Source organism: Desulfovibrio sp. TomC, from assembly GCF_000801335.2.
Taxonomy (GTDB): Bacteria; Desulfobacterota; Desulfovibrionia; order Desulfovibrionales; family Desulfovibrionaceae; genus Solidesulfovibrio.
Genome location: NZ_JSEH01000015.1, coordinates 1 through 115,343, shown reverse-complemented (window position 1 = coordinate 115,343; position 115,343 = coordinate 1). Strand labels below are relative to the sequence as shown.

The window sequence follows — 115,343 nt, the reverse complement described above, 5'->3', positions numbered from 1 at the left end:
CGGAACAGCCAGAGTCAGGGCCAGAAGACACATCCAGACAATACGACGCATAGCCAACTCCTTGGAGGTTTGCGGCGAAGCCCCGCTCCGCCCCTGTCATGGTTCCGTTTCCGAAGCCGACCAGGCCCGCCATATGGCCGGGCCGTCCTTGCGGACTATGCCACCCGGACGTGGGTGCAGGTTGGCTCCTGCCCAGGCTGCGGCCCATTGCCGCATCCCGGGCCTGCTCCGGACACCCTCACGCCCGGGGGCGGACATCCGACGCCCCGTCGGGCCAAGAGCTCGCGCTGCTCTTCCAAGTGGAGATCGAGCTGCCGATCAAACCATCCGGCATCCATGCGCCCCCGGTTGACGGACACAATGGCGTCGCCGAGCTGGGCGGCCTCGGCCAGATCGTGGGTGACATGGACAATGGGGATGGCGAACCGCTGCCGGACCACGAGGAGTTCCGCGCGAAGGGCCATACGGGTAGCCGCGTCCAGGGCGGAAAACGGTTCATCGAGCAAAAGCGCCCCCGGCCGCCGGGCCAGGGCCTGACAGAGGGCTCCGCGCTGCCGTTCGCCGCCGGACATGCCGGCCGGATAGGCGGCGGCCAGATGCCCGATGCCAAACAGTGACAGCAGGTCGGAGATTTCCCCCTGATCGGCAGCGGCGTAGGCCACGTTCTGGGCCAGGGTCATGTGGGGAAACAGCGAATAGTCTTGGAACACCAACCCGATGTTGCGTTGCCGGGGATGCAGGCGAATACCGCGCGCCGTGTCGCGCCAGACCGCCTCACCCAGTTGCACCGAGCCCTGGTCCGGGTCGTCGAGCCCGGCAATAAGGCGCAGCAACGTGGTCTTGCCCGATCCGGAAGGCCCGGTCAGGACCAGGATTGAGCCGGCCGGGCAAACAATGTCGACCTCCAGGGTGAAATGGGGCAGGCGCTTGACGCAACTGGCCCGCAGCATCATCCCGCTGTGCCCATGTCGGCGGCAATGGTGGCCAGCATCCGGGCCAGTTCGACCGGAGCGGTAATTTGCGGACAATGCCCCGTATCGATGGCGTGCATGACAAAGCCCAGTCCCGCAGCCCGGGCGGCGTTGGCGGCCAGCATGGGATTGGGGTTGGCGGCACAGCGCAGGTAGTGATGTTGCTTCGGGAACGCCGGGGCACCGGTCCCGGTGGCGTCAGTGAAAGCGGCCAGGGGGAACGGGAACAGGCGCGAGAGAAACCACTCGGCCCGCTCGTCGCCGGCCACGCCGAACATCGACGCTTCCCAGGGCGCAACCAGCCAGCCGTCGCGAAGGCGGGCCGAAAGCATGTTGCGAAACGGCTCCCCGGCCATGTCGGCAAAACTCTGCCCAGGCTGCGGCAGCAAGGCGTCCACATAGATCGCGCCGGCCAGTCTGGGCGAAATCTCGGCCATGGCCCCGGTGCAGATCAGCCCGGAATAGCTGTGCCCCACCAAAACAACATCCTGAAGGTCTTCAAGCGCAACAAACTGGACCACATCACGCACATACAGGCCAAGTCCCAGCCCCGGCCCCATGTGGTGGGCAAGATGGCCGCAGCCCGACAATGTCGGGGACAGGACCTCGTGGCCCAGAGCAAAAAGGGCACGGGCTGTATCTCTCCAAACCCAGCCGCCCTGAAACGCGCCGTGGATGCAAACAAACGTGGCCATAGCTTCCTCCTTGACGCCCCTGCTGCTTCAGGCTGCAAGGCCTGGCGGGGACGTCTCGGCAATACTACAGTAACATCTGAAAGAATCCAGCTTCATGACTTTACAAATGTTCGTGACAGTGCCTGACCAAGGAGCACAACTAACACGAAAGCAATAACGATCGTGACACTGACTTGCAGACAACTTAAGTAACCAGCTATCACGCCAAAACTATTATGCGTGTCATGCCTTTCATATGCTTTACAATACATACGTGCCACGCTACAGCGTCAAACATGAGTACCGCAGAAGAAAATATCTTTGATCTTGTAAACCGCCTGGATGCGCCTTCCTTGCGTCGCCTGTGCGACCAGGCTGGGGCTGCCCTGGCCCGCAAGGACCAAGAGGGGCCGCACCGTCGGCTGTCCCAGGGCAGCGCGTGCCAAGCCGCTCTTTTCAGCGTGCCCAAGGATATCCGCCACCTGGATGCCGACGAACTCGACCGGTTGACCAAGGCCTTCGTCGCTTGGCGCGACGCCGCCCGTACCCCGTCGATTCGCCGGGCCAGGGAGCGTATGCGTCTGGTCTACGCCATGCTGCGCGTCAGCGGGGCCAAACTCGGCGAAGTGCTGGCCGTCAACGAGCGGACCGACATCGACAGGGCCAGATCGACAGTCCGGTTTGCCGGATCACGCGAAGACGATTCACCGCGAAAAGTGGTCGTCCCCCGGGACTTTCTTGATGATGTGGAGCGGTTTGCAGCCAGCCCGGTCAACCGGGCCCTACGCGGGGAACTGTTTCGCCTCGATCCCGGATTCGTCCGTCGCAAGCTCTATGAGCAGGCCAGACGGGCCGGACTGCCGCCGGGCCGGGTCAGCCCCACCTCGCTGCGCCATTCCCGAGCCGTGGAGCTCCTGCGAAGCGGCGTCCCCCTGCCTGTCGTCCAAATGATGCTCGGCCACTCCAGTGTCGTCCTCACCTCGATTTATTGTTCTTTTTCCGACACCGATTGCCAGCGCATTGTCAGCCGTTGCGTTGCCAAGGAGACCCGCATGAAGACCAGTGCCCGCAATACCTTTTTCGGCACGGTTTCGAGCGTGCGCAAAAGCCCGCTCTTCACCGAAATTTCCCTGACCACCGCCACCGGCGAGGAAGTGGTGTCGGTAATCACCAACGAGAGTTTCGAACGCCTCGGCCTGTCCGAGGCCGATCCGGTGACCGCCCTGGTCAAAGCGCCCTGGGTGCTGGTCGGCAAGGACGAATTCCGGGCCAAAACCAGCGCCCGAAACTGCTTTTCCGGGAAGGTCACCAGCATCCGGGGCGACGGCGTGGCCGTGGAGATCATGGGCGAGCTGCTCTCCGGCACCCCCATGTGCGCCCTTATCACCGCCGAATCCGTGGAAAGCCTTGATCTCAAGGAAGGCGATCCGGTCTGGTTTTTCTTCAAGGCGTTTAGCGTCATCATCAATGTGCAGTAACGCATGCAAAACGCCCGCCGGACAGTCTGTCCGGCGGCGTTTTGCTTCTCACTACAGCCCCTTGTGTGCTGGCAGTTGAATGCTATTCGACATCGGGACAGGACTTGAGCGCAGCCGCAATGTGCTCTTCAGGATAGGCAAAATCCGTCAGTTTGCCCTGCAGAAAGGCGTCGTAGGAAGCGAGGTCAAGGAGCCCGTGGCCGGAATAAAGAAAGACCACCGACTCGCCGGGCTTGGCTGTTTTGGCCGTCTCGATGGCCCCTTTGATGGCGTGGGATGTTTCCGGCGCAGGCAGGAAGCCTTCGGTGCGCAAAAACAGCTGGGCCGCCTCGAAACACTCGTTTTGATAGTAGGCTGTGGCGTCCACCAGCCCTTCGTTGACCAGATTGCACAGAATGGGCGCGTCGCCGTGATAGCGCAGGCCGCCGGCATGAATGGGGGCAGGCATGAAGGCATGCCCCAGGGTGTGCATCTTGAGCAGCGGCGTGAGCCGGGCCACATCGCCATAGTCGTAGCGGAACTGCCCCCGGGTCAGAGTCGGGCAGGCCTTGGGTTCGACGGCCACAAACCGGATGGCCTCCCCGGAGAGCTTTCGCGGCAAAAAGGGCAGGATCAAGCCGGCAAAGTTGCTGCCGCCGCCAACGCAGCCGACGAGGTAATCGGGTTTCGCGCCGACCATGGCCAGCTGCTTCTCCACCTCAAGGCCGATGACGGTCTGGTGATGCAACACATGGTTGAGCACACTGCCCAGGGCATACTTGGTGTCGTCATGGGTGGCGGCGTCTTCCACGGCCTCGGAGATGGCCAGACCAAGCGACCCGGTGCAGTCGGGGTCTTCGGCCAGCACGACCCGGCCGGTCTGGGTGTTCTCCGAGGGCGAGGCAAAGATCTCCCCGCCGTAGGCATTGATCAGAATACGGCGATAGGGCTTCTGGTTGTAGCTCACCTTGACCATATAGACCGTACATTCCATGCCCATCATGGAGCAGGCAAAGGACAGGGCCGTTCCCCACTGGCCGGCCCCGGTCTCCGTGGCCAGGCGCTTCACGCCCTCGGCCTTGTTGTAAAAGGCCTGGGGAATGGCCGTGTTGGGTTTGTGCGACCCAGCTGGCGAGACGGATTCGTTTTTATAATAAATCTTGCATTTGACCCCAAGCGCCTCTTCCAGGCGTTTGGCCCGCACCAGCGGCGTCGGGCGATAGAGGCGATAGATGTCGAGCACCGGCTGCGGGATGGGCAGCCAACGCGTAGGCGACATTTCCTGCTCAATGACGGCCTTGGGAAAGATGACCTCGAGCTGCTCGGAACTGATGACCTGCTTGGTCTGGGGATCGAGCGGCGGGGCCAGAGGCGTGGGCAGATCGGGCAAGGCGTTGTACCACTGCGTCGGCATCTCGCACTCGGGCAAATTGATCTTCACTTCCATGTATCGCTCCGATTTCCGAATGATTGTAAGCATCCCAAGCCCGGGGGATCGTTTCCCCAAACAAGGCCGTACAGACGGTCAGTGTGAGTTAAGCACGGATTGTCTCGCGTGTCAATTTCACTGACAGCGACAGTTGTAACAATAAAAAATATGCAGATCGAGATTCTTCTCTCTTACAAACCTGTTGCGTTGTTCGTAAAATCTGTCTTAACGTATATTAATTTTCTCCAGCTGCAAAATACTACTTGATTTGTGAAATGCTGCCCAATGAAGATATATTGAATAACCTTCGATCTGGACGCACGAGCTCTGAACAACGTCGCCCTGCGCCGAAGGTCCATGAACGGCTTGATGCGGTGATCCCCGGTCGGCATGTTGCCGCCTCCGGCGGCGCCGATTGTCGTGGTGAAATGGCAAGACTGCAACCACAACGCTCCCAAACAGTTTCACAGCACACAGGAGAATGCATGAAACGAGTCGTATCACTGCTCATGTTCTGCCTGCTTCTGACCTCGGCCGCTGCCCAGGCGACGACTGAAGTCAAAATGGCAGGCGACTTCCGGGCGTATGGCGTCTTTTTCCAAAACCACAACTGGACCAGCTGGAACGCAACAGGCACGCAGACAGAAGAAGCCTTCGAGATTTGGCAACGCTGGCGACTGCGCACCGATTTCGTGGCCAACGAAGCCGTCAAGGTCCGTCTCGGCACCCGGGTCAACGACACTCCCTGGGGCTATGGCACCTACACAGCGGCCAATCCCACCGTCTCCATCGAAGTCTACCAAGCGTACCTGTAGTTCAAGCTGCCCGACTGCAACATCTACTGGTGGGCCGGCACGACCCTTGAGGTGAGCGCCCTCGACCCCCTGAAGTTTTACGGCGACGTCATCTACGGCCAGGGCGCTACGGGCGATTACAAGCGCAACGAGCGACAAGGTTGGTTCATCGACGCCGCCGCCCAGTATACCGGCTTTGACTGGGGCACCCCCGAAGTCGGCGGCTGGTGGAGCACCGGCGAAGACAGTTCCATCAACAACGGCTCGGAACGGCTGCCGTCTATCGCCGGCAACTTCGGCATGGGCAACTCCTTCCTCTACCCCACCGGACAGGAGCTTTCTAAAAACGACATGAGCGTCAACCCCATCGGCAGCTGGGGCCTCACTGCCTCCATCAAAGACATCAGCTGGCTGGAAAAACTCTCCCACCGCCTGACCTTCACATCCACCTGGGGCAACAACTCCCCGGCCGGACTGCGTAAAGCCGTGCTGGCCTCCGGCGGCAACGGCAAATACCTCACCATGGGCAAGGATTTGGCCATGGGCGAGTATGTGCTTGGGGCCAACATCGACTCCAAGTACATGCTCTATGAAAATCTGGCTTTGATCATGGAAACCGGCTGGGCCCACTACGGCAACCCCAACGGCAGCATCTGGAACACCGCCACCCGTCGCTTCACGAAGAACGTCAACGACGCCTGGATGGCCTCCTTCGGCTTCAAGTACACCTTCTAGACGCCCCAAGGCAGCCAGGGCCGGGAGGTCAAACCGTCCTCTCGGCCCTTTTCCTTGGCGTCGCGATAGGCTATACGGAGCAAACGTCGGACAATGGGGAAACGCCATGAAACGTCTGCTGCTCGCCCTGCTTCTTGCCCTGGCCGTTTGTCGGCCCGCCTTTGCCGGTGAAATCACGGTCTTCGCGGCCGCCAGCCTGACCAACGCCTTCACTGCCCTCAAAACCGACTTCGAGGCCGCCCATCCCGGCGACACGGTCCAGCTGGACTTTGCCGCTTCCGGAGCGCTGCTTGGCCGCATGGCTGCCGGCGCAGCCTGCGACGTTTTTGCCAGCGCCGACCGCGACACCATGACCCTGGCCGCAGACAGGGACCGCGTCGTTGCGGCCACGCGCATGGTCTTTGCCGGCAATACCCTGGTGTTGGCCGTGCCGGCCGGCAATGCCGCCCGGGTGTCAAGCCTCGACAGCCTGTCCGTGGGCGGTGTGCAGCGCATTGGCGTGGGCAACCCCGAATCCGTGCCAGCCGGGCGTTACGCCAAACGCGTCTTGCAGCAAAAGGCCCTCTGGTTCGCCCTGACCTCCAAACTGGTCTACTACCCATCTGTTCGCCATGTATTGGCCGCCCTGGAGCGCCACGAAATCGATGCGGGCTTCGTGTACGCCACCGATGCGTCCACCGCAGGCAAAGCCGTTGAGACCGCGGCGTCCCTCGTCCTCAATCCTCCTATCATCTACACTGCCGCCATGGCCAAAACAGCCAAGGACCAGCCGCTGGCCACCGCCTTTCTGGCCTATCTGGCCTCGCCTCAGGCTACTACGACCTTGGGTCGCTTCGGCTTTCTGCCGCCGCCGACGCAACCGCAATAACAGCCGCTCCCTTTCCTTTCATCCCGGCATTGGCTATAGACAAGCGGAGTTTTGACCGTTTCGCCTGGAGTACTGCATGTCCTTTGTCCCGCGTCTTGTTGCGATCCTGTTGCTCATCTTTGTTGCCGCTTGCGCTCCCGCTGCCCGCAACACGTCGAAAACACCAGCCAAACCGGTGCAAAGCGCTGCCAAGGCCCAAGCGGCCCCGGTCAAAGCCGCGCCGCCGGCCAAGGCTCCCCCGGCCGGTGCGCCGGTCCTTTCCCAGGCCAGCCCCCTGGCCGTCGCCGAGGCCGGCCCGCCGCCCGGTTTTGGCGGTATCCCCTGGGGCGCTCCGGCAACCTCCCAGCCGGGACTGGCCCAATTCGACGTCTCGGCCGAAAACGGCACCACGACCTGCCTGTGGCCACAGGGCCCAAAGGACATTTTCGGCGCAACGGTGCGCGAAGCCTACTATGAATTTTACAAGAATCAATTCTACCATATCTGGATTAACTTCGACGGCATGGCCGCCTATGAGACGGCGTTGGCCGGTCTGACCCGGGCCTACGGACCGCCCACCCAGGAAAATCGCGACAAATATTATCACGCCTGGACCGTGGGCGAGGTCAATATCTACTGCGCCTTTCACCCGGATATGAACGAAGGCGACGTCAGCTTTTTCTATCAGCCGCTCTACGAACGCATGGTCGCGGCCCGCAAGACCGGCCACGCCAAAACCCCGACCAGGAGCGCCAAACCGTGAACGCCAATGAGGCCTATGCCAAGCTCATGGCCCATAGCCGGGCTTCGGCCGAGATCGCCGCGACCTTGAGCCTGCTCTCCTGGGACCAGCAGGTCATGCTGCCTCCAGCCGCCCATGCCGGCCGGGCCGGGCAGATCGGGGCGTTGACCGCCATCCTCCACCGCCGGGCCAGCGATCCGGCCATGGGCGAATGGCTGGCCGCCTGCGAAGACACAGGACGCACCCGCGACGAGGCCTCGCCCGAAGCCGCCAATATCCGTGAACTGCGCCGTGATTACGATCAGGCCGTCAAGATTCCCGAATCCCTGGCCGTGGCCCTGGCCCAGGCCGCCAGCACCGGCCAGCGGGCCTGGGAATTGGCCAGGAAAGAAAACAACTTCCGTGCCTTTGCTCCGCATCTCGACACCCTGCTCGACCTGTCGCGGCAAAAGGCCGAGGCCCTTGGCTATGCCGGCGAGGCCTATGACGCCCTGCTCGACCTGTTTGAGCCCGGCGAGACCGTGGCGGCCATCGCTCCCATTCTGTCCGAACTGCGCGATGCGGCCACAGACATCCTTGCCCGCGTGGCCGATGCGCCCAAACCCGCCCCGTTGCCGGCCGGTCCGTATCCGATCGCAGCCCAGGAACGGCTCTTGCGCCAGATTACGGCCGACATCGGCCTGCCCGACACAGCCTCGCGCCTGGACGTCTCCACCCATCCGTTTTCAACGCTCATCGGCCCGGGAGACGCGCGAATCACCACGCGCTTTGACAAGGCCGATTTCACCAAGGCCTTTTTCGGGGCAATCCACGAAACCGGCCACGCCCTCTACAGCCTGGGACACAGCGGACCGGACCACTACGGGACGCCCATGGGGGAACCGGCCTCCTTTGCCGTGCACGAGTCACAGTCGCGGTTGTGGGAAAACCAAGTGGCCCGGTCCCTGCCCTTCTGGGAACACGCCCTGCCCCTGGCCGCCAGGGAATTTCCCCAGCTGGCCGGCCTGTCGCCCCAAGACATTTTCAAGATCGTCGGGGCTACCCAGCCGGGCCTTGTCCGGGTGGACGCCGACGAGACGACCTACAACCCGCATATCGTGCTGCGCTTTGAACTGGAACTGGCGCTAATCCGGGGCGATCTGGCCGTGGCCGATCTGCCCGGAGCCTGGAATGAGAAGTCGCAGGCAATTTTGGGGTTGACGCCGCCAACCGACGCGCTGGGCTGTCTCCAGGACGTGCACTGGTCAACGGGCGCCTTCGGCTATTTCCCCACCTACAGCCTGGGCAATATTTACGCCGCCTGCCTCTTTGAAGCTGCTGCCAAGGCCATCCCGGACCTGCCCTCCCGCATGGCGGCCGGCGACTTTGCCCCGCTGCTCTCCTGGCTTGGCCAGACCATCCATGAAAAAGGCCGTCTGCTGCGGCCCCGGGTGCTTCTGACCGCCGCCACAGGCCAAGCGCCGACGGCCGCACCGCTGGTGCGCCATCTGCGGGCCAAGGCTTCAGCCATCTACGGCGTCGCCTGGGAATAGAGAGCCGGGGGAAGAAATGCCTCCGGCGGCCGGGGCGTGCGAGGGAAGAGGAAGAGTGCCTCCGGCGGCCAAAGGGCAGTGCCCTTTGGAATCCCACCTGGGGGAGTTTGATTTGACTGTGGGCGTGGCCGTTGCAACGCCCTGCGACCGCGCCCCTAGCCGGCCAGCACGGTTGCGGCAGCATTGTAGGTCGCAGGCGTGGTATAGCCCGGCGCAAGCAGATACACCGCAGCATTGGCCGCCGTGATGGTGCTCTGGCTCGTGGCGTCCTGGTTCTTGAAATTGAGGTAGGCAGCCTGGGACACCGGGCTGGTCAGAATGTCGGCGTACACGGCCTGCCACTCCTGCGGCGTGGCCAACGTGGAACCGTAGGTCTCGGCGTAGTCGTATTCCTTGCTCCAGGCCGGGGTGGCCGCTCCAAGATCAAGCGTGTAGGTCGTCTCGTTTTGCAGGGCAAAGGTCTGGGTGTCGTAGCTGTAAATCTGGTAGCCTGGGTTGCTGTCGAAGACAGGCGAAATCCCCGGGGCTATGCGAATAAGCGCGGCAGCGTCCGAACCATCAGTTGCGGTTATGAGCCGGAAATCGTCGTTATGGAGATGGCCGGTAAACGTCGCCGCAATAGTCGACGAGTAGGACAACTCCAAGGCCGTAAACGCATTGTTGAAACCATTGTCCAGATTTCCCGAGTAACTGATCTGCCCGGTTTCAGCGTAGGTGTCGGCCACGGCGGCCGCAGCGGCTCCGGTCGGGATGTGGGCGACCACCCACACTTTCTGGAAATCCTGGGCAGAATCCGCCAGTTCCGAGGCGAACCAGGACAGTTCCACGACTCCCGGCCCTGGGTCGTCATACTCGCTTATCCACAAATTATCATTGAGCACGATATACTTGATCCCGGTCGGACCGTCCGGCTCCAAGGCATAGTAGCCGCCCATGGAGTAGCCGGTGGTGAAAGCCGCCCGGTCCGCGTCGTTGTTGAAAAAAGCCTGGGCCAGGATCGGGGCTGTACTCGACAGATACGCATCGCCGGGACGTGCGCCGATGCTGCCCTGCATGTTGTCGGTGTCGCAATTGCCGTCAGCCACGATGACGGTCGCATCGGGAAAGCGGCTGTCCACTTCCTGGACAAAAAATTGCACGGTTTTTTGGGCAAAGGCATCCAGGCCGGCCTGGCTCGTATCACCGGTCAGGCTGGCATAGGTCTGAGGGAAATTATGGGACAGGATGTCGCCAGGGTAGATCATAAGCGTGATGCCATCGGCCCGGCCGGCCATGTCGTCCAAGGCAGATTCAAACAGCCAATAGTTGCTATCGCTGCCGTAGGCCGAATAGGCGGTCTGGGACGAAGAGGACAGAATGCCCTTCCAGGCGGAGACATCTGCCGCGGCCAGGGTCGGGACCAGGGTCGGATCGGCAAAGGGATCAAAGTGCACATCGGAAAAGAGCAGAAATGTGTCCACATTGCCTGTTGCAGCCATGGTGCTTTCCTTTTGCGCTTGTAGTCCTGGCAGCCCGTAGCCTCGATTTGCTATGCGTCAGCGTATAAACCGAATCGGAGCAAAACGAAACCCTCCGGCATCACGGGCTGACAGTCTTATCATACTGCAACACATGGAAACGCTAGGCTTTTTTCGGCGCAAAGAAAGCGCTCTCGACCCTTTCCCGGCCGACTGTCGTCGACGGACCATGGCCGGGAAACAATTCCACGGCATCGGGCAAGACCAGGATCCGCTCCCGGATGGAATCCAGAAGCAGGGCCGCGTGGCCGTACGAACTGTCGGTACGGCCGACGTTGCCGCGAAAAATCGTATCACCGGTAAAGGCGGCCAGGGAACGGGTGAAGAAATAGACCAGATGGCCGGGAGTGTGGCCGGGGACTGGCAGAACCAGACAAGGTTCGCCCAGAAACATCCGGCGGCCCGGGTGGATGGCTTTGTAGGGAAACGCCGGCACTGGGGCCATGGCCCCGTCCGGGCCGTAGCCCTCCTCGGCGGCCAACAAGGCATCGGCCGTCGAAGCATAAACCGGGGCCTGACTCAGTCCGGCCAGCTCCGCCACCCCGAGGACGTGGTCGTGATGCAGATGGGTGAGCAAAATGGCCGTCAGGCGCAGTCCGCGCTCACCGATCTCGCGCCAGAGCCGCTCCGGTTCGCCGCCGCAGTCAATGACCACGGCCGCGCCGTCGGCGCCCCAGGCCAGGTAGCTGTTGACCGCAAAGGGTTGCATGGTAAACGTCTTGATATACATAGGCTGCCGGCAACAATGTCCTTTCCTGAAACTGCCTTGCAAACCCCTTGCCGGTTGACGCCGCCTACCCGGGGAGGCCGAACATGATCCTTTTTCGCGGCAACTGCCAGATGCAGTTCACTGCCGAAGCGGCGGCCGCCGCCGGGGAGGACGTCTCTTTTGCCTCCCTGGCCTCGCCGCTGACCCTGACCGCCTCGCCGGGCGTTATTCCGCCCCTGGTCACTGCCCTTATCGACGGGGCCAGGGCCAGGGAATACCTCCACACAAGGGAGCTTGGCGACCAATTCCTGCCGCCGGCGGCCACTCCCGGGACCACGGCCCTGGTCCTCAACCTCTTTCACGAAAACAGGCCACTTTTCCTGCACAAAACCGACCGCTACGCCTTCTACCTCGATCCTGCCGCCTTTGCCCGCAAACCTGCCCTGGGCCGGGCCGTCGAAGCCCAGTTCCAGACCATCGTGCCCAATCCGGCCAGTTATCTCGAGCGCTACGCCGCCATGCTGCACCTCCTGCGTGAGCGCCTGCCCGGCCTGCCCATCCTGGTGGTCGGTCGCCTGGGCCATTATCCGGGCCTTGGGCCCACGCCGCACTCCTATCTGAATGGATGGGGTGAGCTGTGCTTCACCGCCGCCAGGGAGTTCGCCGCCTGGGTCGAAACCCTGCCCGACACCCGGTATCTGGATGCCGACCGGATTATGGCCGGCGTATTTCGACGATCCGGTGCGCCGGTGGAGGCGCATTTTCCCTTTCTGCGTCTGGCCCGCTCGCCCGACGACACCCGGCCGGCCATAAGCCGGGACCTGGAACATGCCGGCAGCCTGTGGCCAGCCTTGGCGGCAACAATCGTCGCCACGCTCAAGACCGGCCGGGTGGACTACGCCCCGGAAGAGACCGTGCCCGGGAGCTGGCGGCAACCCTTTGTCCCGGAGCAGTTAAACCATCAAGTATTACTTGAGCATCTCGTTTCCGGTTCCAACTATCGCGCGGCCCGGGCCGTGGGAAACATGCTGTTTCGGCCAAAAGAGGATTTCACCGGACTGCTTCTTGACGCCGCACCGTACATGCCGGTGTGCCACAACCTGCTGCACATGGTGCGGGCCTACGGCCAGGGCCGCCCAGACCCGGCCCTGGCCGGGTGGTGCGACATCCATGCCGGCCTGGCCGAGACCTTTACCGCCAACGGCGAGGCCTACCGCCGGGAGTACCTGGAAAAAATCGAGGCGCTCAGGCGATTGGTTCTTGCCTCAACAAAAGTTTAACATTATCAAACACTCCGTTTGACAATGGCAAACGATTCCGGGACGGGTCCGCCCCCCGCCGGGACCCCCCTGCCGGGACGCTCTTCACACACTTTTGCATCCCCCGCATTTCCGGTCTGTTGGCGGATGGGGACCCAAATCGCCTTCCAGACTGGCATAAATCGTGCTGCCAGGGTGACGCATTGGGGAAGCTTCGGTTTCGGCGGCATCCGTATTATTTTTTCAAACAGGGAGGCGTTATGCGCCGCGTATTGATCTTGCTCGTCCTACTGTGTCTGATCGGGCCGAAAACGGCCTTCCCGGCCAAGCAGTCCGGGAAGCTGGCCGTCAAATCCGCTCTGGTCACGGAGTATAGCTCAGGCAAGACCCTGTACAGCCAGGACGCCGACCGCCGCATCCCCCCGGCGTCGCTGACCAAGGTCATGACCATGTACCTTGTTTTCGACCTCGTGGCCTCGGGCAAGGCCAGCTTTTCCGACCGGATCAAAATCAGCCGCCGGGCCGACGCCACAGGCGGATCGACCATGAACCTTCACGCCGGCGAGGTGGTCACGCTCGACGAACTCATGCGCGGCATGGCCGTTGCCTCGGGCAACGACGCCTGCATCGCCGTGGCCGAGCACTTCGGCGGCATCCCCCATTTCGTGGAGATGATGAACAGCAAGGCCCGCAGCCTGGGCATGACCGGCACCACCTTCAAAAATCCCAACGGCCTGCCCGCACCGGGCCAGCTCACCACCGCCCGGGACCTCACCAAACTGGCCGTCAGCTACCTGCACCACTATCCGCAGGCCCTGCGCTATCACTCCACCACCGAAATCAGTCATAACGGCGCGGTCCACGGCAACACCAACCGGCTGCTTGGCACTTGTGACGGCGTGGACGGCATCAAGACCGGCTACATCGATGCCAGCGGCTACAACATCATTGCCACAGCCAAGCGCGGCGATGCCCGCGTCATCGCCGTGGTGCTCGGCGGACGCACCAAGCAGTTGCGCAATCGTGAAGCCACCCGAATCCTTGACGCCTCCTTCTCCGGCGCAGTGGACAGCATGGTGGCGAGTTGCGATGTTCCTGAACCGACCCCGACCAAGATCGTCTCCAAACGAAGCCGCTCCAAGCATCATGGCAAGGTTGTCCGCATCGCTGACAGCGAACGCCGCAGTTCGGTCAGTTCCCGGCGCGGCGCGTCAGCCCGCTTCGATGCCCACGCCGTCTCGGCCAAATCCAAGCACACCAAATCGGCCAAGGCCAACAAGGCCGGCGCGCCCCATACGACTTCCCACAGCCAAAGCAAGAAACACGCGAAAAACGGAGCTGCAAGCCGGTAAGCTCCCTCATACCGGCGCATCAGCCAGTTCCCGTCGCCGCCCATCGATTGCAGGCCGCTGCCGGTTTTTCCCACGCAGCGGCCGCCCTTCTTCCCGCCCACTCTTTTGTTTACGGCTTCCATTTGCCTCCAGTCACATGGCATTCTGAAATCAAGTGACAGCACAAGCAAATTTCCTGACAGCATTGACCCTCTTTCGCCCGGGTTGCTATTGTGGTTGGCAGTGCCAACACTCAACCAGGAGCCATCCATGAAAATCAGCGCCCGCAACCTTGTGCCCGGCACCATCAAGTCCATCACCAACGGTATGGTCAGCAGCGAAGTCGTTATAGAAATCGCTCCCGGCGTTGAAATCGTGTCCGTGGTCACCACCCACTCTGTCGAAGCCATGGGCCTGGCCGTGGGCCAGTCGGTCAAGGCCATGGTCAAGGCCTCAAGCGTCATGCTCGTCACCGACTAGTCCGCCGCCTCTGCCCTGCTGTCCGGTCCTGGCCGTCGCATCCCGGACGGGACCGGACGTTGCGCGCGGCGCTGTTTCTCGCCCCCCGCTTCCCTCCTCACTTGACGCGAATCACAGTCTATTTCTGTCTTGCCAAGTTCCCGCGCCCATGCCACCTTGCCGCACCAAAACACGGACGGGAGTCCCGGCCCCACCGTCCGTCTGGGAGCAATGGCGTGCGTCGAGTGTTTATACCTGTCCTGGTGCTTTTTTGCTGTGTGGTTGCCGCCTGCCCTGCGGCCCAGGCCGGCAAGACCGAAACCGTACAGTCCGCCCTGTGGACTCCGGCCGAGCTGGCCGGCTCCCCGGCCGAACGCAAATCCGGCCGCCTGGGCGCTCCCGACACAACGTCGCCGGTGTCCGTGACGCCCCCGTCACTGCCTCCCCTACCCGCAAAACTCACCGGCTCCATCCGCCGGGTGGACACCCACGGCGCCAAGCTCGTGGCCCTGACTTTTGATCTGTGCGAATTGGCCGACCAGGCTTCCGGCTACGACGCAGCGGTCATTGACGCCCTGCGGGCGGCAGGAGCCCGGGCCACCCTGTTCGTCGGCGGCAAATGGATGCGCTCCCATCCTCTCCGGGCCATGCAGTTGATCGCCGATCCGCTGTTTGAAATCGGCAACCATGCCTGGACCCATGGCAACTTTGGCCGTCTGCACCCCGACGCCATGATCCGGGAGATTGCCTGGACCCAGGCCCAGTATGCCGAGCTTCGCTCCGAACTCGTGCATCTGGCCCAGGAACGCGGGGTGTCCGACAAGGATCTGGCCACTATCCCGCAAGCCCCCGTGCTCTTTCGGTTCCCCTACGGCCGCTGCCGGCCCGAGGCCCTGGACATGCTAGCCAAGATGGGCCTAGCCGCCGTACAATGGAACCTGACCACCGGAGACCCCGATTCGGCCAGCACCCCGGAGCGCGTCCTCAAAAACGTCCTGGAACGGGTCCGCCCCGGCGACATCATCATCGGCCACGCCAACGGCAACGGCCACGGTACCGGGCAGGCCCTGCCCGGACTGCTGGCGGAACTGACCAATCGTGGTTATACTCTGGTTACGGTCAGTGAGTTGCTGGCGGCCGGGCGGCCGGTTGTGACCTCGGACTGCTATGACAGCCATCCCGGCGACACGGCCCAATATGACGCCGTCTTTGGCGACGGCACCACGCATCCGCGCAAAAAAAGCGGATCGGGGCCACTGCCAAAACCCACCCAAGCGCCCTGATTCCGGGCAAAATACAGCGTTCAGGAAGAGATTGTTATGTACTGTACTTGTAAAATGTGTTTCCAGATGGTTACGACGTGCGGGTTGATTCTCCTTGTTTTTCTCGCTCCAGCCTTTTCCTTTTCCGTAAACCTCCCGATCCAAGGCAAAGTGCATGAAAGCACCGAGACGTTCACTGGAACCGCGACAGCGTCCTTCAGCGGCGACGGGAGCTTGATCCTCGCAACGAACAAAGGCGTGGCCTGCAAGGGTAATTTTGTGCATGTGAGTCAACAGGAAGGCAACGGCACGGTCACCTGCGAAGATGGCCGTCTGGGCTCGTTTGTCTTTGTCACGGCCGGGCTCTCCGGCTCCGGTTCCGGCAAAATAGGCGCCGAGGACTTTGAATTTCGTATCGGGAAGTAGCCCTTTCACTCCCCCCTACACGCCTTGTGCGGATGACCTGTTCGTACCTCACTTGCTCATGGCGGGCTCCAGCAAGCGCAACCGACAGTCCCTTTGCGACGGGAGCGGAGCGAATGGACACGGCTCCAGTTGTGCCTTGGTTCTTCCCCTGGGAAAAGAACCGGGGCTGCGGCATGCTGGTCCCCAGAGGGGGCTTCCCCTCCGGGGACTGGAGTCAATGGTCTTGCCCTGTACGATAACGACCTGTCGAACCGTCACCAAGGCCGCAATCCGGGGCGCGTGTCCTACTGGGCCGGTGCTGCGGCCGGAGTCTCTTCCTTGTCGTTGCTGCCTTCCCGGACATACAGCGTGATGCTGGCCACTTTGGATTCCTTCCCCGGTTCCATATACTTGAGCACCAGACGGTTTTTGCTGGTCAGCTTGCCGACAAAGGCGCCGTCGTCATCAGCCATGTAGAGCGTAGCCCCGTCGATCACGCCAACCACAGTTTCCTTGCCCCGGGCCGAGGCCTTGGTGCCGAAAAATGCCCGGCCTTCCTGCTTGTCGATGGTCAGTGTCCAGTCCAGATGCAGGAACTTGGGCGTAGTGGTCGGATCGGTATGGCCCAGCCGCCCCATGGCCACGGAATCCGACGTGCCCTTCCATACGCCGGTGACGTCGGGAATGCTCTTTTCCTTCTTCTCCTTGGATTCCCTGGCCTGGGCCGAAGAAACGGCCAGAAAACAGCCCATGACAAGAGCCAGAAGCACTGCGACATGACGGGACATGCAAACCTCCGTGCAAAGTGGTAAGAAAGCCCTGGCCAGCCCTGGCGCAACGACCAGCACTGCGCTCTGTTGTGGGCCGGCAATTTATAAAACTCCAGTATATGTAGAGAAAAGGACCGCCCATGACAACAGGCAGCCAACCGATTCTACTCGGCCGGGGAAGTACGGACGCCTTTTTGCTGCCGGCCATGGCCAACCGTCACGGCCTGGTGTCCGGAGCCACGGGCACGGGCAAAACCGTGACCTTGCGTGTGCTGGCCGAGGCCTTCTCCGATCTGGGCGTCCCGGTCTTCCTGGCCGACATCAAGGGCGACCTGTCCGGGCTGGCCGCAGCCGGCGGCGATGCCCCCAAGATCGTTGACCGGGCCAGGGAACTTGGCCTCGATTTCACACCTGCGGCCTACCCCACCGTCTTCTGGGACATCCTTGGCCGTGACGGCATCCCCCTTCGCACTACCGTGTCGGAAATGGGGCCGCTGTTGCTGGCCCGGCTGCTTGGCCTCAACGACACCCAGTCCGGGGTGCTGGATATCATTTTCCGGGCGGCAGACGAAGCTGGGCTGTTGCTGCTCGATCTTAAAGACCTGCAGGCCATGACCACCCATGTCGGGGACAATGCCGCCTCGTATCGCACCCGCTTCGGCAATGTCTCCACCGCCAGCGTCGGGGCCATCCAACGTGCCTTGCTTGGCCTGGAGAGTCAGGGCGGTGCGCTCTTTTTCGGTGAACCTGCCCTGGATCTCGATGACCTGTTCCAGACCGACGTCTCAGGCCGGGGCGTGCTCAATATCCTGTGCGCCAAGGGCCTTATGGGCGCGCCCAAGGTTTACGCCGTCATGCTCCTGTGGCTGTTGGCCGAACTGTTTGAGACCCTGCCCGAAGTGGGCGATACGGACAGACCGCGTCTGGTCTTTTTCTTTGACGAGGCCCATCTGCTCTTTACCGACGCCCCGGCGGCGCTGGTCGAGAAAATCGAACAGACCGTGCGCCTCATCCGATCCAAGGGGGTCGGCATTTATTTCATCACCCAGTCGCCGCTCGATCTGCCGGACACGGTCCTTTCCCAGCTTGGCAACCGCGTCCAGCACGCCTTGCGCGCCTTCACGCCGCGCGATCAACGGGCCGTGGCCGCCGCAGCCGACACCTTCCGCCCCAACCCGAAACTCGACACGGCCAGGACCATTACCGAGCTTGGCGTGGGCGAGGCCTTGGTCTCCTGCCTGGACGCCAAGGGCATGCCGACGGTCGTGGAGCGGTGCCTTATTGTCCCGCCGCGCAGCCGGATGCTGCCCCTTTCCGAAATCGAGAAACAGGAAACAACCCGCGGCTCCGTCCTGGCCGGCCACTATGGGAAGCCCCTGGATCGGGAATCGGCCTTCGAGCGTTTGCAGGCCAGGGCCGAAACCATCCAGGAACGGCAACCGTCCACCCGGGTCGGCAAAAGCCAGGCCGAGCGTCTCATCGGCTCCATGGCCGAAAGTGCCCTGCGATCCATCGGCACCCAGATCGGCCGGCAGATTGCCCGGGGGGTATTGGGAGCGCTTTTCGGGGGGAAACGGTAGCCGGGCAGAAAAAAAAGGGGGCCGAAGCCCCCTTGATTATTAGTAGTAGCGCCACTCGCCGGGTTCCTCGCGAAACGTCATGTCGAGTTCTTCGCTGATGCCGACCCGGAGTTCCTTGTCGTTTTCGGCCACGGTCACGTTCTTGGCCGGATCATATCCGACATCAAGGCAGACCTCTTCCCAGTGCCGACGAATATGGTCGGCCGCCTGGGTAATCGCTGCTTCCTGACCGGGCCGCTTGAGCCAGCGCGCAACCCAGATCCACATACGCGCCTCCTTGGCTGAGCAGTCAAATGACGCAAAACAAACGGCCATGCGTCTTTCTTGTATATAAGCACCGCTGTCCTTTTTTCAAGAGACCGGCAGCGGCGCTCCTTTCCAGCCAGGACTCGCCCGAATGCCTCTACTGGCCGCCCTTTTGACGCTGCTGCTCGATTTCCTTTTTAAGTCCTTCGCCGTACTTGCGGGCCTGGATGATAATGTCGTCCACCTTGTCGCCACGGACTTTCATCAGCGAAATCTTGTAGGCGCCGTCCAGGGGGATCATGGCGTTTTTGGAATCGGCGTACAGGGCGTCCATGGCCGAAATCAGGCTAGAGGGCTCCATGCCGGCATAGGAATTGAAACATTCCCGGAAATTGTTCTCAATAGCCGGACCTTTGGCATCTTTCTGCATGGTGCTGATGTCGGTGCACATGATGCGCACAGCAGTGGCCAGACCAAACAGGAAGGATCGCTTTTCCTTGTCGGAATAGCTGGACCAGGCGTGGGCAAACGATGCAGTGCTGACGCCCGAGGCAACCTGTGTGCCCGAATAGGCCGGGGCGCGAAAGCCCACACAAACAAGCAAGGCGACCAGGATCAGGACCTTTTTGGACATGGTATTCTCCTTAAGATGAACACGGGCAAAAGAAGCCCGAAAATGGGCAAGGTGTTATCTTACGCCATGGAAGAGCGGGCGGCAAGGGGCTGGCCTGACCTTGACAATACTGCGGCTTCCGGTTTTGTGATGAAAAATATATCGACGCATCCCAGGTGAAAGGAGCCTCCCATGCACCGCCTTTTCTGTCTCGCCGTGACCATTTTCTCCCTCGTCCTCCTGGCCGTCCCGGTCCGGGCTGCCGACGCTCCCAACCAGCTTGCCGGCATCACGCTCGGGGCTAATGCCGAGGATCTGCGCGACCGTCTGGATCTGGCCCGGGTTGCGCCCCTGTGGGACAAACCCTGGCTGGTGCGGGCCAATCTCAAACCCACCAAAGGTTTTACCGCCGGCTACGTTCTGCTCGGCGGTTGCTCCACCCAGAACCGGGTCGAACGCATCCGGCTGCAATACAAGGACGGCTCCAAGGCCCTGTTTGACAAGCTGACCCGCAAACTGACCGACCGCTACGGCGTGCCCCTGCCGTTGCCTGTTCCCAAGGGGGTCAAGTACAAGGGCTATCGCTGGGTGTTTGGCTCAAACAAGGCCAAAGGACTGGATATTCTGCTTGAGCATTACGAGCAGGCCGGCGAGGAAAACCCCTCCGGCAACATCATCCGTATAAGCGACAACCGGGCCATGGCCCAGGAACGGGCCTGCTACGACGCCATGATTAAGGGCGCGCCCGAACCGCAGCCGGCCTTTCCCTTGTTCGAAGTGGACGAGAACTGGCTTTTGCCGCAGTAAACACGGAGCCGGCCGGCGGTCCTGGTCACGGGTCGACAAACCGACGATTTGTTGACACAAAACCGCCGCTCGGCCTATCATCTGCCGCGTTTGCGGACCGGCCGTAACGTCGTCCGCCTGACGCCCCGGGCCGGGGTGCGACGGCATCCCGCTTCCGACACGCTCTTACTCCCAGGAGGACACGAATATGGCGATTACCATCGGCATCAACGGGTTTGGTCGTATCGGTCGGTATCTGGTCAGGCTTCTGGCCGACGATCAGGACATCACACTGGCAGCCATCAATGCCCGGGCCGACAATGCCCAGCTGGCCCATCTGCTCAAATACGATTCCGTACACGGCCGTTTTGCCGGCACCGTGGTTCCCTGCGACGAGGGCTTGATCATAAACGACCGACTCGTGAAAATCAGCCGTCACGGCGGCGGCGAATGGCGCTGGGCCGAATTGGGTTGCCGCTATGTGGTCGAGACCACGGGCAAGTTCGTTGACCGGGAGTCCTGCGAGAAGCATGGCCTGTGCGGGGCTGAAAAAGTCATCATCAGCGCCCCCGGCAAGAACGAAGACGTCACCATCGTCATGGGCGTCAATGACCACGAACTCAAGGCCGAGCACCGCATCATTTCCAATGCCTCCTGCACCACCAACTGTCTGGCCCCGGTGGCCAAGGCCCTAAACGATGCCTTCGGCATCAAGCACGGCCTCATGACCACCATCCATTCCTATACCATGAGCCAGCGCATCCTCGACGGGTCCCACAAGGACTGGCGTCGCGGCCGGGCCTGCGCCCTGTCCATGATCCCCACCACCACCGGCGCCGCCCGGGCCGTGACCAAGGTCATCCCGGCCCTGACCGGCCGCCTCGACGGCATGTCCATCCGCGTGCCCACCCCCAACGTCTCGGTGGTGGATTTCACCTGCGAACTGGAAAAACCCACAGACACCGCCGGGATGCTGGCGGTTTTGGCCGCCGCGGCCGGCGACAGCATGGGCTTTACCGACGAACCGCTTGTGTCCATCGACTTCGTGGGCGACACCCACGGCGGCGTGGTGGATTCCAAAGCCTCCCAGGTCCTGGACGGCACAATGGCCAAGGTCCTGTCCTGGTACGACAACGAAGCCGGCTTCACCCACCAGCTGGTGCGCCTGATCAAAAAGGTCGCCAGCCTGTAGACCGCTCCCAAGCCACCCGACAAACCGCCCCCGGCCCTGGCCGGCGGGCGGTTTTCCTTTTTGAAATCACTCTAAAGCAATCCCGTTCCTGGTCGATACAGTGAGCAAAGGCCAACGCCACTGCATCCCGGCCACCCGGAATCGAGGATATGCCCATGACCGCGCCGACCACCCCTGCCGCTGTTTTTTCTTCTGCCCTCGTCGTTTCGGCCAGCGACGGCCATGCCCGGGTCGACCGTGATTTCTTAAAGCGTGCCCGCATCTTCGCCGTACGCCATGCGGCCTCCGGCGCTGACGCCCTGGCGCTTCTTCGCCGCGAAGGCCCGAGCCTGATCATCTGCGACGACAAACTGTCCGACATGGACGGCCGCGACCTGATAACGGCTCTGCGCGCCGATCCCGCCCTGGCCGACATTCCGGTCATCCTCACGGCTGCCGGCGGGACCCGGGCCGATGTGCTGTCCGCCGTCAAGCTCGGCGTGGCCGGTTTTATGCTGCGCCCCTACTCCGAAGACACGTTCCACCGGCATCTGGCCATGGCGGCCCACATGACCCGATTCGCCGCGGCCGAGCGCGCCGCCCTGGGGCGGGCCGTGGCCAAGGAAAACGCCGGCGATGCCCGCGGCGCCGAACGCGCCTTTGCCGCCGTGGCCGATACGCCGGACGATGCCCCGCGCCTGTTTGAAGAAGGCATGGCCGCCTTGGCCGTGCGCGACGTGGAACGGGCCATCATGGCTTTTCACAAGGCCCTGGCCGTCAACAAGCTCTATGTCGAGGCCCATCTGGGCCTGGCCCGGGCCTGGCTGACCAAGGGGAGCCTTCGCCAATACCGCCACTACATGAAACAAGCGGCTTCGGCCTGCGCCCGGGCCCAGCGCTTTGTTGAACTGCGCGACCAATTCGTGACCCTGCTCGCCGCTGACGAGGCCGGATTCAATCCCTTCCTGGCCCTTGGCAACGAACTTGTGCGCGATCGCCACTACACCGCCGCCGTGTCGCTCTACCGGCTGGCGCTGGAGCTGGCCCCCCAAAACGCCGACGCCTACGTGGGGCTATCCAAGGCCTACCATTTCCTGCGCCGTCCCGACTTGGCCGAACGGGCCGTGCGGAAAGGACTGCGCCTCAACGAACGGCACCCCGAAGCCAGAATCATCCATCGCCGCCTGACCGGAAAAACCGACGAAGCCATAGCCCCCCTTGCCGCCGACACAGCCCAGGGACCGTCTCTGCCCCTGCTCCTGCGCGGCGTGCTCTATCTGGCCGGACTGGCGACTGAGACGCTTGTGCGTTCACGCCGCCAAGCCAAGGCCGCCTGATCAAGACAATAGCGCCACTCCCGCTGACCATAGATTGCCTTGCCGCCAAAAGTGGGGCATACGTTGGGAGAGGCGAATGGGCCGCTGCGGGAGGAACACCATGTCAGACGCCGTCACCCCGGCCGGACACACAGAATCCGGACCGCCAGGTCATTTCGAAGCGTCTCCGCCGGGCCATATTGAAGCGACGCCGGCCGGCACGGTGACTCCGTCCCCGCCAGGCGTCGTCCAGACAACGCCGCCAACTGGTCCCTTCGATGTCCAGCCGGCCGGGCATGTCGACACGGCCCCGGCCGGCAGTGTTACGCCGGCTGTCGCCGGTGCGGTGGAAGTCACCCAAGGCGGCATCGTCAACATCCGGCTCTAGGCTCCGATCCTGCCTCACGGAGGCCGCAGGCCGACAACCCCCTGGTTATTGCATGCAACACCTTCGCCCAAGCATCCTCCTGCTTTTCTCCTTGGTTTTGTGTCTGTCCCTGTTGGCCTGCTCCAGCACGCACAATCCCTGGTACCCTCAGGATCAGGAGCAGTATCTGGCTGAAAAGATCAAGTCCAACCGCAACGCCTATCTGCGCTACAGCCAGGCCGAAGAAGACGCTCGCAAGGACGGTATGGCCGAAGCCGTTGAACAGTTTGGGCGGGCCAAGGAAAGTGCCCGCCAGGAACTGGCGCGCTACGAAGCCGAACTGGCTGCCTATCAAAGCTCCAAGGGAACATCTGCGCATAAGCCAACGCCCTGAAGCGTCGCGCCTTTCCAACTTTCATGGTGCCGGCCGTCGCGCCAGTCCATGTCTTGTCGAGCTGAAAAAGCCCGAATTCCCTGAACCCCAAGGTGTACGGCTTGGTCCGATTTCTGCTGGGGGACAGCAGTGTCGTCTGCTTGCTCACCTCATGCGGAGTTCTGTATGCCCCGTTGTCTCATCGTTCTCCTGTCCGTCCTCATCCTGTCTTTCGCCCTGCCCACTCCAGCTCCCGCCCTTGACGGCGTCACCGTGACCTTCGCCGTCATCCAAGATTGGACCTCGGGCTTTGAGGCCAATGTGACCCTGCGCAACACTTCCGGCAGCACGCTGCGCGACTGGAGACTGACCTTCCGGTTGGCCGGGACCATCAACAGTATCTGGAACGGCCAGCGTCTGGCCGACCAGGACGGCGCCGTGGTCGTCGCCCCGGCCTCCTGGAACAGCGACATTGCTCCGGGCGGGTCGGTGACCGTGGGATTTACGGCCAGCCCAGGCGGCACGGCCCCCACGGATGTGGCCGTCAGCGGCGCCTGGTGCGATGCCTGCGCCGTAATACCACCGCCCGTTTTGCCGGGAACCGCCGACTACCGCATCACTGCGGACCGCGATGCCGATACCTTTGTTCTGGGGCAAAGCGACCCCTTGCAGATCCATGTGCGCACCGGCCAAAGCCGTACCTTTGCCTTTGATCGGGCCATTACCGGAGTCGTGTCCAGGAATCCGGCTGCAGCCGCCGTGACCATCGCCGATGGCCGGTTAACGGCCCAAGGGCTGGTCCCGGGCCGAACCGGACTGGCCCTGACCTTTGCCGACGGCACAAGGTGTTTCATGGGTCTTCGGATCGACGCCGCGGGCGGCAGTCTGCCCGGACTGCCGGGTCCGGTTGCCGTCGGCTCGGTATCGGAGGATTCGGATGCCGATCTCGCGTTCTGGCGCAACCACGTCGCCGGTCCCAAAGGCACCCGGGCCGATATCCGCTACATCTACATCAACGGCGGCCCCATTGCCGGCTGGAAATCCTGGGACCCGGACCGGGCCGTCTCTTTTGCCAAAGAGAGTCTGGCGCTTGGGCTTGTCCCGTTCTTCGTCTTCTACAACATCCCCGACGGAGGAGAGAGCTACACCACCGACCTTGAACATGTACAAAACGCCGACTACATGGCTGCCTACTACAGCAACCTGACCACGTTTCTTTCCGAAACAACCGCGGTCATGCAGGGGGAACTCTACGGCGTCATCCTGGAACCGGATTTTCTTGGCTACCTGCAGCAAAACTCCGGCCTGCCGCCATCCGCCATTGCCACGGCCGACGGAACGGTTCCCGACACCGTGCAGCGCATCAATGCCGCCATCCGGGGAAACGGCGGCAATGTCCTGTTCGGCTGGCAACTCAATCTGTGGGCCTCGCCTACGGCTACCGGCGGAAAAGGCGTCATCCGCCGCACCGATGACGACGACCAGGGCTGGACGGCCGGACGGGCCACCATCGTGGCCGCTGCCCGGGAAATCGCCGCCTATGCCATGGCGGCCGGCATCCTTTCCAGCCAGGCTGATTTCGTGTCCATCGACAAGTACGGCCTGGACGCCGGCATCAGTTCCCCGGCCGACCCGGCCAAGTCCACCTGGTTTTGGAACAGCGACCACTGGAACAATTATCTGCTGTTTGCCCAGACCCTTGGCGAGGCCGCCGGCAGGCCCATGGTCCTGTGGCAACTGCCTGTGGGCCACATAAACGGCTCCACCCGGATCAGCGCCCGCACCGGCGCGGCCTTTGCAACGCTCGCCAACACCTCGCAGCACTACGAGGACAGCACCGCGACCTTTTTCTTTGGCGACACCCTGACCGAACCTTCCAGCCTGCGAGCCGCCTATTTTGCCCAGAACCGGGCGGCGGACGCCGGGTTGTCCGCCAATGGCCAGTCGGTGGTCTGGAGTGAACATATCGGCATCCTGCCGAGCCACGGCATCATTGCCGCCCTGTTTGGGGCCGGCGTCGGCGACAGCACCGACGGCCTGGGCCAGCCGCCAACCGACGACTGGTTCTGGATTCAGGCGCTTCAGGACTATTATCTGGCCCACCCGGTCGTTGTACAGACGACGACGGCTTTACCGGCCGTGTCCCTGCTCCTTGGCCAGTAGACGGCGATACCGTTTGGCCCTCGCATCACAAGGCAGGCGTGGCCTGTGGCTGCATCTGCCCGCCAGCTCCGCGACAAGGGCGTCCGGCCTGCGGACGCAAAAAAGGCCGCTCCGGATCGGAGCGGCCTTTGCCTTGCATATCGTCTGCCCGCCGGAGACTAAGCCCTGGCGGCGTTGACCCGGGGTCCGGCCGCCGGTGCGGGAGCCTCGGGTTTGTTGAGTCCCGAACCCAGATCCAGCAGGATCGGGCTGGCCACAAAAATCGAAGAATAGGTGCCGGCCAGGATGCCGATCAGCATGGCCAAGGCGAAATCGTGAATAACCGCACCGCCAAAGAAGTACAGGCAGGCGACGGTCATAAGCGTTGTCCCGGCCGTCAGGATGGTGCGCGAAAGAGTCTCGTTGACGCTTTGGTTGATGACCTGCTCAAAGGGTGCGGACTTGTCGGTATGGCGCAGCTTTTCCCGTATCCGGTCGTAGACGATAATGGTGTCGTTGAGCGAATAGCCAAGGATGGTCAGGAGTGCGGCCACAATGGTCAGATCGAACTCCTTATCCAACAGGGAAAAGATGCTGATGGTGATGAACACGTCATGCAGATCGGCCACCACTGCACCCAGGGCGTATTTGAGGCGCATGACGAAGCACAGGGCCATGGTGATGGCCATGGCCGCGACAATGAGCCACACCGTCGAGGCTCCGGTGAGCTTGAGCAGATAGATGCCGGCGGAAAGACCGGCCGCCATGAGGCCGGCCGCCATCCAGCGTTGCTCAAAGCGCCCGGAAATATAGATGGCGATCAAAAGCACCGAATAGAAGATGGCTTCCAGGGCCTTGCCGCGCAAATCCGCGCCAACCTTGGGACCGACCATCTCCAGGCGTTGGACGGAATAGCCCGAATCGGGAAGATTTTTGGCCAAGGCGGTCTCAATGCCGGTGCGCACCGTCTCCTGGTTGACCTCGTGATCCGAGGCCCGGATCAAAAACTCGTTGGCGTCGTCCTGGCCGAAGCGCTGGACCACGACGTTTTTAAGCCCCACCTCGTCCACGGCCTTGGCAATGCTCTCCACGTCCATGGTCTTGGCAAAGCGCACCTGGATGGACAGACCGCCGGAAAAATCCACGCCGAAACGCGGACCGCCTTTGACGGCCAGGGACACAAAGCCGGCCAGGATGATGGCCGCCGAAAAAAGGTAGGCCAGCTTCCGGTACTTCAGAAAATTGATGTTCGTGCCGGGCCGTATCAGCTCCAGAACCATCGTCTCCCCCTGTTGGATTGGTAGCGGGATTGGCGGGCGGGGCGGCAGCAATGCCGGTTGCCCCGCCCGGCCCGGAAAGGCGTTGCAGCTTCCGTCAAATACACGGGCCTTGTCAAGCCGCCCAGCCGGGACAGGACTCCCGGCCGGGCGCAGACTCAGCGCATGTATTTGAGAAAAGGGCTTTCCGGGGTGAGAAACAGCCGGGTATTGTGGGCAAAGGACTTCTGGTAGGCTTCAAGGCTTCGGGTGAAGCCAAAAAACTCCGGCGACTTGCTGACAGCCTCGGCCCACACGGACGCCGCTTCGGCATCCCCCTGCCCGCGCAGGATTTCAGCCTGCCGTTCAGCCTCGGCCAGCAGGATGGCCCGATCTTTGTTTGCGCCGGATTTGATCTTTTCCATCTCCTCCGAGCCTTCGGAACGGTAGAGTTTGGCTTGCCGTTCGCGTTCAGCTTTCATCCGTCCGTAGATGGCCTGGGCGTTTTCCGCCGGCAGATCCGTGCGTTTGATGCGGACATCAACCACCTCAAGCCCATAGGGCGACAGGATCTGCGAGGATTTTTTCGTCACTTCGCCCATGATGATCTCCCGCTTTTCCGACACCACGTCGAGCAGCGTGTACTGGCCGAGGGCCACACGCAATTCGGCGTAAATGATGTCGTCGAGGCGGGCGTTGGCCCGGTCAACCGTGCGCAAGGTCCGGTAGAAAAGCAGCGGATCGGTAATGCGCCAGCGGGCGTAATTGTCCACGACCAGATTTTTCTTGTCCAGCGTCAGGATCTCGGCCGCCTTGGCGTCGTACTCGAGCAGTCTGGCGTCGAAAAAGACCACGTTTTGAATGAAAGGAATCTTGGCGTGCAGCCCCGGCAGGATGGGACCGGCCACAGGTTTGCCGAGCTGGAGCACAATGGCCGTCTCGGTCTGGTCCACCACGTAGACGCTCTGGGAAGCGGTCACAGCGGCCAGAAAGGCCAGGACAGCGCCGATAACGAGGGAAGTCTTCACTGGGCGCCTCCCTTGGGCTTGGCCGCCGGGGCGTCCTGGGGACGCGGGGCCGGGCGCATGGCCTCCAGCGGCAGATAGGGAACAGCCTGGCGTGCCGCTTCATCGCTCATGATGAGTTTTTCAAGCTCGGGGTTGGTCAGCAGGGTTTCCATGCCTTCGATGAAAAGGCGCTGCCGGGTCACGGCCGGGGCCTTGTCGAATTCGGTCCGCAGGGCCGTGAAGCGGTCCGCTCCGCCCTTGGCCCGGCGAATGACCTGCTCCTTGTAAGCGCCGGCTTCGTTTAAAATGGCGGCAGCCCGGCCTCGGGCCTTGGGAATGATGTCGTTATAGTAAGCGTCGGCCTCGTTGACGAGACGAATCTTGTCTTCCCTGGCGCTGGCCACGTCCTTGAAGGCATCCACGACTTCCTTGGGCGGATGCACGTCCTGAAGCTGCACAGCCACGACATCCACGCCGCAGCCGTAGCGCGCGAGCATTTCCTGGAGCAGTGCCCGGGTGTCGTCTTGCACCTTGACCTTGCCGGCCGTCAGCACCGTGTCAATTTTGGCGTCGCCGATGACTTGGCGCATAGCCGCTTCGGCGGCGCTTTTGACCGTCTCAACCGGGTGGGCCACTCGAAAAAGAAAGTCCACGGGATTGCTGATCTGATACTGGACGATAAACTGCACATCCACGATGTTTTCATCCCCGGTGAGCATGAGCGATTCTTCTGGAACCGCCCGATACGGGGAGGTCAGGCCGTCGCGGGTCGTGGCGCGGAAGCCCACCTCCACCCGGCGCACCTGGGAAACCTTCGGGGTCTTTACGGTCTCCATCGGAAACGGTAAATGGTAATGCGGCCCAGGTCCCGTGGAATAGGCATACGCGCCGAAACGCTGCACAACGCCTGCCTCATCCGGCTCCACGATGTAAATGCCGCTCGCCAGCCATAAAAGGACCAGCACGGCCACAATGATTTTTGGGCCGCCGGGCAGCCGTTTTTTGATATCCGACAGTCTGTCGGCCAAGTCCTCGCCAAGCCGCCCGGGTTCCGGTATCGGAGATCCTTGGCGGCGTTTTTGCTCGGAGAGCTTGTCCCAGTCCCAGTTCATCATTGGGGCATAGGGGAGAAACAGGGCCGAGGTCAAGAAAAGCCGGCCCCAGCAAGACGATGCCATGAAGACGACGACATTTTCAAGGAGACAGCATGAAGCCTATTTTGCCAGGGCCATTCCGGGCTTATGACATCAGAGGTCTGGTTGACATTGATTTCGACGATCAATGGGTGGAACGCCTGGGCCGGGCCCTGGGAACATTTTTTCTGCGACGCGGCCAACAGCAGGCCGTGGTCGGGCACGACTGTCGGCTGACCTCTCCGGGCTATCAGGCTCGGCTGGCCGCCGGACTGGCGGCCTGCGGCGTGGATGTGGTGTGCCTTGGCATGGTGCCAAGCCCGGTCTTTTACTATGCGGTCAAGGCCCTTGGCCGCAAAGCCGGAGCCATTGTCACTGCCAGCCACAACCCATCGGAATTCAACGGGTTTAAAATATGGTCCGGCGAGAGCACCATCCATACTGACGATATCCGCGAAATTTACGACATTATGGCCTCTGGCGAATTCATCTCGGGCGTGGGCATTATTTGCGAGCACGACATCCGGCCATCCTATATCGAACGCGTCTCCGAACAGATGGTGCTGCCCCGGGCAGTCACTGTGGTTGTTGACGGCGGCAACGGGGCCGGCGGGCTGGTGTGCTGCGAGGTGTTGCGCCAGACCGGGGCCAGAGTCATTCCCCTGTATTGCGAGCCGGATGGCCGCTTTCCCAACCACCATCCCGATCCGGTCATCCACGCCAACGTAGCCGATCTGGCTGCCCGGGTGGTGGCCGAAGGCGCGGATTTCGGCGTGGGCCTGGACGGCGACGCCGACCGCATCGGCGTGGTGGACGGGACCGGCCGGCTGCTCTACGGCGACCAGTTGCTGGCCATCTATGCCCGGGCGGTGTTGGCCAACCACCCCGGCGCCACCATCATCGGCGAGGTCAAGTGCAGCCATCTGCTCTACAAGGATATCGCCGCCCACGGCGGGGAGCCGGTCATGGCCCCCACCGGCCACTCGCTCATCAAGTCCAAGATGCGCGAGACCGGCGCAACCCTGGCCGGGGAAATGAGCGGTCACATGTTTTTCGCCGACCGCTACTATGGCTTTGACGACGCCATTTATGCCAGCGCCCGATTGGCTGAAATCGTGGCCGCCTCGGGGACGCGCCTCGAATCCATGCTGGACGACTGGCCGGCCACGGTCAACACGCCGGAAATCCGGGTGGACTGTCCCGACGCCGTCAAATTCGCCGTGGTGGAAAAGGCCAAAGCCTATTTCGCCTCGGGCTATGACGTCATCGACGTGGACGGCGTGCGCCTGACCTTTCCCGACGGCTGGGGCCTGCTGCGGGCCTCCAATACCCAACCGGCCCTGGTGGTGCGGTTCGAGGCGGAAACCGAGGCCCGGCTGGCCGAAATCCGCCGGCTCATCGAGGAGCCGGTGGCGGCCTGGATCGCCGAACTCAGTTAGGTCCCGTTCCGGGATATGCGCCACTCCCCGACGGCCGCTGCCTTGCTTGACCGGCAGCGGCCGCCGGGGCCACAAGGCCCCGACCATGGAGGAGATCATGCCCAAAGCCTTCTCCGCTGCCCTGCCCTGCTCTGTTCTCGTCCTGGCAGCCATCCTGGCCGTCGCTGCCCCGGCCCGGGGCCAGGACTACCACCCCAATCCCGCCCTGGGCGAATTCCTGGCCAAAAAGGAGTACATCCGCAGCAAAACCAATCCCGGCGGCAAGAGCATTCTGGAAAATAGCTGCATCTACAGGGACAGCTTTTCCTTGAGTCCCTCGGAAGACGTGTTGGACCACTGCGACGTGGCCGCTGCCACAGCCCGGTTCACGAGCAAAAACGGCCTGCCGGCCCTTGTCACAGACGCTCCAGGCGGCAAGAAAGTTCTGGAATATCATTTGCTGCACAACGAGAACAGCTATCACGTCAAGCTCTATATCGGTTGCGCCGCAGCGAAAACAGAGCTCTTTGCCATGGTGGAGTGCAAGGTTGAAAAGAATAGGGCCAAACCCGGGCCGCCGCCAGACAATCGCCCCTTATGGCAAAAACTGATGCCCAAATAGCCCGGTCTGACGCCCGTTCCCCCCAGCGCCGTGAAAACCCGCACACCCTGCGTTGCCGCAACCGGAAGCAAAGTCCTGCGCAGGGCACGCTGTCCGTCGTACGACGAGCGTATGCTCTGAACATCCAGGCAGGCAGGCGGCAGCCATTTGCTCCCACCGCCAAATACCGCTATACGACGGGTAACTCAGCTTATCGGATACAATCGAATGCGCATATTCAAATGGCTCTTCCTCCTCGTCGTCCTTGTCGGCGGCGGCCTGTATGCCTACAAACAGTACGTAAAAAAACCCGACCCGCCCAAGGTCATCGCCACAGCCGAAGCCGCCATGGGCAACGTGCGCAAGGTGCTTGAGGCGACGGGCATCATCAAGGCCCAGGTCGGGGCCATCGTCAAAATCGGAGCCCGGGCCACGGGCACCATTAAAGAAATGAACGTCAAGGTTGGCGACGAGGTCAAAAAAGACCAGCTCATCGCGGTCATCGACTCCCGGGAACTGCGCTCCCAGCTCGACGAGGCCGAAGCCAAGCTGGCCAGGGCCAAGGCCGAACTATCCCAGGTTGAAACCGTTTATCCCAAGCGCATCGCCGAGGCCGAAGCCGAACTGCGCCTGTCCCAGGCCAAGTATGACTATGCCGCTTCCAGCCTGAAACGCCAGGACGAGTTGTTTAAAAAGGAGCTCGTGGCCCGGGACGTCCTTGACGCCGCCCGCCGCGATTCCCTGGTCAGCCAAAACGAGGTCCTGGCCCGGGAGGCTTCGCTCGTGCGGGTGCGGACCGAATTTGAAAAGGAAGCCATCAAGGCCCAGAAGGGCAAGGAAGAAGCGCAAGCGGTCATCGACTCGGTCAATACCAAAATTTCCTACACGAGTATTGTCAGCCCCATCGACGGCGTGGTGGCCTTTGTCACCTCCCAGGCCGGGGAAACCGTGGTGGCCGGCTTGCAGGTGGCCAACCTCATCACCGTGCTCGACCCCAGCCGCCTGGAAATGTGGATTTACGTCGATGAGACCGACGTGGGCCAGGTAAAGCCCGGAATGCCTGTGGAATTTCGCGTGGACAGCTACCCTGGCGCAACATTTAAGGGCAGTGTGGACCAGATTTATCCCCAGCCGGAAATTCGCGACAACATCGTCTATTATCAGGCCCTGGTGCGCCTTGACCCCGTGGAATCGGCCAAATTGCGCCCGGAAATGACCACCCAGTGCCAGATCGTGGTCAAAGAGAAAAAGGATGTGCTGATCATCCCCAACGCGGCTCTCAAATGGATCGGCGACCGGCAGGTGGTCTTTGCCGTCCTGGCTGGCGGCGGCGTGCGCGAGGTGCAGCCCAAGCTCGGTCTTGAAGGATTAAACGAGACCGAGATTCTCGAAGGGCTAAGCCCAGGCGAGCCGGTGGCCACCCAGATTGTGCTTCCGGGCTTGGTCGCGCCGACCGCAAACGCCCCCAAACCCAATCGGCCGGGAACCAATCGATGACCATCCAGGCGGCCCCATCGGGCCGGCCCGCCGGTGACGAGCCGCTTATCCGGCTCACCGACGTGACCCGGGCCTACGTCATGGGCGGGGTAAGCCATACCGTGCTCTCCGGGGTCAGCCTGGACATCGCGCCCGGAGAATTCGCCGCCATCATGGGTCCCTCCGGTTCAGGCAAGTCCACCCTGCTCCATATCCTGGGCCTGCTCGACCGGCCGACCTCCGGCAGCTACCGACTCGGCGGTTTGGAAACGGGAACCCTTGGCGACGACGCCCTTTCCGGTCTTCGAAACCAAGCCATCGGCTTCGTTTTCCAGAGCTTTTACCTTATTCCCTATGCCACGGCCCTGGACAACGTCCTGTTGCCGGGCCTCTACAGCAACACGTCGCGCGCAGCCCTGACCCGTCGGGCCATGGAATTGCTTGACAAGGTCGGACTGACCGCCCAGGCCCAGCACAAGCCCTCCCAGCTCTCCGGCGGCCAGCAGCAGCGGGTGGCCCTGGCCCGTTCGCTGATAAACGATCCCGACCTTATTTTGGCCGACGAGCCCACCGGCCAGCTCGACTCGGCCACCAGCGCCGAAATCATGGAGCTGCTCGCCGTCATCAACCGCGACGCCGGCAAGACGGTCATTGTCGTCACCCACGACGACGCAACCGCCGGCTACGCCCGCCGGCAGATTCTTGTCCATGACGGCCGTGTGGCGCAGGATTAGCCGCGGTCCACGCCTGTTGTGGCGCTTGCAGCGCATGGCCTGGCTGGCGCTTTTTGCCCACAAGGCCCGCAGCCTCTTTGTCGTGGCCGCCGTGGCCATGGGCATAGCGGCCCTGACCGTCATTGTCGCTTCCGTGGACGGCGCACGGCGAAAAGCCCTGGAAATTGTAGATTTTTTTGGCCCGGACGCCGTCCTGGTCCTTGGCGGCGATATTGAAAACCGGCCTGTGGGCCAGCGCGTCAATACCCTCACTTGGTCCGACGCCCGGGCCATCGCCCGTTCCCTGCCCGGGGCCTATGCCGTGCTGCCCATGCGGTCGGTGCGGGCTGTGACGCTCAAATACGGCAATAAGAACTACGAGACGCCCACCGTGGTCGGGGCGACCGAAGACTATGCCCAGACCTGGAACTGGCCCCTGTCCGAAGGGCGCGACCTGTCGGCCGACGACGTCAAGTATGGGGCCAAGGTGGCGCTTATCGGCGACGTTCCGGCCCGGGAACTCTTCGGCGAGGCCTCGCCGGTCGGACGCACGGTCATGGTCAAAAACCTGCCTGTACAGATCATCGGACGCCTGTCCTACCGGGGCTTTACCGGCGGCGGGTCGGATACGTCCGTGGACGACCGGATGATCATGCCCATCACCACCCTGACCCAGCGCTTCAACCTGAACCGCAGCTACTTTCGGGGCCTTCGCGTCCGGTTCCACGACCCGGAGCTGATCGATGCGCACAAGGACAATCTACGTGCCCTGCTGCGTCATGAGCACAAGCTCGGCCCCACCCAGCCCGATGATTTCACACTGCTCTCAGCCAGTGAAATCCTTAAATTCCTGACGGCCTTTACCGGCGGTCTGGTGGCTTTTCTCGGCCTTACGGCCGGTGTGGCCATTTTGGTTGGCGGCTTTGTCCTGGCCAATCTCATGTTTCTCGGAGTGAGCGAACGGCGGGTGGAGATCGGCCTTCGAAAGGCTGTTGGGGCCACCTCCACGGCGATCATGGTTCAGTTTCTCTCCGAGGCCGTCTACCTGACCCTGACCGGCGCGGTCTTCGGCATTGGCCTCGGCGTGGCCCTGGGCGAGTCCTTGTCGCGTCTGGGCTTGCTGGAACTGCGCCTGTCGCCCAAGATCTTCGTGTTGTCCCTGGCTGCCGCCCTGGCCATCGCCCTGGTGTTCGGGCTGCGCCCAGCCCGCAAGGCGGCCACGCTCGATCCCATCGACGCCCTGCGTGGCGGCGGCGAGTAACGGTTTCCCCACCCCCGTTTTCCAGACCGCCGCCCCAGACCGGAAGGGACCGTCTTGCGCCCGGCCTGAAGCCTCTCCCGACGCCTAAGCACACAGGGTAAGCCGCCCGTCGCCTGCTCCCCGTACCGCCTGGATGCAACCTCGTCTGCCCGGATGCGGTCCAATCAAGGTCGACCACCGATAGTGGCAACTGCCCTGCATATCCTTTGATCGGATCGCTGTGTTTTCCACATCCAGTGGAAAAGAGCCACTCCGGCAACCCGTCAAATCCACATAAATTGTCTGATAAAAAAGCCTGTTATCCTCTCCACCCGGTCCTTTTTCCACAGCGGCACAGCATCTGCATTTGGCATGGCAGTCTGCCACCCCTAACGCCCAGGAATTGTTTATGGACCGTAGCCGGCCTTGCCAAGCCCTTGCCGTCCTGGCCATCAGCCTTCTCGTTTTGGGTCTGGCCGCAAGCGCGCTGGCTGCAGACACTACTGGCGGCGCAGCCGGGAAGTATGCCGATCCCGTCGCTGCCTGGGACAAGGCTGGGTTACGGCAGGCCCCGCCTACCCCGGTCCAAACCGTCTCGGTGCGCAACTACGGAGCGACTGGCGACGGCAAAACCGACGATACGGCCGCCTTTGAGAGCGCCATGGCCGCCCTGGCCAGACCCGGCGTGCTGTTGATCCCCGCCGGGACCTATCGACTCAGCCGAACCCTGGCCCTGACCAGCGGCCTTGTCCTTCGCGGCGAGGGAGCCAGCCTTTCCAAGCTCGTTTTCAACATGAACGGATCGTCTGATCCGCTCCTTGATTTCACCACGTACAACTCCAGGAGCTGGAGCAAACTGACCCAGGACGCGGCCCTTGGCCAAACGACAATCACCCTGGCTGGCACATCGGGCGTAGCGGTTGGCGACGTGATTGAAATCGAGCAACAAAATGACCCCGCCAAGATGTACACCGACCCGGAATGGAACCAGGACTGGGCGCAAAGCGTGGTGGGCCAGTTCCTGGTTGTCACAGCCGTTTCCGGCAAGGTCTTGACCCTTGATCGTCCTCTGCGCGCCGCCTACGGCACCAGTCTGTCGGCCCGGGCCCGGGTCTACCGCATGGGCACCAACGTCGGCATCGAGGACCTCGGCATCCGCCGGGAAGACCCCGGCAGTGACGGCGGCGATACCATCCACTTCAAATATGCTTTCAACTGCTGGGTGCGCCGGGTCGAGAGCTTTGACACCGTCAGCGCCCATGTCTATGCCGAATCTTCAGCCGCCATCGAAGTCCGGGATTCGACCTTCAAGCGCGCCCACGACTACGGCGACGGCGGTCGGGGCTACGGCGTAAGCCTTGGCCGGCATGTCTCGGACTGCCTGGTGGAAAACAACATCTTCCAAACCCTGCGTCATGCCATGATTGTCAGCCAAGGGGCCAACGGCAACGTCTATGGCTACAATGCCTCCAGCATCACCGTGTGCGAATCCGACGAGTGGACCCCCTGCGACATCTCTGTCCACGGCCATTACCCCTTCCGCAACCTGTTCGAAGGCAATCTCGTCGAAGAAATAGACATCACCGACTATTGGGGTCCGGCCGGTCCAGGCAATGTCCTGCTTCGAAACGTGGTCGCCAAGGAAGGCATCGAGATCCTCGACGCCTCCCACGAACAGGCGATCCTCGGCAACGTCATCCTGTCCGGCGGCCCCCTCACCGTGGCTGCAGGCATCACCGGAACCGTTCTTGCCAGCAACTCGGTCATGGCAGATTCCACCCCCGGCAACGGCTGTACGGTGACCGACGTTCCGGCCAGCCTCTACCGTGCAACACCTCCGGCTTTTTTTACCGCTTGTGCCTGGCCCATGCTGGCTGATGGTCAGCTGATCAATCCAGCCGGTCAACGGGCCACTGGAGTGACCGCCACACCGCCTGTAGCTCCAAAGGTCGAGGCCATGGCGGTCATCATCACCAACCTGCTGCTGCCGCAATAATGCAGCGCCCTCCAACGGCCAGAACCTCCAATACAAACGGGGCCGGACACATTCATGTCCGGCCCCGTTTGTCGTCGTTTGGCAGCTAACCGTCAGACTTAAAACCGCTCGAAATCGTCGTCCTTGTCGTCGAGGTCAATACCGACGCCGCTGCCCGTCTTGGGTTGGGCTGCTGGGCGACGAGCCGGAGCGGGACGACGGGGCGAGGCTGGCAACGCTTTGACCGGCCGATAAACTTGGCGCTTGGTCATCGTCCCATCCACCCGGAAGAAAGCCATGGTGGATTGCAGCTGTTCGGCCTGGCTGGACAGTTCTTCCGAGGTGGAAGCCATCTCCTCAGAAGCCGAGGCGTTTTGCTGCACCACCTGGTCGAGCTGCTGGATGGCCCGGTTGATCTGATCGGCCCCGGAATTCTGCTCCTGGCTGGCGGCAGCGATTTCCTGGACAAGATCGGCCGTGCGCTGGATGTCGGGCACCATTTTGGTCAGCATGGAGCCGGCTTGTTCGGCCACCCGGACGCTGGAGGCCGAGAGATCGGAAATCTCCGAGGCGGCGGAACCGCTGCGCTCGGCCAGCTTGCGCACCTCGGCGGCAACCACGGCAAAGCCTTTGCCGTGTTCCCCGGCCCGGGCAGCCTCAATGGCTGCGTTAAGCGCCAGCAGATTGGTCTGCCTGGCTATTTCCTCGATGATGGAAATCTTCTCGGCAATATTTTTCATGGCGGCCACAGCCGAGATGACGGCCTCACCACCCTCCCGTGCATCCTGGGCGGCCTTGACGGCAATGGACTGCGTCTGCTGGGCGTTTTCGGCGTTCTGCTTGATGTTGGAACTCATCTCCTCCATGGACGAAGAGATTTCCTCGACGCTGGCGGCCTGCTCCGTGGCTCCCTGGGACATGCTCTGGGCCGAGGCGGACAGCTCTTCCGAGCCGGAGGCCACATTTTCCGACGCCGACTGCACTTCGGCCACCACTTCCCGCAACTTGCCCACCATCTCGTTGAGCGAGGCCGCCAGGACGCCCATCTCGTCCTTTTGGTCGATGTCGAGCAGCCGGGTGAAGTCGCCGTCGGCCATGGCCTTGGCAAAACTCACGCCCTTGATGACCGGACCAGTGATGGCCTTGGTCAGCAGGATGGCGATGATGATGCCAAGAAGCAGGGCCACGCCCAGGCCGCCGTACATGATCGAGGCAGACGTGGACAGACTGGTCACCGCGCTGTTGGCGATAGCCTGGGTGGAATCCAAAGCCGCCTTGGCGGTTTCTTCGGCCGCGTCCTGGACGCCGTTGGCCGCGTCCAGACGCTTGGCGGCGAGATCTTGGAGGGCTTTATAATTGTCCAGGAAATCCAAGAGGGCCTGACGGTACTTGGCGGATGCGTCCTTGATGGCCGCCAACTGGCGCAGGTTGGCATCGTCGCGGGTTTTGCCCCGGATGCCCTCAATGGCTTGATCAAACTCAGCGAATGCCTTGATGGCGTCCTCAAGGTGCCGGGGATCGCGGTACAACTGCCCACGATAGTTGTTCACGCGGATGGCCGTGACCGTGGCTATGGCCGCGGTAGCCCCGTCGATCTTATCTGCCCGCTCCTGGAGAGCCGCCGCACCGGCGCTTTGGGCAATCTCCTCATGGATTCTTTTCTGCTGGCTGTCGAGATAGGCTTGGCTGTTCTTGACGATCTCACCCGCAGCGCCATCCAGGGTTTTGCGCACACCGGCGATGGCATCGACACGGGAGGCGGTTTCGGCGATGAGCTTTTCGTATTCTGTGGCCTTGGCCTGAGCTTTGACAACGTCTTCTCGCAGCTTGACCAATTTCGGATATTTTTCCGAATGCGCCTTGGCCTCGGCCAGGGCATGCTTGAGTTCGGTCAGATTGCGCATCCCGGCTTCAAACTGCTTCTTGTCTTCCGTGTACCCGTAGCTGCGCATTTCCAGCATGGTCAGCAAAGCAGCCCGCTCAACGCTGTTGGCAATGGCCACTTCCGGCATGTATTCCCGGACCAATCGCGTCGACTGGTCTTCCACGCCGTTCATATTGATAATGGCCATACCGCCAAGCGCGCAGGCGATGGCGATCAACAGGCCAAAGCCAATGCTGATTTTAACCCCAAGCTTCAAGTTCTTCACTGCCGGCCTCCCCTCGACGTTGTGGTATCCCGCGCGGTGCTCTTTTAGACAAAACACGGGGCAATGGCGCGGTCGTCCTCGGATTGTGTATATCTGGCTTATTTTGGAGTGCCTTGCAATGGGCACAAGCGCCTTTTTCCAGCTAGGCGTGGACCTGCAACAACTTTTCCCGTAGGGACCGGGCCAGGGAAGACATGTACTCATGACGCTTGTTCACGATTTATTTCTGGCCGCCCGCCTGGCTCGACGGGAACTGCGCACCGGCCTTCGGGGATTTGGCGTATTCGTGGCCTGCATGGCCCTGGGCGTGGCCGCCGTGGCCGGGGTCAAAAGCCTGTCCGCCGCCTATTTGGCCGGCGTGGCCGAGGATGCGGCAGCGCTTTTGGGCGGCGACATCGAAGCCACCCTGTCCCTGCGCCCGGCCGCTCCGGACGAACTGGCCGCCCTGACCGCTCTCGGATCAACGTCCCACGTCGTGACCATGCAGGCCATGGCCCGCCGGCAAAATGCCCCGGGGAAACGTGCTCTGACCACCCTGCGGGCCGCCGACGACGCCTTCCCGCTCTATGGGACCATTGCCCTGTCGCCGCCCATGCCCTTGTCCCAGGCCCTGGCCGTCCGCGATGGACTGCCCGGGGCTGTGGCTGCGCCGGAGCTGCTCACCCGTCTGGGAGCCGCTGTCGGCGACGTCATCCTGGTTGCCGACGCCGTTTTTGTGATCCGCGCAACGCTGGTGCGCGAACCAGACGCCTCAGCCGGACTGGCCGCACTGGGGCCGCGCCTGCTCGTGTCCCTGCCCGCCCTGGCCGACTCCGGTCTGCTCACGCCCGGCACCCTGACCCGCCACGCCTACCGGGTGAAACTGCCCCCGGGCGAGGATATTCCGGCCCAGGCCAGGAAACTGCGGGAAGCCTTCCCGACCGCCGGTTGGCGGGTGCGCGACGTGTCCACGGCCCAGCCGGGACTGACCCGCTTCATGGATCGCCTGGCTGCCGTTACCGGGCTGGTGGGACTGGCCTCGCTGCTTCTTGGCGGCATCGGCGTGTCCCAGGCCGTTTCCGGTTATCTGGCCGGCCGCGCAGCCTCCATTGCCACGCTCAAATGCCTTGGCGCGCCGCGCCGGGTGGTCGTGGCCGCCTATCTCCTGGCCGTTAGCGCCCAGGGTTGCCTTGGCATCATCCTCGGTCTGGCCCTGGGCGCGGCCGTGCCGGTCCTGCTCGCCCCCCTGGCCGGCGGCCTTTTGCCGGTGCGCCTGCCGCCCGGCCCCTACCCCGGCGCGTTGGCCCTGGCGGCGGTGTTCGGCGTTTTGACCGTCCTGGCCTTTTCCCTGCCCCATCTGGCCGGGGCCGCCCGCATTTCGCCGTTGCTGCTCTTTCGCGGTTATGCCGAGCCCGAAGCCGGGCAATTGTCCGTTTTGGCCCGGTTGCCCGGTCTGTTGTGCCTGGCGGCTCTGCTGGCCCTGGCTGTGGCTGCCACCCCCAACCACCGGCTGGGCCTCGGTTTCGTGATCGCTGCTGCCGGTGCGACCGTCATTTTCTGGCTGGTGGCCCGGGTGGCGCTGTGGCTCGTGCGTCTGGCTCCGCTGGATCGTCCGGGTCTTTTTTCCCTGGCCCTTCGCGCCGTCGTGCGTCCCGGCAATCAGGTGGGACAGGTGCTGGCCGCCCTGGGGCTTGGCCTCTCCACGCTGTGCGCCATGACCCAGGTGGAAGCCAATTTTCGCCAGGCCTTTGTCAACGACATCCCCCGCACCGCCCCGGACTTTTTTTTCGTGGATATCCAGCCGGACCAGCTCTCGGCCTTTCTAGATACGGCCGGAAGCGTCCCCGGCGTCAGCCGCGTCGAGACTTCGCCCATGGTGCGCGGGCGCATTGTGCGTTTAAACGGGGTGTTGCCAGAAGAAGCGGCAGTGGGAGAAGAAGCGCGCTGGGCCGTAGCCGGCGACCGGGGCCTGACCTATGCCGCGGCCATGCCCGAAGGAACGCAGATCACCGCCGGCCAGTGGTGGCCGCCGGACTATGCCGGGGAACCGCTCGTCTCGGTGGATGAATCCATCGCCAAGGGATTGGGGCTGGGACTTGGGGACACGGTGACCCTCAATGTCCTTGGCCGGGAAGTCACGGCCCGAGTGGCCAGCCTGCGGCGCATCAACTGGCTGACCCTTGGGATCAACTATGTCTTTGTGCTGTCGCCCGGATCGCTTGACGGTGCGCCCGTGACCTATCTGGCCACGGCCTACACCGACAAATCCGCAGGCAACGTTCCCGGCGAAGCGGTTTTTGCCGCTGTCACCGACCGATTCCCCAATGTCACGGCCGTGGGCATCGGCGACGCCTTGACCGATGTCATGGCCGTGGCCGACAAAGTGGCAACGGCTGTGGCCGCCGCTGCCGCCGCCACGTTGGTCACAGGCATGTTGGTGCTCATCCAGACCATGGCCGCCGGGCTGCGCCGACGGGCTTATGAAACCGTTATCTACAAGGTCTGCGGGGCCTCCCGACGGGATATCCTGGCCGTTTTGTCCCTGGAAAACGCCCTGCTCGGCCTATTGGCCGGACTCATGGCCCTGGCCGTGGGCACGGCCATTGCCTGGGGATTTACGACCTTTTTCATGGAATTGCCGTTTGCCGTTTTTCCCGGTCCGGCTGCCGGCATCGTGGGCGTTGCGACCGGGCTGACACTGGTCTTTGGTCTGGCCGGAACCTTCCGGATGCTCTCCCAAAAAACCCTGCCCTATCTGCGAAACGACTAACCCGGCCCGTCAGTTGTCGTTGCCAACGGGGCGGCTGGGCAATTGGGCCCGGCGTTCGCCTTCCAACCGATCATAAACGGCCAACTGCCGGGGACTGAGCGTCGGGCGCACCCGCGCGTCGATGCGCTGCAACACACTGTCGAGTTCCGGACGCATCCGTCCCATGACCTGATCGAACTCCTGATGCGCGTCATTCCAGGCACTGACAAACACCTGGCGCTGCTGGCCGTCGAGATCGAGGCGACGGATATATTCCTCGTCCACCCGTTTGCGCATGGCCTCAAAGCCGGCGGAATCCCTGGCCCGGATCTCCACCAGGGCCCGCTGGCTGGCCCCTATCCAGCCCAGGCCCAGGCCCAGGACAAAAATGATGACCACGGTTCCGGTCCGAAATTGTCCGCTTGCTTCAACCATGATCCTTCTCCAGAAAAGCCTTGAGCTTCCGTCTGGCCCGAAAGGCCCGTACCTTGACATTGACCTGGGACAAGCCCGTTAATTGTGCCACTTCTTCCACGCTTTTGCCTTCAAGCCCAAGCAGCGCCACCAGCAGTCTGTCCTTGGGACCAAGGACCGCCATGGCCGCTTCCAGCCGTCGCTGGGCCTCCCTGGCCTGACCTCGGGCCAACTCTCCCTCGTCTGGCAGCGATTCGTCAAGGCCGCCCACCAGACCGACCTCGGCTTTGCGGCGGCGCAACCAGTCAATACACGTGTTGGCGGCAATGCGGTGGAGCCAGCTGCGAAACATGGCCCAGTCCCGAAGCCCGCCCAAATTCAGATAGGCCTTGACGAAGATTTCCTGAGCCAAATCCTCGACCCCCGCCGGTTCCTGGCAAAATCGGGTGGCCAGGTGGGTCACGCCTGGACGGTGTCGGTCGACCAGGGCGGCAAAGGCCTTTTGATCGCCCTGGGCGGCAGCCCGGGCCAAGGTCGCATCGTCGATGCCGTCAAGACGTATACGGGCACGAACCGGACGCAACGCGCCGTTTCCACCGGGCCTGACACATTCCCCGCTGCGCGTCGTCATGCAAAGCGCCTCCTTAACGCCCCTCCCCAGGCACGTCCTCGTGTCAGGCGCTTTCCCTTCCCAACTGGTTACACCCGATCTCGACAAGATGCGTCCGGAAGGCTATCCCCGACCCGGCGGCCAAGCCTGGCCGTACGCCCCAACCGGAGACCGCCATGCCCCTTTCCGACGACGCCAACATCTATCTGATCGGCCCCCGGGCCTCGGGCAAGACAACGCTCGGCCGCCAATTGGCCCAAAGCCTTGGCCGACCCTTTGTGGACCTCGACGCCCGGTTTGTGGAAACACGCGGGGAAACCATTGCCGAGCTGGTCGCCCGGGAAGGCTGGGATGCCTTTCGGCAGGCCGAAGCAGACATTCTGGCCGATGTGGCCGCGCAACAGGGTCTTGTTGCCGCCACGGGCGGCGGCGTGGTGCTCATGCCGCAAAACCGCGCCCTGCTCTCCAGGGGGGTGGTGCTCTATCTCCAGGCCCACCCGGACCGGCTGGCCGAACGACTCATGGCTGATCTCAACCCCGAGCAACGCCCCAACCTCACGGAACTGGGGCTCAAGGAAGAAATCGTCGCCACCCTGGCCGAGCGCGAACCGCTCTATTTCTCCCTGGCCCATGCCTGCCTGCCCGAACGCCCCATTGAGGAATTGCTCGACTATACCCTGCGCGCCCTCAAGATGTTCTAGACAAACACAACCGGGGGCGTCCGCGCAGTTGGCGCGCACTCCCCCGGACAATGGTTTTGGCCGGCAGCCGCAAGCTACCCCTGTCTCGTCGTTAGAGCCAGTCCAGGCCGATGACGTGCACGGCCAGCGGGCCATGGACGCCGCGCACATAGACGAATTCGATGTCGCCGGTGCTTGAGACGCCGGAGACGCAGTTGACGCCGCTTGGCATGGGCGCTTCCCCGAGCCGTTCGAGCAGGGTCGGCAGATCGGGGAGCAAGCGCGATTTGGCCAAAAGAGCCACATGCAGGCGCGGCACCAGCGGCGTGCCGCGTTCCCGGCCCGGGGCCGCCGCCAGAATCAGGCTGCCGGTGGCGCACAGGGCGTAGGTCACGGCTGTGACGCCCAGATCCACGGCGGCCAGGGACGGGCAAACCCGGTCGGGCAGTTCTTCGGGAGCCAGAACCGCCACGCCGGCCCCGGCCAGGGTCTCGGCCGCGGCCACGGCGTCGAGATCGGGGTGGTCCCAGCGCACGGCCGTCTGGACGCTGTTGGCGGCCACATACGCAGCCAGGGCGGCTTGCGCCTCCTCAGGCGTCCGGGCCAGCTCAAAGGTCGGGCCAAGGGTGGTCAGGACGGCGGCAAAGCTTTCGAAATCGGCGATGCCCCGGCCGGGCCGGCGAGGAATGGTCGGCGCCGAAGGACGGGGCAAACCGGCGGCAGTGGCCGCCCGCAGGCGGCCCAGGATGGCGTTCCGGGCGCGGGTTCTCACGATCGGCCTCCCTGCTTGCGAGACAGGCGGCGGGCGAGGCTCTTAAACCGCCTGGAAAAGGGTCGGGACAATCCGGGAAACGCCCGGCCGCGCAGAAACCGACCAACCGGCGACTCCGGGGCCACGGCCGCGACCTCGGTCAGTTTGGGGTCAAAGGTCCGGCCGAGGGCCGCAGCCCCGCCAAAAAGCAGCGGATGGCGGGCCAGCAGGCTAAAGGCCGTCACGGCCGGATCAGACTCCCCGGCCGAAACCCGTCGCCGCAACTCCTGGAGCAGGGCCGGATGATCGATGCCGGCCGGGCAGGCCTCGGCGCAGGCGGCGCAGTGGGTGCAGGCAAAGGGCTGGCGGGGATCGCCGGGATTGTCTTTTAAAAGCGGCGAAAGCACCGACCCCATTGGACCGGGATAGACCGTGCCGTAGGCGTGGCCGCCAACACTCTGGTAGACCGGGCAGACGTTTAAACAAGCCCCGCAGCGGATGCAGCGTAAAATTGAGCGCAGCACGGGATCGGCCAGAATTTCCGAGCGGCCGTTGTCCACAATGACCAGGTGCATTTCCTTGGGGCCGTCGCGTTCGCCCTCGCGGCGCGCGCCGGTGAAAAAGGACAGGTGTACCGGCAGGGTCTGGCCCGTGGCCGAAGGCGGCAGGATGTCCAGAACGACGGCGGCGTCGGCCAGGGTTTCCACCACTTTTTCCAAGGTCATGACGGCCACGTGGATGGGCGGGCAGGAGGCGGACAGGCGGATGTTGCCCTCGTTTTCCAGCACCGTTACCGTGCCGGTTTCGGCAATGGCGATGTTGCAGCCGGTGATGCCGGCATCGGCGGCCAGGAATTTCTGGCGCAGGCTGTCCCGGGCGATGCGGGTCATCTCCGGGATGTCGGTGCTGGTACGGCCGAACTTTCGGGCGAAAAGCTCGGACACCTGCTCCTTGGACACGTGCAGGGCCGGGGCCAGGATGTGTGATGGACGCTGCCCGGCCAATTGGATGATGTATTCGCCAAGGTCGGTCTCCACGGCCTCGATGCCGGCAGCGGCCAGGGCGTCGTTGAGTCCGATCTCCTCGCTGACCATGGACTTGCCCTTAACCACCAGCCGCACGCCCCGGTCAGCCAGCAATTTGGTGATAAGCGCTGCGGCCGAGTCGGCGGTTTCGGCGAAATGGACATTCCCGCCGGCGGCCGTGACCTTGGCTTCGAGCGCCTCCAGCAGGTCGGGCAGGCGGGCCAGGGTCTTATCACGCACGGCCACGGCCCGAGCTTGCCTCTCGGGGAAATCGGGCATGGCGTTGACCGAACGCTGGCGCAGCACCCGGATGTGGCCGATGGCCTTGTGCAGGATGGCCCGGCTCGGACGATCACCCAGGGCCTTGGCTGAGGCCCGGCCGAAATCATAGGCTGACTTGCTCATGCCATCCCTCCAACCAGCACTTCGGCCAGATGCAGGGGCCGTATGGGCAGTTCGCGCTTGGCCAGGGCCGAGGCGATATTGAGCAGACAGCTCGGTTCGGCGGTGATGACCGCTTCCGCGCCGCTGGCCACGATGTCGTCGATTTTCTCGGTCAAAATGGCCTGACTGACTTCGGGATAGTCCACGCTAAACGCCCCGCCAAAACCGCAGCAGCGCTCGGGACGGGCCAGGGGAACCAGGGTCAGGCCGGCCACCTTGGCCAAAAGCGCCTCGGTCGGCGAACCGGCCCCAAGCACGCGGCTGGTCTGGCAGGAGGCGTGCAAGGCGGCTGTGCCGTCAAAGCGCGCGCCGAGATCGGTGACGCCAAGCTGCTCCACCAGATACTGACCCAATTCAAAAGTCTTGGCCGCAACCTGTCCGGCCCGCGCATGCCAGGGATCGTCCTCAGCAAAAAGGGACGGGTAGCGGCGCACCATGGCCGTGCACGAGCCCGAAGGGCACACGATGGCCGGGGCATCGCCAAAAATTTCCACGAATCGTCTGGCCAACGGCCGCACCAGATCGGCCCGGCCCCGTTTGTAGGCGAACTGGCCGCAGCAGGTCTGGCCCTTGGGCATAACCGGCGTCAGCCCGACCCGGGACAGCACCATGGCCGTGGCCTCGCCCACCTGGGGCAGCACATGCTCGACCAGACAGGGAATGAAGAGAAACGCTTCCACGAAAACCCCTCCTTGTGACGGGGCAGCACCTTACGCTTGTCGCGCATCGGGTCAAGCGCCGGCCGGCTCCCTGCCCCGGCCGCTTTACAGGCGGTGCTGCGGTTTGGTATCAACACGGGTGTACACAAGAAAGGAAACGCCATGAACGAACCCACCACGGCCACCCTGACGTTTGAAGGGAAAACCGTTGAATTGCCCGTCATCCTTGGCGATCACGTCGAAAAAGCCCTGGATGTCCGCAAGCTGCGCAGCCAGACCGGTTGGATCACGCTGGACCCGGGCTATGCCAATACCGCGGCCTGCAAAAGCGCCATCACCCACATTGACGGTGAACGGGGCGTGGTGCTCTATCGCGGCTACGACCTGGAAGAGCTGGCCGAAAAGGCCACCTTCGTGGAAACGGCCATGCTGGTCATGTTCGGCGAGCTGCCGACCCGGGCCGAACGCGAAGAATTCCGCATCATGCTGCGCGACCAGGAACTGCTCCACGAGGATCTGCTGAGCCACCTCGACGGCTTTCCACCCAACGGCCACCCCATGGCCATCCTTTCGGCCATGATCAACGCCATGGGCAGCTATTACCCGGAACTCTACGACATCGGTTCAGCCGAGGACTTCCGGCTGGCTGCGGCCAAGATCATGAGCAAGGTGCGCACCATCGCCGCCTTCTGTTACCGCAAATCCCAGGGATTGCCGCTTAATTACCCCAATCCCAATCTGGATTACTGCCGCAACTTCATGCACATGATGTTTTCGGTCCCGTTTTGGACCTACCAGGCCCCGGACCCGGTGGTCCGGGCGCTGAGTGTCTTTATGCTCTGCCACGCCGATCAGGCCCTTGATACCTCCTGCGCCACCGTGCGCATGGTCGGCTCAAGCCAAGCCAACCTCTTTGCCAGCGTGTCTTCCGGCATAAGCGCCCTGTGGGGCCGCCACCACGGCGGGGCCAGCTCGGCCGCCCTTGGCATGTTCGAGGACGTCGTGGCCGGGCGCACCACGGTCGAGCGCATCATCGAGGCTTCCAAATCCGGGGCCGGCCGGCTGATGGGCTTTGGCCAGCGGGTCTTTCACGTCGAGGACCCCCGGGCCAGGATCATCAAGAACACCTATCAGAATCTGGTCAAAAACGGCTATGCCAAGCGCGACGCCTTCCACGACATCGCCCTGGAAATTGAGGAACGCGCCCTGGCCGACGACTATTTCGCCTCGCGCCAGCTCTATCCAAACACTAATTTCTACGCCAGTTTGCTCTTGCGGGCCATTAATATCCCGCCGCGCATGTACCCGGTCATCACTGCCATGGGCAACATGCCCGGCTGGATTGCCCACTGGCACGAGGAAACCCATTCCCCGGACCAGCGCATCCATCGGCCGCGACAGATCTACATCGGGCGCAAGCGCCATGCCTACACGCCCATGGAGAAGCGCAAGTCCTGATCTCCATGCGGCGGCACCCCACCGACAGACGGCACGCCCCGGTCCGGCAACCCGGCCGGCCGGCACACGGTTGCCGGTTCCCGGTCGCCCCGGCTTCGTCGTCGGCGTGCCCGGGAACCGGTTCCACTCCGGCCGTTCCCAGCCGGACAACGCCCGGCCCGGGGCAACGCCACCCGATCCCATCGTTCCCATCCGGCCACACGAGGTATTCCTTCATGAACCGATACTCCACCCCCCTGTTGGCCCTGTGTTGCACCCTGTTCCTGTCCCTAGCGGCGGTTTCCGCCAGCCGGGCCGCTGACGGCGAACCGCAGGCCGCTTCAGGCCCTGCTCCGGCGGTTGAGTCCAAGACCCCGGACAAAGCCAGCGAGGCTCCGGCCGTTGCGCCGGCAGAAAAAGCAGCGGCAGACGATGCGGCCAAACCAGCGGAGAAGTCCGCTGTCAAGGATCCCGCCAAGCCGGCTGCCAAAGACAGCGACAAGACCCCTGCCAAACCGGCGGACAAGCCGATTGACAAATCGGCTGACAAGCCGGCCGGCAAAGCCGCGCCAGAGAAGGCAGACAAGGCCGAAAAAGTCGAAGCCGAGGCCGAGCAGCCCAAGGACTGGCAGGTGCTCCTGACCATCCACCAGGAGTCGGTGGTGCAGCAGGCGGCCCGGTTCAAGTCCATGGAAGAGCTGCTCCCCAAAAACGTCCGCCGCATTCGCACCGAACTCTCGGCCCTTGAAGGCAAGCTTGACGAACTGGGGCTGATCATCAGCCTCTCCGGCGGCAACCCCTGGGAACTGCGGGCCGTGCTCGGTGATTTTGCCCGCATCCGCCGCGCTGTGGAAACCCTCATCGCGCCTTTCCAGGAAAGCCGCGACGAGCTGGAAAAAATCGCCGTGCGCCTGGATTCCCTCAAGGAGGAATTCGCCAAGCGCCTGGAAGATGAGCCGGAACCGCAGATCGCCGACGCCATCCACTACTACCTGCGCTATCTCAAAGGCGTGCGCACCTCGCTGGCCGGCGTCAAATCCACTCTGGAAAAGGAACTGGCCCCGGCCAAGGATCTGCTCGCCGGGCTGGACAAAGCCGAGGAAGCCCTCCGTCTTAAAATCCCCAAGGCCTGGAAGACCTACTACTTCACCGCCTCAAACGAACTCTTTTCCCTCAAGGCCTGGAACGACCTGGAAACCCGGGTCGGGCACTGGGCCAAGTCCAACACCTCCATGCTGCGTTCGCTCACGCGCGGGGCTGACGCCACCCGGGCTGTAGCCGTCCTGACCAAGGCCGGCGTGGCCCTGGCCATTCTCGTTGGCATCGGCCTGATCGGCACACTGCGCCTGCGCCGCCGCCATCCGCATCTGGCCCAGATCGGGACGCTGCACAGTGTCTGGCTGCTGGCCGGCCTGGGGCTCATTCTCCATTGGGTGGCCGGCGGCGCACCGCTGCTGCTCCAGGAAATCCTCAATATCGTTGGAGAGATATTACTGGCCGCCGGTCTGGCCGTCTTCTCGCGCTACCTAGCCGAGGTATCGGGCGCGGTCGCACCCGGGGCCGGCAATCCCCTGCGCGGCCTGTGGGCCATGTTTTCCCTCGGCCTGCTTCTCCAGATCGCCGACCTCCCGGAACCGGCCCTCTCCGCTGCCTGGATGGCGCTTCTTGTTCTTTTCATCCTCACCGCCGGCCGGTCTCTTCGCCGCTATGTCGGGCCGCTGCGGCTTTTTTGCCGGGCCACTCCGCCGCTTGTTACCGGTCTTGTGCTCATGACGGCCCTTGGCTGGCAGCATCTGTCGGTACTGGTGCTGGCCGGCTGGTTTCTTTTGCTCTCAGCCGTGCAGATCGGGGCCGGACTGTCGCGCATCGTCACCTCCTGGCAGGCCCGGGCCAGCCAGGAAGGAGCCTCGGCGCTCACCCGGGCCATTGTCTCGGGCCTGGGTTTCCCGCTGATCTTCCTGTCGCTGTTTCTGCTGGTCCTGTACTGGTTTTCCACGGAACTGGGCGGCCAGGAACTGTTTATGGAAGCGGTCGGCTTCACCATCACCGTCGGCACCGTGTCGGTCACCCTGGGCCGGCTGGCCCTGATTCTGACCGGCTTCTTCGTCACCCGTTCGGCCCTTTTCGCCGTCCGGTCGTTTATCCGGGACCTGCCCCGGATGCGGCCCGGCATCGATCCCGGGGTGCGCGACGTGTTGGAAACGACTTCATTGTACGTCCTGTGGGGCCTCTACGTCCTCATCTCCCTTTTTCTCCTTGGCTTTTCCTTCACCAGTCTGGCTGTGGTCGCTGGCGGCCTGTCGGTCGGCATTGGCTTTGGCCTGCAAAACATCGTCAACAACTTCGTGGCCGGACTGATCCTGCTTTTTGGCCGTTCCATCCAGGCCGGGGACACCATCCAGATCGACGCTATCTGGGGACAGGTGCGCAAGGTCAACATCCGCAATACCGTCGTGCAGACCTTTGACAATGCGACGCTGTTCGTGCCCAATTCCGATCTGATAAGCGGCAAGCTGGTCAATTGGACCCACCGCGACCCCACGGTGCGCCGGGAAATTGCCGTGGGCGTGGCCTACGGCTCGGATACCGAGCAGGTGCGCCAGATCCTCCTTGATGCAGCCACCAGCCAGCCCCGGGTGCTCAAGACGCCGGAGCCGTCGGTCCAGTTCCAGAATTTCGGGGAAAGCTCCCTGGATTTCAAACTGCTCTTTTGGGTCGACAATGTGGGCGCGGCCGTGTCCGTCACCTCGGACATCCGCTTTGCCATCGACAAGCGTTTTCGCGAACTCGGCATCGACATCCCCTTTCCCCAACGGGAAGTCCGCATCGTGACCGAGCATCCGGGCAGCGGACACGATGCGGCCCAGGCTGCCAGCGCCGGCGGGGCCGATTGAGACGCGGGGGGCCATTTGCGCGGGACAGCCGCTCGTTTATTTGCTAGAAAATATCGAGAGGACGCCATATGCACCGACGAGTCATGCTCCTGATCGCCTTGCTGCTGGTTGCACTCGCTGCCCCTGGCTGCAAGAAGACAGCAACGCCGCCGCCCATGCCGCAGCATGAAAGTCCCATGCCCGCCGCCGGGGCCAGCCCTCTGGAAACGGAACGCTACCAACTGGAAGAAGAAAAACGGACCCTGTCCGAGGACTACAGTGAAAATATTGACCGCATCCAACGCATCAATGCCCGATTGATTCAGATAAATATTGAGCTACAACGCCAGACAAACCCGCACTATTAGCGGAAATCACTTTCAGGTTCGACGCCACGGGAAGTGCGGTCCGGCACATTTGACTCTGGTACGTCGCAGTTGCTCACTGATGGCAGGACACGGCAAAATAGGCCGACCATCATGGATGGGAATCAAGGATCACCGCATGTTCGGACGTTCTGCAAAGAAAAAACCGCGCCTCGACGCCATCACGGCCTTTCTCGGGTCCGGGACCCAATATCACGGCCAATTCAACTTTCAAGGCGTCGTCCGTATCGACGGCGGCGTTTTCGGCGACATTATTTCTGATGGTGTCCTGATCCTTGGTGAAGAAGGCCTTGTTGAGGGTCGTATCCGGGTGGGCGAACTCATCACCAGCGGCCGCGTCATTGGTGACGTCACTGCCAGCCGTCGCGTCATGCTCAACAAAAGCGCCAATCTTCGGGGCAATATCACCTCCCCGTCAATTGTCATCGAGGACGGGGCCGTGTTAAACGGCCAGTTGCGCATGAGCGAACCCGAAGCCGTAGTGCTTGAAGCAGGTCCGGCCCCCTGCGCGCTCACAGCCGAAGCCGCGACAGACGTCACGGAAACGACCTAATTTGGGGATTGCCAAAACCGCCTGGGGCGTTTACTGCCAAAAATCCGCCACGCGCCCCGTTTAAGGAGTCCCACCGCATGGGCCAGTTTTTTCCCGATGCCGACCAGTTTCCTCTGGAAGATCAGATCAAAAATCTCGGCGATGACGAGTTGCTCGATTTCTGGGAGGAAACCCAGTACCTGGAACGCATGCTCGTCGAAGAAGAAAATCCTGAAGTGGAGCATTCCCTGGAATACGAGCGGGTGATCCTCCAGGAACTCATGCTTCGCTCCTGCCGTCGTACCCTGGCCGGCGGCTGAGTCCGTCGCAGCTGCCGCACCCTGCCGGCAGCCCACTTTCACGGCTTCCTGTCCCCGCCACGTATGTGCCCTTCCGAGCTGGCCCAAGGCTCCTGGTGTGCCCCGTCCCTGACGGGGTTGCCGGGCATGGAATTGGGGCTTGCCCGCTCTCTGGCGGTGCGCACCGCTGCGCCCAGACCAGGGCAGGGTGCAACTGACAACACCCCCAGACAAAAAAAAGAGGGCAGTTTCCCGCCCTCTTACATCCGTTATGGATCAATCGTCGGCTAGAACTTGGGAGCCGGGCGACCGATGCAGAAGTAGACCAGACCGAGGTCGGCCAACAGCTGCGGGGAATACAGGTTACGGCCGTCGAAGATGATCGGGGCCTTGAGGGTCTTTTTGATGCGGCCGAAATCCGGGTTGCGGAACTGGTTCCATTCCGTGACCACGGCCAGACAGTCGGCCTTTTCCAGTACCGCGTACTGCTCTTCGACCACGGTCAGCAGGTCGTTGCCCTTGAAATGGGCCCGGGTGTTGGGACCGGCAACCGGGTCATAGGCCAGCACGCGCATCCCCTTGGCCGTCAGATCGGCAATCAGCTCAAAAGCCGAGGCGTCGCGGACGTCGTCGGTGTTGGCCTTGAAAGCCAGGCCCCACAGGGCCAGGGTCTTGCCTTTGACGCCGCCCTGGGGAGCGAAGTACTCCTCAATCTTTTTGCTCAGCACATGCTTCTGACGCTTGTTGACCTCATCCACAGCGGCCAGCAGTTCCGGCTCAAAGCCGATCTTGCGGGCGGTGTCGATCAGCGCCTTGACGTCCTTGGGGAAGCAGGAGCCGCCGTAGCCCAGGCCCGGGTAGATGAACTGGTAGCCGATGCGGTGGTCGGAACCGATGCCCATGCGCACGTCGCGCACATCCGCGCCGACCTGCTCGCAGATGTTGGCCACTTCGTTTATAAACGAAATCTTGGTGGCCAGCATGCAGTTGGCGGCGTACTTGGTCATCTCGGCCGAGCGCACGCCCATGACAATGACCTTTTCGCGGCTGCGGGCATAAGGCGCGTACAAGGCCTTTAACAGCTCGCCCGTGCGCACGTTGTCCGTGCCGACGACAACGCGGTCAGGTTTGAAAAAGTCGTTGATGGCGTCGCCTTCCTTCAAAAACTCCGGATTGGACACCACATCGAATTCAATGAGCTCTTCACGTTTTTTCAGCTCTTCGCCAATGAGCTTGCGCACTTCGTCGGCGGTTCCAACCGGCACGGTGGATTTGTCGACAACGATCTTATAGTCCTTCATGTTGGCGCCAATGTCGCGGGCCACCTGATACACGAACGAAAGGTCGCAGGATCCGTCTTCACGGGGCGGGGTGCCGACAGTGACGAACACGAACAGCGCGTTCTCCATGCCCTCGGCAACCTTGGTGGTGAAACGCAGACGGCCCTCGGCCACGTTGCGCTTGACCAGTTCATCGAGTCCCGGTTCGTAGATGTGGATTTTGCCCTGACGCAGATTTTCGACGATGGTGGGATTGACGTCCACGCAGCAGACATCATTGCCCATCTCGGCGAAGCAGGCGGCGCTCACCAAACCAACGTACCCGGTTCCTACGATACAAAGATTCATAACCTATTCTCGTTGTTAGGGTTTGCCCCCGCGGGCGACATGCGCCGGGCGGGGAACGGGGCTGGAGACTGCCAGAGAAAAGCGACAGCGCCCCGTCATCAAAGAAAGTGAGTCGCACTTACGGATTCGTCGGACGTTTGTCAATAATCCCCGGCCCGCCCTGCCCGGTTGCCTCCAACTTGTAAAACGCATACCATTTCCAGATACTGTATTAAGGAGAGCGCCATGCCCCTGCTTGCGGTCAACGTCGATCATGTGGCCACCATCCGTCAGGCCCGGCTGGCCCAAAGCCCCGATCCTGTGGCTGCCGCCGCCCTGGCCGAACTCGGCGGCGCCCGGGCCATAATCGTCCATCTGCGCGAAGACCGGCGGCACATCGGCGACCGCGACGTCCATGTCTTGCGCGAGACGGTCAAGACCCGCCTGCATCTGGAAATGGCCGCCACCGAAGAAATGCGCGCCATTGCCCTCAAGCGTCGGCCGGATATGGTCTGCCTCGTCCCGGAAAAACGCCAGGAGCTGACCACCGAAGGCGGCCTTGGCGTGGCCGGCCGCGAGACCGAACTGGCCGGCTATGTCGCCTCCCTGGCCGATGCCGGCATCCCGACCAGCCTTTTTATCGACCCTGATCCGCGCCAGATCGAAGCTGCCGTTGCCGTTGGCGCAGCCTTCGTCGAACTCCACACCGGAGCCTTTGCCGACGCCGCCACCCCAGCCGCCCGCAAAATCGAACTCGACCGGCTGCTGGCCGCCATTCCTCTGGCCCGCCAGGCCGGCCTTGGCGTCAACCTCGGGCACGGCCTCGACTACAACAACATATATGCCTTCAAAGAAACCTCCGGCATCAGCGAATATTCCATCGGCCACAGCATCATTGCCCGGGCCGTGCTGACCGGCCTGGTCGAGGCCGTCTCCACCATGTGCGCCGTCATCAGCCGCTTTCCCGACTAGAGCCGCCCATGATCTGCGGCCTTGGCATCGACGTGGTGGAACTCGAACGCATCGAGGCCGCGCTCGCCCAGTTCGGCGACCGGTTCACCGCCCGCATTCTCACCCCGGCCGAGCGGGCCGCGCTGCCGGCCATTGCCCTGGCCCGCACCGCCGGCCTGTTCGCCGCCAAGGAAGCCGCAGCCAAGGCTCTCGGCACCGGCTTTGCCCAAGGCGTCGCCTTCCACACCCTGGAAATCCTCTCCAACGCCGCCGGCCGCCCCAGTCTGACGCTTTCCGGCCCGGCCCTGGCCCGGGCCGCCGCCCTGGGCGCAACCTCCTGGCACCTCAGCATCACCCACAGCCGCGCCACCGCCGCTGCGGTGGTGATATTGGAAGGATAGGAGAGAAGAGAGAGGAAGAATGCTCCGGCGGCCAAAGGGCAGTGCCCTTTGGAATCCCACCTGGGGGAAAGTCTTTTGTCTGGGTGCGTTACCAAGTCGGTGAATGAAAGTGGAACAATGGACGCTATCTCCCTTTTTTTCTCTTTTCGGATATTTCCTGTTTGGGGGCTTTCGTCGGGGCAGTGCTTTGACTGCCCCGACGAAAGCCCCCAGACCGGGAGGGTCCGGGAGGGGGTAACCCCCTCCCGGCCGCCGGAGGCATTCTTCTCTTTTTCTTCCTCTCATAAAGGAGATCGTCATGCTCCTCGACCATCGTTACTTTGACCCCTTGCCGACGCCGACGGAAATTGCCGGGTGGGATGCGGCCTGTGTGGCCGAGTGCGGCATGTCGTTTCTGGCGCTCATGGAGAACGCCAGCCGAGAGGCCATGCACGCCCTGCTTGGCGAGGTGGGCAAGGTGGCCGGCAAGCGGGTGCTGCTCCTGGCTGGTCCGGGCAACAACGGCGGCGATGCCGTGGCCTTGGCCAGACATCTGGACAACCGGGGAGCGCGGGTCACGGTGGCCCTGGCCCGGCCAAGGGGCAACTACCGGGGCGCTGCAGGCTATAATGTCCGGTTGGCGGCAACGCTGGGCTTGGAGATGGTGCCGCTGGCGCGAGTGGACTTGTCCGGGATTGATGCGCCGGACATCCTGGTCGACGGCCTGCTGGGGACGGGACTGAGCGGCCCCGTGCGTCCGGAGCTGGCCGACGTGATTGCGGCGGTCAACGGGCTGGCCAAGCGGTCGTATATTTTTGCCCTGGACATTCCGTCAGGCCTGAACGGCGCCACCGGCCGGCCTTCGCCGGTGGCGGTGACGGCCCAGGCCACGGCGACCTTTGAAGCGGCCAAAACCGGGTTGGTGACGGAGCAGGCCGCTCCATATGTCGGGCGGCTGCTGGTGCGCGAGATCGGCATTCCAAAAGTTGTGCGGGAGCGCCATCCCTGCCGGGCCGGGCGCATCACCCGGCGCATCCTTGGCGCACTGGGACCGGTTTCGCCGACGCTGCACAAGGGCAGCGCCGGGCGGGTGGTGGTGGTCGGCGGCAGCCGCGGCCTGACCGGGGCACCGCTTTTGGCCGGACTGGGGGCGCTTCGGGCCGGATCGGGGCTGGTCAGCATCGCCTGCCCCGGAGCGGTCGAGGTGTCCCTCAAGGCTGGATTTCCCGACGTCATGACCATGCCGATCGGATCGGGCCACCATTTCTGCGCTGCCGATGCCGCAGCCGTGCGCGATTTCGCGGCCGGAGCCGGGGCGGTGGCCCTGGGGCCGGGCCTTGGCCGCCACAGCGACACGGCCGGGTTCCTGGACGCCCTGCTCCCCCTGCCCTGTCCGGTCATTCTCGACGCCGACGCCCTCTATTTCCTGGCCGCCTCGCCGCAGCTGGCCCAAAAGATCGGCCCGAATGCCGTTATGACGCCCCATCCCGGCGAAGCGGCCCGGCTGCTCGGGACGAACATTGCCGGGATCGAAGCCGACCGGCCGGCCTCGGCCCGGGAGTTGGCCGCCCGCTTTGGCTGCGTGGCCGTGCTCAAGGGGCCGGCCACAGTGGTGGCCATGCCGGACGGGCTGATTGCCGTCAGTCCGGTCATCGCCCCCAACCTGGCCGTTGGCGGCTCGGGCGACGTGCTGTCCGGATTGGCCGGGAGCCTCGCGGCCAGGGGTCTTTCCCCCTTGCTCGCCGCCAGCCTTGCAGTGTATTGGCATGGACGCGCTGGCGAATTGCTCGCCGACGCTTATCCCGCGCGGGGCAATCTGGCCTCGGAAATCGCAAATATACTGCCCCATGCCCTCACGGAGTAACGGATGCTCACAGCCAAAGACGTGATGACCGCAAACGTCGTCACCATCGCCGAAGACACTGAAATCAGCGCCGCCGCCCAGCTCCTTTTAGACAAGGGTTATAACGGCGTTCCCGTGGTCAATGCCGCCGGAACCATCACCGGCATCCTGTGCCAGTCCGATCTGGTGGCCCAGCAGAAAAAGCTCTCCCTGCCCTCGGTCTTCTCGCTCCTTGACGGCTTTATTCCGCTTGGTTCCATGAAGGACCTGGATCGGGAAGTGGAAAAGATGTCGGCCCTGACCGCTTTCCACGCCATGACCGCCTCCCCGGTGACGGTGACCTCGGCCACCCCCATCGACGAAGTGGCCACGCTTATGACCGACAAGGGCTACCACACCATTCCGGTGGTGGACGGCGGCGTCATTGTCGGCATCATCGGGATGCAGGACATCCTGGGCACGCTGTTAAAAAAATAGTCCGGCGCATGGCTTCCAGCCCCACTCTTTCCTTGCGGCTGCCGGATGAGGCAGCCACCTTGGCCCTTGGCCGGGCCTTGGCCGCTATCCTGGCCGATGCGGCCAGGCGGGCCTCCCTGCTCTTGCGCGGGGACCTCGGATCGGGCAAAACCACCCTGGTCCGGGGACTGGCCGGCGCGCTGCCCGGCGGGGACGACGCCGAAGTGGCCAGTCCGAGTTTCAACATCGTCAATGTCTACCCGACCCGGCCGGAAGTGTTCCACGTCGATCTCTACCGGATACCCGGCGGCGATCCATCGGTTGAGGAACACCTGGAAGCGGCGGCGGAAAACGACGCCATCGTGGTCGTGGAATGGGCCGAGCATCTGCCCCGGGACATGCATCCGCCCCACCGGCTGGAATGCGACTGGCTGCCGGCCGCGTCCGGCCGGTTATGTCGGATGAGCGCCAGCGGGGAACGGGGCTGTGCCGCCCTGGCCGCCCTGGCTGCGGTCTGCCCGGATCTTGTGGACGACTGAGCTATCCGGGGAAGCCTGTCCCCCGGCATTTTTTGGAGGCTACCATGCGGATTATGGTGCAAAAATACGGCGGCACGTCGGTGAAGGGCCTGGAGCGGATGCGCCTGGTCCTTAACCGGGCGCAAAAAGCCCACGCCGCCGGGTACAAACTGGTGGTGGCCCTTTCGGCCATGTCCGGCGAAACCAACCGGCTGCTCGAACTGGCCCGGGAATTTTCCCCTGATCCCGATCCGGCTGAACTCGACGTGATGGTGACTACCGGCGAACAGGTGTCCGTGGCCCTTTTCGCCATGCTGTGCAAAGATGCGGGGCTTCGCGCCCGGTCCCTGCTCGGCTTTCAGATTCCCATCACCACCAATTCCAATTTCACCCGGGCGCGCATCATGGAAATCGACACCCCGCGCCTCTTGGGGCTGCTTGAGGACTACGACGTCCTGGTGGTGGCCGGCTTCCAGGGGGTTGACTGCCTCGGCCGGCCGACCACCCTGGGTCGGGGCGGCTCCGACACCACCGGCGTGGCCCTGGCCGCGGCCCTTGATGCCGAGGTCTGCGAAATCTATACCGATGTCAACGGCGTCTACACCACCGATCCCAACCTGTGCAGCACGGCCCGAAAGCTCGACCGCATTTCCTATGACGAGATGCTGGAATTCTCCAGCATGGGGGCCAAAGTCCTGCAGATTCGTTCGGTGGAATTAGCCAAGAAATACAACGTACCGGTTCGGGTCCGCTCGACGTTTACCGACGATCCCGGCACCCTGGTCACTTCGGAGGATACGGAAATGGAAGACGTGCTGGTTTCGGGCATCGCCTACGACAAGGACCAGTGCCGCATCACGGTCAGAAACGTCATCGACCGCCCAGGCGTGGCCGCCGCCATCTTCTCCCCCATTGCCGAGGCCGGCATTCTGGTGGACATGATCATCCAGAACACCGGCCGCGAAGGCCGCACCGACATGACCTTTACCATCTCCCGGGGCAACCTGGACAAGACCATGGATATCCTGGGAAGGCTCAAGCCGGAAATCGGCGCGGCGGAAATCCAGCACGACACCAACGTCTGCAAGGTCTCGGTCATTGGCGTGGGGATGCGCAGCCACTCCGGCGTCGCCTCCATGATGTTCACCATCCTCAAGAAGGAAAACATCAATATTCTGATGATCGCCACCTCCGAGATTAAGATTACCTGCCTGATCGAGGAAAAGTACCTCGAACTCGCCGTTCGGACCCTACACGACGCCTTCGGGCTGTCCCAGGCTCCGATCAAGGCCTGCTAGGGCGGGTTTGGCGCGAAACATCGCCTGTTTCGCGCCCTGGGCCGTTCGGGAACACCCATCTGTCCCCGGACGGCCGCCACTGCACACAGCCGGGGCGCGTCAGGCGACCGCGCCCCGACACCCACAAGCGACACACTATGCGACGCGTTTCCATATATGACACCACTCTTCGTGACGGCACCCAGGCCGAGGACATAAGCCTCACCACCGAGGACAAGCTGCGCATCGCGCTCAAACTCGATGAACTGGGCGTGGCCTACATCGAAGGCGGCTGGCCCGGATCCAATCCGACCGACAAGCGATTTTTCCAGGAAATCCAGAATTACAGCCTGAAAAATGCCGCCGTTGCCGCCTTTGGCAGCACCCACAACCACCGGGCAACCGCCGCCACCGACCCCAACCTCAAGGCCCTGGTCGAAGCGGCCGTGCCGGTCATCACCATTTTCGGCAAGTCCTGGGACATCCACGTCACCGACGCCCTGGGCACCACCCTGCCGCGGAACCTCGAGCTGGTTGGCGACTCCCTGGCCTACCTGCGCCCCCACGTCAAAGAGCTGTTTTTTGACGCCGAACACTTTTTCGACGGCTACAAGGCCAACCCCGACTACGCCCTGGCCGTCTTGCGCAAGGCCCACGAAGCCGGAGCCTGCGTGCTGGTCCTGTGCGACACCAACGGCGGCACCCTGCCAAGCGAATTCCGCCAGATCGTTTCCAGCGTGGTCGAAGCCCTGCCCGGGGTTCCTTTCGGCGTCCACACCCACAACGACTCCGGCGTGGCCGTGGCCAATTCCCTTGAGGGCGTGGCCCTTGGGGCCGTCCAGGTCCAGGGGACCATAAACGGCTACGGCGAACGCTGCGGCAACGCCAACCTGTGCTCCATCATCCCTTCGCTGGCCCTCAAACTTGGCATCGCCTGCCTGCCCGAGGGCAAGCTGGCGCTTTTGACCCCGACGGCCCATTTCGTCTCCGAGATGGTCAACCAGGCCCCGCCGTCCAACCGGCCCTATGTCGGCGACAGCGCCTTTGCCCACAAGGGCGGGGTGCATGTCTCGGCCGTGGTCAAAAATCCCCGCACCTATGAACATGTGACGCCGGAGACCGTCGGCAATGTGCGCCGGGTGCTGTTGTCCGACCTGTCGGGCCAGAGCAACATCCTCTACAAGGCCCGGGAATTTGGCTTCGACCTGGATAAAAACGATCCCTTCGTGCTGGAGCTCTTGACCACCATCAAGGAACGCGAGGCCATGGGCTACGAGTACTCGGCGGCCGAAGCGTCCTACGAGCTGCTGTTAAACCGCGTCCTTGGCCGGGCGCGCAGCTACTTCACCGTGGTGCGCTACCGGATACTTGACGACAACGTCTACGACCGGGCCGAACCGCTGACCGAAGCCACGGTGATGCTCAAGGTGGGCGGCCGGGTCAAACACACCGCCGCCACGGGCATGGGTCCGATCAACGCCCTGGACAAGGCCATCCGCAAGGCCCTTCGCGGCTTTTATCCGAAACTGGCCGAGATGCGGCTGTTGGACTTCAAGGTCCGGGTTCTCTCGGGCCTTAAGCGCGACGACTGCGAACCGGGCGGCTGCGGCACCGCTTCCCATGTGCGCGTTCTGGTGGAGTGCGGCGACACGGCCCGGCGTTGGGTGACCGTCGGCGTGTCCCACAACGTTATCGAAGCCAGCTTCCAGGCCTTGGAAGACGCCATCAACTACAAGCTTTTTTGCGACGACAAGGCCAAACTCACCAAAGCGCTGACGCGCTAGGTGGAGTTGAAGAAAGAGAGAAGGCAGAAAGAGTGCCTCCGGCGGCCGGGGGGAGAGTAGCCCCCGGACCCCTCACCGGGAGAACTGCATAAACGAGAGGCAACGATACCGCATGGGTCTGGTGCGATTTCTCCTGGCCGTCGCCGTGGTCATCAACCACACCGGGCCGCTCTATGGCTTGGTGATGACCGACGCCTATATGGCCATCAAAGTTTTTTTTATTATATCTGGGTTTTACATGGCCCTGATCCTGACTGAAAAATACAACGGTCCGGGACAGACGCGGCTTTTTTTCTCAAACCGCTTTCTGCGCCTCTTTCCCTTGTATTGGGCGGTGTTGTTTCTGTCCCTGGGCATCTCCCTGGTCTTCAAATTCGGCCTGCACACCGCCCTGCTCCTCGGGCCGTGGCAGACCTGGCTTGACAAACTCGCGCCCGGCACGGCCGCCCTGCTCGCCGCTGCCAACCTGACGATCTTCGGCCAGGATCTGCTGTTTTTCAGCCATATTACCGACGCCGGCAGTCTGGTTTTCAGTACCGATGCCCTGTACCGGGCAACACCCGCCTGGTTTTTCCTGCTCATCCCCCAAGCCTGGACCGTGTCCCTGGAATTGGTGTTTTATGCCCTGGCCCCCTGGCTGGCGCGCCGCAGCACCGGGCTGCTCCTGGTCCTGGCCGGGGCGAGCTTTGCCTTGCGTGCCCTGGTCTATCTGGTCGATCTGCCCTTTGACCCCTGGAAACAGCGGTTCTTTCCGGTGGAATGCGGCTTTTTCCTGCTCGGCATCCTGGCCTACCGGCTCTACGCGGCCCTCAAACCCGTGGCCATTCCCCAGGCAACCCTCTGGAAAGTCGCCGGCCTCTATCTGGCCGCCATCGTGGGCTACCAGTTCCTGCCCGGGTTTATGGGCAAAGAACTCTATCTTTATGCCGCAACCGTGCTGTCCATTCCCTTCCTGTTCCGGCTGACCAAGAAAATGGCCTTTGACCGGGCCATCGGCGAGCTGTCCTATCCCATTTACATCACCCACTGGACGGTCATCATGGTGGTTGAATACGCCTGCGGCCGCAGCCATCTGCCGGTCATCGCCCTGGTCGCGACTGTTGCCGTCAGTGTGGCGCTCAACCACGTGGTCGCCGATCCCATCGAACGCTTCCGCCAGCGGCGCGTGCTTCGTAGCCGCTAGCATAATGTCGCGAAAAGCATCTTTTGCTTTGTATCCTGCCGTGCTAGAGTTATCCGGCCCGTAACCCGAAACACGCGAGGAGCAAGCCATGGTTGCCATCAAGACCATTTTGTGCGCCCTGGATTTTTCGGAAGTCAGCCCCAAGGTGGCCGAATACGCCAAGACCCTGGCTGCGGCCCTTGGCGCCAAAGTCGTGGCCCTGTATGTGGCCCCGTCCCTGACCCAATATGTCGAGTTCCATGTCCAGGCCAGCTACATCGATGATTTCGTGTCCGGCATCGTCAGCGGCGCGTCGGACACCATGGATTCCTTTGTGAAGGAATACTTCAAGGGCGTCCCGGTCGAAGGCCGGGTCGTGTCCGGCTATGCCGCCGAGGAGATCGTCCGGGCTGCCGAGGAAGTCAGCGCGGATATGATCGTGCTGGGTACCCACGGCCGCAAGGGCATCGACAAGATTCTGTTCGGCTCCGTGGCCGAAAAGGTTATCAAGACCGCCGCGGTACCGGTGCTGTCCATGCGCCCCGAGATCAAGGCCGACTGATCCCGTCTGCCGTAACGCCGGTCCGCCGCCAGGGTGGACCGGCGTTGTCTTTTCCTTGCCCTTCCCGCCCATCCGACATTGCCCTTTTCGTCATAATTTCTTTTCTCCCGAGCGGACGACTCTTCCTGGGCAAGGTTCGGGCCTCCCTCCGCCAAAGCGACTCGCCTCACCCTGCCTTTATAAACGCAACATCCTATTTTATTTATTTAATTTAAAGTCACGCGAAGCAGTTACCCTGCTCCATTTTTGACATTGATTTTTGACCCAGAAGGGGTAAGGGATAGCCGAGCAGAGATTTGTCTAAATTTGTCAAAAGGAGCTACCAATCATGCAGAAGCAAACACTTGAAAAAGTCTTCGAATACGCCTCTTCGCCGGTCCATGGGACCCTTTCCCGCAAACTGCGCAAAGGTGTGAAAATCCAGATCAACGACGGCAAGATCTACGAAAGCGCCACCCTGTTTTTGGGCGACGAATTCGTGCGCATCACCGTCAAGCAAGGCGAAGAAACGCTTAACACCTACTACTCGTGGGATAAAATCTGCTGCGTGACCACCATCGGCAAGGTCGACGAGTAGGCGACAACCGAAACGCCGGGGGGCGCACCGTCCGCCCGGTCGGCCCCGGCTGATATTTGGCCCGCGCCGGCCCCCCCCTCTCCCGTCGCGGACCATACGCCGCTCCGTCTCTCCACGGGGCGGCGTTCTTTTTACATTTTTGGACGAAATCACGTCAAAATCCTACCGTCTTGCCAAGTGTATGAAAATGATTATTAATATCATTGTAGATAAAGAGGAGAGAATCAGGAGGAGTTACCATGAACACCTTCCTGCATGACAATTATAAGGGCTATCAGATCGACCTGACCCCGCGAGGCGATTACTGCGCATCCTTTGCCGCCGACATCCGCGATAGTTGCGGGCGTCTCGTGTCCCACCTGGGCGTGGCCGGCAACACCGAAGACCGCGCCGTAGCCCGGAGCCGCGAACTGGTCGATTTTGAACTGGCCTATGGCGATACGCGTTGCAACTGATCCGGTTTGACCGGTACTTCCGTGCCATCCGGTTCCTTCCCGACTGGCCCTTTGCCCGGTTTGGTGATACCCCCCGGTCCGTAGTTCAACCCCGGGGGGATTTTTATGGCTTCCATTCCCGTCACCGTACTCACCGGCTTTCTCGGGGCCGGCAAGACCACGCTGTTAAACCGCCTGCTCACCGAGAACCACGGCCGTCGTTTTGTCGTCATCGTCAACGAATTCGGCGAGATCGGCATCGACAACGATCTGGTTGTCTCCTCCGACGAGGAGATCTATCTCATGAATAATGGCTGTATCTGCTGCTCCGTGCGCGGCGACCTCATCCGCGTGCTTTCCGGGCTGGCCAAACGCCGGGGAGCCTACGACGCCGTGCTGCTTGAAACCACCGGACTGGCCGATCCCGCCTCCATCGTGCAGACCTTTGCCATGGACGAGGATACCCGTGAGGCCTTCCGTCTCGATTCCGTGACCGCCGTCATCGACGCCATGCATTTCACTCGCCACGCCGCCGAAAACCGGCAGGTCCTGGAACAGGTGGTCTACGCCGATCTGGTCATCCTCAATAAGACCGACCTCGTGGCCCCGGAAGTACTGGAGCAAATCCGCCAGACCGTGGGGCGCGTGAACGACACGGCGCAAATTGTCGAGGCCGTGCGTTGCGACGTGCCCATTGCCACGCTGCTTGACCGCAACGCCTTCGACCTCGGCAAACTCCTCTTCGGCCAGCCTGTCCTGGCCGAGGCCGCCACGAGCAACCACATCCAGGAACACGGCATCGAGTCGGTCAGCCTGACTAGCGACGCCCCCCTGGACGCCGAGGAGCTGGGCGAGTTTTTAAGCACGCTCCTTCAAACAAAAGGCCAGGATATCTATCGGTCCAAGGGCATCATGGCTGTGGCCGGCGCCAAGCAGCGGTTTATTTTCCACGGGGTGCACATGTTTCTGGAAACCGCCTGGGGCACGCCCTGGGCTGCGGGCGAAACGCGCCAGAGTCGGGCTGTGTTCATCGGCCGCGACCTCGACCGCGAAGCGCTCAAACAAGGGCTTGCCGGCTGTGCGGCCCGGGAGGAAAAATAATGACGTTTACCCCTGACGCCGAACTCTCCGGGCTGCTCAAGACGGATTTTGGGTCCTATGTGGCCGGTTGCACCTTTGCCACTGACGGCGAGACCGTCGCCTATGCTCTGGGCGACGGCCGCATTGCCCTGCTCGACCCGGACACCGGCGAGACCGATTTTGTCGCCGCCCATACCGGCGCGGCCCTGTGTCTGGCCGCCTCGCCCCTGGGTTTTTTAAGCGGCGGCGACGACGGCCGGGTGATGCTCACCACCCCGGAAACCGGGGCGCGGGAGCTGGCCGCCTTTCCGGGCCAGTGGGTTGAACATGTGGCGGCCTGCGCCACCGGCCGGGTGCTCGCCGCTGCGGTCGGCAAACACGTTGTCCTTTTTACCGGCGACGACCTGACGCCAAGCCAGCTGCCCGAACTGCCAAGCACCATCGCCGGTCTGGCCGCCAGCTCCGACGGCCGCGCCCTGGCCGCCAGCCACTACGACGGCGTGACCGTCTACGCCCCGGTGCGCCCTGGCGCGACCGGCAACCGCCTGGATGGACCCGGCTCCAACCTGACGGTAGTGTTCTCCCCGGACGGCGACCGGATGGCCCTGGCCACCCAGGACAAGAGCGTGCGGGTCTACGACCTGGCCCAATCGGCCGGCTATCTGCTGGAGGGCTATCCGGCCAAGGTGCGCTGCCTGTCCTTTGCCCACGACGGGAATACGCTGTGGACCGGAGGCGAACAGGCCTTTGTGGGCTGGCCGGTTGGGGCCGATGTCGATCCGGCCGCCCGGGAAGCGGTGGTTTTCGGAGCCTTTGAGCACGGGATGCTCGGGGCCGTGGCCGCCCACCCGGCCATGCCCCTGGTGGCCGGCGGCTTTGACGGCGGCGTGGTGTTTCTGGGTAGCGTGGACCGCCGGGGCGCGGCCCCGTTATTCGCCCTGGAAAGCCACCGGGTCACCTGCCTGAGCTGGTCCCCCGACGGCCGGCGTCTGGCCGGCGGCAGCGACGGCGGTCCGGCGTTTTTCATGCGTCTGGCTTAGTAGAAAAAAAGAGTGCCTCCGGCGGCCGGGGGGGATAATCCCCCCCGGACCCCCTTGGTGGGAGAAGTTTTTCGAGGGACTTTTGGCGCTGGTCGGCAATCCGGCGGGCTGTGGACCGGGACGACCGCGGCAGGCGCTTTGGGGTCTACCGGCCCCAAAGCGCCGTCTGATGCGGGCTACTCAAGCAGATCGCGGATGGCGGCCTGAACCCGGTCGAGTTCATCTGAAACGAGCCGGCAGGCTTCCCGGCAGCCGTCTGCATCGCCGCTCAGGCCGGCTTCCTGAAGCCGTCGCGCCCCTTCGGTCAGCGCCCTGGCCCGAAGCGGCACAGCCATGCCGAGCAACGAGTGGGCAGCGTCGCCGGCGGCTTCCCAATTTTCCTCGCGCACGGCCTGCTCCAGGCTCGCCACCACCTGCGGACTTTCTTCCAGGAACATCCGGCAGATTTCCCGGGCAAAGGCCGTCTTTCCCCGCTCCTCGTAGTAGGCCATGTCCATGGCCGGCGCAGCCGGCAGCATGGGCCGCTCATTCCCACCCGGCCGGTCGAGCACCCGGCGCATGACCATGAAGAGCTCATCCACGTCCACCGGTTTGGACACATAATCATCCAGGCCGACGGACAAGAACCGTTCCCGGTCGCCCTTCATGCTGTAGGCGGTCAGCGCCACCACCGGCATCCCCCGGGCCGCCTCGCCGGCCTCGCCGGCGCGGATGCGCCGGGTGGCTTCGGCCCCGTCCATCTCCGGCATCTGAATGTCCATAAGGACCAGGTCCGCTGGCTCCTGGCACAACTGCTCCAAAGCCTGGGTGCCGGACCCGGCCAGACGGACCTGACAACCGGCCTCGGACAGAAAATGTTTCAGGAAAAGCCGATTGACCTGATTATCCTCGGCCAGAAGCACTTTGAGTCCGGCAAAGCCGCCGGCCTGGGACATTCCCTGTGGGCGCTCGACTTCCTGCGGCGTTTCGCTGGCCGGACGCAGGGACACGGTAAAAGAAAACGTACTGCCCTGGCCCGGCACGCTCTCGACATCAATGCCCCCGCCCATCATTTCCACCAACCGCCGGCTGATGGCCAGCCCAAGGCCTGTGCCGCCGAACCGTTTGGTGCGGGTGGATTCCAGCTGGGAAAAGACCTGGAACAGCTCATGATGTCTGTCCTCGGGGATGCCGATGCCGGTGTCGCGCACGGTGCAGGCCACCAGCATCGGGTCGCCCGGCCGGGCCAGGGCCAGGGACACCTCCACTTCGCCTTGATCGGTAAACTTCAGCGCGTTGCCGACGAGGTTGCGCACCACCTGCATGATGCGGTCGGGGTCGCCGTGAACCATGGCCGGCACCTGGGGATCGATGTGTACGTCAAGGGTCAGCCCCTTTTGCCGGGCCGAAAACTGGAACGGCTTCATGGTCCGGTCCAAGGTGTCGCGGGGATCGAAATCCACCGGCAAAAACTCCATCTTGCCGGCCTCGATCTTGGAAAAATCCAGAATATCGTTGACGATACCGAGCAGAGACCGGGAGGAGTCCAGGATAAGCTCCAGGTTCTCCCGGAGTTCCGGCCTGGGATTTTGAGTCAGGGTCATCTGGGCCAACCCGATGATGCCGGAGAGCGGCGTGCGGATCTCATGGCTCATGTTGGCCAGAAAACCGCTTTTGGCCTGACTGGCGGCCTCGGCCTGCTGTCTGGCCCGGGTCAGATCCAGTTCCCGGCAGCGTTCTTTGACGTGGCCAAGCACCCCTTCGCCAAGCAGCGTCAGGCGACGCGTATCGTCATCGCCATACGGGGTGGCCCGCCCCATAACCGCGAGCAGGAGCACGGTTGCCGGATCATCCCGCATGGGAACGACCAGTTGCCGGATGGCGGCGTCGCCGATCTGAAACGGTCCGTCCTGACCGGCCCGAAACAGGGCCGGGGCCTCGGCTGCGGTAAAGCGTTGGGTCGATTCCGGCAGACCGAAGACTTCCAAAGCCTGCGCAGTGGCGGCCAGGACGACAAAATCACCAGTCTGGGAATTGGACATGGCCGCCATGCCGCCGCTGCTGGCGGTCAGTTCCACGCCCCGGGCCAAGATGAAACGGCCGAGTTCCTCGAGATCAGCCTCGCGCATCCGGCCAAGAAGCAGCAGCGCCTCCAAAGTGTTGGCGTGCAGGGTAAGCTGCTCGGCACTTTGCTGCACCGCAGTCACATCCAGCACATGGGAAATGAAATACAGCGGCTCTCCGTCTTCCCCCCGCACCATTTTGGACGACACCCGGCCCCATATCTCCTTTCCAGAGGCATGCCGGTAGCGTTTTTCGAAGCGAAACTGCTCCCGCACCCCGGCCAAGGCCAGTGAAATATGGCGAGGACTGACTGCCTCGGCGCCGGATGCGGCCACATCGTTGACGGTTTTCCCGAGCAATGTGGCTTCATCGTACCCGAAGAAATGACATAACGCCTCGTTGACCCGGAGAAAACGTCCGTCGATGCCAACAATGGTCATCCCCTCGTTGGCGTTTTCAAAGGCCAGTCGGAACAATTCCTCGCTTTTGGCCAAGGCGCGTTCCGTACGCCGCCGCTCGGTGATGTCCTTGATGGCAGCCAGGGACCGGATGAATGCACCCGATGCATCGTATTCGCCCACGGCCGAAAGCAGCACGTCGAGGATGCGGCCATCGCCGGCCACCATCTGGTAAGCCTTCTCCGTAACCCGGCCCTCGCGGATAAACAGTGGCAAGGTTTCATTGAGCTCGCCCCGGGAGGCTTCCGTCATGAATTCGCCGAGGTGACGACCGATGACGTCGTGTGCTTCGTAGCCAAGCACACGACGCCACAAGGCATTGACCGACAGCAGCCGGCCCTCCTTGTCGATGGAATGGAACATCACCGGAGCCTTCTCGTAGAGGCTTTGCCCCTGATCCAGAGTCAGTGCAACTGGTCTTTGCTGCGACTCGGCCATACCAGCCTCCTTTGAAACGCATGGGTCTTGCCAATCCCGGCTCAAGTGCGCATGGTACTTGAGGTCTGCCGCCGTGACAACGCGGGGCGGACCGCCTGCCGCCCGGGAAACCGGTCGGCTGCTGGCCGTAGCCTGCGCCAACTCTTGTAAGAAGACCTGGTCGGCGCGGCAAGGGAGAAACATATGAAACGTACCCAATGCCTGATCATCGGCTCCGGACCGGCCGGCCTGTCCGCAGCCATTTACACGTCCAGGGCCGGCATGGACACGGTCGTGGCCGGCTGCGAGCCCAAGATCGCCGGCGATTACGACATCGACAACTATTTCGGCTTTCCGGAAACCATTTCCGGACGCGATCTTATCGAGCGGGGTCTGCGCCAGGCCGAGCGTTTCGGGACGGCCATCGTCTGCCAGCGGGTGCTGGCCGTGCACATGGCCGAGGACGGCTCGTTTCACTGCGTCACCGACAAGGGCGAATACGACGCCGAAGCGATCGTCATCGCCGCCGGCGTCAACCGCGTACGCCCGGGCATCGCCAACATCGCTGACTACGACGGCAAGGGCGTGTCTTACTGCGTGAGCTGCGACGGCTTTTTTTTCCGGGGACGCAAGGTCGTGGTGGTCGGCGAAGGCAACTACGCCGCCAATCAGGCCCTGGAGCTGACCAATTTCACCTCCAATGTCACCATTTACACCCAGGGCAAGGAACCGGCCATGGATGCGCGATTTGCCGCCAGCCTGGCCGAAGCCGGCATTCCGGTGTCCACGGCCAAGATCGTCCGGTTGGCTGGCGAACCGGCCATGACCGGGGCAGAACTGGAAGACGGCACGACAATTGAGGCCGAAGGCCTCTTTGTGGCCATGGGACAGGCCTCGGCTTTGGATTTTGCCAAGACCCTCGGGGTGGCCACCTCTGGTGCGTTCATTGAGGCCGACCACGAACAAAAGACCAATGTTCCCGGGGTATTTGCCGCCGGCGACTGTGTCGGGCATTTCATGCAGATCAGCGTGGCCGTGGGCGAAGGAGCCAAGGCCGGCCGGGCGGCCATTGCCCATATCAAGGAACGCGCCGGCAAGGCCGGTTCCTGAGGCCGGCCACATCTTGACAGGACCATGCCGCACGCCATATAAATTGGAGTTCGCAACGCGGCATGGGCCTATAGCTCAGTTGGTAGAGCCACCGGCTCATAACCGGCAGGTCCCAGGTTCGAATCCTGGTAGGCCCACCACGACGAAGGATTCATGATCTATCCCGTCACCCATCCCGAGACAGCCTTATCCGCCAAAGCGGCGACCCGGGAGATACCGCAAAGGCGCTTTTATGCCCACAAGGCCTCGAAAAGCGCCTTTTTTGTTGGACTATGCGCGTAACTGACCTCATTGAGCGCATCGAAGCCGTGGCCGTCCCGGCCCGGGCTGCGTCCTGGGACCGCTCGGGCATCCAGATCGCCGGCACGGGTGTCGTCTGCGATCGGCTGGCCGTGGCCCTCGATCCGCTGCCCGGCGTCATCGCCGACGCCCTGGCCTGGGGAGCGCAAGTCGTCCTGACCCACCACCCCCTGGCCTTGACCCCGCGGCTGCCCGACCGCGTCGATGACTACCACCGCGTCCTGTCCCTGGTCCTTGGGCACGGAGCCACCCTCTACAGCGCCCACACCTCCCTGGATGTGGTTACCGACGGCCCGGCCGGCTGGCTGGCCGATGCCCTGGCCCTGGAGAACCGCTGCATCCTGGAGCCGGCCGGACGCACGCCCTTTGTCTCCCTGCGCTACGGCGCACCGGCAAGCGCCGGGATCGCAAACGAGGCCCTGGCCGCCCTGCCCCGGGTCACGACCGCAAGCCTGAGCCCCGACGGCCTGGATGTCGTCTGCCCGGCCGGGAGCCGCCGCGCCGTGGCCGCCGCCTTTTTGACCGCCATTCCGGACGCAACGCTGCTTGCAGTCACGGAACTGGCCGAACCCTTTGAAACCTACGGCTACGGCCTGGTAGGCGATCTGCCCCAGCCGACGGACGGCAGCGCCTTTCTCGACCGGCTGGCCAGTCTGCTGCCCCGTTCCTTTTTCACCCTGGCCGGCCAACTGCCGGCGACCGTCGCCCGCCTGGCCTACTGTCCCGGCTCCGGGGCGGACATGGCCGCCCGGGCCTTTGCCGCCGGAGCCGACGTCTACGTCACCGGCGACCTCAAATACCATCAGGCCCAGGCCGTGCCGCCGGGCCGATGCCTCATTGACGTCGGACACTTTTCCCTGGAAGAAGTCATGATGCGGCATTTTGCCGCCGATCTTGCGGCTGCGTTTGGCCCAAACGGACCCGAAGTCCGCTTTTTCGCAGGCGCCGACCCCATCGCCGCGCATTTTCCGGACGGGACCGCCACCCCCCGGACCGAATAACCACTCGGAGAGACAGTCATGTATTTGAAACAGATTGAACAGCTCGTGGTCCTGCAGAAAGTCGACGACGAAATCGTCCTGTTGCAGGATGAACTCAAGCGGGCTCCCCAGCAGATCACCGAGCTTGAAAAGCGTCGCCAGGACATTGAGGACAGCGCTGAAATCGTTCGCGACAAACTCAAGTATTTAAACGACCAGCAAAAGCGGTTGGATTCGGAGATCGAAAGCGATTCCGTGCGGCTCAAAAAGAGCAAAAGCAAGATGATGCAGGTGGGCAACCAGAAGGAATATCACGCCATGATGCGCGAGATGGACAATCTGGAAAAGCAGAACCGGGGCCGTGAGGAAGAAAAGATCACGGTGTCTGAGGAACTGTCCCGCCAAAACGGCGAGCTGGCCGAAATCGACGGCCAGGCCAAGGAACTCGACAGTGAACTGAGCATCGCCCGCCAGAGCCTGGACGACCGCCTCAAGCAGGCCGAAGCCCGGCTGGGCGAACTGAAACTGCGCCGCTCCGAAGCCGGCCAGGCCGTGCCCAAGCCCATCCTGCAGCGCTACGAGTTCATCCGGTCACGCCTCAAAAATCCGGTCATCGTGCCGGTCAACGCCGGCATCTGCTCGGGCTGCCACATCGCCATTCCGCCCCAGGCTTTTATCGAGCTGCAAAAGGGCATCCAGATTTTAAGCTGCCCCAACTGCCAGCGCCTGATCTATTGGAGCCAGCACATCGAATCCGAGGCCACGGCCAACGAGGACGGGGCCGAGGCTACGGCCGAATAGCCTGTCCTGCGCTTCCTTGCGCGTTTTGGAAAAGCCGGCGACAAGCCGGCTTTTCGCGTTTCCGGACGACCAGCCAGGCCCTCCCCGCCGTAAAGGCCAGCGCCAAGGCACGGCAACGCACTGGTCTCTTCTTTTTCCAAGCGGCAAGACGATCCCATAGCCGACGGTCCCGCCCGCTCGCCCCAATAGCGCCGGCTCGGGATCGCCCGCCATCCGGGCCAAGGCCGACCCTGGCGGCAGGCCCCTGCCTCCTTGCCGCGCCGACGATTGTTCGGCCCCTCGGCGAACGGCTACGATTTCTCGGTAAACGGTCTTTAATCTTCAGGCCAATACGATTATCACGTTGTTGCAGCCACTGGCCGAATATCGCTGGCCGGGCCGAATACTTTCACGGCATGGTCCGCCAGACGCGACGCATAATCCCAAACACGGGGGGAATTCATGACTGCCGACAATATCCAAAGCCTCCAGCAGGAAGGACGCACGTTTGATCCGCCGCTCGCCGGCCGCGACACCGCCCATATCAAGAGCCTGGACGAATACCGCGCCATCTACAAACGCTCCATCGAAGACCCGGAAGGCTACTGGGGCGAGCGGGCCAGCGAGCTGCTCACCTGGGACGCGCCCTGGGACAAGGTCCTTGAGTACGATTTCAATACGCCCGAGATCAACTGGTTCGCCGGCGGCAAGCTCAATGCCACCTACAACTGCCTGGACCGCCACCTGACCAACGGCCGACGCAACAAGGCGGCGCTCATCTGGCAGGGCGAAAAAGACGAGGACGTGCGCACCTACACCTACCAGATGCTCCACGACGAGGTCTGCCGGTTCGCCAACGTGCTCAAAAAAATGGGCGTCAAAAAGGGCGACCGGGTCAGCCTGTACCTGCCCATGGTGCCGGAGCTGGCCATTGCCATGCTGGCCTGCGCCCGCATCGGCGCGCCGCATAGCATCGTTTTCGCCGGCTTTTCCGCCCACAGCCTGCGCGACCGCATCAACGACTGCGAGTCCAAACTGATCGTGGTCAGCGACGCCGTCATCCGCTCGGGCAAGACCATTCCGCTCAAGCCCAATGCCGACGAAGCCCTCAAGGAATGCCCCACCATCGAAAAATGTGTCGTGCTGCGCCATGCCGGCAACGAGGTCGCCATGATGCCCGGCCGCGATGTCTGGTGGCATGACGTCATGGCCGACCACGATGTGGAAGGCGACTGTCCGCCCGAGAGCATGGACGCCGAGGATGTGCTCTTTATCCTCTACACCTCCGGCTCCACCGGCAAGCCCAAGGGCGTCTACCACACCACCGGCGGCTATCTGACCTACGCCGCCCACACCTCGCAGATCGTCTTCGATCTCAAAGACGACGACATCCACTGGTGCACCGCCGACATCGGCTGGATCACCGGCCATTCCTACATCGTCTACGGACCGCTGGCCCTGGGGGCCACCTCGCTCATGTTCGAGAGCGTGCCCACCTACCCGGCCCCGGACCGGTTCTGGCAGATTTGCTCCAAGTTCAAGGTCAACATTTTCTACACTGCCCCGACCGTCATCCGCTCGCTCATGAAGTCCGGCCCGGCCTGGACCCAAAAACACGACTTGTCCTCGCTGCGCATCCTCGGGTCGGTTGGCGAACCCATCAACCCCGAGGCCTGGATGTGGTACCACGAGCATATCGGCCACTCGAAGCTGCCCATCGTGGACACTTGGTGGCAGACCGAAACCGGCGGGCTCATGATCTCGCCCTTGCCCTACGCCACGCCGCTCAAGCCCGGTTCGGCCTCCCTGCCGCTGCCCGGCATCGACGTCGCCATCGTTGACGTGGAGAACAAGGAAGTCGGTCCCAACCAGGGCGGCTTCCTGGTCATCCGCAAACCCTGGCCGGGCATGTTGCGCGGCATCTGGGGCGCGCAAGACCGCTTCAAGCAGCAGTACTTCTCGGGGTTCAAGGGCTGCTACGAATCCGGCGACGGCGCGCGCCGGGACGAAGACGGCTATTTCTGGATCATGGGCCGGGTGGACGACGTCATAAACGTCTCCGGGCACCGCATGGGCACGGCCGAGATCGAATCCGCCCTGGTCTCGCACCCGACCGTGGCCGAGGCGGCCGTGGTCGGCATGCCCCACGACATCAAGGGCCAGTGCATCTACGCCTATGTGACGCTCAAAGCCGGTTACGACGAGAGCGAGGAACTCTTAAAGGGCCTCAAACTCCATGTGCGCAAGGAAATCGGCCCCATTGCCGCCCCGGAAGTGATCCAATTCGCCCCGGGCCTGCCCAAGACCCGCAGCGGCAAGATCATGCGCCGGATTCTGCGCAAGATCGCCTCCAACGAAGTGGACAGCCTGGGCGACACCTCGACCTTGGCCGACCCGAGTGTGGTGACGGAGCTCATCGAGGGCAAGAAGCGGCTGTTTGGCAATTAGTCGAAGCCGCCAGCAAAAAAATGCCAACCGCCGGCCCGGGGATTTTGTCCCGGAGCCGGCGGTTTTTGCGTGGCCGGCGGGTCTGTTGCTGCGGCAGCGACTACAGCCTCCCGCCCACCAGCCCCAGGACGCCGATGGCAATGAGATAAATGGCCACGACGAGGTTGAGCAGGCGCGGCATGACCAGGATCAGGATGCCGGCAATAAGCGCGATAATGGGTTGGATGTGCATGTTGAGCAGCATAAAAGCCCCCTTGGTTGCGGGTGAAAGCGTCCGCCGCAGCTGACGGGACGATACCTTCCCTTCTACGCTCTTTTGCCGGCCCGGCAATGACGAATTGCGCTGGGGGCAACGAGCCAGGGTCCTAGATTTGCGTGGACGCCGCCGGCCGAGTGCGGGATACTGGTTCCTCGCCCAAGGAACTAATTCGGCTAAACACCGCAATCTCCAGCCTACCCAGCCAACTCCATGCACTTTAAGCCCATCTTCTACACCAGTCTGACCCTGGCCGCCCTGGTCGCCGGGCTTTTTACCAGTTCGCTTGAGCCAGCCCGGCGCGTGGACGCCTGGACGTCCGATCTGTGGCACGTCGTCGCCGGCAAACGCTACGAGCCGAGCCATGTGGCCGTGGCCCTGCTCGACGACGAGGCGCTCACCGCTGAACCCGACCGGCCGCTGGTCTTTTGGGGGCCGCTCTACGCCAAGATTCTGGCCCGGCTGCGTCAGGTCGGGGCCGTGGCCGTGGGCATGGACATCCAGCCGGCGCTCAGTCCCGTCACCTGGATGGACATTATCGGGGCGGACACCAGCCGCGATTTCGATCGGGAATTTATGCTGGAACTGTCCAAGGGGCAGACCATCCTGGCCGCCAGCGTGTCCACCGAGTCCGGCGAGGCGTCATTTAGCCTGCCGGCCACGGACTATCTGCTCGCCTTGCCTCGCCACGAGGCCGACCTGGGCCTGACCAACGTGCCGTTGGACCGCGATGGCGTGGTGCGCCGCTTTGCCCCGGCCCTGTACGGCGAGGGCGAGCCGCGCCTGTCCTTTGCCGCTGCCTTGGCGAAAAAGGCCGTCCCGAACGCTCCGGGACTGGCCGGCTTGGACGACCGCAAGGCCCTTGCCCCCCGGCCCATTCCCTATGCCGGCCCGCCCGGCACCTTTGCCCCTGTGAGCTTTGCCCGGCTGCTGGCCCCGGATGCCTTAAACGACCCGCAGGTCCAGGCCTTGGCCGGCAAGATCGTCATTCTCGGCATCGACATCCACGGGGCGCATGACCGGTTGGCCTCGCCCTATTCGCTGCCGCTTTTCGGCGCGCCCAAGGAATTCATGCCCGGCCCGGAGATCCACGCCAACATCATCGAAGCCATGCTGGCCGGCCGCAGCCTGTCGCCGGTCGGCCTGGGGGCGGCCTCGGCCGTCTGGCTGCCGTTTCTGGCCGCCTGTTCCCTGGCCTGCGCCCGGTTCGGCCCCGGCCGCTCGGCCCTGGCCGGTTTGTGCCTGGGGCTTGGCGCTTTCGGCCTGGGCTACGCCCTCTTTCTCAGGGGCCTGCTCCTGCCCCTGGCCGGACTCGACCTTGGCTTGGTCGCCACCTGGGCCGGAGCCAATGCCGTGCGCTTAACCCGTGGCGAACGCGAAAAAACCCATATCCGCCAAGCTTTTGGCAAATACGTGTCGGAATCGGCCATCAACGCCATCCTGGCCAGCGGCAAGCCGCCGGCCCTTGGCGGCTCCCTGGCCACGGTCACGATCTTGTTCTCGGATATCCGCGATTTCACGACATTAAGTGAAAAACTCTCGGCCGAGGAAGTCGTGGAACTCTTAAATGTCTATTTTTCCAAGGTCTGCGACATCATCCTGGCCAACGGCGGCATGATCGACAAATTCATCGGCGACGCGGTCATGGCTGTATTCGGCGCACCCCTGGCCGATCCCAAACATGCCTATCAGGCCCTTGCCACCGCCCTTGGCATGGTTACTGCTTCAATGGAGTTTGAAACTTGGATGCGAAACCGCTTCCCCCAGCTTGGGCAGTGGCGGTTTCGTATTGGCGTTGGCCTGCACAGCGGCCCGGCGGTTGTCGGCAACATCGGATCGAAGCAGCGCCTGGATTTCACGGTCATCGGCGACACCGTCAACACGGCCTCGCGCCTGGAAGGCTTTACCAAGGAAATGGGTTGCCCGGTGGTGGCCAGCCAGACGGTGGTCGACATGGCTGGCCCGGGCGTGGTGACCGGGCGGAAGGAACAAGCCCGGGTCAAAGGCAAGAGCGAACCCGTGCCGGCCCTGGAAATCCTGGGCCTAGCGCACGAATAATAGAAAAAGAGGAAAGGAGCAGTCATGCGTCGCGCTATCGTATTTTCATTGTCCCTGCTGGTTGCGGCGTCCTTTCTGGCCGCGACAGCCTGGGCCGATGCCCCTCGTCTGGTCTGCCTCGTCTCAACAGTCAACGGCCCGGTAACCTTGTCCGGGACGGAAGGCCTCAAAAAACCCCTGGAACTCTTCACCCGCTTGCGCGAAGGCGAGCGGCTGGAACTGGGTCGCGGGGCCGAAGTGCAACTGGCTTTCCTGCAAAAGGGCCAGCGTGAAGCTTGGACCGGTCCGGCCACCATCCTCATCACTGCCGACGGCGGCCAAAGCCCGGACAGCACCATTCCGCCGGTGGTGGAAAAATTGCCGCTTCGGGCCAGGCCGGCCGGCGGCGAGGCCTCGTCCATCCTGACCCAGGGCGGCGAACAGGCCACAGCCCAGGTCAAGACCCGCGAGGTCACCCTGCCCGAAGACAAGACACTCAGTGATGAGGAACGCGCCCAACTGGCCGAAGTAGAAGGACAGGTGGCTGAACTCCGCAAGACTGCCGCCCCTGGCGACGTCGGCCCGGACATTGTTTTGCTGGAAGAACTGACCCGCCTCGGACAGCGACGCCAGCTGGCCGAGGCCCTGCGCCAGTTGCGCGAAGCCCATCCGGACAATGCCGCCCTGGCCAACTGGGAATAGCAGCCGCCAGCGTCCGAAGACACCACCAGTGGCGGGTGTCCAGCGACCCCGCCAACGACACTGCCGGCCGACGGCTCCCCCTGCCCGAAACACGGACAGGCCCCGAATCGGGGGGAGGAGCCGCCGGCCGGCAGTTGCTTGTTAAGGTCGGGCGGCACGGCCAAGGACACAACCCGGAGTTCGGTCGGCATAACCGTATCCGGCCGAGTGCCGCGCCCGCGAAATTCGTTTCAGTCATCCCCCGAGACAACACCGTAAAAGTGCTTTTTTTCTGTGGATAAACCTTTCGTATTTTGCGTGCGGCGGCACACTAGCGGCTGCCACCGCCTCGGGCTCGCCCCTGGCCGGGCTTGAAGCCGGGTTTGGGTCCGTTTTTGGGGACAGGCCGGCCGCCGGCCGGACGTGACGGCGCACCCGGCTTGTGGCCCAGGCGCTTGTCGCGTTCGCCGCCAAGGGCAGCGTGCTGGCGCAGCCGCTCGGCGTCGGAATCCGCCACATGAAGCGGGTTGCCCTCCAGGTCGATTCCGGCAAAGTACATGGCGGCCGCAGCCGTCCCGGGCAGGGGAATGAAGCACTGGACCTGATTGGGCTTCCAGCCCCGGCCGGTGAACCAGGCGGCCATCTCCTGCATGTCGGCCACGGTGCAGCCCGGAAAAGCGCTCATGAGGTAGGGGACGACATACTGTTCCTTGCCGGCCCGGCCGGATTCCCGGGCAAAAAGCTTGATAAACCGCTCAAACACGGCAAACGGCGGCTTTCGCATGAGCCGCAGCACCCGGTCGCTTTTGTGCTCCGGGGCCACCTTGGCCTGTCCGCCGGTAAAATCGCGGACCATCCGGCCAAGCGCTTTCTCGTCAGCCAGCCCGAGGTCCATGCGCCAGCCGCTGGCCACCCGCACATGGCGCACCCCGGGCACGGCGGCCACGGCTTCCAGCAGATCCACAAATGCTCCCTGGTCCACCGCAAAATGCCGGCAGATTTTGGGTGTGAGGCAGCTTGCCCGGGGGCACACGGCCATATCGCCCGTACACCGCCCGCCCCACATGTTGGCGCTTGGGCCGCCCACGTCGCTCACACTGCCGTCAAAGCCCCGGACCTCGGCCAACCGGGCCGCCTCGGCCAGGACAGAGCCCCGGCTGCGCGACCGGATGGCCCGGCCCTGGTGCAGGGCCAGGGTGCAAAAGGAGCAGCCGCCGGCGCAACCCCTATGGATGTTAAGGCTGCCCCGGATCATGGCCGCCGCCGGGATGGGCTGGCTGTAGGACGGATGGGGTTCTTTGGTAAACGGCAAGGCATACAGGGCGTCGAGTCCCGTGCCGTCCAGCCCCGGGCCGGGCGGCGTGAGCACCACCATGCGATCGCCTACGCGCTGCACTGCCGTCTGGCGGTTTTGATGCACCTGCCGCTCACACTCCAAGGTTGCCGTGAGCAACAGCTTCGGCTCGGCCAGAATGGCCTCGTGGGAGGGCAGTTCGATCACGGCCTCGGCCGGGGCGTCCTCGGGGTAGTCGCCGGCCTTTCGGGCATAGGCCGCACCGGGGATGGCGGCCAGGGTATGGACCAGTTCGCCGCCCTCCTCCTCCAGCCGGTCCAGCCCCTGGGCCAGGGCCAGGATGGCGTGCTCGGCCATGCCGTACAGCACCACGCTGGCCTTGGCGTCCAGAAGAATGGATTTGCGCAGGGACTGAGACCAGAAATCGTACTGGCTCACCCGCCGAAGCGACGCCTCGATGCCGCCCAGGGCTACCGGCAACCCCGGAAAGGCCCGGCGCACAAGGTTGGTGTAGACGATGCAGGCCCGGTTGGGGCGGGCTCCGGCCAGGCCGCCCGGTGTATAGGCGTCGTCGGAGCGCTTTTTGCGAAAGGCAGTGTAGTGGGCCAGCATGGAGTCAAGCGACCCAGCCGAGACCCCGGCAAACAGCCGTGGCCGGCCCATGGCGGCGACGTCGCCCGGTTCCCCGGCCGCAAGCTCCCAGCGGGGTTGGGCGATGATCCCGGTCTTGTAGCCGTGGCTGATCAGCCAGCGACCTAAAAGCGGCACGCCAAAGGACGGATGGTCCACATACGCATCGCCGGAAACAAGCAGGATATCGAGACTGTCCCAGCCGAGACGGTCCATCTCGGCCCGGGTCATGGGCAAAAAATCAGGTTGTTTGATCGGTGTGCGCGCCATGGCCGCACTATGGCCGCACTCGCGCGCGCCGTCCAGTGGAGCCGGCGTCTCGGCTAACCCGGTGTTACTGGGAGGCGCTGGCTCCTTCCATGCCGCGCAAGAGCTTGGGGCAAAACCACAGCTCCCTGTCCGTGGGCGTATGGCCGGACGCAACGAAAACCGTCCCATCCTGGTAGGCCAGCGGCCCGGCATAGAGATCGAGCCGGCCCGAACCCAGTTCGGCCGCAAACTGTTCCAAGGCCTTCTGGACTTCCGGCGAGAGGGCCTGACCGGGCATGAAGCCGACAGGACTGGCGTCGGGATCATTCAAGGCTGCAAAATTCGGGGACAACCATTCAAACGCCGGTTTGTAAGTACCAGCGGCCACGGCACTGGCCACGGCCAGGAGCGGCGGTCCCCAGTTGAAATACGGCACGCCCAGACAGACCTCGGGCGCACCCTGGCAGGCCGACTTGTACATGTACGGCAAGGCCCAGATTTCGGCCCCGGCCTTGTGGCGGGCTGCGGCCACACTCAGGGCTTCCGGGGTATCAAGGCCGGAGATGACGACGTCGTAGCCTTGGTCAACAAGGGAACCGGCCACCTGATTGGGATCGGAGGTCACGCCGGGAATGTTGAACCAAAAACCAATCCAATTGACCTTGAAGGCAAGGTCTTCGGCCTTCCTGCCCCGCACCGCGACCCAGGCATGGCGCGCGCCGAGGTAGGCGGCGTTGGCCACGCGGCGGGTCTCGTCATTTATAAGCGGCCCGAGATAGCCAATCTTGCCGGTTCTGGTGGTCATGGCCGCCGCAAAGCCGGCCATCATCTTGGCGTATTCCATTTTGAGAAACAGATTGCCCAGGTTTTTGGGAGCAACGCCGGTTAACGCCCCGTCGCCGGAAACGTGAAGAAACGTCAGACCAGGATGCTGCGCAGCCGCTTCGTGGATGCCGTCCTTCATGTCGTCGGAACCGGCAATGATCAGGGTCGCGCCCTTGGCCGCCAGATCATCCACAACCTGCGGGATGGTGACGCCGGGCCGATCGGTGGGATTGACCTTGTCGAGATAGAGCATTTTCGCGCCGGGCAGGCGGGCCTCGACGTACTTGCCGCCCTCATACTGGGCCTGGCTGTAGCCTTTGTCATTGGCAGGGCCAACGAGCAGCAGGCCAAACACCAGCGGCTGGCCAGCGGCCAGGACGCCGCAAGCGCACACAAGGCAAAGGACTGGGACCAGCAGGAGCATGTGGGCGCGGTTCATGGCACATCCTTCACGTTTGGAAAATTGGTATCGCATTTCCAAACCATCCTCCAGTCCGATGGAGGACCGTGCTCGGGCGTGTTCCCCCACGAGATCGTTGCACTTTGAAACAGCGCCGTCTTGCGCCCCTGGCGACGAAGCCAGGCTGCGCCAGGAACGCACCGCATTTGACGTTACGATATGCAACACTGCCCTCCGTCCGAGGCGACAAGTGCTGCAATATGCAACGCCTACCCTGGCTCTTTCCAAAAATTTTACAAAAAACACTGTTATTTCATCATATTGAAACTATGTGAATTCTGGCGCGAACCTTGCTTTCTCAGAATGTTCACGTTTGAAACATGCCGGCGGGCTGGTTGCTCAAAGAATCACTGAAAAGGTCCATCGGCCGCCGCCACTGGCAAACGCATTTCGAGACGGTGGGTGCAGCAGACCCGCATGCTGCAGGGCCAATCGAAATTTAAGCTGCGGCAGCAATCAGGGCGCCTGTTCTGGAATGTAAAGAGGGGATCATGCCAACACTTGCGCTGAAAGTCGTTCCGTTCCTCGGTTGGTTCAAGAACTACTCGTCTGAGCACCTGAAAATGGACTTCATGGCCGGCCTGACCGTGGCCCTGGTGCTCATTCCGCAGAGTATGGCCTATGCCCAATTAGCCGGGCTGCCCCCGTACTACGGCCTGTATGCTTCGTTCCTGCCGCCGCTTATCGCCGCCTTGTTCGGTTCCAGCCGACAGCTGGCCACAGGGCCGGTGGCCGTTGTTTCCCTCATGACCGCCGCCAGCCTTGAACCATTGGCGACCGCCGGCAGCGAAAGTTTCATCGCCTACGCCGTGCTCCTGGCCCTGGTGGTCGGCGTTTTCCAACTCTGCCTGGGCCTTTTGCGTCTGGGTCTGGTGGTCAACTTCCTCTCGCACCCGGTGGTGTCCGGGTTCACCAACGCCGCAGCCATCATCATCGCCACCAGCCAGCTTTCCAAAATGTTCGGCGTGTCCGTGGACAATGCCGAACACCACTACCAGACCATTATGCGGGTGTTCTCGGCGGCCATGCACTACACGCACTGGCCAACGCTCGCCCTTGGGGTGTTTGCCTTTGCCGTAATGTTTCTGCTCAAACGCTATGCGCCACGGGTCCCCAATGTGCTTGTCGCCGTGGCCCTGACCACGGTTTTTGCCTGGGTCACCGGGTTTGAGCACAATGTCGTCATTGACGTCCAGAGTATCGCCGATCCCCAGGCCCAGGCCGATACGGCCCAGTACAATGCCGCCATTGAGGCCCAGGCCACCTTGGCCAGGACACGCACAGCCCTGACCGCGACGATAGAAAAGGCCAAGGCCCAGGATGAACGCTTCACCGCCGTGGACGGCGAACATGAACTGAGCCGCATCATCCTGGAAATGGACATCGCCCAGGACACGGCCAGACAAGCCAAGGGACGATTGCGGGCCATGCTCTTTGAGGGCGTGCCGGGACCGGAGGGGAAAACAACCTTTTATCCACTTGGCATGACGCCGCCAGACGCCCAGACCGACGGTCGCACGTGGCGCATCAAGGTTGGCAACAAAGCCCTGGATCAGGCGAGCCTGACCATGGTCGGGGGCGGCAGCGTGGTTGGCGCCGTGCCGGCCGGCCTGCCGAGTCTCGCTATCCCGAAGATGGACCTCGCGGTCATGCTCCAACTGCTGCCCTATGCCGCCATTATCGCCTTGCTTGGTTTTATGGAGGCCATTTCCATTGCCAAGGCCATCGCCGGCAAGACCGGCCAGAGCCTTGATCCGAACCAGGAACTCATCGGCCAGGGGCTGGCTAATATACTCGGCGCGTTTAGCCACAGCTACCCCACGTCCGGTTCCTTCTCCCGCTCGGCCGTCAATCTGCAAGCCGGAGCAAAAACCGGATTTTCCAGCGTGTTCACTACCGGCGTGGTCGTCGTGTCCCTGCTCTTTTTCACGCCGCTTTTGTACCATCTGCCCCAGTGCACCCTGGCGGCCGTCATCATGATGGCGGTCATCGGGCTTATCCACCCCTCGAGCTTCGTGCATGCCTGGAAGGTTGCCTGGTATGACGGAGCCATCTCCATCATCAGCTTCGGGGCCACCCTGGCCTTCGCCCCCCACCTCGACAAGGGCATCATGATCGGCGTGGCCCTGTCCCTTGGGGTCTTTTTGTACCGGAATATGCGCCCCATGGTCAGTTCCCTGGCCCGGACCGAGAAAGGCGAACTGCGCGACGCCACCCTCTACGGCCTGGCCCTGTGCCCGCACGTCGATGTCGTCCGCTTCAATGGACCGCTTTTTTTCGCCAATGCCAGTTTCCTGGATGAATCCATCACCTCCCGTCTGCAATCGAAGAAAAAGCTCAAGCACATCATCATGGTGGCCAAGGGCATCAACGATATGGACGCCTCCGGAGAAGAAGCACTGTCCCTGGTCATTGACCGTTGCCGCAGCCGGGGCGTCGATATCTCCCTGTCCGGCGTCAACGATACGGTCATGGCCATTATGAGCCGCAGCGGCCTGTTAAACAAACTCGGCCTGGACCATATCTATGCAACCGTCGAAAAGGCCATCTGCAGCGTCCATGACAACACCCACCAGGACAGTACCGAGGCCCGCTGCCCATTGACCACGGCCTGTCGCCTGAACACGCCGCCCACGGGTCCGGTCCGGCGGCCCAGACTCCGCGCCTTTTCCGTGGGCTAGGATTGCGTTCGCCAGATTCGTTTCGGTACATACACGGGACGGCACTCGGGAAGAGACATCGTTGGCTCAAAACCAACAGGCATGCCGGCCTCCGTATCAGCCAAAGGCCAAGGCCCGGTGGAGGCCCCCCTCCAGGCCCTGGCCTTTGGACCGACAAGGCGCGATGCCCGGGATGCAGGACGTAGTCGTGCCGGCCCGTATCCCTTCTGTGGCAGCGTATCCGACGCTCTTGGACCAGAGAACTCCCTGGCGCTTTTCCCCCACCTGCATGCAACGTTCCTGGTCCTATTCCACACCAGCGCCCGTGGCGAAGTCGGCGGCGTCTTCGTCCATTCCCCATTCATTGAGACCACAACCGGTCTTTCGGGGGATGAGGTGTCCACTCCGTATTCCCTGACGGCGTCGCAGGGAGTCTCCTCCACGTGGAGGTGCACCCCTTGAAGAAGCCGTGCCAAAAGACCAAGAAAGGACTATCATTCCGGCCACGACCGGCCATTCGCCTTCTCCCGAGCCGACCTTGCCCGACTGCAGCCTGCCCGGCTGATTCGGCCGGCCGGAACGGCAGACAAACTTTCGTTGTCATGCCAGCGCAGACGCCATATTAAACAGTACGTCTGGCCCGCCCGGAGAGGGAACTCCCAGGCCGGCATGTGTTGTCAACAATGGATCGAGGGGAGCAGGCCCAAGGCGTGCGACCCGAAGAAAGGATAGCGACAGGTATGAAGAGCAGAGCAGAAACATGGCGGCGCGTCGTTCCGATGTATTTCATGCACAGTCTGGCAAGGTTTTCTGTCGCACTGGTATTCGCGGCATTCCTCTCTCCCGCCCTGGCCGCCCTGGCCGCGGCAGGACCGTTCACCTTTGAAAATGTTGTGCAGGAAGCCCAGAAACTGGCCACGGTTCCTTTCCAGGCCCCGCCTCCCATACCGGAAGCGCTGCGCAAGCTTGATTACGACACCTGGCGGAAAATACGTTTCAGACCAGACACCCGCTTTTTTGCAAAAAAGAACTCGCCCTATGAGCTGCAATTTTTCCATCCAGGATTTCTCTACGACCGTACAGTCAAACTGCATAGCATTGACGGAGACAAGGTCGAGCCTTTGGTTGTGACCAAGGCCATGTTCGATTACAGTCAGGTCAAAGACCTTGCGGATCAGCTGCCAACGGACATCGGGGCTGCCGGCTTCCGTATCCATAGCGCCATCAATACCAAGTCGTATCTGGATGAGTTCACCGTGTTCCTGGGCGCGTCCTATTTTCGGGCCGTGGCCAAGGGGCAGGCCTACGGCCTGTCGGCCCGGGGCCTGGCCATCAATACGGCTGAACCTGAGGGCGAAGAATTTCCCTGGTTTCGCGAGTTCTGGATTGTCAAACCCACCCCTGCCAACGCCGCCAAGGGGCTGACCATCTATGCCCTCCTGGACAGCGACAGTCTGACCGGGGCCTACGCCTTCACGATCGCCCCTGGCCGTGAAACCGTCATGGACGTCACCTCCCGCATTTTCCCGCGCACCCCGATCAAAAAACTCGGCATCGCGCCGCTGACCAGCATGTTCCTCTACGGTGAAAACTCCCTGCCGGGCAGTCGCATGGACTGGCGTCCCGAGGTGCATGACTCCGACGGCTTGCTCGTGCATTTCGGCAATGGGGAATGGCTCTGGCGACCGGCCCAGAACCCCGCCACCCTCCTGGTCAACGGCTTCGAGGCGGACAGCCTCAAGGGTTTTGGCCTGTTGCAACGCGACACGGAGTTTAACAACTACCAGGACACGGAAGCGCGGTATGAAAAACGCCCAAGCCTTTGGATCGAGCCGCGCGGCGACTGGGGGCCGGGGCGGGTGGAGATGGTGTTGATCCCGTCTGATCAGGAGATCCACGACAATGTGGTGGCCTATTTCAGTCCCAAGGCGACGGTCGCGCCTGGAACGCCGCTGCGCTTCGATTACCGCATGCGCTGGCTTGAAGCGCCGGCCGGCTTGCCGCCCGGGGTCCGAGCCACGGCCACCCGCTCGTCCCAGCCGGACAAGGACAGCCGCTTTTTCGTTGTCGATTTCCAGGGCGACAAGCTGCCCGCGCTTAAACCCGATGCCAAGGCCGAAGCGGTGGTCAGTGTCGGGCCGGGAGCCAAGCTGCTGTCGCAACAGTGCTTTAGAAATCCCGTCACCGGCGGTTTCCGCCTGACCTTTGCCATCGCTTTCGAGGGCGGCTCCACCTTGCAGGGCATCCTGCCGGAAAAGCGCGCCCCCATTGAATTGCGGGCCTTTTTGAAATTCGACGATAAAAGCGTCAGTGAGACCTGGAGCTACGCCGTAACGCCGGGGAAATCATGAGCCAGGACACTGCGACGTCAAGCGACGCCCGTCGCGCCGGGGGCTGGCTCGACGGGGTCGGGGCGCGGGTCATGGCCTATCTGCGCCGCTTGCCCCTGCCGGAACCGGCGCGCCTGGAGACGGCGCTGGAAAGCCTTGACCGGCTCCCTCCCGACGTCGGCGCTCCCGAGGCAACCCGGCTGGCCATGACCGATCTGATGGCGCGTCTTAACACCCCCCGGCCCGATCCTGACCTTCGCCCGACACCGCCGCTTTGCCGCACGCCCATGGCCCCGGAAAGCATGGGGCTGCGGGTTTGGCGCAAGGCAGTGGCCAAGGCCGTGGGCACGCCCCCGCCGGAAGAGGGACACCCGCCCAAAAGCTCGACCGCGCCGGACACGCTGCCCGAGCAGACCTGGAGCACCGTGGCCGGCCGTCGCCGCATGGTGTTGGCCGTGCTCATCTTCGCGCCAACCGCCTTTGCCGTCCTGCGCATGGCCTCGGTCCTGCCCCACGAGGGCGGCACGGCGCTGGAAAAAGTCCTGCTGGTGGTCTTTGCCATGCTCTTTGCCTGGATCTCCGTCGGCTTCTGGACGGCCATGGTCGGTTTTTGCACCTTGATCCGGCGCTTTGACCGCTTTGCCGTCACCCGGCCCCAGGCCTCGGACGCCCCGGCCCGGGCCGACGTGCGCACGGCCATCGTCTTTCCGGTGTACGGCGAGGACATGGACCGGGTCACGGCCGGCATCGAAGCCGTCTACCGCTCCCTGGCCCGCGACGCCGGCATCGACCGGTACGATTTCTTCATTTTAAGCGACACCCGGGACCCGGAAGCCTGGGCCGAAGAAGAGGCGGCCTGGGCCGGCCTGCGGGACCGTCTGGACGGGCGGGACCGCATTTTTTATCGCCGCCGCCGGGTCAACACCAAGATGAAAAGCGGCAATATCGCGGACTTTTGCCGCCGCTTCGGAGCCAACTACGTCTATATGCTGGTCATGGACGCCGACAGCGTCATGAGCGGCGAAACCATCGCCCGCATGGTGGCCGTCATGGAGGCCAGACGGGAGGTGGGCATTCTGCAGTCCGTCCCGGCCATTGTCGGACGCGAGACCTTTCTGGCCAGATTGCAGCAGTTCGCCAGCCACCTCTACGGCCCCATGTTCTCTGCCGGCCTGAGTTATTGGCTGCTCGGCGACGCCCAGTTCTGGGGGCATAACGCGCTCATTCGCATCAAGCCCTTCATGCGCCACTGCGCCCTGCCCCGGTTGTCCGGCAAGCCGCCCCTGGGCGGTGAAATCTCCAGCCACGATTTCGTCGAGACCGCGCTCATGCGCCGGGCCGGCTGGAGCGTCTGGCTGGCCTACGACCTGCCTGGGAGCTACGAGGAAGCGCCGCCGAACCTCCTGGCCGAACTGGCCCGGGACCGGCGCTGGTGCAAGGGCAACATGCAGCATCTGCGGCTGGTCTTCACCCGGGGCTTCATTCCTGTCCACCGGGCCTTGTTTCTAAACGGCGTCATGGCCTACGGCTCGGCCCTGCTCTGGTTCCTGTTTCTGGCCGTGTCCACGGCCGAGGCCATCATCGAGTCCCTGACCCCGCCCACGTATTTCCCGCCGACGCGCACACTGTTTCCCGAGTGGCCGATCTGGGAACCGTGGTGGGCCTTGAGCCTGCTGGCCACGACCGGCGTGCTGCTCTTTCTGCCCAAGATTTTTGCCGCTTTCCTGGTTCTGGTTAAAGGCCGCCGCCGGCTTTTCGGCGGTTTCTGGCGGCTGGCAATCAGCATGGTCATCGAGGTGTTTGTCTCGTCGCTGCTGGCTCCGGTGCGCATGCTTTTTCACAGCAAATTCGTCAGCATCACCCTGCTTGGCCGGGAGACCGGCTGGGGGCGGCAAGTGCGCGACGACCGCTCCACCCCCTGGTCCGAGGCGGTGCGCTTCCATCTTGGCGGCACGTTGCTGGCCGGCCTGTGGGCCGGGACGCTTTTTCTGTACAACCGGGAATTCTTCTGGTGGGTGTGCCCCATTTTCGGGCCGCTGCTCCTGGCCATTCCCTTGTCCGTGGCCACCAGCCTGCCCGGCCTTGGCCGGTGGCTCAAGTCCCTCGGGCTGCTGCTGATTCCCGAAGAGGTGGACACGCCGCGCGAACTCTCGGAAATGGCGGCTTTCCACGAACAAAACGCGAAGGCCCCCCGGCCGTTGTCCATATCCCGGGAGCACGGCGTGGCCCTGGCCGTGGTCGATCCGACGGCTTGCTGCCGACGGCTCGGACTGCTCAGCCGCCCCTCCCGGGCCGGACGGGGAGACGCGGCCGCGCGCCAGGAACTTGTGGACAAGGCTGTGCGGTTTGGTCCCGGAGGCCTCACCCGGGCCGAAAAATCAGCCCTGTTGGAAGACCCCGCCGCCCTGACCGCCGCGCACCGAGCGGTCTGGCTGCTGCCCGAGGAAACCTTGCGCCAGCGCTGGTTTGCGGCCTGGCACTGAGTCGACGCCCGACGCTGGGACCGGTCTCCGCAGCCGGTCCCGGCGGCAGCGGGACAAAGCGCCCGTCACATCGCCAGCCAACCAGCCGCCAGTCCAGCCGATAACTCAACCGGGCCGTCCGGCGGCAGCCTCGGCCTGTCCGGACAGACGTTCGGGAATGCGCCACTGCCGCAGCAGCCCTGCCGCTGCCGGCGGGACCAGATGCTCCCACGGCTCGCCCGCCCCCATCCGGCGACGCACCTCGGTCGCGCTTAATCCCTTGTCTTCGGGCGGGACCTCCCACAACACGTGGGTATGCAGCGTCAAGCTCTCGAAGTACTTGAGCTTGCGCCGCCCCCACTCGTCGTAGATGCTCACCAGAAACAGGGCATCAAGCGGGACATAATGCCGGTACAATTCCGGGAGATTGATGGGGAAAGGCACAACGAAAAATTCCTGCGGTGAAAGGCCGGCCTCGGCCAGGACCGCATGCAGCAGTTGCGCCCGCTCGAAATAGGTCAACGGATTGGAGCTCTCCAGGCTGCGCAACGGGTCGGCCGGATCATGCCGGGTGTGGCTCGGGTCGGGGTTGGTGACGCCGATCACCAGCCGGTCGCACAGGGCCTTGCCCGCCAGCAGGTACCGCAAATGATCATTGTGGAGCACCTGGAACCGGCCATGGATCACGGCCTGGGGCACGTTAGGCATCACCACCTCCCCCTTCTCCAGTTTTTGGCGGCGGCAGGACAAACGGCGCATACGGTCCGGGCCAATAGGGACGATCCTCAGGCGTATCCATGATCCCCTCAAGCTTGGACAACTCAAGGGCGTTGAGCACGAGCAGCATAAGCTCCGGCCCACGGACCTGGCCCAGGCAGCCGGCAGCGGCCGAGACTTCGTCAAAAAAGGCCACGCCGTCCCTGCGCTGGCCGCGACCGCGCAAAACCAAAGGCACGGCCTCTCCCGAGTGAATAAGCGGCCCGCCGCTTGGCGTGGAGTGATCTGCAGTGACCAGCACCAGCAACTCCGGGTCATCCCACAGCGGCCGCAATCCTTCGGCCAGCCCCTGGTCCAGCGACGCGATGACCGCTTGCTTGCGAAGCGGGTCCTTGCGATGGGCCGCCTCGTCCGGGGCCTTGGTATGCACGTGGATGACGTCGAAGTCCTGCAAAGCCTGACGCGCCAGTCCCAGACGTTCGGCCAGGTCCCGGCCGGGATCGGCCGTGTCGGATACGGGTATGGGGTGCAGCCCCAGCAGCCGGGCCAGGCCATGAAACATGGCCCCGGATGCGATGGATGCGCCGCGCAGTCCAAAACGCTCGGCAAAGGCAACGATAGGCCGCAGCCGTCCTGCCCGCTGGGTCACCATGGCGTTGACGACAGGCAGATTCTGCCGTTGCCGCCGATCATTGAGGGGATGGACGGCCAGCCGGCGATGCACCCAGCCAAGATAGTGCGTCAGGGCCAGGGCCGTGCGCTTTGCCCGAAGCAGTTCCTCCGGGTCGGCGGCGGCCGTGGCCAGGGGAAGAATCTGCGAGGCAAAGACGCCGTCGCGCATGGGGTTGGAATCGGTTACAAGCGGGGAGACGTCGCCGGTCAGCGTCAAGACGCCAAAAAGCCCTTGGGTGGGATGGAATCGAATGGCAACGCCCTGAGCCTCAAAGACGCCCACGGCCGCCAGCAAAGCGGCAACCTCCGCCGCTGCCACAGGTCCGGCCTTGTCCCGCAGGATACGCAGCCGTCCGGCATCATCGGCCGCCGACACGAAATGCGCCAGGACCGCCATCTGATCAGGCTTGAGATCGACGCCGGCCCCCAAGGCCTCAATGGCCCCCCGACCTGGAAACGCCGCAGCAGGATAGCCGAACATGGCGAAATGGGCGTTTTCACTGGGCAAGGCTTGCCCAAGCAGGCCGGCGTGAAACAGGCCGTTGGCCCCTTCGCGGGCCAGGCGGTCCAGGGTCGGCGTCCAGGCGGCCTGGAGCGGCGTCTTCCCCCCAAAAACCTCGTAGCTGCGGTCACCCAGACCGTCCAGCACAATAAGGAGACATTTCCTGGACATACGTACCTGTGGATGGCGGTTCCATAGACTGCTTCTATCGCATGCAAGGCGTTACATCAGGAAACGATATTTGTCACATTCGGGTATTTGCTCTAAAGAAGCCGCATGCTCTTCGATATCCATGTGCACACGGATCGCTCCTCATGCAGCCAGCTCCCACTCTCTGATATCCTCAAACACTCCAGGCGTCGAGGCCTGGACGGCGTCTGCATCACCGACCATGAAACCATGAATGCTGTTCATGGTCTCCATGAAGGCATGCAACCTGACGGTCTGTGCGTGATTGTGGGCATGGAATATACCACGCCTCAGGGCGACTTTCTTGTTTTTGGACCATTTGCCAGTCTCCCCTTCGGTCTTCATGCCGAGGAGATGTTGCCGCTGGTCGATGCGGCCGGCGGCGTCGCCGTTGCCGCCCATCCCTTTCGGCCAGGACGTGCTGTCCAGGAGCATATTTTGAGTTCCCCTGACTGCCGGCTGGTCGAGGCGATCAACGGCCGCAACCCGGCCACAGCCAACGAACAGGCCCTGGCCCTGGTCCAACGCCGCAATCTCGTGGCTCTGGGGGGAAGCGATGCCCACAGCCTCGCCGAACTGGGGAAAGTGGCTACCCGCCTCCGCGCCCCTGTGCGCTGCCGCGAGGACTTCGTTTCGGCCCTGCGCCTGGGGCTGTGCGAACCACACCGCATGCCCACGGCTGTAACCTCCAGCCTCTTGGAGCGCCGCCCTCCGCCTGCGGCGCCATATTCACAACCTCCCTGCGTTTCCGAAGAATTCCTGCCCCGGTAAACATGACCGGCAAACCGCTTGGAGGCGGGGCTTTCCAGGCCGTCCCGCGGCCTCACCACCCTCTTCTGCCACCTTCAGGAATTGCCGCTCTGCTTCGCAGGAAGCCACCCCCTTAAGTCATTCTCTCCAGGCAGCTGACACCAGAGACGGTGCTGTGCAGATGCGACTCATCCAGCCTGCCCCGCCTGGCCGTCAGACAATCACCCGGGGCTGCCTTGCGATGCCTTCTCCCCTGGAGCTCATGCTCATACCGCCGAATTCATTCCAACCATCACTCTGTTAATGACGGTTTGCAACTCGGCCAAGGCGACCGGCTTTGCGACGTAGTCGTCCATCCCGGCAGCCAGGAATTTCTCTCTATCGCCCGTCATAGAATAGGCCGTCATGGCGATGATCGGGATGTTTGCCTTATCCTGGCCGGCCTTCCCTTCCCGAATCGCTCTGGTAGCCGCCACACCATCCATGCCGGGCATCTGAATATCCATGAGAATCAGGTCGAATTCCTGGTCTCTAAGACGCATGATGGCTCCATGACCATCCACAGCCGTGGCGACGATGTAACCCGACTTCTCAAGCAACCGCTGGCCGGCCATCAAATTCACCGCATCGTCTTCTGCGAAAAGTATGCGTAACGGCCGGTCCTTTCGGAGGCTCTCCGCTTGCTCGGCCTGTTCCTCATGACTGTGCAGAGAGTCAGTCAGTTTGAACGGCAGGGAGCAGTACACTGTCGTGCCCAGACCTTCACCACTGTCGATAGCCATTTCTCCGTGCATCATGCGGAGCAGTTTTTGAACAATGGAAAGCCCTAATCCGGCCCCCTGGAAACGGCGAGTGTAGGAATCCTCGGCCTGGGTGAAAGGTTGGAAAACAATCCGGAGCAAGTCGTCCGCAATGCCTATTCCAGTGTCCTGAACAACGAAAAGGACGCGCAATAAGCCATTTTGCAAACCGAGAGGCGTCGCATCAACCCGCACGCTGCCCGTATCCGTAAATTTTATGGCGTTTCCAACCAAGTTAAAAAGGATCTGTTGGAGACGTGACTTGTCCCCGATAAGGTGCGACGGCATACGCTCATCAATGAAAAAATCCAGTCCAACCCCTTTCTCGCCTGCCTCCATGGCAAAAAGATCAACAATGAGATCCCGCTGGACTGCTATCTCAAACACCTCTTCATGGATGGCCATTTTCCCCGCCTCGATCCTGGACAGGTCGAGGATGTCCGACAAAAGACGCGTGAGACGCTGGGAGGATTTCATTGCTGCGAGGAGGTACTCTTGTTGTTCGCCGTCAAGCGGGGTGCTTCCCATCAGTTGAAGCATGCCGAGAATGCCGTTGAGCGGCGTGCGGATCTCATGGCTCATGTTGGCCAGGAATTCAGACTTGGCTTTGCTGGCTGTCTCGGCGGAGTCTTTCGCCTTGAGGAGTTCTTCCAGAGCGCGCATCCTGTACACGGCCAAAGCAAAAAGGTTGGCAAAGACTGTAACGGCAGCCGAATCATCCTCTGTGTAGTCCCGTTTCGAATTGGCCAAGACGATTTCGCCGAAAAGTTCCCCTCGATAAACAGCCGGCACAGCCATGATCCGCTCAATGGGCATATGCCCGGGCGGCACAACAAAACCAGTCAGGCGGCTGTCTGGGGCGTTGGCGCAAAACGGCTGCCCGCGATACAAAGCGGCCCCCCGGAATACAGCAAACCTGCCTGGATCGTTGGGAAAACAGATTCCCGAATCTGGTTTGACAAGGCACTGTTCCGCTTGTCGCGGATCGGGACGCATGGGGGCAGCATTTTCCTGCGTCTTTGGATCAATGGACGAGACGAATCCGTAGGCGCTTTCGGTGATCTTCAAAGCACACCGGTAAACAACCTCAGCGATGTCCTCAATCGAGGATTCTGGCCGGGTGAGGGCACTGGCGATGTCCGCCTGGGCTTTGTTGACGGCGGATGTGCGTTGGAGATGCGCCTCGGCCCGCTTGCGCTGGGCAACTTCCTTTTCCAGTTCTTGGTTTCGGGCGGCAAGTTCCTTTGTCCGGACAGCGACTTCATTCTCCAGCGTTTGCCCGCGGTCCTGAAGTTGCTGCTGCTGCTCCAGACGTTCCAACAGCAGCGCGAGCAGGCTCACGGCGTTGCCCAGCAGCTTTCGCTTCTGGGAAGGGAGGGCGTCGAGCTCCCCTTTGATCAGGAAGCCGCCATAATTGTTCTTCAAGGTGTCCAGACTCAGGACCGTTGGTTGGTCCGGGGGCGCGGTCTCGACATAGGACAAAGAAAGCGTAGGCCAAAGCGCGCTTGCAGCTTCTGCAAAGACCCTGATGACCAGCTTCCTGTCTGAGAATTGCGACAGGTTGAGCAGGAGCAGAAACAGATCGTGCGCGACGTCCTGTTGATCAGCCACGTCGGAGGAACTCAGGGGCATTTTTCGCAAGCCAGATGTCTGGATCCTGGAAGAAAGGATTTTCGGTGACCACGCCTTGGCTGATAGTATAGGGATGCGTTTGCAGGACCTGCAGAATCGTCTTGCCATCAAATTTTGTCACATTGTACAGACAAATACTGATCCATGGTTTTTCCGCAATAAAGTAATTGAGCCTCGATTCGTAAGCCATAAGATGGTCCACTCCGGGAATGGCTTCAAGCGCCCAGACCATCTCCGCTGCGGTCCGAACATTTCGTTTCCCGTTTCTTTGGCTTTTCTCAAAAACATCATTTAATGCATCCTCCATGTCCCAAGGAGAGAATGTTCCGTCCGGGTAGTATATATCCTTGGCAGAATGAATCTTCATCGTATTCTGGTCAGCTAGATATTGTTCACACAAGGGGCAATGTTTCGAAAACTCGTGCCTGAAATCTTCAATTGTTCGCTCAGCCGGGACGTAACACTGAAGATCCCCTGCTTGCGCTCCATGGGCCAGAAATCCCATGATAATTTCGTCTCGCTCGGCTTCCGTTTCGTAGAGGCCGCAGAAATGGGTTCCCCAGTTGCAAGTATAATTTCCAAATCCAAGCGCCAATGGCGGCTGATTTGTCGTTGTGATGTGCATTGTCGTCCTCCTGGTCGCCACAACAATCTGGACCTCTTCTGGGCCTATGCGGTGACGCTGGCGAGCATAGCTGGGCGAAAACGAATAGACACCCCAGCCTGGCCCTGTGCCTAATATGGAGCATATCAGACTCGCAATCAATACATTAGCGACAAAGTCGGTGCGGTTGGCGCAGAAAGAGGCCGATGGCGCAGCGGCAGCCCTTCAAGGGAAGTGCTGCATCGAGGTTTTTTGACACTATTTTGAATAATTATGTGGCATCCTATGCCAATCCTCCAAAGAACTGACGGAGAACATACGCGAGCCAACTTCCCAAAATCCCGGCATCCCAACACGCTGGCAGCCAAAGGCAAGGGCACTGCCTGATCCGCGACCAACAAAAAAATAAAGACTTTCATTTCGGCCCCGCACGAGTGCACCCGAAACCAGAAAATTCCTTATGAAGCCCTTTCCTGACTGTGTTGGACAATCGCTTTCCACCGACCAGAGAAATCGTACTCCCCTGATCCAGAGGCATTCTCCATAAATCTCGTCCCGTTGCGGAACAGGCCGCGCAACCGGCCTATTCGTGCGAGTTAATAATTACAAGTTCCAAGCCAACTACCCGCAATTACGAACAAACATCAACGCAGTGTCACATTGCCTCCGTTTTTGTCCAAGGGATATACTCTCTTGGATACTCATCGGGGCCGGACAGAGTTGTTGCGGCCCGGAGAAACGCCCCGAGCCGGGGAGCAGTCTGCCGCACCCTACCGCGCAACACGTCCGACACGAAAGGAAGTATGCCATGCACCGCCCTGCCCCTCCTTGTCTCCGTCTGATCCTGATCTTGCTCCTGCTTTGTTGCCTGGCTGTCGCACCTGCAGCGGCTGCAACCTTCACGGATATGTCCGGGCAGACCGTGACGACACCTGACTTTCCCAAACGGGTCTATGCGCTTTCCCCGCCGGATGCGTTGCTCGTCTACGCCCTTGATCCCTGTCTGCTGGTGGGCTGGAATTACCCCCAGACCAAGACGGCCCGGGACTGGTTTGCCCCGTGCGCCCGTGATCTGCCGGTGCTTGGCGGTTTTTTCGGCCAGGGTATGACGCCCAACAAGGAGGCGTTGCTCAAGGCTGCGCCGGATTGCGTCATCAGCGGGTCCATGGCCAAGGGCAATGAAGATTTCGAAGCGTTTTTTACGACCATGCGCATTCCGGTCGTGCACATTGAGAGTGAATCGCTTGCGGCCTACCCCAAGGCCCTGCGCCTCTTGGGCGAAGTGTTTGACAAAAAGGACCGGGGGGAGGCGCTCGCCGCCTATGCCGAGCGGACCCTGGCCGACATTGACAAAGGCGTGGCTTCCATTCCCGAGGACAAACGCCTGACCGTCTACTATGCCGAAGGCGGCGACGGGCTTTACACAGACGGCCGGGGGTCCTTTCACACCCTGGTCCTGGAACTGGCCGGCGGCCGCAATGTCCACCCGGCCCCCCAGACCCGGCGGTACGGCATGGACAAGGTCACCATGGAAACCGTGCTCAGCTACGCGCCCCAGGTTATCCTGGCCCAGGACGCCAAGTGCCGCGACATGATCCTGACCTCTCCCCTTTGGGCCGCGGTCCCGGCGGTGCAACAAGGCCGGGTGCTCAATATCCCCGATCTGCCGCTGAACTGGTTTGACCGTCCGCCATCCTTCATGCGCCTGTTGGGTGTGAAATGGCTGGCCAACGCCCTGTACCCTGAGGTGTTCCCCTATGACATGGTCCGGGAGACCCGGGATTTCTTCAAGCTCTTCTGGAACGAAGACGTGACCGAAGCCCAAGCCCGGGAGTTTTTGGGGCAAAAGGACGCCGGCAAGCCGTGAGGTCCGACCACTCCGAGGTTTCCCATCCGGCAGCCAGGGTGTTCGTGACCCCCTGGCTGCTGGGCATCGTCTTGCTGGCGGCAACCGTCTGGTCGCTGACGGCCGGCAACTATCCCATCGCCCTAGCCGATCAGTGGCGCGCCCTGCTCCACGCGCTGGGCAGGGTGACGCCCCCCGAGGATACGCGACTGGGCTTGGTTAGGATCGTGCTCTTCGACATCCGCGCCCCACGCCTTATGGCCGCGATTCTGGTCGGCGCGGCCCTTTCCACCTCAGGCGCGGCCTTCCAGTCCATGTTCGTCAATCCCCTGGTCTCGCCGGGGCTGCTTGGCGTCCTGGCCGGCGCATCCTTTGGCGCGGCCCTGGGCATGCTGGCGAAAGGTTCCTGGCTGGCCATCCAGGGCTGCGCCTTTGGCGGGGGGCTTGTCGCTGTGGGGCTGGCCTTGACGCTGGCCCGCGTATGCCAGGGCGACCGCTTGTTGTTGCTCATCCTGGGCGGCGTCATCAGCACAGCCCTGTTCACAGCCCTGCTCTCGGCGGTCAAATATGTGGCCGATCCGACTGACCAACTCCCGGCCATCACCTATTGGTTGATGGGCGGCCTGTCCCGGGCCGATGCCGGGACGGTCGGCCGGGCCGCTCCGATCTTTTGCCTCGGCATGGCCGGACTGTTTCTCATGTCCCGCCAGCTCGACCTGCTGAGCCTTGGCGACGAGGAAGCCAAAAGCCTGGGGCTCAACGTCGGCCGGGTCCGGCTGGGACTCATCGCCGTCTCCACGATCCTTTGCGCCGCCACCGTCTCCATCGCCGGACTGGTCGGCTGGGTGGGGCTTATCATCCCCCACGCCGGACGCATGCTGGTCGGCCCGAGCAACCGGGCGCTGTTGCCCACTGCCGCCCTGCTTGGCGGGATCTACCTGTTGCTGGTGGACGATGTGTCCCGTCTGGCCTTTGGCGTGGAAATCCCCCTGGGCATCCTGACCGCCCTGGTCGGCATCCCGTTTTTTCCGCTTGTTTTGCGAAACGCCCGGAAGTCCTGGGGGTAATATGTCTGTGTTTGCGGCCGAAGACCTGGCCTTTGCCTACAACGGCACGCCCGTTCTGCGCCGGGTCTCGTTTCAGCTAGGGGCGGGAGAACTTGTCTGTCTGTTGGGACCAAACGGCTGCGGCAAGACCACCCTCTTGCGGCTCATGCTCGGGCTGCTTACCCCGGCCGCTGGCCGTTTGCTAGTTTCCGGCCGCGTGGCCCATGCCCTGTCCAGACCGGAGATGGCCCGGCGAGTGGCCTACGTGCCCCAGTTGCATCATATCCCCTTTGCCTACACCGCCTTGGAAATGGTGTTGATGGGCCGGGCCGTCGGCGCTTCGGTTTTCGGACGTCCCGCCCAAAAGGACCGGGACATCGCCCAGGCGGCGCTGGAGCGATTCTCCATCGGGCATCTGGCCCATATTCCCGTCACGCGCTTAAGCGGCGGCCAGCGGCAACTGACCATGCTGGCTAGGGCTCTGGCCCAGCAGGCCGAGGCCCTGGTGCTCGACGAACCCATAACCGGCCTGGATTTCGGGCATCAGGCAAAATTTCTGGCCATCCTCCAGGAGTTGTGCGCCGAGGGGCATACCTGCGTCATGACCACCCACTGCCCAGACCACGCCCTGTGGGTGGCGGACCACGTGCTGTTGCTGCGCGAGGGACAGGTGGTCGCCGACGGCGCGCCCCGTGCGGTCGTTACGCGCGACAACTTAAGCCGCCTCTACGATGCGGATATCTCGGTATTTTCCATGAATGAAACCATCCGGGTCTGCATTCCCGATCGTATCGGCCGCAGCGGGCCGGATCGGACTTCCTCCCAGGACGTGGCCCGGCCAATCAACCACGAAGCCCGACGCCCCCAATAGGAGCAGCCGTATGGACAAAACGGACACGGACAAGGATTTTTACCGCTACACTGCTTCCCACCGGTTTGCCGCCATGTATCCCCTGCTTGCCCGGCAGATTGTAGACGATTGCGGCATCCGAAACGGGCTGTGCCTGGATGTCGGCACTGGCGGCGCTGCGGTGCTGATCGAACTGGCCAAGATCACCGACTGCGCCATGCTCGGCCTGGACGCCGCGCCGGACGTCCTTACCATGGCCCGGGAAAATGTTGTGCACCATGGCTTGGCCCCGGAGCGGTTCCGCTTTCTGGAGGCCGACGTCACGGCCATGCCGGTGGAGAACGCAACGGTGGACCTGCTGGTCAGTCGGGGCTCGATCCCGTTTTGGCCGGACCATGTGGCCGCATTTCGGGAAATCCTCCGCGTACTGGCTCCGGGCGGCTACGGGCTTATCGGCTGTGGTTTCAGCCACTACCAAACGCTTGAAGAGGTCCGGGCCATGCGCCCCAAGTGGACAGGGGAAGGCCAGGCAGACACGCGAAACGCCTGGAAAGAGGAGGGATACCTCGACACGGTGCTGGCCAAGGCCCAGGTGCCCCAGGCCACGGTGTTGGCCGATCCCTACGGCGTGTGGGTGCAAATTCGTAAGCCCGTCTCAGCCGAGACGGCGATCCGATAGGTGGTTGCCATGCTGTGTCCCATTTGTGAGCGAAGTTGCCACGTTCCGGCCGGAGCCAACGGCGCCTGCGGCCGCTACGCCAATATCGGGGAGGCCATGGTCGAACGCTTCCCCGACCGTTATCTGGTCGCCAGCCCCATCTCCGTGGAAACCATCCCGCTGCTCCATTTCCATCCTGGCGCGCCGTTCCTGCAAGTGAGCACCATCGGGTGCAACTTCGACTGCCCAGGCTGCATTTCCACGGTCACCGCCCGGGAAATGCGGCCGGACAGCCCGGCCTTGCGCCAGCTTTCCCCGGAAAGCGTGGTGGCCATGGCCGTGGCCAAGGGATGCAAGGGCATTGCTTTTTTGATGAACGACCCGCTGGCCTCCTATCAGACCTTTGTGCGCGTGGCCCGGGCCGCCAAAAGCCAGGGACTTTTGGTCGGCTGTGCCTCCAATGCCTATTTTACCGAAACGTCTTTGCAACCGCTTATCGGACTTCTCGATTGCATCAACATCGGCGTCAAGGGGATGACTGCCGCGTCGGTGCGCGCCTGCGGCGGCGGCGATCCGGGCGTGGTCCTGCGTAACATCCGGTTGCTCGTTGCCCATGGCGTGCACGTGGAAGTGGCCTGCATGGACCGCAGCGACAACCGTCAGGATACCCGGTTACTGGCCCAAACCCTGGCCGGGATATCCCCAACCCTCGTCTTGCAACTCATGCGGTTTGTCCCCATCGAATCGGCCGACCCGGCCCTCGAACCACCCATTGCCGACACCGAGGCCTTTGCCGCCGAGCTGCGCCGCATCCTGCCCTTTACCTATGTCTTCAACACCCCGGGGACGCGGGGGCTGGATACGGTTTGCCCCGCGTGCGGCGAGACCATCGTTCACCGGGACTTCTACGGCCCCATGGGTGCACGCCTGCTCTCGCTGGCCCCGGGCGTGGCCGACAACGCCGTGGCCTGTGCGCGCTGCGGCAGCGACCCGGTCATCAAGGGCCCTGTCTCCCCCCCGGCCTTGCGGGAAGGAGCCTTCCAGGGCGGCTATCCATTTACCCGGGGGCTTGAGATCGTCGAATCCATGTGTCTGGCTATGGGCGCAACCACCCAGGCCCAGGTGGTCGGGGTCTGGGAACATCTGCTGGCAAAGCGTATGCTCCCGCAACTGCACCAGGACATCCAAACCATTGACGGCTATTTCAGACTCATCCGGCACTTCGGCGACGTGCTCGGTCGCAACGACAAGGCTGCTTGGTTGGTTGACTATTTAGCGACCATGATCGCCCCGGTGCTGGCCAACGACATTCCCCCCGCGTGCCGGCCTCGAACCTACTACGCCATGGGCAAACCGCTTTTTGCCATCAAAGGGGACCGTTTCGAAAATCACCTGGTCGGCGTCGCCGGGGGGAACAGCGTCAACACGTCTCTCGAACTGGAAGGCAGGCCCGGCATTACCATTCCGGCGGCAACCTTCAAACACCTCGACCCGGAGGTCATTTTCATTTCCTCATTTATATCCAACGATCCCAAAGCGTTTTGCCAGGAGTGCAGGGAATCCGGGCTCGATGTGTCAGCGGTGCGTTCCGGTCGCATACATACTGCGCCTATTCCGACCAGCGATTTCGGCGCGCCCAAATGGGTGCTTGGCCTGCGTTATCTGGCCAACATGCTCCATCCGGACCGGTACTCATTCGATATCGAAAAGGATGCGCGCGACTACCATCGCCATATTTTCGGGCAGGATTTCCCGGTCGCCACGATCAACCGTTCCTTTGCCAAACCGAACCGATTCTGGCGCTTCACCGAGGTTGCTCCCAGCGCTGCCGGTTGACCTGCTCGTGTCGCATTCACAAAAAATATTTCTGTTTTTGTGAATAAAAACAATAAATTCAAGCCTCGGCGCTTGGAAAACCATCATTGAAATGACCGAACACAGCACGAGGGCATGGCGCCGCCCCTGGAGTGGAAAAGGTGCTCCTGGGCTGGTCAAAGATTGTAGACGCACGTGTTCCTGACTGGCGCGAACCGGAATGTTTCGACCAACAGCAGGTGAATACCGGTCTTGTGTTTGTTCAAGGGAACTTGGGCGCTTAGGCCCGATCAGCCCAGGGCAAAGCGGATGGTCAGCAAGGCATGGCAGGGCTCTGGCCGGCCCTGTCGCTTGGCCGGGTAAAACGTCGAGGCCTTGATGGCCCGCAGGGCCTCCTCCACGAACTCAAGTCCGGTGTGTTCGACCACCGAAACATTTCGCAATACGCCTTCGGCATCGATCTCCAGGCGAAGGCGCACCTTGCCCTCCTGGCCTGTCCGCCTGGCGGCGTCGGGATAGCGCAACGGCGAACGATGCCGGAACGTCGGCCCGTCTCCCCGGCCGAATTCGCCGACATACATTCCGCCGTGCCCCTGGCCGTCGCCGTTGCCCCCAGGGCCGGCCCCGGGAGTCAGACCTTTGCCCGGCCCCTCGCCCAAACGTCCCTGTCCGTTGCCTTCCCCGGCATTCGCCCCGGAGCCCGTGCCTGTCGCCGAGACATGCCCGGCCTCGGTCTCAGCCGGTTGGGCCGACGGCGGCCCGGCTGGCTGTGCTCTGGCCGCCACTGCTTTGGGGTGGGCCTTCGTCGTGGCTCGTGGTTTGGGCGGCGGGGTCCGACGGTCGAGATCGGGCGTGGGCACGGCCGGCGGCTCAGGGATCGGCTGGGGTGTTGGCTCGGCCGGCGGATCGGTTTCAGTCCGGGCACTGGGTTGCGAAGTTGGCGCGGCAGCTTCGACAGACGTGGCGGCTTCGGTGGGGGAAACCGCCGTGGCCGTTCGGGCCGCGCCGTCCAAACCACTGTCCTGTCCGTCGCCGCCGACCGGACCGCCGCCGTCAAGCCCTCCCAGGTCGAAATGCCCAATGACCGCCAAGGGCGGTTCTGGCGCCGGGCCGGCAAGCACGGCGCAGACGACCAGCGCAGCCGCAACCAGTCCGTGCAGTCCGGCTGAAGCCAACAGCCCGGGCCACCACCGCGCGCCGGCAGCCGGCCTGTCAGGTCGTTCCAGCAGGCAATCCCGGAGGACGGCTGGGTCGAGAGTAAAGGCCCAGGCGGCTTGGGATGCAGACCCCGGCCAGGAGCGCAACTCTGGGGAGACGTCGCCTAGCCCTGCCGGATCGGGAACAGGCGCGTTGGCATCATGGCTGAGCTGCATGGCATTCATCCAGTGTCACGAAAGTTTTTAAAACAGCGACAGTACATTCTGCTACGCCAGCGATCACGGACAAACATTGAAACGTGATCTATTGCAGTAATTGAAATTCTTGTCTATTAAGTCCGCAGTGTCAAGCATGAGCCCGTTCTTTTAGCAGCCACAACCGGTCTCATGTTTTGCTATACACAATCATACACTCGCCAGAATACTCAACACAGTATTCTGTTGTTTGAAATTGCCGTGACAGTATAAAGAGCAATGGACTCTGTGCCGTGTGTTTCGCTGCCAGCCTCGGCAGGCCTCAGGGGAAGCCTCTCTCCTGCGGCCGCTGATTCCGGCGTTTGCGGCTCGGAATCCGGTTCCAAACACTGTCCCGACGACAGGCAAAAAGAGCGAAGAACGGACGTCGTGTCCAAAGCAGGCGATGGAGCAACACGCAAGGGGGGATTATGAGAGGGATTGTTGGCTTGGCCATTTCGGCGATTTTGGCCCTGCCGCTGCCGCTTTTGGCCGCTGGACCGGACAAAGGCGACGCCGCGAACCATGAGATGGATGAGATGGTGGTCACGGCCACCCGCACCGAAGAACCGCTCAAGAGCATACCCGGCCGGGTCGAGGTCATAAGCCGCGAGGATCTCAAAGAAATGCCCGTCCAGACCGTGGACGAGGCCCTCTCCTACATCTCCGGGGCGCACCTGGAACGGGCCAACGGCCCCTACAGCTTCAAGTCCACCCTGACCCTGCGCGGTCTTGGCAACGAGCAGGGACGCACGCTGGTTTTACTTGACGGCGTGCCCATGAACTCCTCGGACATGGGCGACGTCAACTGGAACCGGATCAACATGGAAGATGTCCAGCGCATCGAAATTCTCAAAGGGCCGGCGGCCTCCATTTACGGCAACAACGCCATGGGCGGCGTCATCAACATCATCACCCAAAAGCCCACCAAAATTGCCGAGGGCCGCGTCTCCACCCAGTATGGCACCTATGACGACTGGCAGTTGCGCGGCATCGCCGGATTTCGCACCGCCGAGGAAAAAAAGGGCCTGTGGGGCCGGGTATCGGCCTTTTACCATGATTCCCCAGGCTACAAAAACGTTCCGAGCGACGAGCAAACCCGGTACACCGTGAAGAACTACATCACGGAAAAGACCATCAACGGCAAAGTTGGCTGGGACTTTAACGAGTCCAATAGCCTTGAGTTGCAGTATACAAAGGATAATCAGAGCGTTGGCGAAGGCAAAGAAATCTTTGCCTACAACGGCGTGCATCGCGCCTACGACACCGGGGCCTGGCAGGGACGGCTGAACCTCGGCTACGAAGGCTGGACAGGACTCATAAACGTCTACTTTAACGACACCAATTACGATCGGACCCAGGAAAGCATCACGGATTCCAGCGACGTACAAAAGTACATCGATTCCTACAGCCGCACCGACTCCAAGGTCAATCGCCAGGAACTCGGCGTCATGACCAACGTCTCCCGGGTCTGGGGGCCGCACACCTTCACCGCCGGCTTCGACTACCGTGACGGCCTGATGGACGGCACGGACTACTCCCGCACCGGCACCATCACCTTTGCCACGGATTACGGTAAGATCCGCACGCTGGGCGGCTTTCTCCAAGACCAGATGCGTTTTCTCGACGACAAGCTGATCTTCCTGGCCGGGCTTCGTTACGACAACGCCACCACCTATGACGGCCGCTACGACACCAACATCAGTTCGCTGAACTCCTATACCAGCAATTATTCCGACCACACCTGGGACCAGTGGAGTCCGCGCGCCTCGGCCAAATACTTCTTCATGGACAATTTAAGCGCCTACCTGTCCTATGCCCATGCCTTCCGGGCTCCGCTGCTCGACGACATGTACCGCACCGGCAAGATGAAGGGCGGCTACAAAATATCCAACCCGAGCCTCGGACCGGAAAACCTCGATACATTCGAAGTCGGATCCGACTACCAGCCCCTGGACAACCTGAAGCTGTCCGGTTCAGGCTACTTCTCTGTGGGCCATGACTTCCAGTACTACGTCAACGTATCCAAGGGCATAAGCCAGAAGCAAAACGTCGGCGAAGTCCAGATCTGGGGCATGGAACTCAATGCCGAGTACGATCCGTTCAAGTTCATGGACATCGACGTGCTCAAGAAATTCTCGCTCTTTGCCAACTACACCTTCAATGATTCCCGGATCACCGATTTCCCCGGCCGGCCGGATCTGGTCGGGAAACTGCTCTCCTATACGCCGCAGAACTCGGCCAACGTCGGATTTACCTGGCTCAACAAATACATCAACAACAAGTTGGCCGTGCAGTATGTCGGTGAAATGTACAGCGACGACATCAACACCAGCAACACCACAATATCGCCCCATGCCTTGCTCAACGGCAAGATATGGCGCAATCTCGATTTCTTTGAATACGGCGAGCACATGGAGCTGTCCCTGTCGGCCCAGAACATCCTGGACCACCGTTATATCGATTATCGCAATTCCAATGGAGAAAACCCCGGCCGGATGCTCTTTTTGGAGCTGACGTGCAAGTTCTAAGACTCAAGGAACTGTCCACGGCCCAGGTGGTGTTTTTCGCCTCGGTCGTGGCCCTGGACTTCGGCTGGGGGCTGGTCTTCAAGACCGCCCTCCAGGTGACGGCCATCCACGAGGTGGCCCGGCTGGAGATGGTGGTCTCGGTCATGCTCATGGTCCTGGTCCGGCTGATGCTTGACCGGTTCGGCACGCTTATCTGTTTCGAACTGGCCTGGGGACTCCTGGCCGCCGTGCTTATGCCGGCGGCCGGGGGCCAGCCCGGCTTCATGAAACTGATACCGGCCCTGACCCAGGGGGTGGTGTTCGATCTCCTGTTTTCTCTGCTGCTAACCCGGATGCCTGTGGGCCGGGCCTACGTGGCCATCCTGGTCGGCGGCATCCTTGGCCCCTGCGCCGCCATGGTCGTGCGCGTGGCCATGGGGATGCCCTGGGCCACGGCCACCCAGGTCTTTTTCGGTATTTCGCTCCTCACTTCCCTCGTCATCAACGGCTTTGGCGTCTATCTGGCCCTGGTCGTCTGGAAACGGATTTCCGGGCTGCACATTGTCGCCATGCTGCGCCTGCCATGATTGCCTGTCGGGAACTGACGTTTACCCCGGTCGGCACGGACGAGCCGGTCCTGGCCGACGTGACCCTGACGATCCGGCCGGGAGAACGGGTGGGCATCGTCGGACCGTCCGGGGCCGGCAAGTCCACCCTGGGCTATCATCTGTGCGGCGCGCACCGGCTGGCCCTGGCTGGTCGCACCAAGGGCGGGCTGGTCCTTAACGGCTGTGACGGTCTGGCCGGCGCTCCGGTCGGATTTGCCGGCATCGTCGGCCAAAACCCAGAAGCCCAGCTCTTTTGCGCCACGATCAGCGAGGAAATGACCCTGGGGCTGCGGGCCAGGGGCATGGCCGAGGCCGAGTGCCGCACAGCAGCAATCGAACTGCTTGGCCTCTACGGCCTGGCCGGCCGGGCCGAGATCGCCCTGGGCACGCTGTCGCTTGGCCAGAAGCAGCTGACCGCAGTCCTGTCCATGCTGGCCATCCGGCCCAAGGTGCTGCTCCTTGACGAACCGACGAGCTATCTCGACGCGGCCACGGCCGACCGGCTCTTTGCCCATCTCGACAGGCTCAGCCGCGAAACCGGGCTGGTCGTCATGGTCATCGAGCACGATCTGGACCGGTTGTCCGGTTTCGCTGACCGCTATCTGGCACTGGAAAACGGCCGGCTCGTCTATGACGGCCCAGCCGCAGCGTTTCCGGGCAGCCGTCCCCTGCCGCCGGGCCGGCTTTCATCGCCGGCCTGGACGGCGGGCCCAGCCGTGCGCCAGGCAGCGGACGCGCCGACGCTGGCCTTTGAAGGGGTGTCTTTTGGCTACGGCACGACCGACAAGGTGCTTGACGACATTAATCTGGCCGTGCGGTCGGGTGAGGTCGTGGCCCTCATGGGGCCAAACGGTTCCGGCAAATCCACCCTGCTGCGCCTGGCCAAGGCCCTGGCCAAACCCCGGACCGGGCGCGTGGCCCTGGCTGCTGGCCTGACCTGTGGCCGCGCCGTGGGACTGATGTTTCAGAATCCCGATGAACAGATTTTTGCCCATACCGTGGCGGCAGAGTGCGGCTACTGGCTGGCCAACCTGGATATACCCGAGCCTGCCCGCACGGCCTGCGTGACCCGGGAGCTGGCCGGACTTGGGCTGGACCGGATGCTGGAGCGCTCGCCCTTTTCCTTGAGTTTCGGGGAAAAACGCCGCCTGTGCCTGGCCTCGGTACTGGTGGCCGATCCGACGATCCTTTGCCTGGATGAACCGACCACGGGCCTGGATAACGCCTCCATGGCCGTTATGGCCCAAACCGTGCTCGATCGGGCCGGCCAAGGGGCGGCCGTACTCGTGGCCACCCACGAACAGGCCTTTGCGTCCATGGCCGCCAGCCGCATTGTCCGGCTGGACAGCGGCCGCATCGTTTCCGATGTCCCCAACCCGGAGGGACGCGATGGTGCGTAGCCTGCGCCGCGCCAGCGCGGTGAGCAAATTCCTCTTTGCCGTTTCCCTGTGCGCCTATGCTTTTCTCTGTGAGGACTGGCGCATCCTGTTGGCCATTGTCGTAGCCGTATCCATCCTACTCCTGGTTTCCGGCGTCTGGGACCGCAGCGTCAGCCTGATTTTCGGCGTCTCGGTCCTGGGGCTGCCGACCCTGCTGCTCCTTTTTCTCCTGGGCGGCATCGAAAAAGCGGCCAACTGGCGCGAGGGGATGCTGCTTGGCCTGGCTTGGCTCGGAGTGTTCTCCCTGCGCCTTCTCATCGTGCTGTTGGTCGATGTCCTGGTGGTCAAGTGGACGAGTTTTTCCGACATGCTGCTGTCGCTTCGAAGCCTTGGCCTGCCGGGCAAGGCCGTCCTGTTCGTCTCAGCCTTAACCAGCCTTTTGCCGGCCATGTTCGCCATGAGCCTGCGGGTGGTGGAGGTGCAGCGGGCGCGCGGCTTTGAGGCCAAACGGCTGATGCGCCCTTCGCAGTTCCTGCCGCTTTTTGTACCGGTCTTTCTGGCCCAGATGCGCCGGGCCACGGAATTGGCCCTGTCCCTGGAACTGCGGGGTCTGGCCGGCGACCGGCCGGAGGCGGTCGTCCGCACACCCCTGAGCGTCGGAGACGCCTGTTTTTACCTTGCCGCAGTCCTGCCCTGGACGGGTTTTGCCTGGCAGTGGCTGCGCCCGGGAGCCTGAGGCAGGCCGGCCCGCAACATTTGCGGCGCTTGCCGTCCCTGTCCGTCGCCAAGGAGAAAATCAATGCCGCGTCAGCCTGGACGGAGATTGGCACCTGGGGCCATGCCATACCACGTGACGCCTGACGGTGGACCGGTCGAGTCGACCGCCGCCGCAACGCCAAAAAGGACATGCCATGCAATGCAACTACTGTGAGCGGTACTGCCGCCTCGAAGAGGGCCGGCACGGCTTTTGCCGCATGTATGCCAACACCGATGGCCAGCTTGTCGAGCGCTTCCCGGACAAGTGGTGCGCCTATGCCGTGTCCCGGGTGGAAACGATTCCCTTTTACCACGCCTACCCCGGCAGTCGGTGCATGGTGGTCGGCACGGCCGGCTGCAACCTGGATTGCCGCTACTGCGCCAATGCCTACGCGGCCAAGGAAGACCCGGCTTCCCTGACCGACATCCTGCTCGACATCGGTCCCGAACAACTCGTGGCCCTGGCCCGCAAGCAGGGGTGCCATTCCATCGTCTTCTCCATCAATGAGCCCACAGTGTCGTTGCCGACCCTGGCCCGCGTCTCCCGGGCGGCCAAGGCGGCCAACATGCCCATGGGCTGCCTGACCAACGGTTACGCCACCCCCTTGGCCACGGCCCTTTTGGGGGAGATCTTCTCGTTTATAAACGTCAGCCTCAAGGGCCTGGACCCGACGTTTTGCGGCGAATGTCTGGGCATTGCCGACAGCGGCCCGGTCGTGCGCAACATCCGCGAGCTGTCCCGGCTTTGCCACGTCGAGGTGACCACTCCGGTCATCGACGGTGAAAACGACCACGAACTGGATGCCATGGCCGCCATTTTGGCCGACATCAACCCGAACATCCCCTGGCATGTTTTCCGGTTGCTGCCGACCCACAAGATGAGCAAACGCGACTATCCCAATATCGAAGACATAAACCAGCGGCTGGAAAAACTTCGGACCAGCCTGCCCTACCTGTATTTCCACAATTTCATCGGATCCGAGTGGGTCGGCACCCGCTGTCCCGGCTGCGGCGCGGAAGTGATTACGCGCCACAGCCTGGGCTGCGGCGGGGACAAGCTCGACATGTTCCGCTGCCAGGGCAACGTCTGCCTCCAGTGCGGCGGACGCATCGCCCTGCTCGGCACGCGGGTGAACTGGAACGCTGGGGAGGTGCGCATATGAGTCTGGCCATTTTGGATGCAAGGCAGTGGCAGCAGGTGGTGGATCTACGCACCGGACATAAAATCGAAGCGACTGATTCGCCGCTCACCGGCACGGTCAAAGGCGTGCTGGCCCGTCATCCCTTTCCCGGCGACCGGGACCCGCGCGGCAACAGTTGGGTGACCGACACGGCTCTTGACCTCATAGAGCAGTACAATCCGGGCTTTGCCTTTCTGACCTATGCCCGGCAGTACTATTCCTCGCGCTATTCGCCGCTGACCGCGGCCGAGAGGACGGAGATGCGCGATGCGGCCTTTGCCGAAGTGGAACGGTTTTCTCGGGAGTCGGGCTTTACCACCGTGATTGTCGGCACGGGCGACATGACCGAGGCGGCGACCCCCATCGACCTGACAGGCCTGGACGGACTGGCCGTAGCCAGCAACTGGTCGGCCCGCTATGCCGGACTGTATGGACTTTCGCCCCGGGACATGGACCGGCTCACCGGGCATCCCGGTCTGGAGCGGGTGGCCACGCGGGAAGAAATCCTGGAGCTGTTTGGCGGCGGCCCGGAGAATGGGACCCGTCTGCCCGAACAGATGGCCGTGGCCCGGCTTGGCCACTACTTCAACACCACATCCCTTCGCCGGCTGGTCATGCTGCCGGCCCCAAGCTACTTTGTGCCGGTTTCAGCCAACCTGGAGGGCGTGGCGTCAATTACTGACGTAAAAAACGCGATCCTGGCCCGACTTGGCCGGGAAAAGGTGGCCATCGCCTTTCTGGAAGGGCTGGGCTGCGATGATTTCACAATGCCGTTTACGGCCTGCCGCAACGGCCGGAGCTGGTACTGCTACGAACCGGGCGACAGCCAGTATCTGGCCCTGACAACAGGCAGCCACCGCGTGTTTGAACACAACGGCGGCTACCGTTACTACCTCGACGACATTGAGCGCAAACCCTACCCGTTCTCAGGCTATTTCACAGCCTTGCCGTCGGGGACCATTGGCGAGGCTTATCCGGGCCGCAGTATCGCCGTTGGCAACCGCAGCATGTTCATGCACATGACCACGGGTTGCGACATCGCCTGCGAGTGCTTTGCCCGAAACCTCTACAACCAGGGGCTCATGGCCGTCATCCACCGCCAGGACAAGGCGATTGGAGCGGGTTGAGGGCATGCATAGAGAGGGCCAGGGCGATTCTGGAAGCCTAGAGGCTGATGACGGACCGCAGGCAGGAGGCCGTATGGGCGACAAGCAGGATGTTGCAGCCTTTCTGGCCATCAGCCGGGACGTCTTTGCCCCGCTATACCCGTATTATGCCGACACTTTTATCTACCAATCCGGCATCAGGCGCGGCTTGTGTCTCGACCTGGGCTGCGGCGGGGGCCAACTCGGACTGTCCGTGGCGGCTGCCAGTGCCTGTTTCGCCGTCCTGCTTGACCAGTCGCCGGCCATGCTCCAGGCGGCAGTTCGTGGCGCGGCACAACAGGGTCTGGCCAAGCGGGCCGTGCCCCTCTTGGCCGATGTCCATGCCCTGCCGCTTCAAGACGGCAGCGTCGATCTGGCCGTCAGCCGCGGTTCCCTCATGTTCTGGAAGGATCTGCCCAAGGCTTTTGCCGAAGTCCGCCGGGTTTTGTCGCCCAAAGGCCGGGCCTATCTCGGCGGCGGACTTGGGCCGCCATTGATCCGGGAAGCCATCTGCCGCCAGATGGCCGGCCGCGATCCCCGTTGGGCGCAGGGAATTCCACCGCCACGGCCGGGGACGGAACCGGAAACCCACGCCAAGTTCTTGCGGGCCGCCGGTATTGAGCACTTCACAATTACCCGTGAGGACGCTGGCCATTGGATAACATTTGGGAAATAGAGGGCACGAAGGGAAGACTCAATCTCGCCAAACTGTTGGCCGTCCGTCCCAAACGTCCCCGGACATCAGGACCGTATGCCGGCTTTGACGTTGGCAATACAGTTTTACGCGCGTCCTGAATGATTAAGTCAAAAGCATCCCCCCCGTCCAGTGAACGCAGGCAAGGCCCACCCCACTGACGACTGCTCGCGGGGTGAGCGTCACGGGAGCTTCTCGCCACCCCCTGCATGGGACAGATTTGAGAGTCATGGTTGTTGGGAAAAGGACATTTCCAACACCTGAACGCCCAAGGCCCGGGTTTCTTGCGGCAAAGGTCTCTCCTCGCCAACATTGACTCGTGAGAGGTGCAAAGACAGCTTATTCGAGCCGTTTACCGTTTGTATCAATACATTGTGGCGTGTTGCCATATTTGGATCATTCCCTTTTGGAACAGCAAATTCAGCCACTACGTGTTCGTTTAAAACAATAGATACTGTCTGATCAAAAAGAGGACTTACGAGTTGCAACGTCAATTTATACCTTGTGCCATGATCTAAAAAGTCAATATGAGTCGCTGCATCTGTCGTCCATCGGTAAACATAGTCAGGTGATGTGTTTTTTTCTAGGCCAGACAAATTATAAATATGTATATAACAAGGCAACAAGTCGTCAATAACAGTCCATTCTGGCTTCAGGCGGCACCACAAAATTGTCGTCGGTTGCGTCGCACAAGCGACATAGTCCCGATCAAGCACCTCCTGGAGCATTGGAAACACCTGATCGATTTGAAAATTCTTATCACCTCTATCAGTCTCAAGCACAACGCTGGGTGGATGTCGTTGAAATACATCCATGAATTCTTTTGGATCAACAGCCAGTCGCTTTTTATAATCAAACAAATCAGTTGTTTCCGGCATGGGCGGGACAGATCGAGTCAGCACATACAACTCATAGTGAGGATGCGTAACAAGGAGGCTGCCGTTGCCTTGCGTGCATTGTTTGAGCACATTAAGAAATGGAGTTGAAAAATCATCAAGTCCCCAAGCCGGCATGCGAACCTCGGGACTGGTCAATGCAGAGAGCGGAAAAAGCAGACTCGTGGCTGCCGTCAAGACGAGCAGTCCCTTCCGGCCACCTTCCTCCCAAAAAACCTGTAGCGCCAATCCATAAGCGAGAAAAAGAAATGGTACATATGTCAGAATATAATGAAGAAACGGCCGACCAGGCGCAATGGAGGCAAGAACGGCGACAACAAGCAAGCTTAATACCAGTAAGGCATCATGTCCTGAAGGACAAAAGTGCTGCGCTTTTCGATACAGAGGAGCATAAAAAGCTAGAGACGCCGCCACGACAAATGGAACGAACAAGGCCGTAATAAAAAGGGCAGATTCCTGTTTTGTAGCAAGACCATTCGCAACAAGATAAATAAACGTGGTGAACTTTTCGCGTATTCCTGGGGAAATCTCTGCGATATAGCCAAACTGCCAAACAAAAGATTTTTTGTAATACGCAATGACAGCTGGTTGGACAAAACTATAAAGAGCCATCCCAATAGTCGGCAAAATAGCAATTGCAATAAACAGCAAAAAATCACGCTTTTTATAATGGGAATATGTCAAAATTGCAAAAATAAAAAAAACGAATAGTATTACTAAATGTGGAATAAATTGTATCTTAAAAAAAGAAATAAATCCGAGACATAATCCTGCCAACAGGAGAGGAAGGCGTTGCAGCCGAGCCCTATAGTGCAAGAGAAAAATAGTCGCTAACAGCGGGAAAATACTAGTAATTATTTCAGCGTTGTACAAAACAAGCTGCTTTTCTCGGGTAAAAGCCACAAAGAAGAAAAAAGATAAACTGACTAATGGCGCTAGCGATGCAACACCACATTTCCTCAACAAAACCAACAAACACCAACCAGTACAAAATTGGCAAAATAAAACGAAGAGGTGAACAGAATAGCTATCAAGTGGCATTCCAAGCCAGTTGAGACCAACCAAGAGCAAGGTCATCCCCGGGCCATGTGTGCCAATAAAAACACGCCCAAAAAACTGTTCGTGCGCGAGTACAGCCAGTGCCGCAGTAATCTGTTCACTTTCGTCAGACAGAGAAGGCGAGAATAAGACAGGAAAGCGTCCAAGCAGGCACAAGGCTGACACAGCGATTCCATAGGCCATGATTGACCATGAAGATCGACGCACGCTAATCACTGCGAACAGAAGGGCCGCAATGGTGGATACGAAGGCCAACCATTGGTACAAATCAACGGAAAGAAGAGTCGCTTGTCGTAAAAAATCCATACCACGATACCCTATTGAATACTTCCCTATGCGGACAGACACTCTGCGAATACCAGCAAAATATTAGCATTAGCACTCAAACACACATGAGCCATGCAATACTTTCAGGCAAGATACACTTTATAAAAAAACCATATCTAAAAGATCATTATAATAAAAATCTATCCCAAGATCTTGCTTAGATCTACTAAAAGAAGTTATTATGTCTATAAAAATATGTAAAAAACTACAAAAACATTCTGAGCGGCAACCATGCAATAGGACTATCCCCAGCGGTAACAAAGTGACGCATGCCAATGCAGCTCAAGATCAGTGATAGAACGATACCGACAATAACATAACGCGAACGATCCATCGAATAACCAGACCAGACGATCACAGTATCTCCAGGCAATGGCTGCAAAATATCACTCTTGGCAGCCAAAAACACCATCAGCACATACCAGTGAAATATGATTTGATTGACCCATCGACCATAATCCATGCCGATACAGAATAAGACCAAGGGAAGCATCAGACAGCCTAAAAGCAACATCCTGTTCCACCAGCCGGCGGCACGAAAACGACCCAGCCCGCTCCGGCACAAGGGCAACATATAGACCAAGGGGAGTAGGGATAAGACGCCCAGAATGAGATAGTGCCAGTTGGTAGGCGACGTGCGCATCACATGAAGACTGATCGAAATGCCTTCGGCCATGGTCATGGAAAAAAAATGGAGTGCCCCTGCATCCGGAGCAAAGGTCAGATGCGGAAAAAGCGCCTCCCAAGAGGCTGCTATGGCTTGAGCGGCATTTTCAGTGCGCAGGGCGAACATAGCCAGAAATACCATTGCCGGCACGACGACGAGCGTAGCCCCCTGCAAAACTGTTTCCAGCCGACGCAGGCCCCTCGAGTCGGACAGCCTGAGGATAACCAAGTAAAAAGGAATAAAAAAGACGACGAGTTCATGGACAAGGCTCACGAAGAGCAACAAGATGTTAAGCCCCACATACCGCGCCACAAGTCCTCGCCTCCCAGGATTCTCACGCCATGCAGTCAAAGCCGCGTCAACGAGAGCCATGTACAACACCATGGCCACTATTTCTTTGCGACCAAACACGCCATAATCCCAGATCCAGAAAGCAAAAAGTCCTGGAGAAAAGACAAAAAGCAGTATCATAGCCATATCCATGAACCGGAAAAGCCGCACTGCAAACCACACGAAGGCCAAATACAAAACAGTCAACACAATAGCCGAGCTCCACAAGGGAGTAATCATCGGCCACAGGCGCAGAACAACTTCGCCAAATGCCCCTCGCCGAACAAAGCCCCCTTGGTAATTGATAAGAAGTTCGGACCAGACATATCCTGTCGGGTAAGATTCTAGCAACTTACTCAGATCGAAAGCAATGGAAGCCAACATGATGGCGACGACAAGTCCAATGGTCCAATGTCGCGCAATAGGCCCAGAGATTCTCATAGTATGAATGATTCCATAGGTCGAAGTAACATGTCATTGAGACAATCGAACTCTTTAACAAACACTCATGCAAGCATCAATATCTGGATGAATTTGCAACCATCTAAATGAGATTATTGAAACAAACAAATGAAGCACCGAAAAAGGTAGCCGATACTGACAGACTTGAGCAACAGCCCATGCTGCTATCAAATCACGCTACACACACAACAATACTATATCATTAACTAAGTTACAGGACGCATGTAATGAACGAATTAGAGCGTACAGTTGTACAATTGCAAAAAGCTAAATTTATCGCATCACAAAATAATTAATTCTCCACTAAAAAATGCTCAAGTAGCATTAAAAGCGAGATCTCGACAGCAACAACTACTAATTGGTATAGACAGAAAGTTCAGCACAGACTGGAAGTAAAGAAGATATGTCACGTGTTTTTTTGTTCTCTCATAAAGTCAAACAACCTAGCAACAGTATCTTGGCACAGCGAGCGAACGAACGTCATACATAGTATTAGCATATACAGCCAACACTGCCGCCATCATTGCGTTAAAAGAACTTATCCATTACGTGTAAAAAGTATAAAACTCCAAGCAAGCAAATATCACAGCTTTTGATTTCAGTCTTTATCTCATGCCGATGTCATTCAGGTACCTCCAGCCCGTGCAATGTTAGTTCACTTACTCCAGCAAAAAACAGCTCACACTGCTCAAATCAATGCGCTAATCAATAAAAACAAATAAACAATTCCTTACCTGCAATTATTTCTTGAATTAATCAAAATTCACACGTTCTTTTTCGACAACAAGGGGCCGTGCTAAAACTTGTGTGTGGATGGAGCCGACATATTCGCCAACAACTCCGAGGAAAAACAACTGTACTGACCCGAAAAAGAACATTCCAACGATAACAGGTGCCATTCCAACGGCAAAAAAATCCCAAAACAATAATTTATAGACGAGATAACCGATTGCGACTAAAATACTAATGGCCGACATCAAAAATCCGAACATCGTTGCCAGCCGAAGCGGCACTTTAGAATGGTTGGTGATTCCCAACATCGCCATGTCATAGAGGGTGTAAAAATTGTTGTGTGTTATGCCGCCACGACGGGGAGGTTTGACGAATTCTACCAACGCGGCTTCATGCCCGAGCTCAGAAATAATACCTCTGAGATATGGGTATGCATCGCCAAGAACCCTCAATTCCTCCATGACCGTACGATCATAAAGACCAAAGCCTGTAAAATTTTTTGTGATGCTCACGTCAGACAGGATGGCCAGCAACTGGTAATACTTCTTACGAAGAAATCCCATAATCGGGGAATTTATTTCCTGTTTCTTTATGGCCAACACGAGTTTATAGCCGGCCTCCCATTGGCGAATAAAATCCACCAATACTTCCGGAGGGTCCTGAAGATCCGAGGCCATCAGAACAACAGCATCACCTCGAGCCTGCAGCATACCATAAAAAGGAGAACGGATGTGCCCAAAATTTCTCGCGTTGACAATTAGTTTAACCCGCTTGTCCACAGTGCACAACTGCTTAATCAGCGCGACAGTTGTATCCCGCGAAGCATTATCAATATAAATATGCTCATAGTCATAATTAGGAAAATGAGTAGAAAATATTAAGCGAATTCTCTCATAAAGGAGGTGTACATTCGCTTCTTCATTATAACATGGTGTAACAACACTGATTAACGGCATATATCTTCCTTGGCGGTTTGATTGCGGTACGAAATCAATGAACGGTTCACGGCCTGGCGCAAATCAACGCGCACATATAATCCGAGTTCCTGGCGGGATCGATCGATATTTGGCACATAGCGCGAAGGCAAACGTGAAGGATCTGGTTGTTTAGCCGTCGTTACGACTATTCCGCCTGCTGTTTCGGCCATGACTGCAGCAAGCTCACCAATGGAAACGGCTTCGTCAGACCCTACATTGTAAGCCCTGCCTGATGCACCGCGAAGCAAAATTGTGAAGAGCCATTCCACGAGATCTGTGGGATACATATAGGAGCGATATGGCGTACCATCCCCTTGAATGCGGATGGGGCCACCGCGCAAGACATCGGCCAGAAAATTTCCTGCGGCAAAATGCCTGTCCAATGGCAAGAATGGACCGAGAAAGGCAAACGGCCGGGCGATAGGGATGACCAACCTCCCCTGCGCCGCAATTGTTGCGCACATAAATTCTGCCACGCATTTCCCCATACCGTATGCATTGCCGGAAACCAGTGGGTCTGGCCGCCCCTCGAAGGTCTCAGCCATGGAGACCATATCCTCGGGCTGGCGGCCGTAGACGGCTCCAGAACTCACGCACAGCAATCGCCGGGTCTGGCTGCGTTGAGCGTACTCCAGGACCCGTCGGGTACCCTCGACAATAGTATCGAACATAACCAGGGGCGCGTCATGATTGAGGGCGGCGCTGGCTTCGGCAGCGGCGTGGATAATGTAATCGACGGGCTGCGTGGGGAAATCAAAATTTC

The 115,343-nt window shown here is 61.8% G+C and carries 96 protein-coding genes, 1 tRNA gene and 2 pseudogenes (1 of these 99 running past the window's edge); 67 read left to right on the top strand and 32 right to left on the bottom strand.

The features are described 5' to 3' along the window. From modA (NY78_RS14895) to NY78_RS14885, 3 genes are all read right to left on the bottom strand, one after another. Nucleotides 1-51: the start of a molybdate ABC transporter substrate-binding protein gene (modA, locus tag NY78_RS14895; protein ID WP_043637571.1), read on the bottom strand. The gene continues 669 nt to the left of window position 1, outside the view; the window shows 51 of its 720 coding nt (coding positions 1-51); its start codon is at nt 49-51; its stop codon lies off the left edge, out of view. Between the two features lie 104 nt (nt 52-155). Beyond that, nucleotides 156-953 carry an ATP-binding cassette domain-containing protein gene (locus tag NY78_RS14890; RefSeq protein WP_082140056.1) on the bottom strand — a complete coding sequence of 266 codons (798 nt, stop codon included), beginning with the start codon at nt 951-953 and terminating at the stop codon, nt 156-158. Then, nucleotides 950-1,666, bottom strand: a complete 717-nt coding sequence (locus tag NY78_RS14885; protein WP_043637570.1) for an alpha/beta hydrolase — start codon at nt 1,664-1,666, stop codon at nt 950-952. The genes NY78_RS14890 and NY78_RS14885 overlap by 4 nt, the downstream gene beginning before the upstream one ends. Nucleotides 1,667-1,941: 275 nt before the next feature. Here NY78_RS14885 and NY78_RS14880 point away from each other — a divergent pair, with 275 nt between their 5' ends. Further along, on the top strand, nt 1,942-3,123 hold the full coding sequence (locus NY78_RS14880) for a TOBE domain-containing protein (protein WP_043637568.1): 1,182 nt from the start codon (nt 1,942-1,944) through the stop codon (nt 3,121-3,123). Between the two features lie 82 nt (nt 3,124-3,205). Here NY78_RS14880 and NY78_RS14875 read toward each other — a convergent pair whose 3' ends face one another. Then, the gene (locus tag NY78_RS14875) at nt 3,206-4,549 is read right to left on the bottom strand and encodes a TrpB-like pyridoxal phosphate-dependent enzyme (protein ID WP_043637567.1); all 1,344 of its coding nucleotides are present in this window, start codon (nt 4,547-4,549) and stop codon (nt 3,206-3,208) included. A 467-nt stretch (nt 4,550-5,016) separates the two neighbouring features. Between NY78_RS14875 and NY78_RS25890 the strand changes: the two are divergent. From NY78_RS25890 to NY78_RS14855, 4 genes and pseudogenes are all read left to right on the top strand, one after another. Further along, nucleotides 5,017-6,060 (top strand): annotated as a pseudogene (locus NY78_RS25890) (hypothetical protein). Nucleotides 6,061-6,166: 106 nt separating this feature from the next. Further along, on the top strand, nt 6,167-6,928 hold the full coding sequence (gene modA / locus NY78_RS14865) for a molybdate ABC transporter substrate-binding protein (protein ID WP_043637565.1): 762 nt from the start codon (nt 6,167-6,169) through the stop codon (nt 6,926-6,928). Nucleotides 6,929-7,004: 76 nt separating this feature from the next. Further along, entirely contained in the window at nt 7,005-7,670 is a 666-nt protein-coding gene (locus NY78_RS14860) for a hypothetical protein (RefSeq protein WP_043637564.1), read from the top strand. Next, nucleotides 7,667-9,181, top strand: a complete 1,515-nt coding sequence (locus NY78_RS14855; protein ID WP_043637562.1) for a carboxypeptidase M32 — start codon at nt 7,667-7,669, stop codon at nt 9,179-9,181. The genes NY78_RS14860 and NY78_RS14855 overlap by 4 nt, the downstream gene beginning before the upstream one ends. 155 nt (nt 9,182-9,336) lie before the next feature. Here NY78_RS14855 and NY78_RS14850 read toward each other — a convergent pair whose 3' ends face one another. Both NY78_RS14850 and NY78_RS14845 read right to left on the bottom strand, forming a co-directional pair. Then, nucleotides 9,337-10,659 (bottom strand): metallophosphoesterase, encoded by a 1,323-nt coding sequence (locus tag NY78_RS14850; protein ID WP_043637559.1) that lies wholly within the window; start codon nt 10,657-10,659, stop codon nt 9,337-9,339. A gap of 142 nt (nt 10,660-10,801) precedes the next feature. Further along, a complete protein-coding gene (locus NY78_RS14845) occupies nt 10,802-11,407 on the bottom strand; it encodes an MBL fold metallo-hydrolase (RefSeq protein ID WP_231584007.1) in 606 nt (201 codons plus the stop codon). Nucleotides 11,408-11,511: 104 nt separating this feature from the next. Here NY78_RS14845 and NY78_RS14840 point away from each other — a divergent pair, with 104 nt between their 5' ends. The 5 genes from NY78_RS14840 (at nt 11,512) to NY78_RS14820 (ending at nt 16,144) form a co-directional block, all read left to right on the top strand. Then, the gene (locus NY78_RS14840) at nt 11,512-12,687 is read left to right on the top strand and encodes a hypothetical protein (protein ID WP_043637554.1); all 1,176 of its coding nucleotides are present in this window, start codon (nt 11,512-11,514) and stop codon (nt 12,685-12,687) included. A 239-nt stretch (nt 12,688-12,926) separates the two neighbouring features. Next, on the top strand, nt 12,927-14,018 hold the full coding sequence (locus tag NY78_RS14835; protein WP_043637553.1) for a D-alanyl-D-alanine carboxypeptidase family protein: 1,092 nt from the start codon (nt 12,927-12,929) through the stop codon (nt 14,016-14,018). Nucleotides 14,019-14,267: 249 nt separating this feature from the next. Further along, the gene (locus NY78_RS14830) at nt 14,268-14,477 is read left to right on the top strand and encodes a TOBE domain-containing protein (protein ID WP_043637551.1); all 210 of its coding nucleotides are present in this window, start codon (nt 14,268-14,270) and stop codon (nt 14,475-14,477) included. 215 nt (nt 14,478-14,692) lie between these two features. Further along, on the top strand, nt 14,693-15,739 hold the full coding sequence (locus NY78_RS14825; protein ID WP_043637548.1) for a polysaccharide deacetylase family protein: 1,047 nt from the start codon (nt 14,693-14,695) through the stop codon (nt 15,737-15,739). Nucleotides 15,740-15,823: 84 nt separating this feature from the next. Beyond that, the gene (locus NY78_RS14820; protein ID WP_156180959.1) at nt 15,824-16,144 is read left to right on the top strand and encodes a hypothetical protein; all 321 of its coding nucleotides are present in this window, start codon (nt 15,824-15,826) and stop codon (nt 16,142-16,144) included. Between the two features lie 284 nt (nt 16,145-16,428). Here the strand turns inward: NY78_RS14820 and NY78_RS14815 are convergent, their stop codons facing one another. Further along, entirely contained in the window at nt 16,429-16,911 is a 483-nt protein-coding gene (locus NY78_RS14815; RefSeq protein ID WP_043637544.1) for a hypothetical protein, read from the bottom strand. Between the two features lie 122 nt (nt 16,912-17,033). Here NY78_RS14815 and NY78_RS14810 point away from each other — a divergent pair, with 122 nt between their 5' ends. After that, a complete protein-coding gene (locus NY78_RS14810; protein WP_043637543.1) occupies nt 17,034-18,473 on the top strand; it encodes a helicase HerA-like domain-containing protein in 1,440 nt (479 codons plus the stop codon). A gap of 39 nt (nt 18,474-18,512) precedes the next feature. Here the strand turns inward: NY78_RS14810 and NY78_RS14805 are convergent, their stop codons facing one another. Then, nucleotides 18,513-18,740, bottom strand: coding sequence for a hypothetical protein (locus NY78_RS14805; protein WP_043637541.1), 228 nt, complete (start codon nt 18,738-18,740; stop codon nt 18,513-18,515). 136 nt (nt 18,741-18,876) lie between these two features. Then, nucleotides 18,877-19,353, bottom strand: coding sequence for a hypothetical protein (locus tag NY78_RS14800; protein WP_043637539.1), 477 nt, complete (start codon nt 19,351-19,353; stop codon nt 18,877-18,879). Between the two features lie 171 nt (nt 19,354-19,524). Between NY78_RS14800 and NY78_RS14795 the strand changes: the two genes are divergently transcribed. The 6 genes from NY78_RS14795 to NY78_RS14770 all read left to right on the top strand — a co-directional run bounded on the left by NY78_RS14795 (nt 19,525) and on the right by NY78_RS14770 (nt 25,508). After that, nucleotides 19,525-20,139, top strand: a complete 615-nt coding sequence (locus tag NY78_RS14795) for a hypothetical protein (RefSeq protein WP_047960213.1) — start codon at nt 19,525-19,527, stop codon at nt 20,137-20,139. A gap of 187 nt (nt 20,140-20,326) precedes the next feature. Then, entirely contained in the window at nt 20,327-21,310 is a 984-nt protein-coding gene (gene gap / locus NY78_RS14790) for a type I glyceraldehyde-3-phosphate dehydrogenase (protein WP_043637538.1), read from the top strand. 155 nt (nt 21,311-21,465) lie between these two features. Beyond that, the gene (locus NY78_RS14785) at nt 21,466-22,626 is read left to right on the top strand and encodes a response regulator (RefSeq protein WP_043637616.1); all 1,161 of its coding nucleotides are present in this window, start codon (nt 21,466-21,468) and stop codon (nt 22,624-22,626) included. Between the two features lie 100 nt (nt 22,627-22,726). Then, complete coding sequence (locus NY78_RS14780) at nt 22,727-22,993, top strand: hypothetical protein (RefSeq protein WP_043637535.1); 267 nt, start codon at nt 22,727-22,729, stop codon at nt 22,991-22,993. A 52-nt stretch (nt 22,994-23,045) separates the two neighbouring features. Next, entirely contained in the window at nt 23,046-23,366 is a 321-nt protein-coding gene (locus NY78_RS14775; RefSeq protein WP_043637533.1) for a hypothetical protein, read from the top strand. A 165-nt stretch (nt 23,367-23,531) separates the two neighbouring features. Then, entirely contained in the window at nt 23,532-25,508 is a 1,977-nt protein-coding gene (locus NY78_RS14770; RefSeq protein ID WP_043637531.1) for a cellulose binding domain-containing protein, read from the top strand. 158 nt (nt 25,509-25,666) lie between these two features. On the opposite strand, the gene secF is transcribed toward NY78_RS14770, so the two are convergent. From secF to hflK, 3 genes are all read right to left on the bottom strand, one after another. Then, nucleotides 25,667-26,767 (bottom strand): protein translocase subunit SecF, encoded by a 1,101-nt coding sequence (gene secF / locus NY78_RS14765; RefSeq protein WP_043637528.1) that lies wholly within the window; start codon nt 26,765-26,767, stop codon nt 25,667-25,669. Nucleotides 26,768-26,922: 155 nt separating this feature from the next. Continuing rightward, nucleotides 26,923-27,771 carry a protease modulator HflC gene (gene hflC, locus NY78_RS14760; protein WP_043637527.1) on the bottom strand — a complete coding sequence of 283 codons (849 nt, stop codon included), beginning with the start codon at nt 27,769-27,771 and terminating at the stop codon, nt 26,923-26,925. Next, nucleotides 27,768-28,862 (bottom strand): FtsH protease activity modulator HflK, encoded by a 1,095-nt coding sequence (gene hflK, locus NY78_RS14755; protein WP_043637615.1) that lies wholly within the window; start codon nt 28,860-28,862, stop codon nt 27,768-27,770. The genes hflC and hflK overlap by 4 nt, the downstream gene beginning before the upstream one ends. A 95-nt stretch (nt 28,863-28,957) precedes the next feature. Between hflK and NY78_RS14750 the strand changes: the two genes are divergently transcribed. The 6 genes from NY78_RS14750 (at nt 28,958) to NY78_RS14725 (ending at nt 36,327) form a co-directional block, all read left to right on the top strand. After that, nucleotides 28,958-30,322, top strand: a complete 1,365-nt coding sequence (locus NY78_RS14750) for a phosphomannomutase/phosphoglucomutase (RefSeq protein ID WP_043637526.1) — start codon at nt 28,958-28,960, stop codon at nt 30,320-30,322. Between the two features lie 97 nt (nt 30,323-30,419). Further along, complete coding sequence (locus tag NY78_RS14745) at nt 30,420-30,923, top strand: hypothetical protein (protein WP_043637614.1); 504 nt, start codon at nt 30,420-30,422, stop codon at nt 30,921-30,923. 207 nt (nt 30,924-31,130) lie between these two features. Then, nucleotides 31,131-32,399 carry an efflux RND transporter periplasmic adaptor subunit gene (locus tag NY78_RS14740; protein WP_043637523.1) on the top strand — a complete coding sequence of 423 codons (1,269 nt, stop codon included), beginning with the start codon at nt 31,131-31,133 and terminating at the stop codon, nt 32,397-32,399. Further along, nucleotides 32,396-33,112 (top strand): ABC transporter ATP-binding protein, encoded by a 717-nt coding sequence (locus tag NY78_RS14735; RefSeq protein ID WP_043637521.1) that lies wholly within the window; start codon nt 32,396-32,398, stop codon nt 33,110-33,112. Before NY78_RS14740 ends, NY78_RS14735 begins: the two co-directional genes overlap by 4 nt. Further along, complete coding sequence (locus NY78_RS14730) at nt 33,087-34,352, top strand: ABC transporter permease (protein WP_043637519.1); 1,266 nt, start codon at nt 33,087-33,089, stop codon at nt 34,350-34,352. Before NY78_RS14735 ends, NY78_RS14730 begins: the two co-directional genes overlap by 26 nt. Before the next feature lie 388 nt (nt 34,353-34,740). Further along, complete coding sequence (locus tag NY78_RS14725) at nt 34,741-36,327, top strand: glycosyl hydrolase family 28-related protein (protein ID WP_047960212.1); 1,587 nt, start codon at nt 34,741-34,743, stop codon at nt 36,325-36,327. Nucleotides 36,328-36,425: 98 nt separating this feature from the next. Here NY78_RS14725 and NY78_RS14720 read toward each other — a convergent pair whose 3' ends face one another. Further along, nucleotides 36,426-38,456, bottom strand: coding sequence for a HAMP domain-containing methyl-accepting chemotaxis protein (locus NY78_RS14720; RefSeq protein WP_043637517.1), 2,031 nt, complete (start codon nt 38,454-38,456; stop codon nt 36,426-36,428). A gap of 202 nt (nt 38,457-38,658) precedes the next feature. Between NY78_RS14720 and NY78_RS14715 the strand changes: the two genes are divergently transcribed. Beyond that, entirely contained in the window at nt 38,659-41,205 is a 2,547-nt protein-coding gene (locus tag NY78_RS14715; protein ID WP_043637516.1) for an ABC transporter permease, read from the top strand. A gap of 9 nt (nt 41,206-41,214) precedes the next feature. Here NY78_RS14715 and NY78_RS14710 read toward each other — a convergent pair whose 3' ends face one another. Next, complete coding sequence (locus NY78_RS14710; RefSeq protein ID WP_043637515.1) at nt 41,215-41,619, bottom strand: hypothetical protein; 405 nt, start codon at nt 41,617-41,619, stop codon at nt 41,215-41,217. Next, nucleotides 41,612-42,229, bottom strand: a complete 618-nt coding sequence (locus tag NY78_RS14705) for an RNA polymerase sigma factor (protein WP_053062235.1) — start codon at nt 42,227-42,229, stop codon at nt 41,612-41,614. Before NY78_RS14705 ends, NY78_RS14710 begins: the two co-directional genes overlap by 8 nt. Before the next feature lie 155 nt (nt 42,230-42,384). Here NY78_RS14705 and NY78_RS14700 point away from each other — a divergent pair, with 155 nt between their 5' ends. Then, nucleotides 42,385-42,909, top strand: a complete 525-nt coding sequence (locus tag NY78_RS14700; RefSeq protein WP_043637513.1) for a shikimate kinase — start codon at nt 42,385-42,387, stop codon at nt 42,907-42,909. Between the two features lie 91 nt (nt 42,910-43,000). Here the strand turns inward: NY78_RS14700 and NY78_RS14695 are convergent, their stop codons facing one another. Genes NY78_RS14695 through NY78_RS14685 form a run of 3 tightly spaced genes read right to left on the bottom strand, consistent with a single transcriptional unit; the run spans nt 43,001 to nt 45,788 of the window. Continuing rightward, complete coding sequence (locus tag NY78_RS14695; RefSeq protein WP_043637512.1) at nt 43,001-43,660, bottom strand: LutC/YkgG family protein; 660 nt, start codon at nt 43,658-43,660, stop codon at nt 43,001-43,003. Next, complete coding sequence (locus NY78_RS14690) at nt 43,657-45,069, bottom strand: lactate utilization protein B (RefSeq protein WP_043637510.1); 1,413 nt, start codon at nt 45,067-45,069, stop codon at nt 43,657-43,659. Before NY78_RS14690 ends, NY78_RS14695 begins: the two co-directional genes overlap by 4 nt. Next, complete coding sequence (locus NY78_RS14685; protein WP_043637508.1) at nt 45,066-45,788, bottom strand: (Fe-S)-binding protein; 723 nt, start codon at nt 45,786-45,788, stop codon at nt 45,066-45,068. The genes NY78_RS14690 and NY78_RS14685 overlap by 4 nt, the downstream gene beginning before the upstream one ends. Before the next feature lie 141 nt (nt 45,789-45,929). Here NY78_RS14685 and NY78_RS14680 point away from each other — a divergent pair, with 141 nt between their 5' ends. The 5 genes from NY78_RS14680 (at nt 45,930) to NY78_RS14660 (ending at nt 51,315) form a co-directional block, all read left to right on the top strand. After that, complete coding sequence (locus NY78_RS14680) at nt 45,930-47,225, top strand: citrate/2-methylcitrate synthase (protein ID WP_043637507.1); 1,296 nt, start codon at nt 45,930-45,932, stop codon at nt 47,223-47,225. A gap of 215 nt (nt 47,226-47,440) precedes the next feature. Continuing rightward, nucleotides 47,441-50,098: a mechanosensitive ion channel domain-containing protein gene (locus NY78_RS14675; RefSeq protein WP_047960211.1), complete on the top strand. Its 2,658-nt coding sequence runs from the start codon at nt 47,441-47,443 to the stop codon at nt 50,096-50,098. Between the two features lie 68 nt (nt 50,099-50,166). Next, a complete protein-coding gene (locus NY78_RS14670; RefSeq protein WP_043637506.1) occupies nt 50,167-50,445 on the top strand; it encodes a hypothetical protein in 279 nt (92 codons plus the stop codon). Between the two features lie 136 nt (nt 50,446-50,581). After that, nucleotides 50,582-51,016: a bactofilin family protein gene (locus NY78_RS14665; RefSeq protein WP_043637505.1), complete on the top strand. Its 435-nt coding sequence runs from the start codon at nt 50,582-50,584 to the stop codon at nt 51,014-51,016. Nucleotides 51,017-51,093: 77 nt separating this feature from the next. Continuing rightward, nucleotides 51,094-51,315: a hypothetical protein gene (locus tag NY78_RS14660; protein WP_043637504.1), complete on the top strand. Its 222-nt coding sequence runs from the start codon at nt 51,094-51,096 to the stop codon at nt 51,313-51,315. Nucleotides 51,316-51,581: 266 nt separating this feature from the next. Here the strand turns inward: NY78_RS14660 and NY78_RS14655 are convergent, their stop codons facing one another. Continuing rightward, on the bottom strand, nt 51,582-52,922 hold the full coding sequence (locus NY78_RS14655) for a UDP-glucose dehydrogenase family protein (RefSeq protein WP_043637503.1): 1,341 nt from the start codon (nt 52,920-52,922) through the stop codon (nt 51,582-51,584). 225 nt (nt 52,923-53,147) lie between these two features. On the opposite strand from NY78_RS14655, the gene NY78_RS14650 reads away from it, so the two are divergent. The 13 genes from NY78_RS14650 (at nt 53,148) to NY78_RS14590 (ending at nt 64,965) form a co-directional block, all read left to right on the top strand. Further along, nucleotides 53,148-53,873, top strand: a complete 726-nt coding sequence (locus NY78_RS14650; protein WP_043637502.1) for a pyridoxine 5'-phosphate synthase — start codon at nt 53,148-53,150, stop codon at nt 53,871-53,873. Between the two features lie 8 nt (nt 53,874-53,881). Then, on the top strand, nt 53,882-54,253 hold the full coding sequence (locus tag NY78_RS14645; protein ID WP_043637501.1) for a holo-[acyl-carrier-protein] synthase: 372 nt from the start codon (nt 53,882-53,884) through the stop codon (nt 54,251-54,253). 298 nt (nt 54,254-54,551) lie between these two features. Then, nucleotides 54,552-56,096, top strand: a complete 1,545-nt coding sequence (locus NY78_RS14640; protein WP_043637500.1) for a bifunctional ADP-dependent NAD(P)H-hydrate dehydratase/NAD(P)H-hydrate epimerase — start codon at nt 54,552-54,554, stop codon at nt 56,094-56,096. Nucleotides 56,097-56,099: 3 nt separating this feature from the next. Continuing rightward, nucleotides 56,100-56,552 (top strand): CBS domain-containing protein, encoded by a 453-nt coding sequence (locus NY78_RS14635; RefSeq protein WP_043637499.1) that lies wholly within the window; start codon nt 56,100-56,102, stop codon nt 56,550-56,552. 8 nt (nt 56,553-56,560) lie between these two features. Next, complete coding sequence (tsaE, locus tag NY78_RS14630; RefSeq protein WP_043637498.1) at nt 56,561-57,070, top strand: tRNA (adenosine(37)-N6)-threonylcarbamoyltransferase complex ATPase subunit type 1 TsaE; 510 nt, start codon at nt 56,561-56,563, stop codon at nt 57,068-57,070. A 44-nt stretch (nt 57,071-57,114) separates the two neighbouring features. Next, nucleotides 57,115-58,347 carry an aspartate kinase gene (locus tag NY78_RS14625; RefSeq protein ID WP_043637497.1) on the top strand — a complete coding sequence of 411 codons (1,233 nt, stop codon included), beginning with the start codon at nt 57,115-57,117 and terminating at the stop codon, nt 58,345-58,347. A gap of 137 nt (nt 58,348-58,484) precedes the next feature. Then, entirely contained in the window at nt 58,485-60,110 is a 1,626-nt protein-coding gene (gene cimA / locus NY78_RS14620) for a citramalate synthase (protein ID WP_043637496.1), read from the top strand. A gap of 112 nt (nt 60,111-60,222) precedes the next feature. Beyond that, nucleotides 60,223-61,293: an acyltransferase family protein gene (locus NY78_RS14615; RefSeq protein ID WP_043637494.1), complete on the top strand. Its 1,071-nt coding sequence runs from the start codon at nt 60,223-60,225 to the stop codon at nt 61,291-61,293. Between the two features lie 88 nt (nt 61,294-61,381). Further along, on the top strand, nt 61,382-61,834 hold the full coding sequence (locus NY78_RS14610; RefSeq protein WP_043637491.1) for a universal stress protein: 453 nt from the start codon (nt 61,382-61,384) through the stop codon (nt 61,832-61,834). A 328-nt stretch (nt 61,835-62,162) separates the two neighbouring features. Next, the gene (locus tag NY78_RS14605) at nt 62,163-62,411 is read left to right on the top strand and encodes a hypothetical protein (RefSeq protein WP_043637490.1); all 249 of its coding nucleotides are present in this window, start codon (nt 62,163-62,165) and stop codon (nt 62,409-62,411) included. Nucleotides 62,412-62,650: 239 nt separating this feature from the next. Then, entirely contained in the window at nt 62,651-62,866 is a 216-nt protein-coding gene (locus NY78_RS14600) for a hypothetical protein (protein ID WP_043637488.1), read from the top strand. Between the two features lie 105 nt (nt 62,867-62,971). Beyond that, complete coding sequence (locus tag NY78_RS14595) at nt 62,972-63,946, top strand: CobW family GTP-binding protein (RefSeq protein WP_043637485.1); 975 nt, start codon at nt 62,972-62,974, stop codon at nt 63,944-63,946. Continuing rightward, nucleotides 63,946-64,965 carry a WD40 repeat domain-containing protein gene (locus NY78_RS14590; RefSeq protein ID WP_043637483.1) on the top strand — a complete coding sequence of 340 codons (1,020 nt, stop codon included), beginning with the start codon at nt 63,946-63,948 and terminating at the stop codon, nt 64,963-64,965. The genes NY78_RS14595 and NY78_RS14590 overlap by 1 nt, the downstream gene beginning before the upstream one ends. Before the next feature lie 176 nt (nt 64,966-65,141). Here the strand turns inward: NY78_RS14590 and NY78_RS14585 are convergent, their stop codons facing one another. Then, nucleotides 65,142-67,904 (bottom strand): PAS domain S-box protein, encoded by a 2,763-nt coding sequence (locus NY78_RS14585; protein WP_047960210.1) that lies wholly within the window; start codon nt 67,902-67,904, stop codon nt 65,142-65,144. A gap of 183 nt (nt 67,905-68,087) precedes the next feature. Between NY78_RS14585 and NY78_RS14580 the strand changes: the two genes are divergently transcribed. The 5 genes from NY78_RS14580 (at nt 68,088) to acs (ending at nt 73,501) form a co-directional block, all read left to right on the top strand. Continuing rightward, a complete protein-coding gene (locus NY78_RS14580) occupies nt 68,088-68,993 on the top strand; it encodes an NAD(P)/FAD-dependent oxidoreductase (protein WP_043637480.1) in 906 nt (301 codons plus the stop codon). 64 nt (nt 68,994-69,057) lie between these two features. After that, nucleotides 69,058-69,133: transfer RNA gene (locus NY78_RS14575), tRNA-Ile, on the top strand. Between the two features lie 132 nt (nt 69,134-69,265). Beyond that, nucleotides 69,266-70,294: a Nif3-like dinuclear metal center hexameric protein gene (locus tag NY78_RS14570; RefSeq protein WP_043637479.1), complete on the top strand. Its 1,029-nt coding sequence runs from the start codon at nt 69,266-69,268 to the stop codon at nt 70,292-70,294. A gap of 18 nt (nt 70,295-70,312) precedes the next feature. Beyond that, nucleotides 70,313-71,074 carry a zinc ribbon domain-containing protein gene (locus NY78_RS14565; RefSeq protein ID WP_043637478.1) on the top strand — a complete coding sequence of 254 codons (762 nt, stop codon included), beginning with the start codon at nt 70,313-70,315 and terminating at the stop codon, nt 71,072-71,074. A gap of 441 nt (nt 71,075-71,515) precedes the next feature. Then, complete coding sequence (acs, locus tag NY78_RS14560; protein ID WP_043637475.1) at nt 71,516-73,501, top strand: acetate--CoA ligase; 1,986 nt, start codon at nt 71,516-71,518, stop codon at nt 73,499-73,501. A 100-nt stretch (nt 73,502-73,601) separates the two neighbouring features. On the opposite strand, the gene NY78_RS23895 is transcribed toward acs, so the two are convergent. Then, complete coding sequence (locus tag NY78_RS23895) at nt 73,602-73,745, bottom strand: DUF3096 domain-containing protein (RefSeq protein ID WP_082140055.1); 144 nt, start codon at nt 73,743-73,745, stop codon at nt 73,602-73,604. A gap of 225 nt (nt 73,746-73,970) precedes the next feature. On the opposite strand from NY78_RS23895, the gene NY78_RS14555 reads away from it, so the two are divergent. Both NY78_RS14555 and NY78_RS14550 read left to right on the top strand, forming a co-directional pair. After that, nucleotides 73,971-75,815, top strand: coding sequence for an adenylate/guanylate cyclase domain-containing protein (locus tag NY78_RS14555; RefSeq protein ID WP_043637473.1), 1,845 nt, complete (start codon nt 73,971-73,973; stop codon nt 75,813-75,815). A gap of 24 nt (nt 75,816-75,839) precedes the next feature. Next, entirely contained in the window at nt 75,840-76,496 is a 657-nt protein-coding gene (locus tag NY78_RS14550) for a hypothetical protein (RefSeq protein ID WP_043637470.1), read from the top strand. Nucleotides 76,497-76,806: 310 nt separating this feature from the next. Here the strand turns inward: NY78_RS14550 and NY78_RS14545 are convergent, their stop codons facing one another. Next, nucleotides 76,807-78,669, bottom strand: coding sequence for a YgiQ family radical SAM protein (locus NY78_RS14545; RefSeq protein WP_043637468.1), 1,863 nt, complete (start codon nt 78,667-78,669; stop codon nt 76,807-76,809). A 64-nt stretch (nt 78,670-78,733) separates the two neighbouring features. After that, complete coding sequence (locus tag NY78_RS14540) at nt 78,734-79,912, bottom strand: BMP family lipoprotein (protein ID WP_043637466.1); 1,179 nt, start codon at nt 79,910-79,912, stop codon at nt 78,734-78,736. Between the two features lie 512 nt (nt 79,913-80,424). Here NY78_RS14540 and NY78_RS14535 point away from each other — a divergent pair. The 3 genes from NY78_RS14535 (at nt 80,425) to mdoH (ending at nt 87,406) form a co-directional block, all read left to right on the top strand. Next, nucleotides 80,425-82,614, top strand: a complete 2,190-nt coding sequence (locus tag NY78_RS14535) for a SulP family inorganic anion transporter (protein WP_043637463.1) — start codon at nt 80,425-80,427, stop codon at nt 82,612-82,614. 719 nt (nt 82,615-83,333) lie between these two features. Continuing rightward, nucleotides 83,334-84,944, top strand: coding sequence for a glucan biosynthesis protein (locus tag NY78_RS14530; RefSeq protein ID WP_043637462.1), 1,611 nt, complete (start codon nt 83,334-83,336; stop codon nt 84,942-84,944). Continuing rightward, nucleotides 84,941-87,406 carry a glucans biosynthesis glucosyltransferase MdoH gene (gene mdoH / locus NY78_RS14525; RefSeq protein ID WP_197084260.1) on the top strand — a complete coding sequence of 822 codons (2,466 nt, stop codon included), beginning with the start codon at nt 84,941-84,943 and terminating at the stop codon, nt 87,404-87,406. Before NY78_RS14530 ends, mdoH begins: the two co-directional genes overlap by 4 nt. Nucleotides 87,407-87,511: 105 nt before the next feature. Here the strand turns inward: mdoH and NY78_RS14520 are convergent, their stop codons facing one another. Further along, nucleotides 87,512-88,093, bottom strand: coding sequence for a nicotinate-nucleotide adenylyltransferase (locus NY78_RS14520; RefSeq protein ID WP_043637458.1), 582 nt, complete (start codon nt 88,091-88,093; stop codon nt 87,512-87,514). Then, on the bottom strand, nt 88,086-89,447 hold the full coding sequence (locus tag NY78_RS14515; RefSeq protein ID WP_043637455.1) for an alkaline phosphatase family protein: 1,362 nt from the start codon (nt 89,445-89,447) through the stop codon (nt 88,086-88,088). The genes NY78_RS14520 and NY78_RS14515 overlap by 8 nt, the downstream gene beginning before the upstream one ends. A 105-nt stretch (nt 89,448-89,552) precedes the next feature. Between NY78_RS14515 and NY78_RS25555 the strand changes: the two are divergent. Together NY78_RS25555 and NY78_RS25550 are read left to right on the top strand one after the other, a co-directional pair. Beyond that, nucleotides 89,553-89,690 (top strand): annotated as a pseudogene (locus tag NY78_RS25555) (PHP domain-containing protein); the annotation flags it as partial. 213 nt (nt 89,691-89,903) lie between these two features. Then, nucleotides 89,904-90,236: a PHP-associated domain-containing protein gene (locus tag NY78_RS25550; protein ID WP_231584010.1), complete on the top strand. Its 333-nt coding sequence runs from the start codon at nt 89,904-89,906 to the stop codon at nt 90,234-90,236. A gap of 245 nt (nt 90,237-90,481) precedes the next feature. On the opposite strand, the gene NY78_RS23175 is transcribed toward NY78_RS25550, so the two are convergent. Beyond that, nucleotides 90,482-92,626: a response regulator gene (locus NY78_RS23175; RefSeq protein ID WP_197084259.1), complete on the bottom strand. Its 2,145-nt coding sequence runs from the start codon at nt 92,624-92,626 to the stop codon at nt 90,482-90,484. After that, nucleotides 92,619-93,272 (bottom strand): MEDS domain-containing protein, encoded by a 654-nt coding sequence (locus NY78_RS14500; RefSeq protein ID WP_043637452.1) that lies wholly within the window; start codon nt 93,270-93,272, stop codon nt 92,619-92,621. The genes NY78_RS23175 and NY78_RS14500 overlap by 8 nt, the downstream gene beginning before the upstream one ends. 787 nt (nt 93,273-94,059) lie before the next feature. On the opposite strand from NY78_RS14500, the gene NY78_RS14495 reads away from it, so the two are divergent. Genes NY78_RS14495 through NY78_RS14475 form a run of 5 tightly spaced genes read left to right on the top strand, consistent with a single transcriptional unit; the run spans nt 94,060 to nt 99,487 of the window. After that, on the top strand, nt 94,060-95,118 hold the full coding sequence (locus NY78_RS14495; protein WP_043637449.1) for an ABC transporter substrate-binding protein: 1,059 nt from the start codon (nt 94,060-94,062) through the stop codon (nt 95,116-95,118). Beyond that, entirely contained in the window at nt 95,115-96,164 is a 1,050-nt protein-coding gene (locus NY78_RS14490) for a FecCD family ABC transporter permease (RefSeq protein ID WP_053062233.1), read from the top strand. Before NY78_RS14495 ends, NY78_RS14490 begins: the two co-directional genes overlap by 4 nt. Before the next feature lies 1 nt (nt 96,165). Further along, nucleotides 96,166-97,014: an ABC transporter ATP-binding protein gene (locus NY78_RS14485; protein ID WP_047960208.1), complete on the top strand. Its 849-nt coding sequence runs from the start codon at nt 96,166-96,168 to the stop codon at nt 97,012-97,014. Between the two features lie 10 nt (nt 97,015-97,024). Further along, on the top strand, nt 97,025-97,672 hold the full coding sequence (locus NY78_RS14480; protein WP_043637447.1) for a class I SAM-dependent methyltransferase: 648 nt from the start codon (nt 97,025-97,027) through the stop codon (nt 97,670-97,672). 9 nt (nt 97,673-97,681) lie between these two features. Further along, entirely contained in the window at nt 97,682-99,487 is a 1,806-nt protein-coding gene (locus NY78_RS14475; RefSeq protein ID WP_043637598.1) for a radical SAM protein, read from the top strand. 269 nt (nt 99,488-99,756) lie between these two features. Here NY78_RS14475 and NY78_RS14470 read toward each other — a convergent pair whose 3' ends face one another. Continuing rightward, the gene (locus tag NY78_RS14470; RefSeq protein ID WP_043637444.1) at nt 99,757-100,839 is read right to left on the bottom strand and encodes an energy transducer TonB; all 1,083 of its coding nucleotides are present in this window, start codon (nt 100,837-100,839) and stop codon (nt 99,757-99,759) included. A gap of 449 nt (nt 100,840-101,288) precedes the next feature. Here NY78_RS14470 and NY78_RS14465 point away from each other — a divergent pair, with 449 nt between their 5' ends. From NY78_RS14465 to NY78_RS14435, 7 genes are all read left to right on the top strand, one after another. Then, a complete protein-coding gene (locus NY78_RS14465; RefSeq protein ID WP_043637441.1) occupies nt 101,289-103,388 on the top strand; it encodes a TonB-dependent receptor in 2,100 nt (699 codons plus the stop codon). After that, nucleotides 103,376-103,954, top strand: coding sequence for a hypothetical protein (locus NY78_RS14460; RefSeq protein WP_043637438.1), 579 nt, complete (start codon nt 103,376-103,378; stop codon nt 103,952-103,954). Before NY78_RS14465 ends, NY78_RS14460 begins: the two co-directional genes overlap by 13 nt. Beyond that, nucleotides 103,951-105,375: an ABC transporter ATP-binding protein gene (locus NY78_RS14455; protein ID WP_043637436.1), complete on the top strand. Its 1,425-nt coding sequence runs from the start codon at nt 103,951-103,953 to the stop codon at nt 105,373-105,375. Before NY78_RS14460 ends, NY78_RS14455 begins: the two co-directional genes overlap by 4 nt. Beyond that, on the top strand, nt 105,365-106,090 hold the full coding sequence (locus NY78_RS14450; RefSeq protein ID WP_043637434.1) for an energy-coupling factor transporter transmembrane component T family protein: 726 nt from the start codon (nt 105,365-105,367) through the stop codon (nt 106,088-106,090). Before NY78_RS14455 ends, NY78_RS14450 begins: the two co-directional genes overlap by 11 nt. Before the next feature lie 175 nt (nt 106,091-106,265). Then, nucleotides 106,266-107,273, top strand: coding sequence for a radical SAM protein (locus tag NY78_RS14445; protein ID WP_043637433.1), 1,008 nt, complete (start codon nt 106,266-106,268; stop codon nt 107,271-107,273). Then, nucleotides 107,270-108,418, top strand: coding sequence for a hypothetical protein (locus NY78_RS14440; protein ID WP_043637431.1), 1,149 nt, complete (start codon nt 107,270-107,272; stop codon nt 108,416-108,418). Before NY78_RS14445 ends, NY78_RS14440 begins: the two co-directional genes overlap by 4 nt. 73 nt (nt 108,419-108,491) lie before the next feature. Continuing rightward, nucleotides 108,492-109,112, top strand: coding sequence for a class I SAM-dependent methyltransferase (locus tag NY78_RS14435; protein ID WP_043637429.1), 621 nt, complete (start codon nt 108,492-108,494; stop codon nt 109,110-109,112). A gap of 245 nt (nt 109,113-109,357) precedes the next feature. On the opposite strand, the gene NY78_RS24795 is transcribed toward NY78_RS14435, so the two are convergent. The 4 genes from NY78_RS24795 to NY78_RS14415 form a co-directional block, all read right to left on the bottom strand. Continuing rightward, nucleotides 109,358-111,391, bottom strand: coding sequence for a hypothetical protein (locus NY78_RS24795; protein WP_156180957.1), 2,034 nt, complete (start codon nt 111,389-111,391; stop codon nt 109,358-109,360). A 226-nt stretch (nt 111,392-111,617) separates the two neighbouring features. Then, entirely contained in the window at nt 111,618-112,793 is a 1,176-nt protein-coding gene (locus tag NY78_RS14425) for a hypothetical protein (RefSeq protein ID WP_156180956.1), read from the bottom strand. An 830-nt stretch (nt 112,794-113,623) separates the two neighbouring features. Further along, on the bottom strand, nt 113,624-114,559 hold the full coding sequence (locus tag NY78_RS14420; protein WP_043637423.1) for a glycosyltransferase family 2 protein: 936 nt from the start codon (nt 114,557-114,559) through the stop codon (nt 113,624-113,626). Beyond that, on the bottom strand, nt 114,550-115,343 hold a 794-nt coding region (locus tag NY78_RS14415), incomplete at its 5' end, for an NAD-dependent epimerase/dehydratase family protein (RefSeq protein ID WP_043637419.1). The genes NY78_RS14415 and NY78_RS14420, both read right to left, overlap by 10 nt.

Coding starts and splice junctions, on each gene's coding strand:
- NY78_RS14890 (WP_082140056.1), bottom strand. CDS start 953: ATGATGCTGCGGGCCAGTTGCGTCAAGCGCCTGCCCCATTTCACCCTG.
- NY78_RS14885 (WP_043637570.1), bottom strand. CDS start 1,666: ATGGCCACGTTTGTTTGCATCCACGGCGCGTTTCAGGGCGGCTGGGTT.
- NY78_RS14880 (WP_043637568.1), top strand. CDS start 1,942: ATGAGTACCGCAGAAGAAAATATCTTTGATCTTGTAAACCGCCTGGAT.
- NY78_RS14875 (WP_043637567.1), bottom strand. CDS start 4,549: ATGGAAGTGAAGATCAATTTGCCCGAGTGCGAGATGCCGACGCAGTGG.
- modA (WP_043637565.1), top strand. CDS start 6,167: ATGAAACGTCTGCTGCTCGCCCTGCTTCTTGCCCTGGCCGTTTGTCGG.
- NY78_RS14860 (WP_043637564.1), top strand. CDS start 7,005: ATGTCCTTTGTCCCGCGTCTTGTTGCGATCCTGTTGCTCATCTTTGTT.
- NY78_RS14850 (WP_043637559.1), bottom strand. CDS start 10,659: ATGGCTGCAACAGGCAATGTGGACACATTTCTGCTCTTTTCCGATGTG.
- NY78_RS14845 (WP_231584007.1), bottom strand. CDS start 11,407: ATGCAACCCTTTGCGGTCAACAGCTACCTGGCCTGGGGCGCCGACGGC.
- NY78_RS14840 (WP_043637554.1), top strand. CDS start 11,512: ATGATCCTTTTTCGCGGCAACTGCCAGATGCAGTTCACTGCCGAAGCG.
- NY78_RS14835 (WP_043637553.1), top strand. CDS start 12,927: ATGCGCCGCGTATTGATCTTGCTCGTCCTACTGTGTCTGATCGGGCCG.
- NY78_RS14830 (WP_043637551.1), top strand. CDS start 14,268: ATGAAAATCAGCGCCCGCAACCTTGTGCCCGGCACCATCAAGTCCATC.
- NY78_RS14815 (WP_043637544.1), bottom strand. CDS start 16,911: ATGTCCCGTCATGTCGCAGTGCTTCTGGCTCTTGTCATGGGCTGTTTT.
- NY78_RS14810 (WP_043637543.1), top strand. CDS start 17,034: ATGACAACAGGCAGCCAACCGATTCTACTCGGCCGGGGAAGTACGGAC.
- NY78_RS14805 (WP_043637541.1), bottom strand. CDS start 18,740: ATGTGGATCTGGGTTGCGCGCTGGCTCAAGCGGCCCGGTCAGGAAGCA.
- NY78_RS14800 (WP_043637539.1), bottom strand. CDS start 19,353: ATGTCCAAAAAGGTCCTGATCCTGGTCGCCTTGCTTGTTTGTGTGGGC.
- NY78_RS14795 (WP_047960213.1), top strand. CDS start 19,525: ATGCACCGCCTTTTCTGTCTCGCCGTGACCATTTTCTCCCTCGTCCTC.
- gap (WP_043637538.1), top strand. CDS start 20,327: ATGGCGATTACCATCGGCATCAACGGGTTTGGTCGTATCGGTCGGTAT.
- NY78_RS14785 (WP_043637616.1), top strand. CDS start 21,466: ATGACCGCGCCGACCACCCCTGCCGCTGTTTTTTCTTCTGCCCTCGTC.
- NY78_RS14780 (WP_043637535.1), top strand. CDS start 22,727: ATGTCAGACGCCGTCACCCCGGCCGGACACACAGAATCCGGACCGCCA.
- NY78_RS14775 (WP_043637533.1), top strand. CDS start 23,046: ATGCAACACCTTCGCCCAAGCATCCTCCTGCTTTTCTCCTTGGTTTTG.
- NY78_RS14770 (WP_043637531.1), top strand. CDS start 23,532: ATGCCCCGTTGTCTCATCGTTCTCCTGTCCGTCCTCATCCTGTCTTTC.
- secF (WP_043637528.1), bottom strand. CDS start 26,767: ATGGTTCTGGAGCTGATACGGCCCGGCACGAACATCAATTTTCTGAAG.
- hflK (WP_043637615.1), bottom strand. CDS start 28,862: ATGAACTGGGACTGGGACAAGCTCTCCGAGCAAAAACGCCGCCAAGGA.
- NY78_RS14750 (WP_043637526.1), top strand. CDS start 28,958: ATGAAGCCTATTTTGCCAGGGCCATTCCGGGCTTATGACATCAGAGGT.
- NY78_RS14745 (WP_043637614.1), top strand. CDS start 30,420: ATGCCCAAAGCCTTCTCCGCTGCCCTGCCCTGCTCTGTTCTCGTCCTG.
- NY78_RS14740 (WP_043637523.1), top strand. CDS start 31,131: ATGCGCATATTCAAATGGCTCTTCCTCCTCGTCGTCCTTGTCGGCGGC.
- NY78_RS14735 (WP_043637521.1), top strand. CDS start 32,396: ATGACCATCCAGGCGGCCCCATCGGGCCGGCCCGCCGGTGACGAGCCG.
- NY78_RS14730 (WP_043637519.1), top strand. CDS start 33,087: ATGACGGCCGTGTGGCGCAGGATTAGCCGCGGTCCACGCCTGTTGTGG.
- NY78_RS14725 (WP_047960212.1), top strand. CDS start 34,741: ATGGACCGTAGCCGGCCTTGCCAAGCCCTTGCCGTCCTGGCCATCAGC.
- NY78_RS14715 (WP_043637516.1), top strand. CDS start 38,659: ATGACGCTTGTTCACGATTTATTTCTGGCCGCCCGCCTGGCTCGACGG.
- NY78_RS14710 (WP_043637515.1), bottom strand. CDS start 41,619: ATGGTTGAAGCAAGCGGACAATTTCGGACCGGAACCGTGGTCATCATT.
- NY78_RS14705 (WP_053062235.1), bottom strand. CDS start 42,229: ATGACGACGCGCAGCGGGGAATGTGTCAGGCCCGGTGGAAACGGCGCG.
- NY78_RS14700 (WP_043637513.1), top strand. CDS start 42,385: ATGCCCCTTTCCGACGACGCCAACATCTATCTGATCGGCCCCCGGGCC.
- NY78_RS14690 (WP_043637510.1), bottom strand. CDS start 45,069: ATGAGCAAGTCAGCCTATGATTTCGGCCGGGCCTCAGCCAAGGCCCTG.
- NY78_RS14680 (WP_043637507.1), top strand. CDS start 45,930: ATGAACGAACCCACCACGGCCACCCTGACGTTTGAAGGGAAAACCGTT.
- NY78_RS14675 (WP_047960211.1), top strand. CDS start 47,441: ATGAACCGATACTCCACCCCCCTGTTGGCCCTGTGTTGCACCCTGTTC.
- NY78_RS14670 (WP_043637506.1), top strand. CDS start 50,167: ATGCACCGACGAGTCATGCTCCTGATCGCCTTGCTGCTGGTTGCACTC.
- NY78_RS14665 (WP_043637505.1), top strand. CDS start 50,582: ATGTTCGGACGTTCTGCAAAGAAAAAACCGCGCCTCGACGCCATCACG.
- NY78_RS14660 (WP_043637504.1), top strand. CDS start 51,094: ATGGGCCAGTTTTTTCCCGATGCCGACCAGTTTCCTCTGGAAGATCAG.
- NY78_RS14655 (WP_043637503.1), bottom strand. CDS start 52,922: ATGAATCTTTGTATCGTAGGAACCGGGTACGTTGGTTTGGTGAGCGCC.
- NY78_RS14650 (WP_043637502.1), top strand. CDS start 53,148: ATGCCCCTGCTTGCGGTCAACGTCGATCATGTGGCCACCATCCGTCAG.
- NY78_RS14645 (WP_043637501.1), top strand. CDS start 53,882: ATGATCTGCGGCCTTGGCATCGACGTGGTGGAACTCGAACGCATCGAG.
- NY78_RS14640 (WP_043637500.1), top strand. CDS start 54,552: ATGCTCCTCGACCATCGTTACTTTGACCCCTTGCCGACGCCGACGGAA.
- NY78_RS14635 (WP_043637499.1), top strand. CDS start 56,100: ATGCTCACAGCCAAAGACGTGATGACCGCAAACGTCGTCACCATCGCC.
- tsaE (WP_043637498.1), top strand. CDS start 56,561: ATGGCTTCCAGCCCCACTCTTTCCTTGCGGCTGCCGGATGAGGCAGCC.
- NY78_RS14625 (WP_043637497.1), top strand. CDS start 57,115: ATGCGGATTATGGTGCAAAAATACGGCGGCACGTCGGTGAAGGGCCTG.
- cimA (WP_043637496.1), top strand. CDS start 58,485: ATGCGACGCGTTTCCATATATGACACCACTCTTCGTGACGGCACCCAG.
- NY78_RS14615 (WP_043637494.1), top strand. CDS start 60,223: ATGGGTCTGGTGCGATTTCTCCTGGCCGTCGCCGTGGTCATCAACCAC.
- NY78_RS14610 (WP_043637491.1), top strand. CDS start 61,382: ATGGTTGCCATCAAGACCATTTTGTGCGCCCTGGATTTTTCGGAAGTC.
- NY78_RS14605 (WP_043637490.1), top strand. CDS start 62,163: ATGCAGAAGCAAACACTTGAAAAAGTCTTCGAATACGCCTCTTCGCCG.
- NY78_RS14600 (WP_043637488.1), top strand. CDS start 62,651: ATGAACACCTTCCTGCATGACAATTATAAGGGCTATCAGATCGACCTG.
- NY78_RS14595 (WP_043637485.1), top strand. CDS start 62,972: ATGGCTTCCATTCCCGTCACCGTACTCACCGGCTTTCTCGGGGCCGGC.
- NY78_RS14590 (WP_043637483.1), top strand. CDS start 63,946: ATGACGTTTACCCCTGACGCCGAACTCTCCGGGCTGCTCAAGACGGAT.
- NY78_RS14585 (WP_047960210.1), bottom strand. CDS start 67,904: ATGGCCGAGTCGCAGCAAAGACCAGTTGCACTGACTCTGGATCAGGGG.
- NY78_RS14580 (WP_043637480.1), top strand. CDS start 68,088: ATGAAACGTACCCAATGCCTGATCATCGGCTCCGGACCGGCCGGCCTG.
- NY78_RS14570 (WP_043637479.1), top strand. CDS start 69,266: ATGCGCGTAACTGACCTCATTGAGCGCATCGAAGCCGTGGCCGTCCCG.
- NY78_RS14565 (WP_043637478.1), top strand. CDS start 70,313: ATGTATTTGAAACAGATTGAACAGCTCGTGGTCCTGCAGAAAGTCGAC.
- acs (WP_043637475.1), top strand. CDS start 71,516: ATGACTGCCGACAATATCCAAAGCCTCCAGCAGGAAGGACGCACGTTT.
- NY78_RS23895 (WP_082140055.1), bottom strand. CDS start 73,745: ATGCTGCTCAACATGCACATCCAACCCATTATCGCGCTTATTGCCGGC.
- NY78_RS14555 (WP_043637473.1), top strand. CDS start 73,971: ATGCACTTTAAGCCCATCTTCTACACCAGTCTGACCCTGGCCGCCCTG.
- NY78_RS14550 (WP_043637470.1), top strand. CDS start 75,840: ATGCGTCGCGCTATCGTATTTTCATTGTCCCTGCTGGTTGCGGCGTCC.
- NY78_RS14545 (WP_043637468.1), bottom strand. CDS start 78,669: ATGGCGCGCACACCGATCAAACAACCTGATTTTTTGCCCATGACCCGG.
- NY78_RS14540 (WP_043637466.1), bottom strand. CDS start 79,912: ATGAACCGCGCCCACATGCTCCTGCTGGTCCCAGTCCTTTGCCTTGTG.
- NY78_RS14535 (WP_043637463.1), top strand. CDS start 80,425: ATGCCAACACTTGCGCTGAAAGTCGTTCCGTTCCTCGGTTGGTTCAAG.
- NY78_RS14530 (WP_043637462.1), top strand. CDS start 83,334: ATGAAGAGCAGAGCAGAAACATGGCGGCGCGTCGTTCCGATGTATTTC.
- mdoH (WP_197084260.1), top strand. CDS start 84,941: ATGAGCCAGGACACTGCGACGTCAAGCGACGCCCGTCGCGCCGGGGGC.
- NY78_RS14520 (WP_043637458.1), bottom strand. CDS start 88,093: ATGCCTAACGTGCCCCAGGCCGTGATCCATGGCCGGTTCCAGGTGCTC.
- NY78_RS14515 (WP_043637455.1), bottom strand. CDS start 89,447: ATGTCCAGGAAATGTCTCCTTATTGTGCTGGACGGTCTGGGTGACCGC.
- NY78_RS14500 (WP_043637452.1), bottom strand. CDS start 93,272: ATGCACATCACAACGACAAATCAGCCGCCATTGGCGCTTGGATTTGGA.
- NY78_RS14495 (WP_043637449.1), top strand. CDS start 94,060: ATGCACCGCCCTGCCCCTCCTTGTCTCCGTCTGATCCTGATCTTGCTC.
- NY78_RS14485 (WP_047960208.1), top strand. CDS start 96,166: ATGTCTGTGTTTGCGGCCGAAGACCTGGCCTTTGCCTACAACGGCACG.
- NY78_RS14480 (WP_043637447.1), top strand. CDS start 97,025: ATGGACAAAACGGACACGGACAAGGATTTTTACCGCTACACTGCTTCC.
- NY78_RS14475 (WP_043637598.1), top strand. CDS start 97,682: ATGCTGTGTCCCATTTGTGAGCGAAGTTGCCACGTTCCGGCCGGAGCC.
- NY78_RS14470 (WP_043637444.1), bottom strand. CDS start 100,839: ATGCAGCTCAGCCATGATGCCAACGCGCCTGTTCCCGATCCGGCAGGG.
- NY78_RS14465 (WP_043637441.1), top strand. CDS start 101,289: ATGAGAGGGATTGTTGGCTTGGCCATTTCGGCGATTTTGGCCCTGCCG.
- NY78_RS14455 (WP_043637436.1), top strand. CDS start 103,951: ATGATTGCCTGTCGGGAACTGACGTTTACCCCGGTCGGCACGGACGAG.
- NY78_RS14450 (WP_043637434.1), top strand. CDS start 105,365: ATGGTGCGTAGCCTGCGCCGCGCCAGCGCGGTGAGCAAATTCCTCTTT.
- NY78_RS14445 (WP_043637433.1), top strand. CDS start 106,266: ATGCAATGCAACTACTGTGAGCGGTACTGCCGCCTCGAAGAGGGCCGG.
- NY78_RS14440 (WP_043637431.1), top strand. CDS start 107,270: ATGAGTCTGGCCATTTTGGATGCAAGGCAGTGGCAGCAGGTGGTGGAT.
- NY78_RS14435 (WP_043637429.1), top strand. CDS start 108,492: ATGGGCGACAAGCAGGATGTTGCAGCCTTTCTGGCCATCAGCCGGGAC.
- NY78_RS24795 (WP_156180957.1), bottom strand. CDS start 111,391: ATGGATTTTTTACGACAAGCGACTCTTCTTTCCGTTGATTTGTACCAA.
- NY78_RS14425 (WP_156180956.1), bottom strand. CDS start 112,793: ATGTTGGCTTCCATTGCTTTCGATCTGAGTAAGTTGCTAGAATCTTAC.
- NY78_RS14420 (WP_043637423.1), bottom strand. CDS start 114,559: ATGCCGTTAATCAGTGTTGTTACACCATGTTATAATGAAGAAGCGAAT.